Source organism: Lysobacter sp. (assembly GCA_013141175.1).
Taxonomy (GTDB): domain Bacteria; phylum Pseudomonadota; class Gammaproteobacteria; order Xanthomonadales; family Xanthomonadaceae; genus Lysobacter_I.
Map to the genome: position 1 here is coordinate 2810001 of JABFRN010000001.1, position 115343 is coordinate 2925343.

The window sequence follows — 115343 nt, forward strand, 5'->3', positions numbered from 1 at the left end:
GGGACGGAGAAGGTTAGGTTGGCCGGGCGTTGGTTGTCCCGGTGAGATGGTTGAGGCGGTTCCCTTTGGCAAATCCGGGGGAGCAACGTTGAGACCAAGGACGAGTCCTTTTGGACAAAGCAACTGATATCACGCTTCCAGGAAAAGCTCCTAAGCTTCAGCTTACGCAGACCGTACCGTAATCCGACACAGGTGGGCAGGATGAGAATTCTCAGGCGCTTGAGAGAACTTGGGTGAAGGAACTAGGCAAAATAGCACCGTAACTTCGGGAGAAGGTGCGCCCTCCATGGTTAATAGCTGAGGGGGGCCGCAGTGACCAGGCCGCTGCGACTGTTTATCAAAAACACAGCACTCTGCAAACACGAAAGTGGACGTATAGGGTGTGACGCCTGCCCGGTGCTGGAAGGTTAATTGATGGGGTCAGCCGCAAGGTGAAGCTCTTGATCGAAGCCCCAGTAAACGGCGGCCGTAACTATAACGGTCCTAAGGTAGCGAAATTCCTTGTCGGGTAAGTTCCGACCTGCACGAATGGCGTAACGACAGCGGCGCTGTCTCCACCCAAGACTCAGTGAAATTGAAATCGCTGTGAAGATGCAGCGTTCCCGCGGCAAGACGGAAAGACCCCGTGAACCTTTACTATAGCTTTACATTGAACGTTGAGTTCGTCTGTGTAGGATAGGTGGGAGCCTTTGAAGCGATGGCGCTAGCTGTCGTGGAGGCAACCTTGAAATACCACCCTGATGTGCTTGACGTTCTAACCTGGGCCCGTAATCCGGGTCGGGGACCATGTATGGTGGGTAGTTTGACTGGGGCGGTCTCCTCCTAAAGAGTAACGGAGGAGCACGAAGGTACGCTCAGCGCGGTCGGACATCGCGCACTGTGTGCAAAGGCATAAGCGTGCTTGACTGCAAGATCGACGGATCAAGCAGGTACGAAAGTAGGTCTTAGTGATCCGGTGGTTCTGTATGGAAGGGCCATCGCTCAACGGATAAAAGGTACTCCGGGGATAACAGGCTGATACCGCCCAAGAGTTCATATCGACGGCGGTGTTTGGCACCTCGATGTCGGCTCATCACATCCTGGGGCTGTAGTCGGTCCCAAGGGTATGGCTGTTCGCCATTTAAAGTGGTACGCGAGCTGGGTTCAGAACGTCGTGAGACAGTTCGGTCCCTATCTGTCGTGGGCGTTGGAGATTTGAGAGGGGCTGCTCCTAGTACGAGAGGACCGGAGTGGACGAACCTCTGGTGTTCCGGTTGTCACGCCAGTGGCACTGCCGGGTAGCTACGTTCGGAAGCGATAACCGCTGAAAGCATCTAAGCGGGAAGCGCGCCTCAAGATGAGATCTCCCGGGGCACAAGCCCCCTAAAGGAACCATCAAGACTAGGTGGTTGATAGGCAGGGTGTGTAAGCGCAGCAATGCGTTGAGCTAACCTGTACTAATGATCCGTGTGGCTTGACCATATAACCTCAAGTTGCCTTAACCTCGACGACACGTCGACGTTCGGCACAACCTCGTTACGTCCCAAGACCCAATGAGAGCGTGAGCGCTACTTCTTTCTTGAAGCCAGCGACCCTCCACCCTCTCCCTGGTGATAATAGCTGCGTGGAACCACCCGATCCCATACCGAACTCGGAAGTGAAACGCGCATGCGCCGATGGTAGTGTGCATTTAGCATGCGAGAGTAGGTCATCGCCAGGGTCTTTACCCAAACCCCGCAGCTCAGGCTGCGGGGTTTTCTTTTGTCTTTTGAAAAATGGACGAAGGCGTGATTTTATTTGCCTTGACTTTTTCTGGACCTTCTACAACCCTAGCCTTTGCACGGTCACTTCGATCGCGATACGCAAGGAGACGGTCATGCCCGACCCGAAAAACGAGCAGGTTGCCGAGAGTCGGCCTGCCGACCCGCCTCCCTCGAAACCAGACGAAGGCTTGAAATTCAACATGCCTTTTCATGGTGGCACCCTGAGTGGCGGCGCTCGGGAACTTGAGCCCGGCGTATATCTGGGTAACACCGACTATCTCTTCAGGAATGGCGATCTTCTCGGTGGTCAGTTCAGACTGAGCACCAACCCGGGCTTTGCATTTGATCAATACGGATTCAACGGAAAATTCGGAGTGGGTGGCGGTAGCCTCAAATTCGACGCCGAAGGATTGCCGCAGAGTGAGACATTCAAATTCGGTACGGGTTTGCAATTCGCCAACGGCAATTTGCTGAATGCTGATTGGATGAGAACGCCGGGCGGGCAAATCTACGGTACCGATGGCACGTTCAAGCTCGGCCAAGCAGGCAACGGCACCGCAAACTTCCGTGTCGACGAACCGGCGAACACCGCCGCATTCAATACCAAGCTGAAGTTCAACGAGGATTACAGCCTCAACGGCGACTGGACCCGCACGGCCGCCGGACAACTCTACGGCGCCGATGGCACGTTCAAGCTCGGCAAAGAAGGCAACGGCACCGCAAACTTCCGTGTCGACGAACCGGCGAACACCGCCGCATTCAACACCAAACTGAAGTTCAACGAGGATTACAGCCTCAACGGTGACTGGACCCGCACGGACGCCGGACAGCTCTATGGCGCCGATGGCACGTTCAAGCTCGGCCAAGCAGGCAACGGCACCGCAAACTTCCGTGTCGACGAACCGGCGAACACCGCCGTGTTCAACACCAAGCTGAAATTCAACGAGGACTACAGCCTCAACGGCGACTGGACCCGCACGGCCGCAGGACAACTCTACGGCGCCGATGGCACGTTCAAGCTCGGCAAAGAAGGCAACGGCACCGCCAATTTCCGCGTCGACGAACCCGCGAATACCGCTGCATTCAATACCAAACTGAAGTTCAACGAGGATTACAGCCTCAATGGCGACTGGACCCGCACGGCCGCCGGACAACTCTACGGCGCCGATGGCACGTTCAAGCTCGGCCAAACAGGCAGCGGCACCGCCAATTTCCGCGTCGACGAACCCGCGAATACCGCTGCATTCAATACCAAGCTGAAGTTCAATGAGGATTACAGCCTCAACGGCGACTGGACCCGCACGGCCGCCGGACAACTCTACGGCGCCGATGGCACGTTCAAGCTCGGCAAGGAAGGCAACGGCACCGCCAATTTCCGCGTCGACGAACCCGCGAATACCGCTGCATTCAATACCAAGCTGAAGTTCAATGAGGATTACAGCCTCAACGGCGACTGGACCCGCTCGGCCGCCGGACAACTCTACGGCGCCGATGGCACGTTCAAGCTCGGCAAAGAAGGCAATGGTACCGTCAGCTTCCGCGTCGACGAACCCAATGGCACATCGCTGTTCAATACGAAACTCAAATTCGATGAGAGCACGCTCTTCAACGCCGATCTCACCAATACGAAGAACGGCAGGATCTATGGGGCGGATGGCACCTTCGGCTTCGGCAACGGCGATAAAGGAACTGCCGGCTTTCGCGTAGATGAGCCTGCCAATACCTCATCGATGAAGACAAGGCTGGAGTTTGCGAACGGAAGCCTGTTGAATTTCGATCTTGCGAGATCTCCCAGCGGTAGTACCTATGGTGCGGACGGCGCATTCGGCCTTGCGCAGAACGGTAAAGGCCTTGCAAGCTTCCGTATCGACGAACCCAACCAGAGCTCGAACTACAAGCTCGGTGCCAGTTTCGATAATGGCACGGCATTCAATGCGCAGCTGATGAAGGATCGCTTGGGGACTTCGTTCGGATTCGATGGCAAGTTCGATTTCGACAAGGGCGCGGGTTCCGTCATGCTTGACGGAAAATTCGGTCCTCGCCTCGATATGGGGGCGTCCGTCAACTACAAGAATGAGTATCTCGAATACAGCGGACATGTCCGCGCGAACAATGAGTTCGGGCCGTTCAAAGTGTCCGAATTCGGTGCGAAAGTCTCAACCGTCGGCAACGAACGCTATAAATTCAGCGCCGAAGCCGGTTATCGTCCGGAGAACAACGAGTACTACGGCAGGGTCGGGATCACCATACAGCTTGGTGGTGGCCATTCAAGACCCTCTCGCCCGATTACCCGTACTGAGCCAGGCTTCGATTCGGAACGCTCGATCGACGATGCTGCGGGCATGTCCAAGGAAAAACAGCCGACGTTGCTGCGCCCGGAAAACAAAGGGCTTTACGACCAGGCGGTTTCGGGAGTGGAGAAGCTCAATGCCAGCGGTGCGAAATTGCCTGTCGGCGAGACTGCGGCCAGCCTGACGGTGTTGGCCAAAGACAATGGCATGCAGAGTATCCAGTACGTCGCACTCGGCAATCCGACGTCCGGAGGACAGCAGAATCTGTTCATTGGCGATGGTGATCCAAGCAATCCCGCAGCGAAGAAAGCTTTCATCGACAGGGCGCAGGCCGCGACCACGCCGATGCAGGAAAGCCTGCAAAAGATAGGGACGACGCCTGCGCAGAGCGATTCGCCATCGCTCGATCAACCGCAATTTTCGGCACAGAAACGCAGCGCGATGTGAATCGGTCGTATTGTAAAAAAGCCCGGAATTTCCGGGCTTTTCATTGTCGTCACGGGTAGCGGCGTCAGAGGTTCTGGTAGTTCGGCCCCGAGCCGCCTTCCGGCGTGACCCAGTCGATGATCTGATACGGGTCCTTGATGTCGCACGTCTTGCAGTGCACGCAGTTGGCGGCATTGATCTGCAGTCGTTTACCGGCTTCGTCATCGATGATTTCGTATACGCCCGCCGGGCAGAACCGTGTGCACGGGTTGCCGTATTCTTCCGCGCATGCGGTCACGCAGACCGAAGTATCGCGCACGCGCAGATGCACGGGTTGGTCTTCATCGTGCTCGGTCGCTGCGAAATAGACCGAAGCCAGACGGTCACGCGGCGCGAGCGTGCGATCGACATAGTCCCGTTTCGGTTGTTCGCACGTGCCGAGCTTGTCGAGCGACGACCAATCTGCCTTGTTTTTCAGGGTCCATGGCGATGCGCCGCCGGTGATGGTTTCCCATGCGGCGTTGAGCATGCCGAACCACAGGCCGCGCTTGAAACCAGGTTTGATGTTGCGGACTTTTTTCAGTTCGATCATCGCATCGGAGGCACGCAGTTTTGCGTCGAAGCCTTCCGGCGCCAGCGACGACGCGACCAGGTGTTCGGCGGCGAGCATGCCGGAACGGATCGCCTGATGCGTGCCCTTGACCTTCGGCACATTGAGCAGGCCGGCGGTGTCGCCGATCAACAAGGCGCCAGGCATTTCGACCTTGGGCAGCGATTGCCAGCCGCCGGTGACGATCGCGCGCGCGCCCGCGGAAACGATGCTGCCGCCATCGAGCAGTGGCTTGATCATCGGGTGGTTCTTCCACTGCTGGAAGGCTTCCCATGGCTTGTAGTCCGGGTCGCTGTAATCGAGGCCGCTGACGTAACCCAGTGCGATCCGGCCCTTGTCCAGGTGGTACAGGAAGCTGCCGCCGTAGATCTTGTTGTCGGCCGGCCAACCGAAACTGTGCACGATCCTGCCCGGCGTGACGCGGTCTTCCGGTACCTGCCACAGCTCCTTGATGCCGATCGAATACCCCTGTGGATCGCTGTTCGCATCGAGCTTGAAGCGTTCGATCAGACGTTTGGTCAGATGGCCGCGCGCGCCCTCGGCGAGGACGGTGACCTTGGCGCGGATATCGATGCCGGCGGCGAACCCCGGTTTGTGCGAGCCGTCTTTCGCCACGCCCATATCGCCGATGCGCACGCCGACGACTTTGCCTGCCTCGTCGTACAGCGTTTCCGCGGCGGCGAAGCCCGGGTAGATTTCGACACCCAGCGCTTCGGCCTGCGGCGCCATCCACGCGCACATTGCACCGAGCGAGACGATCACGTTGCCGTGGTTGTTCATGCCCGGCGGCACCGGCAGCTTGCGTCCGCCGGTTTTGCTGAGCAGCCAGAATTCGTCGTCGGTCGCCGGCACGCAGACCGGTGGCGGATGGTCGCGCCAGGCCGGCAGCAATTTGTCGAGTGGGCCGGTTTCGATGACTGCGCCGGAAAGAATGTGCGCGCCGATGGTCGAGGCCTTTTCGATCACACAGACGGTGATCTCGGGATCGAGCTGTTTGAGCCGGATAGCGAACGCCAACCCTGCCGGGCCCGCGCCGACGGTGACGACGTCGTACTCCATCACGTCGCGCTCGATGTCGGCGTGTGCGGTCTCGGTCATGGGCCTGCTCCAGCGAAGATCCAAGGATTTTCCGGGTTTGCGGCGGCCGGAGCAAATCGGCAGGATGCGCCGATGCTTTCATCGATCGGATTGCAGCGCATCGACCTGGCCGGCGCCGAGCTCGGGCTGGACCCGGCGTGGCTGTCGTGTGTGGAAGCCGATGCGTTGTTCGACGCACTGCTGACCGGAGTGGCCTGGGAGGTGCATCGGATCCGCATGTTCGGTCGGGAGGTCGATTCGCCACGGCTGAGCTGTTGGATCGGCGACCCGGGAGCGGCTTATACCTATTCGCGCACACGGTTCGACCCTCATCCTTGGTCACCCGCCTTGCGGTCGATTCGTACACGTTTGCGCGATATGCTGGGCATCGACTTCAACAGCGTGCTCGCCAATCGCTATCGCGATGGGCGCGATGCCATGGGCTGGCACAGCGACGATGAGCCTGAATTGGGGCTGCGGCCGGTGATCGCTTCGATCAGTCTTGGCGCGACGCGGCGTTTCGGGCTGAAACCGCGTGTCGAGGGAGGTCGCCGGCTGGCGCTCGATCTGCCCCACGGGAGTCTGCTGGTGATGGGGGGCGACACCCAGACCCGCTATCGGCACGCCTTGCCGCGCACCGCCCGCGCGGTCGGTGAACGGATCAATCTTACGTTCCGGCGAATTCGGTTGTCGCGCTGACGATTTGCGTCACAAGCTGTTGATTTCAATTGGTTTTCAATACGAATTTCGCCCGACGGAACCTGTCGTCGGTTTAGCCCGAGCTTGTGCGCAAGCCTCTGAAATCGCTACAATCGGCGGTTCACACACAACAGTCGGACGGCCTTGGGCCGCCGGGAGCGCTATGGCCCGCATCACCGTGGAAGATTGTCTGGAAGTCGTCGACAACCGTTTCGAGCTCGTCATGATGGCCGCCAAGCGCGCCCGCCAGCTCGCCAACGGGGTCGACCCGCAGATCGACAACAGCGAGGCCAACGACAAGCCGACCGTGCTGGCGCTGCGCGAGATCGCTGCCCGCCGCATCGACAACGGCTATATCGACGCCGTCGAAAAATCCGAGCGCGAGCGCAAAGAGCGCGAAGCGCTGGAATGGGCCGCTGCAGAAGTGGTCTCCGACGACGATCTGTCGAAAGGCGACGATATCTGATTCGCCATCACGGGTACGAAACCCGTTCCCGCGTCGCTGATGAAACCCCGCTCCGGCGGGGTTTCTTTTTTTCGGGAATATGGTCGTGGGCATGGCCTCCCCGTCTCCCCATTCTTCGCGTTTGCCCTTAGTCTGGCGCCATGAGTCAACTCGAGCCGATCCTTGCCGGCCCAACGCCCGCGCCCGACGCGGAGATGCCGGATTATGTCCGCAAGCTGGAGGCGGTGGCCGGCTATTTGCCCGAAAACCAGCGCGCGACCCTGATCCGGGCATGGCGTATCGGCGCTGCGGCGCATTCCGGCCAGACCCGAAAGTCCGGCGAGCCTTACATCACCCATCCGGTGGCTGCCGCGACGATCCTGGCGGAGCAGGGCGTCGATATCGAAACCCTGGTCGCGGCGATCCTGCACGACACCATCGAAGACACGCCGCTGACCCGAGAAGAGATCGCGGCCGATTTCGGCCAGACCGTCGCCGAGTTGGTGGAGGGCGTCACCAAGCTCGACAAGCTGCAGTTCCAGGATCGTCAGGAAGCCGCTGCGGAAAGTTTTCGCAAGATGATGCTGGCGATGGCGCGCGATCTGCGCGTGATCCTGATCAAGCTCGCGGACAGATTGCACAATATGCGCACGCTCGGCGCGCAGAGCCCGGAGGCGCGGACGCGCATTGCGCGCGAGACATTGGAAATCTACGCGCCGATCGCGCAGCGCCTGGGCATGAACCTGATGAAAGCCGAGCTGCAGGACCTCGGTTTCCGGGCCATGTATCCGTGGCGGCATGCCGTGATGGTCCGATGCATCCGCACCCAGCCGATGGTGCGTCGAGAGGCATTGGCCAAGATCGAGGCGCAGCTCGCGCAGCGGTTGAGCAAGGAAGGCTTCCAGTTCCGACTGGTGAGCCGGGTGAAATCGCCGTGGAGCATCTATACCAAGCTGCGCGCCGAAGGAAAGAGTTTCGCCCAGGTGATGGATATGTTCGGATTCCGCCTGGTCGTGCGTTCGGTGCCGGAGTGCTATCACGCGCTGGGCGTGGTGCATTCGGTGTTCAAGCCGGTCGATGGGCGGTTTCGGGATTTCGTCGCGATTCCCAAGGCCAACGGCTACCAGTCGCTGCACACGGTGTTGTTCGGGCCGTACGGCTCGCCGATCGAAGTGCAGATCCGCACCGAGGAAATGGATCTCATCGCCGAACGCGGCATCGCCGCGCACTGGTCGTACAAACACGGCGGCGAGGCCAGCGGCGCGCAGAACCGCGCGCAATCCTGGGTGGCGAGCCTGATCGAATCGCAGCGCACCACCGGTTCATCGCTGGAATTCCTGGAAAACGTCAAGATCGACCTGTTTCCCGACGAGGTGTATCTGTTCACGCCGAAGGGCGACATCATGGCCTTGCCGCGCAATGCGACGACCCTCGATTTCGCCTATGGCGTGCATACCGACGTGGGTAATCGCGCGGTCGCGGCACGCATCGACAAAAAGCTGGTGCCGTTGCGCACCAAGCTCGCCAGCGGCCAGAGCGTGGAGATCATCACCGCGAAATCGGCGGCGCCGAAACCGCAGTGGCTGGAATTCGTGGTCACCGGCAAGGCGCGTACCGCAATCCGGCATCAGCTCAAGCATCTCGAACATGAGGATGCGGTGCAGTTGGGCCATCGCATGCTGGATCGCGCGCTCGAAGGCCTCGATACCTCGCTCGACCGTCTCCCGCAGGCGCGGTTGGAGGCCTATCTCGCCGACCATCGCTACCCGCGGCTGGAGGCGCTGCTCGCGGACATCGCACTGGGCAACCGCATGCCGACCCAGGTGGCGCAGGTGCTGGCGCATCGGGTGCCGGACAAGCGCGATATCGTCGATATCGCGATCGGCGGCGCGCATCAGGGCGAGAAGATCCTGATCACCGGTGCCGAGCGCGGCGTGGTGACGTTCGCCAACTGCTGCATGCCGATTCCCGGCGACGATGTGATGGGCTATCACACCGCTGGCCGCGGCATCGTCGTGCATCGCATGGATTGCGCCAATGTCGCCGAATACCGCAAATCGCCGGAGCGCTGGATCGCCATCGGCTGGGACCGCCAGGTCAGCGGCGATTTCAACGTGGCGCTGCGGGTGCAGGTTGAAAATCGTCCCGGCGTGCTGGCCCAGGTCGCCGCCGCCATCGCCCAGGCCGACTCGAATATCGATTCGGTGGAATACCTCGATCGCGACAACAATGTCGCCGTGATCCGTTTCGGTATCGAGGTCAGCGATCGCGTCCATCTGGCCGAAGTGATCCGCCGCGTGCGCCGGCTCGGCGTGGTGCATGGGGTGCAGCGGATGTAGGGTGGGCCTTGGCCCATCATTACGGTGTTTCTGGTCGATACGAATCGTGATCGGGTTGCTTCGATCAGCTTGCGATGCAAACGGAACGGTCACAATGTCGGGCCAAGGCCCGACCTACAACGCTAAACTACGAAATTCTTCCATTATTCGAGTGCTTACCATGCCCCGCGAACCGATCAATTCCCCCAGCGCGCCCGCCGCCATCGGCCCGTATTCACAAGCCACCCGCGCCAATGGCATGGTGTTCCTGTCCGGGCAGATTCCGCTGGATCCGAATTCCGGTCTGATCGTCGAAGGCGATATCTCCGAACAGGCGCGGCAGGCGTTCGCGAATCTGCGCGCGGTCTGCGAAGCTGCTGGCGGTTCGTTCGACGACATTGTCCGCGTCGGGCTGTATCTCACCGATCTTTCCGAATTCGCAGCGGTGAACGCGGCGATGGAAGCGGTGTTCGATGCGCCTTATCCCGCACGCTCGACGATCCAGGTGTCGGCACTGCCGCGCGGCGCTAAATTCGAGGTCGATGCGATCATGGTGCTGCGCTGAGCGCATGCCGCCCAGCCTGCGCGGCAGCGGATGATGTCGAGTCGCGATGCCGATGATGTCGCCGCGCAGCCGCTGACCCGACTCAGCGGTGTCGGCGATGTCGTTGCCGAAAAGCTTGCCGCGCGCGGGCTGTCGACGCTGCAGGATCTGTGGTTCCATCTGCCGCGCCAATATGAAGATCGCACCGTACTGACTCCGATCCGTGCCCTGCAATCCGGTCTGCCGGCGCAGGTGGAAGGTACGGTTGAAGCGGCCGAGCGCAGTTTCCGCGGCCGACCGATGCTGCGCGTCGCCATCGGCGACGGTTCGTATTCGACGCTGGTGCTGCGGTTCTTCCATTTCCGTTCGCAACAGGTCGCGCAATTCGCGCCGGGCTCGCGGGTGCGCGTCTATGGCACGCCGCGCCCGGGACAGCATGGGCTGGAAATCGTGCATCCGAGCTATCGCATCCTCGGCGTTGCTGCCGATGCTGGCGATCCCGCATTGAGCGATCGGCTCGATCCGATCTATCCCGCGATCGAAGGCGTGGGCCCGGCGGTGCTGCGCAAATTGATCGCCCAGGCGCTGCAGCGTTTGCCTGACGAGCGCGCGCTGGAACTCCTGCCGGCCGATGTGCTCCTGCGCGAACCGCTTTGCGCAGGGCTGCCGTCGCTGCGCGAGGCGTTGCTGACGTTGCATCGCCCGCCGCAGGGCAGCGATCTGCAGGCGCTGTTGGCGGGCACGCATCCGGCGCAGCGGCGGCTCGCGCTGGAAGAACTGCTCGCGCATCACCTCAGCCTGCGCAGGCAGCGCATCGCGATGCACGCGCACACAGCCCCTGCGCTGCGTGGCGGCAAACGCGTGGCGTCGCTGCGCAAGGCGCTGCCGTTCGCATTGACCAAGGCCCAGCAGCGCGTATTCGCCGAGATCCGCGACGACCTCGCCAAGCCCGTGCCGATGCTGCGACTGGTGCAGGGCGATGTCGGCAGCGGCAAGACCGTGGTTGCGGCGCTGGCGGCGATGCTGGCCATCGAGGAAGGCCGGCAGGCGGCGCTGATGGCGCCGACCGAGCTGCTCGCCGAACAGCATCTGGCCAATCTGCGCGGCTGGCTTGAACCGCTTGGCGTGCGCGTGGTGTGGCTGGCCGGCAAGGTCACCGGCAAGGCCCGCGAAGCGGCGCTCGCCGAGATCGCCAGCGGCGCCGCGCAACTGGTCGTCGGCACCCACGCGCTGATGCAGGAAGGCGTGACGTTCCGCGACCTTGCGCTCGCCATCGTCGACGAGCAGCACCGCTTCGGCGTGCACCAACGTCTCGCGCTGCGCGACAAGGGCAGCGCCGGTACGAACGTGCCGCACCAGCTGGTGATGACGGCGACACCGATTCCACGCACCTTGGCGATGGCCGCGTACGCCGACCTTGATGTTTCGGCCATCGACGAACTGCCGCCGGGACGCACGCCGGTGCAGACGGTGGTGCTGAGCGCTGAACGCCGGCCGGAGTTGATCGAACGCATCCGCAGCGCCTGCGCGGAAGGCCGTCAGGCATATTGGGTATGCACGCTGATCGACGACAGCGACGAAGTCGTCGCGCAGGCGGCGCAGAGCACGTTCGAAGCGCTCACCGAACAGATCCCGGAACTGCGGATCGCGCTCGTGCATGGGCGTATGAAGGCCGGCGAGAAGCAGAAGACGATGGCCGCGTTCAAGGCCGGCGAGGTGCAGCTGCTGGTGGCGACGACGGTGATCGAAGTCGGCGTGGATGTGCCCAATGCATCGTTGATGATCATCGAGAACGCCGAGCGACTGGGGCTCGCGCAGCTGCATCAGCTGCGCGGCCGGGTCGGGCGCGGCAGCACGGCGTCGAGCTGCGTGTTGCTCTATCAGGCGCCGCTGTCGCAGATGGCGCGGCAGCGCCTGGCGACGATGCGCGAAACCAACGACGGTTTCGTCATCGCGGAACGGGATCTGCAGTTGCGCGGGCCGGGCGAATTGCTCGGTACCCGCCAGACCGGCATCGCCGCATTCCGCATCGCCGACCTCGGCCGCGACGCTGCGCTGCTGCCGACAGTCCAGCGCATCGGCGAGGCGTTGATGTCGTCATCGCCGGATCTTGCGGAACGCGTCACCGAGCGCTGGATCGGCGGCGCCGCGCGCTATGCGAGCGCCTGACCGGCGTCAGCAGAGGCTGTCATCGTCCTCACCGGACCCTGGGCAATAGATATCGTGCAGGGTCTGGATGAGCTTGTGCACCGGTCCCTCGGTGACGGAGTAATAGACGTTCTGCGATTCGCGCCGTGTCCGCACCCAGCCACCCTCGCGCAGCACAGCGAGATGCTGCGATAGCGCCGACTGGCTCAGCTCGATTTCGGCGTTGATCTCGCCCACGGTCTTTTCGCTGTCGATCAGCATGCACATCACCCGCAGCCGCTGCGGGTTCGACAACGCCTTCAGCAGCTCTGCGGCCTGTTCCGCTTGCGCCTGCATCTGTGTGCCCAGCAGCGTCTGGCCCGGTTTCTTGCGCGATGTGGCTGCGGCCATGATCAGCCGCCCTCCACGGTGCCGCCGTCCGCAGTCCATTGCAGATAGCCACCGGCCAGCGACAGCGGGTGATCGAAACCCAGCCGCTTGAGCGCTTCGGCCGCCAGCGCCGAACGTCCCCCGGTGCGGCAGTAGAGGATCACCGGCTCGCGGCGGTGCGACAGGTGCGGGTCGGTCCTGAAGTTCAGGGCGGGGTGGCCGTCGACCTGGAATTCCAGCACGCCGCGCGGAATGTTCACCGCGCCCGGCAGGTGTCCCGCCGCGAATTCCTCCGGTTCGCGCACATCGACGACCGGGATGCCGCTGGCCTGCATGGCGAGGAGACGACTGGCATCGATCTCCTCGATCACGGCCCGCGCTTGGGCGACCAGATCCTGGGCGGTGTACGTCATGGGCGGCTCCTCGAACGGTGGTTGACAGTCTAGCAAAGTCTAATTAAGATAATTCTAAATTAGAAAACAATCAACAATATCGATACCCGGGAGGGGCCATGAGCAGCATCATCGTGATCGGAGCGGGTCTTGCAGGAATGAGCGCAGCGTACGAGCTGCGGGACATTCTCGGAAAAGGGCATGAGATCACCGTGATCGGTGATGGCGACAGCTTCAGCTTCACCCCCTCCAATCCGTGGGTGGCGGTCGGCTGGCGAAAAACCGACGACATCACGCTCAAAGCCGAAGCGCCCCTGGGCAAGAAGGGCATCGGCTTCCGCAACGATGGCGTCGCACGCATCGAGGCCGATGCCCATCGCGTGCATACCGGCGGCGGTGAAACCCTCGCCTACGACTATCTGTTGATCTGCACCGGGCCGAAGCTCGCCTTCGACGAAGTGCCCGGCAGCGGTCCGAACGGCGGTCATACGCAATCGGTCTGCACAACGCCGCACGCGCTGCATGCCTGGGAGGCGTATCAGGAATTCCTGAAAACGCCAGGCCCGATCGTGGTGGGCGCGATGGCCGGCGCCAGCTGCTTCGGCCCGGCCTACGAATTCGCGATGATCCTCGACGCAGATCTGCGCAAACGCAGGCTGCGCGACAAGGTGCCGATGACCTTCGTCACCAGCGAGCCTTACATCGGCCATATGGGCCTCGGTGGTGTCGGCGATTCCAAAGGCTTGATGGAATCGGAAATGCGCCAGCGCCACATCAAGTGGATCACGAACGCGAAGGTCAAGGATGTGGCCGCCGGCGAGATGCATGTCGTCGAACACGACGACAGCGCGCAGCCGGTGAAAGAACATGCGTTGAAGTTCTCCTATTCGATGATGCTGCCTGCGTTCCGTGGCGTGGATGCGGTGGCGGCGGTCGAAGGCCTGTGCAATCCGCGCGGCTTCGTGCTGGTGGATGCGCACCAGCGCAGCCCGAAATTCCCGAAAATCTTCGCGGCCGGGGTCTGCGTGGCGATTCCGCCGGTCGAAGTCACACCGATCCCGACCGGTGCGCCCAAGACAGGTTTCATGATCGAGTCCATGGTCACGACCATCGTGCGCAATATCGCAGCCGAGTTGAAAGGCGCGCCCGCGACGTTCGAGGGCACCTGGAATGCGGTCTGCCTCGCCGATATGGGCGACACCGGCATGGCCTTCGTCGCGCTGCCGCAGATCCCGCCGCGCAATGTCACCTGGACCAAGGCCGGCAAATGGGTGCATCTGGCCAAGGTCGCGTTCGAGAAATACTTCCTCTACAAGATGCGCAACGGCACCAGCGAGCCGATCTACGAGAAATACGTGCTCAGCGCCCTCGGCATCGAACGATTGAAATGACTTTCCGAATCACTTCTGGAGCATAGACATGAATCTCGACCGTGCCGTGATGGCGTTCGCCGGCGTGATGATCCTGATCAGCATCGCGCTGACCCATTTCGTTTCGCCATGGTTCTGGCTGTTCACCGCGTTCATCGGCGTGAACCTGCTGCAGGCCAGCTTCACCGGATTCTGCCCGGCAGCCATCATTTTCAAGAAATTCGGAGTGGGCGGCGGATGCGCGTTCAAATGATCCATTCGTTGCGCCTGTTCGCGGGGGCATCGCTTGTCCTGGCGCTGGCGGCCTGTGGCAGCGACGAAGCCGCGCGCGAAAGCGCGCCGTTGCCGAAGCTGGACACGTTCACCGTGGCGGTAGGCGACGCGCAGGCGGGCCGCAGTTGGGATGGCGTGGTCGAAGCCGTGCGCGAAGCGGTGCTGTCGGCGCAGACCAGCGGCCGGGTGACTGCGGTCGATGTCGATGTGAACGATCGGGTTGTCGCCGGACAGACGCTGCTGCGCCTGTCCGTGGTCGAGCAACAGGCGGGCGTGGATGCCGCGCGTGCGCAGCTGCGCGCGGCGGAGGCCTCCGCAGTCGAAGCCGAACGCAACTACCAGCGTTTCGCATCGCTGGTGAAAGACAACTACGTCTCGCGCGCGCAGCTCGACCAGGCGCGCGCCGGACGCGATGCCGCGAACGCAGCGCGCGACGCAGCGCGTGCGCAACTGGCATCGGCCGGGCAGGGCGCCGAGTACACCATGGTGCGTGCGCCTTATGCCGGCATCATCGCGGCGCGCAACGTCGAGCCGGGCGAAGCGGTCGGACCGGGCCAGGCGCTGTTGACGGTCTATGCGCCGGACGATCTGCGCATCGAAGTGCGGGTGCCGCAGTCCGATGCCGAGGCGATCCGCGTTCAACCGGGTGCCCGGGTGATCTTCGACGGCGGTGCTTCGATCGATGCGCGCCAAGTGGTGGTCTACCCCAGCGCCGATCCGCTCAGTCACAGTGTCGCGGTGCGCGTGCTGCTGCCGCCGATGCAGACGCCGGTGGCGCCGGGCACGACCGCAAGGGTCGTGTTCCCGATCCACGGCAGCGACAAGCTTCTGCGTATTCCCGAAGCCGCGATCGTCCGCCGTGGCGAACTCACCGGCGCATATGTACTGAAAGACGGCACGCTGACGTTGCGTCAGTTGCGTCTCGGTGCGAGTACCGGCGAGACCGTCGAAGCGCTCGCAGGCCTGCGTCCGGGCGATGTCGTGGCCAGCGATCCGGAAGCCGCGCTGCAGGCGCTGATCCGCCAGCGCGAAACCAGTGGTGCCGGTCATGGCTGAAACCGCATCGCCCCGGCTCGGATTCTCCGGTCGCATCGCCAGGACCTTCCAGGCGAATCCACTGACGCCGATCCTGGCCTTGATGGGCCTGATGCTCGGCCTGGTCGCGGTGCTGATCACGCCGCGCGAGGAAGAGCCGCAGATCGACGTGACCATGGCCAACGTGTTCGTGCCGTTCCCCGGCGCGAGTGCGCGCGATGTCGAACAACTGGTGAGCTATCCGCTGGAACAGAAACTCTCGGAGATCGAAGGCGTCAAGCACGTCTACTCGATCAGCCGTCCGGGCATGGCGGTGCTGACGGTGGAATACACCGTCGGCATCGAGCGCCAGCCGGCGATCGTGCGTCTCTACAACCAGGTCTTTTCAAACGCGGACTGGATGCCGCAGGGCGTCGGCATCGGTCAACCGCTGATCAAGCCGAAGGGCATCGACGATGTGCCGGTCATGGCGCTCACGCTGTGGTCGGACGATCCGGCGACCGGTATCGAATCACTGGGCGCGGTTGCGCGCACACTGGAAACCGAAATCAAGCGCACGCCGGGAACGCGCGATGTCTACACCATCGGCGCACCGGATCGGGTGGTCGCGGTGACGCTGGACCCGGCCCGTCTTGCCGCGTTCGGGATGACCGTCGGCGAGGTCGCACAGTCGCTGCAGGCGGCGAACGTGGTGCAGCACGTCGGCGAACGCGTCGGCGGGAATCTCGCCACGCCGGTGACCGCGGGCCGTTTCCTCGCGAGCCGCGACGAGGTCGCCGAATTGATCCTCGGCGTGCACGCCGGAAAACCGGTGAAGCTGGCCGATGTCGCCGAGGTGCGCGCAGGCATCGATGTGCCATCGAGTTATGTCTGGCACGGTGCGCCTGCAGGCATGCCGGGGCCGAAGGCGGGCATCGCGCCCGCGCTCACGATCGCCGTGGCCAAGAAGCCCGGCAGCAACGCCGCCGACATCACGGCATCGGTCGCCGAACGCATCGAGCAACTGCGTGGCGAACTCATTCCCGAGGGCATGCACGTCGAAGTCGTTCGCGACTACGGCCAGACCGCGACCGACAAGGCGCAGAAACTGATCCAGAAGCTGTTCTTCGCGACCATGTCGGTGGTGTTGCTGGTGCTGTTCGCGCTGGGCAAGCGCGAAGCGGTGGTGGTGGGTGCGGCGGTGGTGCTGACGCTGGCGCTGACCCTGTTCGCATCCTGGGCGATGGGCTTCACGCTCAACCGCGTGTCGCTGTTCGCGCTGATCTTCTCGATCGGCATTCTCGTCGACGATGCCATCGTGGTGGTCGAGAACATCCACCGGCACATGGCGCGCGGCGGCAAGACCTTGCGCGAAGCCATCCCGCCTGCGGTCGACGAAGTGGGCGGCCCGACCATCCTCGCCACGTTCACGGTGATCGCCGCGCTGCTGCCGATGGCCTTCGTCAGCGGCCTGATGGGCCCCTACATGCGGCCGATCCCGATCAACGCATCGGTGGGCATGGTGCTGTCGCTGGCGATCGCGTTGATCGTGACGCCGTGGCTGTCGCTGAAGCTGCTCAAGCCGCATGTCGAACATGCCGGAGACAAGGGCCCCAGCCGTCTGCACCGGCTGTTCGGACGGGCCATGACGCCTTTCCTGGACGCCGATGAGAGCGACGGCAAACGCGCGTCGCGCCGACGCCTCGCGCTGTTCGGCGGGATGGCGGTGCTGGTGGCGCTGGCCGCGAGTCTTGCCGTGGTGCAACTGGTGGTGCTGAAGATGCTGCCGTTCGACAACAAATCCGAATTGCAGGTCGTCGTGGACATGCCGGAAGGCAGCACGCTGGAAACCACCAACGCGCTGTTGGCCGACCTGGCCACGACCGCGTCGATGTTTCCGGAGGTGCAGAGTTTCCAGGGCTACGCGGGCACGTCGGCACCGATCAATTTCAACGGTCTGGTGCGCCAGTATTTCCTGCGTCGCGGCGCAAATGTCGGCGATCTGCAGGTGAATCTGGTCGACAAGCATCATCGCGATCGCAAGAGCCACGATATCGCCCGCGCGATGCGGCCGAAGCTGGATGCAGTGGGCAAGCGGTATGGTGCTTCGGTGAAAGTGGTCGAAGTGCCGCCCGGTCCGCCGGTGCTGTCGCCGCTGGTGGCGGAAGTCTACGGGCCGGACTATGCGCACAGTCGCGACGTGGCGCTGGCGCTGGAGCAGAGGCTGCGCAAGACCGACGGCATCGTCGATATCGATACCACGGTCGAGACGCCATCGCCGCGAGAAGTGCTGGTGGTGGATCGCGAACGCGCGACACGCCTCGGGATCGCGCAGTCGACCATCGTGAACACACTGGCCGCCGCGGTCGGCGGCTACGACGCGACCTATGTGCAGGATGGCGCGTCGCGTTATCCGAAGCCGGTGCGGCTGCGCACGCCGATCGCCGAACAGTCAGGACTCGATCGCCTGCTCGCGCTGTCGGTGAAGGGCGGCCAAGGGCAGGCGGTCGCGCTGTCCGAGGTGGTCAAGGTGGAGCGCACGCCGTGGGACGGCGCGATCCATCACAAGGATCTGCTGCCGGTGGTGTACGTGATGGGCGATGAAGCCGGGGAACTCGACAGTCCGCTCTACGGCATGTTCGATATCGTCGGGCAGGTGTCCGACAACGAGATCGATGGTCGAAAACTCGCGCAGTTCTTCATCCGCCAGCCCGCCGAAACCGCCGGTCATGCGATCAAGTGGGACGGCGAGTGGCAGATCACCTACGAAACCTTCCGCGACATGGGCATCGCCTATGCCGCGGGGCTGGTGCTGATCTATCTGCTGATCGTCGCCCAGTTCCGCAGTTACCTGGTGCCGCTGGTGATCATGGCGCCGATCCCGATGACCGTGATCGGGGTGATGCCGGGCCATGCGTTGCTCGGCGCGCAGTTCACCGCGACCTCGATGATCGGCATGATCGCGCTGGCCGGCATCATCGTGCGCAATTCCATTCTGCTGGTGGACTTCATCAACCAGTCGGTCGCGGAAGGTCGGGAGCTGCGCGAGGCGGTGATCGACGCCTGCGCGGTGCGCGCGCAGCCGATCGTGCTGACCGCCGCTGCGGCGATGCTGGGCGCGTTCTTCATCCTCGACGATCCGATCTTCAACGGGCTCGCGGTGTCGCTGATCTTCGGTATCCTCGTGAGCACGGTGCTCACGCTGATCGTGATTCCGCTGCTTTATTTCACGCTGTTGCAGTCCAAGGCCCGGCAAGCCGCCGCGCAGGAGTTGACCCCATGAGCGATTCCCCCGAGATCCGTATCGTGCTCGAACAGGAAGGCCCTTATGCCTTCAAGGTGAATTTCGAGGGTGCCGATTTCGATGCCTTGCATACCGATGAGCCTGCGCCGCTGGGCGCCGGCAGCGGGCCGAACCCCTCCGCGCTGCTGCTGACCGGTCTGGCCAACTGTCTCAGCGCGAGTCTGCTGTTCGCGCTGCGGAAATTTCAAGAACGCCCCGGGTCCTATCCGCGCCGAAATCGTGGCGAAGAAAGAGCGCAACGCCGAAGGTCGTTGGCGCATTCCGCGCGCCGAAGTCACCATCCGGCTGTCGGACAAGGCCGATGCGTTCGAACATCTCGGTCGCGTCGTCGCCCAGTTCGAGGAATTCTGCATCGTCACGCAAAGCGTGCGCGCGGGCATCGATGTCGGGGTGCGGATCCTCGATGCCGACGGTGTGGTGCTGCAGCCTGCCGGGTAACGGCTTCGCGACTGCCGATGGGTCCGATGGCGCTTCGGCGCTACAGGTGCCGCGACAGGCTCCGGGCGATTTCGTCGAGCTGTCGCCGGTCGGTTCTGCGACCGAAAATGCCGAAGGTCCGCGACAGCAGCCGCGTTCCGAAGCCGATCTGATCGCCGCTTTTGCGCGGAATGCAGTGCAGATGGAGATGCGGTACGTGCTGATTCGCGGCCACGCCATCGTTCAGGAGCAGATTGCCGCCCTTGGCTGCGTATCCCGCCTTCTCCTGCGCGGCCATCACGCGTGCCGCCAGACGCATCAGCCCGGATCGTGCGTCGTCGTCGAGCTGGTCGAGATGGGCGAGATGCGTTCTCGGCACGATCAACGCGTGCCCCTGCCGGATGGGATGGATATCCATGAACACCAGCCAGCGTTCGTCGCGATGGACGATGCTCGCGGACAGGCGTTCTTCGCAGATGTCGCAGAAAATGCAGGCGGGCTTCGGTGTCGGGTTCATGCGTGGTCTCGTGCGTTCGTCGGGGACATCGGCGATGGCTGCTTCCCGTCGACGCAGGTGTGCATCCGTGGCTCCGGTGGTTTGGAACGGACCTTGCGTGGCGCTGGCGTGGCCATGTTCCGCAAGCGCTCCGCGAGTTGTCCGTAGTCGGTCTTGCCGTTCGCGTTGAGAGGCAGTTCGCCGACGCAATGGATGTCGGAGGGCACCATGTAAGCCGGGAGGCTGGATTTCATCGCGGCGACCAGCGCGCCCTTCGATGCTTCGGCGGCGACGACGAACGCGGCGATCCCCGCGAGCGGCTGCCCTTCGCCCGAAGAGACGGCGAGTGCAGCGACTTCGCTGGTCCCACACGCCTCGCGCAACAGCGATTCGACTTCCTGCAGCTCGATGCGATAGCCGCGCAGCTTGATCTGACGATCCGCGCGCCCCCGGAAATGCGCCACGCCGGCGGCGTCCAGCATCGCGAGATCGCCGGTGCGATACCAGCGGGTGCAGCGCTTTCCGGCAAGACCGCGCTCGACGAAGCGCTGCTGCGTCTGTGCGTCGTCCTGCCAATAGCCGAACGCGAGCTGGTCGCCGCCAAGATGCAGTTCGCCGGTCTGCCCATCGGCGCAAAGCGCGCCATCGCTGTCGAGAATGGCGATGTCCATGTTCGGAAACGGGGTGCCGATCGGGACGACAGCGTCGTGTGCGCCCGCCGTTTCGATGCGGTGCGCTGTGCAGGCGATGGTGGCTTCGGTCGGCCCGTAGAGATTCTCGCTGCGCGCATGGGGCGCGGCCAGCAGCCACTGGCGCGCCAGTGCGCCGGGCAGCGCTTCGCCGCAGAACAGTGCGAGTCCGAGCGTCGGCAGGCAGTCGGGCTTGAGCAGGCGATAGCGTTGCAGCGTCGCAAGCATCGAAGGCACCGAAAACCACACGGTCAACCGGTGCCGGTTGACGAACTCGACGGGCAACAGCAGTTCCTTCTTCGGAATGCAGTACAGGCACGCGCCTGCGGCCCAGGTCACGAACAGATCGTGCATCGCCAGATCGAAGGTGGGTTCGAAAAACTGCGAGCACCGCTGGTGTTCATCCATCTCCGGATAACGGGCCAGGGTTGCATCGATGTAGGCGCACAGCGCGGCATGGCCGACCGCGACGCCCTTGGGTTGGCCGGTGCTGCCGGAGGTGAAGAGCAGATAGGCGACGGGCCGCGCCTCGTGTGCGCGCGAATCGAATGCCGATGCGTCTGCCGCGCACCGAAGGTTCGTATCCGGCGCCACGATGGCGTATCGGTGCTGCGGTGGCGGCGCGGGATACGCATCCAGCGACGTCGATTCCGGAAACAGGACGCACATCGGATGTGCTGTCGCCGCCAGCAGGGCCTGGAGTCGTTCTTCGCTGCCGCGATCGCAGATCAGCACCGACGGCATGGTTCTCGACAGGATGTTGGCCATCCGCGCGGTCGGAAAACTGGCGCCCAGCGGGACATGGATCTTGCCCGCCAGCATGCAGGCGAGGGGCGCGCAATACGCGGTCAGACTGCGCTCGCCGAGCGTGGCGCAGAGCGCGCCCTCCATCCCGCGCAATGCGTCGGCCAGCCTGGCGACATGCTCGCCCAATTCGCGATAACGATAGGTTCGACCATCCAGCCAAAGCGCCGGACGCTCCGGAAAGCGCTGGACGGAACGCATGAACCCGCTGGCGGCATTGCGGAAATCCGCCATCACGCCGCCTGCAGCTGGTGCTGCCCGACAAAGGCGCGGATCAGGTCCGCAATGCGCGTTTCGTAGTAATGGCTGAAGTGATCGCCATCGTCGTCGAGATGCAGTTGTCCGTTGCGCAGGCCACCGTGCAACGCCCGGCCGATGTCCGGATGCGTCACGACATCGTGTTCGCCCACGTAGACGAGTACGGGTTGCTCGACGTCGTGCGTCCAGGCATCCGGCCGCTCCGAAAAAAGCGTATGCATCATGTTGGCGTAGCGATAGAGCGATTGCGGCGTCCTGAACGGCATGCTGGTCATGTACAGCAGGTAGGGGTCGGTACTGGTCAGGATGTTGTTGAGCATCTTGTTGTCGTTCGCATCCGAGCCGGCCGCGCCATAGATCAGCTCGCAGTATTTCTCCGCCATCCGGTAGTTGCCGGAAACTTTCTGGAACAACGAACGGATGCCGGTTTCGAAGCGCGTGACGCGGACCTGCTCGGATGGGGAAATCGATACGCCCGGATTCATGACGACGCCCGCATCGATACGGGTCGGGAAAGCCGCCATCGCGCGCAGCGTCACCTGGGCGCCGCTGCTCCAGCCGGCCATGTTGAACGATTCGATGCCCAGTGCGTTCGCGATGTCGATCGCATCCTGGGCATGGATCATCGAACTGCAGTCGCGCCCGTCGAAGGGGTGGGAAGCGCTCGGAACCCAGCGGCACTCCCACGTCACCACGTGGAAATCGTCTTTCAGTCGTTGCGTCAGCGGCCACATGAATTCGGCCGGCATGCCGTATGCGTTGGCCAGTATCAGGGTCGGCAAGGCGGGATTGCCGGCACTGAACGCCTTCAACGCCAATCCGTCGCGACTCACCACGGTTTGCAGTCTGAAGCCGATGCCGCCTGCTTCCTCCTGCTTCAGTTCCTGCATGAAGGCCGATAGATAAAGATCGACATCGTTCCAGTCGACCTGGTTCTGGGGCGGCGCTTTGCGCGCGAAATGCTTGTCGGCGTTGTAGTAACCGGCGTAGAAACGGGTGCGTTTGTCGAACAGCTTCTGAAGCGGCCCGATTTCGAGCGCGCGTTCCGATACGAAGGCGAGACGGTTCGCCCCGGTCTTGCTGTCGATCATCGCGATCAGTTTCGGCAGGCTCACGCCTTCGGGGTTGCTGAGATGGAAAAAGCGCTGTTCGCCGAACCCTTGCGCGGACAGCGCCAGCATGTCGTGCACGCATTCGTCGACCGGCGTGAGATTGGCGGTCGCGCGCGGATGGCCGACCAGTTCCAGCGGATGCTTGAGTTTGTTCAGTGTTTCGCGAAGGCGATGCACTTCTTTTGCGAGGCCATAGACGCCGAAGCGGGTGGTGCCGCTGTGGTGGCTTGCGCGCGGGCCCATGACGATGGTCGGCCGCAATATCCGGTAACTCAACCCGTTCGTTTCGCAGAAAGAGGCGACCAGGTTTTCGGCGCGGTTCTTGCTCTCTTCGTAGGCATTGTTGTATTCCCGCTCCGGGTCGTGGAGCTTTTCCTCGATTTCGCCCTGCGCCTTGCCCACGCTGTATGCGGTCGAGATATGCACGAATTCCGGAGGCGCAACCGCCGTCGCCGCATCCTCGGCGCAAACAGCGCGGAACAGGTCCAGCATGTGCCCGGCGCCATCGATGTTCTGGCTGAAGATCTCCTTGCGGTGCCGGTCCTCGAACTTCAGGCTTGCGGCGCAATGCCAGAACTCGCGGATGTCGGCGTTGCGCAGAGCCCTGATCGCGGTTTCGTCCACGCCGCACAGCGGTTGGGTGATGTCGCCGACCATAACGCTCAAGCGGGCATCGAGAAGATCCACCGGGAGCGCCATGCCATAGGACGCAGCGCACTCGGCAAGATGCGCATACAGACGCGCGCGTGCCTGTTTTTCGGATTCTCCCCTGACCAATGCGAAAACGCGACCCGGCCATGCGATGCGTTGGAGCAGGTAATGTCCGCCCAGAAAACCCGTGGCGCCTGTCAGGACGATATTTTTCGGGTTGTCCGTGAGGATCGGGTGTTGTGCGTTGCGCGTTTCGATGTGCTTCACTGCAGTGATTCCTTTCTCTTGGGTGATCCGGCGACGACATCGCCGCAGTCATCGCCGGTCCGTCTTCAAACAGCTTCGTGCAAACGCAGATAGTTTTCGGACACGAGACGAAGCGTGGATGTCCTGGCGACCAGATCGCTGGATACCGGGATTTCCCGGTCGATCAGCTCTTCGATGATCAGGATGAATTCGACGAAATTGATCGAATCGATCAGCTTGCTTTCGAACAGATCCAGGTCGTCGTCGATCGCGTCGAGATCGGGGTTTTTCTCCAGCAGCCAATCGCGAAGCGTATCGAGCCCTTGCGCTACGGTATTCATGCGGCTTTTTCCTGCAGGTGGATGCCGATGTCATCCATGAATTTCAACGGGCGTTTGAGCAGCGCGGTCGCATGATGCCTGCGGCGGAATGGGTGGTCGAGCAGCGCGCGGCGCATGGCGACGCCGCCTTGCAGGCCGCTGTCGCGATACATCGCCGGTTGATAGAGTGCTTCGATCGAAATCTGGACGTAGCGCTGCAGGTGAAGCACGGCCGCTTCGCGTTGGCCGGCGCTGGATGCCGAGAACGCGATGTCCTTGATCTGTGCGAGCAGCGCACGTCCGAACGTGATGTGGCGGGATTCATCGTCGTGATGGATGCGATGGATCAGGCGCACGAAAGACGAGACGCGTTCGTCGCCACCCGCGACGACGTTGTAGTGGCCGCCGATTTCCTCGAAGATGAGGATCCTGGCGAACAGGAGGAAATACTCCATTTCCTTCGAAAAGCGTTCTTCGACGATGCTGGCTTTCTTGCTGGAATAGATTTTCCCGCCGTAACGCCGGCAGAATTCCCCGAAGAACCACATGTGCTTGTTTTCTTCGTCGATGAAGTGATGGAGATAGGTTTCCAGTCCCGGAACGTCCGGGACGTAGAGTTGCGCCGACAGCTTGTTCACCAGTTCGCGTTCGCCTTCCACGTTCAGGCTGAACGCGTTGATGCATTCCCATTTTGAAAGAATCTTCAGCTGGCTCTCCGGCAGCGCATCGGCATATGCAGTGCCGTATACCGTCAGCAGTTCGGGAGGCAGCCACCACTCGTCTTCTGGAATGCGTGCGGGCCATTCGATGTCGGAGAATGCATAGGCGTGCCTTTCCCTGGACAGCCGGATCAGGGTGTCGATCCGGGACGAGAATGAAGCGTTGTTTTCGATTCCACACAGGGTGGTGGGCGCGTGCATCGACAATGCAGTCATGGCGATCCATGCCTGCGTCGTGACGCGAATCGGCCGCGGGGCACCACGCGACATACGGCCTGCAGCGTAACTGCGCCGATCGCGCGGGCGGGGGAGGGTGTATGACGGCAACCTGTCCTTGTGCTCATGACGCTCCTTGGTATTCGTCGCGACGTTGATCGTGCGTGCGATGTCATCCGCAAGCCGCTCAGGGGCTTGGCGAGTAAGCGACCAGTCCGCGTCGCCGTCGACAGGGTACTTCAATCGTTTGATTGAATGAAGTGTGGCCCGGACGGGACGGCTCGTGATGGTTTTTCGATCAGGATCGGTTTTATAACGTGTTGATATTTTTAACTAATGTGAATGCTCATTGTGCACTGCGGAATCGCGCCGCGCCGCGTATGCTGTTCATCCGTGCGGTAGCCAGAGGTTCAGCCGATGAACACCACCCGCCCTGCAATACGGACATTGGCCTGCCCGCATTGCCGGGTTCTCAATCGTGTGCCGGCCACGCGTCTCGGGGATGCGCCTGTTTGCGGGCGATGCAAGCAGCTCCTGTTCGTGGCCATGCCGGTATCGTTGGATGAGGCTGCGTTCGAGCGCCACGTCGCGCAGAGCGATATTCCGGTGCTGATCGATTTCTGGGCGCCATGGTGTGCGCCTTGCCGGACGATGGCGCCGCATTTCGAGACCGCTGCGGCGACGCTGGAGCCGGTGTTCCGCCTGGCGAAAGTCGATACCGAAGCGCAGCCATCATTGGGCGCGCGTTTCGATATCCGCAGTATTCCCACGTTGCTCCTGTTCAGCGGTGGTCGCGAAGTCGCGCGGCATTCCGGTGCGATGGGGGTTGCCGAGATCGTGCGCTGGGCGCGCGCGCGGATCGGCTGAGCCTGCGTTCTCCACTGCATTCCGTTTCCGGAGGTTTCATGTCCAGTTCAATCTTCCGCAATGCCTTGTCCAGTCTGGGTCTGGTGGCTGTACTGCTGGTGCCCGCCGGTTGTACAACGATGCGCGAAGCGCCGGCCAAATCCGTGCGGACACTTGCCAGTGTGCCGTCGGGGCTGACGGTGCTCAATCCGAAACAGGGCCTGTATGTCGCGGGACAGCCCGGTGTGGAAGATTGGCAGGCCATCGCCGCGTCGGGCGTACGTACCATCGTGAATCTGCGCACCGCGGATGAAATGAAGACCCGCGACGAGCGTGCCGAGGTCGATGATGCGGGCATGCATTACGTGGAGCTTCCGATCGCCGGGGTCGCGGGGATCACTGCGGACAATGCCAGTCTGCTGTCCGCACTCCTCGCAGAAGCGGAAGGACCGGTGCTGGTGCATTGCGCCAGCGCCAACCGCGCGGGCGCCTTGCTGGCCGTGGCCTCGATGCAACAGGGCATGGCGATCGAGCCTGCGCTTGCATTCGGCCGCGAATCGGGGATGAAGTCCACCGAGGTCCGGACCCGTGAGGTGATCGAGGAATTGCGCGCAGCGACGTGCGCGGCTGCCGCTGGCGATGCCTCTGTCGGGCGATGTCCCTGATGGAGCGCTGCTTCAGAAACTGTCCAACGGCAGTTTCAGGTAGCGCACGCCATTGTCTTCGGGCTCCGGCAGCTGGCCGGCGCGGATATTGATCTGCACCGACGGCAGCAGCAATGCCGGCATCGCCAGCGTCGCATCGCGCGTGGTGCGCACGGCGACGAAGTCGTCTTCGCTCACGCCGTCGCGGACGTGGATGTTGCCGGTCTTCTGCGCCGCGATCGTGGTTTCGCAGGCATGGGCACGGCCACCGGGTGCGTAGTCGTGGCACACGAAGACGCGCGTGTCGTCCGGCAGCGCGAACAGGCGATGGATCGAACGGTACAGCGTGCGTGCGTCGCCGCCCGGGAAATCGCAGCGCGCGGTGCCGCCGTCGGGCATGAAGATCGAATCGCCGACGAACAGCGCGTCGCCGATGCGGTAGGCGACGCTGTCGTTGGTGTGTCCCGGTACCGCGATCACTTCGGTTTCGGCGTCGCCCAATGCGAAACGTTCGCCATCCGCGAACAGATGGTCGAACTGCGAGCCGTCGACCGGAAAATGTTCGCCGAGATTGAAGATCGGCCGGAAGGTCTTCTGCACAACGCAGATGCCTTCGCCGATCGCCAGTTTCGCCTGCGGGTATTGCGACCTCAGCCAGTGCCCGGCGCTGAGGTGGTCGGCATGCGCATGGGTTTCCAGCAACCAGCGCACGTCCAGCGACTGCGCGCGGGCGTGATCGACGAGCTGTTGTGCGGAAGCCGTCGATGTGCGCCCGGACTTGGAGTCGAAATCGAGCACCGGGTCGATGATCGCGGCCCGACGGCTGCGCGGATCGGCGACGACATAGCTCCAGGTCCAGCTGTCGGCGTGGAAGAAGGGCGTGACGGCGAGGGTCATGGTCGGCTCCTGCGTATGCCGCGATTCTATCGCCAGCGGACAACCGCATCGCATGCCACCCCGCGAGCCGGCATAATCGGTCGATGACAAACAGACTTCCCCTGCTGATCGATACCGACCCGGGCGTGGACGACGCGCTGGCCCTGCTGATGGCCTTCGATGCTCCGCATCACGAGGTCGTCGCGCTCACCATCGCCGCCGGCAATGTCGGCCTGAAACACACGGTCGCCAACGCGCTGAAACTTTGCGAAGTCGCGGGCGTGGATGTGCCGGTGTTCGCCGGTTGCGATGCCCCGCTGCTGCATCCTGCGCCGGATGCTTCGTACGTGCATGGCCGCGATGGCTTCGGCGATATCGACTACGCGCCGGCGCTGAAACGGGCCGAGGCCGAGCACGCCGCGCAGGCGATGATCCGTCTCTCGCACACGCACGCCGGCAAGCTCGTGGTGTGCATGCTCGGGCCGCTGACCAACCTCGCGGTGGCGCTGAAGCTCGATCCGACGTTGCCGCAGCGCGTCGGCCGCATGGTGGTGATGGGCGGTGCCGTGACCGGGCAGGGCAACACCACGCCGACGGCCGAGTTCAACATCGGCTTCGATCCGGAGGCCGCGCATCTGGTGTTCGATGCGTTCGCCACCGCAGGCACGGTGGTCGAGGTCGCGGACTGGGAGGCGGTGATCCGCCACGGCTTCCTGCACACCGAAGTCGAGCGCTGGCTGCAGGCCGGGCATCCACGGGCGAAGTTCTACGAGGCGATCTCGCGCAAGACCCGAGAGTGGTCCGCCGGGCTGCGCGGCGAGCGCTGGCATGCCGCCGACGCGTTGGCCATGGCGCTGCTGGTGGCGCCGGAAGGTGTGCTCGAAAGCGCGGCCAGGCCGCTACGGGTGGAACTGACCGGAGCGGAGACCCGGGGCGCCACGGTGGTCGACTGGAATCGTCGCAGCGGCCGTCCGGACAACGCCGGGATTCTGATGACCTACGACCAGGCCGCCTTCGAGGCCTTGATCCGCAAGGCTTTGCGCGCCGATTGAGGGCCGGGCCGGCCGTGTGTCCGGTGGGGTGAACCAAGGCTTGAGCGGAGAACAGTACGCCGCTATAATGCCCGGCTTTCCGCTCAACTCTGGTGCCGCCATGAAGGCCGACATCCATCCCGAATACCGTCAGGTCGTGTTTCAGGACGTGACCTCGGACTTCAAGATCCTCACCCGTTCGACCCTTGGCAGCAAGGAAACGACGAAGTGGGAAGACGGCAACGAATATCCGCTGATCAAGGTCGAAATCTCCTCGTCTTCGCATCCGTTCTACACGGGCAAGCACAAGTTGATCGACACCAGCGGTCGCGTCGACAAGTTCCGCAAGCGCTACGGCAAGTAATCGCGCGCTGCGACGGGGCCTGCCGCTTCAGCGGCGAACCCCGCGTTCGCGACGCGCACCGTATGCACCCCCGCAACGGCCGCCATCAGGCGGCCGTTGTCGTGTCCGATCGCTGCGCCCGGCGGTGCGCCTTCGACCAAAGTCCAGAGCCGGCGCTCGAATAACGGTATGCAATAATCGCGGTTCGTCGCGACTGCGGTTGCGGCTTCCTTCCCCGAACGTTCCGCCGCCCCTGCGCAGGCCGATGTTCATGTCATGACAAGCTTCACTGGGAGTGCGCCGTGTCTCAACAGGATTCTTCTGCCCCAACCCAGGTCACCGTGACCGCCGGCGAGAAGTCGGTCGTCCTGCCGGTCCACACCGGGACCCTCGGTAATCCCTGCGTCGATATCGCGAAGCTGCCGAAAGAAACCGGCCTGTTCACCTACGACTCGGGCTTCATGGCCACCGCGTCGTGCCGTTCCGCCATCACCTATATCGATGGCGACAATGGCGTACTGATGTATCGCGGCTACCCGATCGAACAGCTGTCGGAGCATTCCAGCTTCCTCGAAGTGGCCTACCTGCTGATGAACGGCGAATTGCCGAACCAGCAGGAGTTCTCCAAGTTCGAGCACGAGGTCACGCATCACACGATGATGCACGAGGCCTTCCGCACCTTCCTGTTCGGCTTCCGCCACGATGCCCATCCGATGGCGATGCTGGTCGGCATGCTCGGCTCGATGGCCAGCTTCTACCACAACACCCTCGATCTCGAAGACGCCGAACAGCGGCGCATGGCCGCGATCCGGTTGATCGCGAAAGTGCCGACCATCGCCGCATCGTGCTATCGCTACAGCATCGGCTGGCCGATCCGCTACCCGAAGAACAATCTCGAATACGTCACCCGCTTCCTGCACATGATGAAGGAAGTGCCCAGCGAACCGCTCGCGCTCAGCCCGGTGGCCGCCAAGGCGCTGGATCTGCTGTTCATCCTGCACGCCGATCACGAGCAGAACGCTTCCACCTCGACGGTCCGTCTGGTCGGTTCCACCGGCGCCAATCCCTACGCCTGCGTCGCCGCCGGCGTGGCTGCGCTGTGGGGCCCGGCGCACGGTGGCGCGAACGAAGCCGTGCTCAAGATGCTCGAAGAGATCGGCCGCCCGGAGAACGTGCAGTCGGCGATCGACAAGGCCAAGAACAAGGAATCGGGCTTCCGCCTGATGGGCTTCGGCCACCGCGTGTACAAGAATTTCGACCCGCGCGCGAAGATCATCCGCGAGATGTGCCACAAGGTGCTGAACGAGCTGGGCGTCAACGATCCGCTGCTCGAAGTGGCGATGAAGCTGGAAGAAGCGGCGCTGAAGGACGAATACTTCGTGCAGCGCAAGCTCTACCCGAACGTCGATTTCTACTCGGGCATCATCTACAAGGCGCTGGGCATCCCGACCGAAATGTTCACGGTCATGTTCGCGATCGCCCGCACCGCCGGCTGGGTCGCGCACTGGCTGGAACAGCAGACCGATCCGGAAGCCAAGATCGGCCGCCCGCGTCAGATCTACACCGGCTACGCCGCGCGCGATTACGCACCGCTCGACAAGCGCTGAGGGCTTTGTCGCGAGGCGAACGCGATTACGCACCGCCTGCGTTGCGGCATGCATCGGAAACCCCGCTTCGGCGGGGTTTTTTTCGGGTGCGCGTCGGAAACGGGCGTCAACGTGTCGGGTGCCGATGCGTTCATGTGCATGTTCCGGCATGGCGCCGGGACATTCCCAGTCCAAGGAAAAGACATGATGCGGAAGACGACATTACGGCGGCGCGCGTGCGCGGTCATCGCGGGCGCATGCCTGTTGGTTGGAGCGGCCGATGCGCTGGCCTGCAAGCCCGTTCCCCTGGCCATGAACGCGCAGGGGCCGGATATCTGCTACGGCAAGGAAGTCTGGCAGGAGCCGACCCTCGGTGGGCGCTGGCTGGATCAGGATTTCAATTTCTACCGCGTGCCGTCGACGGTGCCGGTTCCGCTGATCGTATGGGCGCATCCCAACGGGATGAGCAAGGGGCTGCCCCCCACCTCGCCGACCTACCAGGCGCTGGTGGTGCCGGCCTTGCAGGCGGGCTTTTCGTTCGCGTCGATCGAGTTCCGGCATCCGGTCGTGAACGAGGATCTGCAGAACAGCCCGAAGTCTCCGGGCATACCGCAATACGATATCGCCCGGGCGCTCCAGTTCATTCGCGCCAACGCCGATGCCTTGGGTATCGACAAGCGCAATGTCTTCATCGTCGCGCAGTCGCGGGGCACGCTGGGAATATGGACGGCGCTGCAGGACGACATGAAGAAGCCGAACAGCAGCGACCCCGTGCTGCGGGAATCCACCCGCGTCAATGCGGTCTACGCGGTGAAAGGGCAGACCACCTACGACGGCGTCGAATTCGCGGATCTTTTCATCGTGAAGTCGGACCGCGAGGCGTTCGTCGCTGATTTCCAGAGCCAATACTCGAACGAGGACCAGTTCGGTACCGCGATCGGAAGTGTGAGCGCAGGCATCGATCCCGACCCGCCGGTGCGTCTCATCTACGATGCGCCGGTGATACCGCGCAAACTCACGCTTGCGGAGATAGCGCTGCAGGACTCGATCCACTATCCGAACTTCGGTCCTGCGCTGTGCAATGCCTACGTCGTCGCCTTCGGCAACAGCGCGCGCTGCAGCTACGATGCCGACCAGCGCTATAAAGACGACCCGATCGCCGCGTATGCCGGCTACGTGCAGTTCTTCCAGGCGCACCTGCAGCCTTGAGCTTCGCCGTGGGATTTCGGCGGCTTCAACGAACAACCCCGCCGCGGCGGGGTTGTTCGTGCTCGGGCCGGTGCGGGTGCTCGGGTCAGGCCAGCAGCGACCGCAGCATCCACGCGTTCTTCTCGTGGATGTTCAGGCGCTGGGTCATGAGGTCGGTGGTGGGGTCGTCGCCGGCGTTGTCCGCGGTCTTCAGCACCTTGCGCGCGGTGCGGCAGACCGCCTCGTTGCCGATGACGAGCTGGCGCACCATCTCGCGCCAGTCGGCGGTATCGGAGAGACCCGGTTCCTCGGCGATCGAGCTGAGCTTGATGAATTCGGCATAGGACCCCGGCGCATTGAAGCCCAGCGCGCGGATGCGCTCGGCGGTTTCGTCCAGCGCGGTCCACTGTTCGGTGTATTGGCCCTCGAACATCACGTGCAGGCTGTTGAACATCGGCCCGTTGACGTTCCAGTGGAAATTGTGGGTCTTCAGGTACAGGGTGAAGCTGTCGGCCAGGAAGCGCGACAGGCCTTCGGAGATCTTCTTGCGATCGGACGACGAGATCCCGATATCGATCTCGCCCGCGCTGGCGTCCGCGTGCGCTTTGGTGGAGGTCTTGTCGGCGGAAGAGGATTTGGCGGCTTTTTCGGTTTTCGATGGTTTGGCCATGACTCGTCTCCGGACGGGGGATCCATCACACTATCGTCCCGCAGACCGCATTAGAAATCCGTTTTCCCGATCACAGCCATCGATGACGACGATCGAACCCGCTAAAAATGGCCCAGGCCCCGGCAAACCGCATGATCGCGCCCTGCAGAACGCACGGCGCGCGGTCGACGGCGCGTTGTCGCGCGACCGTGGCCGGCTGCTCGGGCTGTGGTCGCGCTGGAACGCGAAAACGGAGGATGCCGGCACGCAGGCGGCTTTCGCCGAAGCGCTGGCGAAGTCGGTTACCGCGCGCGAAGCGCGTGCAAAGGCGCTGCCGACCGTGTTCGAAATCGATCCGGCGCTACCCATCGGCGGCGAGGCCGAGCGCATCGTCGAACTCATCCGCAATCACCAGGTCGTCGTGATCGCCGGCGAGACCGGCTCGGGCAAGACCACCCAGTTGCCGAAGCTGTGCCTTGCCGCCGGTCGCGGCGCCGCCGGCATGATCGGCTGCACCCAGCCGCGCCGGATCGCCGCGCGCGCGGTCGCGCGACGCGTGGCCGAAGAGTTGAAGACGCAGGTAGGCGGTCTGGTCGGTTTCCAGGTCCGCTTCAACGACAATGTCGGCGAACAGACCGCCGTCAAGTTCATGACCGACGGCATCCTGCTGGCCGAGATCCAGTCCGACCGCTGGCTGTCGGCCTACGACACGATCATCGTCGACGAGGCGCACGAGCGCAGTCTCAACATCGATTTCCTGCTCGGCTATCTCAAGCAGCTGCTGGTCAAACGCCGCGATCTGAAAGTGATCGTCACCTCGGCGACCATCGACACCGAACGGTTTTCGCAGCATTTCGGCAACGCGCCGGTGGTGAGCGTGGAAGGCCGTGGTTATCCGGTGGACGTGCGCTACCGGCCATTGAATGCGGGCAGCGACGAAAACGGCGATGGCGAAGACGATGCGGGTGAAGGCGGGCGTTCGGTGCTCGACGGCATCGTGTCCGCGTGCGATGAGATCGCGCGCATGGGCGGCATGGGCGACACGCTGATCTTCCTGCCCGGCGAGCGCGAGATCCGCGACGCGCATCAGGCGCTGGAGAAGCGCAAATACCGGCACACCGAAGTGCTGCCGCTGTACGCGCGGCTGTCGGCCCGCGATCAGGACCGCGTGTTCAATCCCGGTCCGCAGCGGCGGATCGTGCTGGCGACGAATGTGGCCGAAACCTCGCTGACCGTGCCGCGCATCCACTACGTGGTCGATCCCGGTTTCGCGCGGGTGAAGCGCTACAGCCCGCGACAGAAGCTCGACCGGCTGCATATCGAGTCGATTTCGCAGGCGAGCGCAGACCAGCGCAAAGGACGCTGCGGCCGGATCGCGCCCGGCACCTGTTTCCGCCTGTATGCGGAAGCCGATTTCCTTTCGCGCGACGCCTACACCGATCCGGAAATCCGCCGCGCCGCGCTGGCCGGCGTGATCCTGCGCATGCTGTCGCTGGGACTGGGGCGGATCGAGGACTTTCCATTCCTCGAGCCGCCGGAACCGCGCGCGGTCGCCGATGGCTGGCAGCAGCTGAGCGAACTGGGCGCGATCGATGACGCGCGCAAGCTCACGCAGATCGGCCGCACGATGGCGCGGTTGCCGGTGGACGTGAAACTGGCGCGGATGCTGATCGCCGCGCAGAAACACGGCTGCCTGCGCGAGATGCTGATGATCGCGAGTTTCCTCGGCATCCAGGATCCGCGCGAGCGTCCATCCGATCAGCGCGGCGCGGCCGATGCCGCGCATGCCGAATTCGCGGACCCGAAGTCCGAGTTCGTCGGCATCCTCAAGCTGTGGGACGCCTACCGCGCCGCGCACGAGGACATGACCCAGTCGCAGCTGCGCAAGTGGGCGGACAAGCATTTCCTCGGTTTCCTGCGCCTGCGCGAATGGCGCGAACTGCATCGGCAGTTGAAGCTGCAGTGCGATGAGTTGGACTGGAAATCCGACGATGGCGGCCGTGGGACGGGCTCAAGCCCGCCATCGCCGACGTTGGATGCAACGGAAGCGGTGCGCCAGGGCGCACCCTATGCGGCCTTGCATCGCGCCTTGATCGCCGGTCTGCCCACGCAGATCGGCAACCGCACCGAGCGCGGGCTCTACGACGGTCCGCGCGGACGCAAGTACACGATCTTCCCGGGTTCGCCGCTGTCGAAAAAACCGCCGCCGTGGCTGCTGTCGGCCACGCTGCTGGATACCGAGAAAGTCTGGTCGATGACCAACGCCGCGATCGAACCGGAATGGGTGATCGACGAATTGCCGCATCTGCTCGCGCGTCGGTATCACGATCCGCACTGGGCGCGCTCGCAGGGCAGGGTGGTGGGCAGCGAACAGATCAGCCTGTTCGGGCTGGTGCTGGCGCCGAAGAAACCCGTGCACTACGGCGCGCTGTTCCCGGAGGAATCGCGGCAGATCTTCGCGCGCGATGCGCTGGTGACCGGCGAGATCAACACCCGCGCGGGATTCCTGCAGCGCAATCTCGCGATGCTGGCGAAAGCCAGGGAAGAGGAAGCCAAGCAGCGCCGCGCCGGACTGGTCGTCGACGAAGACTGGCAGGCGCAGTGGTATCTCGACCGCCTGCCGCCGCAGATCCACAACCAGCAGGCGCTGGATGCGTGGTACGGAAAATTGCCGGCGGCGGAAAAAGCGAAGCTCGAATGGTCGTTCGACGATCTGATGGTCGGTGGCGCCAGCGACGCCGAGCGTTTTCCGAAGTATCTGCCGCTTGGCGATGTGCGTCTGGCGGTGAACTACCGTTTCGAGCCCGGTGCGCCGGACGATGGCATGACCGTGGCGGTGCCGCTGCATCTGCTCAATGCGCTGGATTCGACGCGGCTGTCGTGGCTGGCGCCGGGCTTCGTGCAGGACAAGGCCGCGGCCTTGATCAAGTCGCTGCCGAAGATCCTGCGTCGCAACTTCGTGCCGGCGCCGGACTTCGCGCGTGCGTTCGCGGAGGCGTTTCCTCTGCACGATGCAGACAGCATCGAGGGCGCGTTGGCGCGGTTCCTGAAAAAACTCACCGGCGCGGAGGTCGGTGCTGTCGATTTCGATCCCGCGTCCATCGATGCGCACCTGCGCGCCAACCTGCGGTTGCTCGATGCGGACAGTCGCAACGTGCTCGCCGAATCCCGCGACCTCGACGACCTGCGCGCGCGTTTCGGCAAACGCGCCGCCGATGCGTTCTCTGTGCGCGCGGCGGAAGGGCTGGCGCAGCGGGGATTGACCGATTTTCCGCTGATATCGATTCCACTCTCGGTACCTGGCGCAGGCGGTGTTCCCGCCTATCCGGCGCTGCACGACGACGGCGACAGCGTGTCGCTGGCGGTGCATGCCGAGCGCGCCGAAGCGCAGCGGCATCATCCACAGGGCGTGCGCCGCCTGCTGCGGATCGCATCGGCGGAAAAACTCAAGCAGGCGCGCAAACAGCTGCCGGTGCAGGCGAAGACCGCGTTGCTGTATGCCGCGATCGAATCGCAGTCGCCGCGTCGCGATGGCTTGAAGGACAGCGATCGCCTGCGTGAGGATCTGGTCGAAGGCGCGTTCGTCGCGCTCGCTGCAGAGGGCCTGGATGCGATCCGCGATGGTGCTGCGTTCGAGCAGCGCCGGGACGCCATCGCGAAGCAGCTCTTCGCCGAAGCGATGACACGGTTGCAGCAGGCCGAAACCATCCTCGGACGCGTCGCCGAGGTGCGCGCCGCGCTCGAATCGAAACTCATGGGTTGGGCGAAAGCCAATCTCGACGATCTGCATGCGCAGCTTGCCGCGCTGGCATCGCCGGGCTTCCTGCGCGATACGCCCGCAGATGCGCTGGGCGAATACCCGCGCTATCTCAAAGCGATGACGCTGCGCGCCGAACGCGCGCTGCGCGATCCGGTGCGCGACCAGGCACGGATGCTGGAGCTCAAACCATTTGCCGATGCGCTCGCGGATGCGCACGCTCGCGGAATCGATGCCGCGTCCGGCTGGCAAACCCTGCGCTGGGAGCTGGAGGAGTTCCGGGTCTCGCTGTTCGCCCAGGAAATGGGGGCCAAGAGCGGCATTTCGGCGAAAAAGCTGGCCGCCCGTCTCGCGCAACTGCGATAGCGTGCGCGTTCCCGCAAGGGCGATCTCCTGAACGCTTGATTTCCCGGCGGCGTTTTCTGATCCTGTCGATGTCTTGGATGCATGGATGCTGGAGTCTTCTCCAGCGGCCTCGTAAGGACATGAAGGAGCTCGTCATGACACGGGTCACCGAGAGCGTTCGCGAATCTCCGCCGGAAGCCGACGGCGGACATGTGCCGATCACCGCGCTGCTGCAGGCCTGGCGTCGGGGCGAACCCGATGCGGCGCAGGCACTGTTGCCGCAGGTCTATCTGCGACTGCATCGACTCGCCGAGCGCGCCTTGCGCGGCGAACGCCAGGATCACACGCTGCGCGCGACGGCGTTGATCCACGAAGCCTTCATCCGCCTGGCGGACCACGCATCGCCCGACTGGCAGGATCGCGGGCATTTCTTCGCACTCGTCGCGCGCATGATGCGTCGCATCCTGGTCGATCATGCGCGCGCCCAGCGCGCCGTGCGACGCGGCGACGGGCAGGTGCATTTCGTCGATATCGACGATGTGGCCGATCTGTTGCCCGCAGCGGAGGGCGACCCGCTGGATCTGATCGCGCTCGACGATGCGCTCGACGCGCTCGCGCGGCACGACGTGCGCAAGGCGCGGGTGGTGGAATTCCGCTGTTTCCTCGGCCTGTCGGTGGAGGAAACGGCGGAACTGCTCGGCGTTTCGGAACCCACCGTGATCCTCGATCTGCGTTTGGCGCGTGCCTGGCTTTCGACACGGTTGGGGACGACCGATGCCTGACCCGTCGACCACGCCTTCATCGGCTGCGACTTCATCAGCATTGGACGTTGGGGGGATCGCCCGTTTTCGTCGGGTCGAAGCGCTGTTCGCGGCGGCGCTCGATCAGCCTGCCGCGGTGCGTGCGGACTGGCTGCAGGCCGAGGAAGCGGATGCATCGATCCGCGATGAAGTGTCGCGGCTGCTCATCGCCGATGCCCGTGCGGACGAGGAAGCGATCGAACGGGCGTTGGCGATGGCGGCGAATGGCGTCCTGGATGCGCAGCCTCGCGCGCTCCAGCCGGGTGTGGATGGCGACGGGGCCGACGCCATCGAGGGCTGGCACCTTGAGCGGCGCATCGGCGAAGGCGGCATGGGCACCGTGTACCTGGCGCGATCGACGTCCGGCGACGGGCCCCCGGTGGCGATCAAACTCCTGCGGGAGGGCGTGGATCCGGTGCTGCTGTCGCGCCGTTTCGAAGCGGAACGGAAGATCCTCGCGACGCTGTCGCATCCCGGCATCGCCCGATTGCTCGATGCCGGCCGTACCCGCACGGGCAGTCCGTATCTCGTGTTGGAATACATCGAAGGCATGCCGATCGACGACTACTGCGACCAGCTGCGTCTCGGCGTGCGCGAACGGGTCGAGCTGATGTCGCGGGTCTGCGAGGCGGTGCAGAACGCGCATCGCAATCTGGTGGTGCATCGCGATCTCAAGCCCAGCAACGTGCTGGTCACGCCGGGCGGCGAACCGAAGCTGCTGGATTTCGGCATCGCCAAACTGATCGAAGCCAGACTGATCGAAAGCGGCGACGAACCGCCGGCGGCGGCGAACACCGGCACGGTCACCCGTCTGGGCTGGATGACACCCGCGTATGCCAGCCCGGAACAGGTGCTGAGCGCGCCTGCGCGCCCCGCGAGCGATGTCTACAGTCTCGGCGTGCTGCTGTACCGGCTGTTGACCGGCTTGTCCCCTTACGGCGACGCGGAATCGAATCCGTCGAAGCTCGCGCAGGCGATCGTCGAACTGGATCCCGAGCGCGCCAGCGCGAGGATTCTGTCGACGCAGATCACCGGCCCGTCGCTGGCGCGGGCGGAACAGCGGCGGACCACGCCCGGCCTGCTCGCGCGGACGCTCAGCGGCGATCTCGACATCATCCTCGGCAAAGCGCTGGCCAAGGAGCCGGATCGCCGCTACGGCGCGGCCGGAGAGTTGGCGGCCGATCTCTCGCGCTGGTTGCGCGGGCTGCCGATCTCGGCGCGGCCGGCGACGTTCCGCTACCGCGCAGGCAAGTTCCTGCGTCGCCATCGCCTGGCCACGGCACTCGCCGGATTGACGACGCTGCTCGCCGTGACATTCGTGATCGTGGTGGTGGTGCTGCTCGCGCGCACCCGCGTCGAGCGCGATCGCGCCACGCAGATGTCGGCGCTGCTGACCGATCTGTTCGAGGTCGCCGAACCCGGCCCTGATCAAGGCAGCCGCATCACCGCACAGGCATTGCTGGATCGCGGCGCCGAGCGCGCGGCGGTGCGCCTGCAGGACCAGCCGGATTCGCGCGCGCGCTTCCTCGCGACGCTGGGCCGTCTCTACCAGCAGTTGGGCCTCTACGATCGCGCTGCGGGGAGTCTGCAGGAGGCCATCGCGTTGCAGCGCAAGCTGGTCGGAGAGCGATCGATCGAGGTTGCGGATCTGACCGATCATCTGGCGCGGGTGAAGGCCGGCGCCGGCGAATTCCGCGAAGCCGAACCCCTGTTCCGCCGCGCGCTGGAACTGCGGCGTTCGCTGCTGCCGGCCGGCGATGAGCGCATCTCCAGCAGCATCAACAATCTGGCCCTGGTCCGTCACGACCTGGGGCATTACGAAGAGGCGGAGCCGCTGTATCGGGAGATCGCGGGTGACACCGCGAATCCCGCAGGCGATCCGGACGGCACCACGCTGGGCAATCTGGCGCTGCTGTATTTCGATCTGGGGCGTCTGGAGGAGAGCGAAGCGGCGTATCGCCGCGTGATCGAACTCCGGTCCCGTACATACGGCCCCGATGATGTCGAAACCGCCTACGCCTACGATGAGCTCGGAATGGTGCTGGCGGCGCGCGGCAAACACACCGAGGGCAAGGCGCAGATCGAGCGCGGTCTGCGGATCAGGCGTCAGCGCGTCGGCAACGAGCATCGCGACGTCGCGCGCAGCCTCGGCCATCTGGGCGCCGCCGAACGTCTGTCGGGCGATCCGGATGCCGCCGAACGGCATCTGCGCCAGGCGCTCGAACTGCAGTTGAGGCTGTTGGGCAAAGACCACGCCGAGGTGGCCGACAGCCAGCTCGAACTCGGTCTCGTGCTGCTCGATCGCGGTCGATTGGATGAGGCCGGCGAACTGCTCCAGCGTGCGCGCGATCTGCATGCGATCGCCGTGGGCGCGGAGCATCCGCTGCAGGGGCGGCCCTTGGCCGGCCTCGCGCGCTGGGCGGCGATGCGCGGCGATTGCGCCAACGCCGTGGCGCTGGCGGATCAGGCCATACAACGATTGCCCAAGCTCGATCCGCGACGTGTCGAGTTGCGGGGCGTGATCGAACACTGCAATCGCCCGAGCGCCGACTGAGCGCGCGGCTGTCGTGCGAAAACGTGCTCCGGCGGTCGATGTTCCGATCGCCGGAGCGTTGCGTGCTCAGCGACGCTTGAGCAGTGGCGGTGCGCCATTCGGAAAGAGCGGAATATTCCACTCTTCCATCGGATCGCCGATCGCCGAGATTCCGATCACATTGCCGGTGGTGACATCGACGCGACCGCTCACGTTCTGGTCGAAGCCGATATTGACCAGGCTGTTGTTGCCGTCCTGATAACTGAATGATGTATTGCCGTAGCGAAGACCGACGAACGGCTGCGGCGTGTAGTTGGTGACGTCCCCCGACAACGGCAAGACCTGGAAGAAGCGATACCAGTGGTTGCCGACATTGGCGACGGTGTTGTTGACGAAATTGTGGTACGACGGCCACGCCAGGCCCGGCGAAACGCGGGCGATCGGCGCCACCTTGCGGTTGACCGCGATGCCCTGCTCGACGACCCGGATCGCTCCGCCCGGTTCGCGTGCGTTGGCTCCGACCAGCTCCTCGCCATAGGTTTTCTCGAACTGGTATGGAGATCCGTTGATCGAGATTTCGCGCATGGTCCAGCCGATCAGGCCTGCCTTGCATGCGCGGATGTCCGCCCAGCCATCGAAGAACGGCGATGCCGGAAACCCGGGCGTTCCCGGCGTCAAGCGCAAGGTCTGCCCGGGCAGCAGCGAGGCCACGGTATTGGTGCCGGCGACGCCGCCATTGCGATTGCGATACGTGACGGTGATCGGCCCGATATTCGTGGTGGAGGCATTCAACACGCCGATCAGCGTATCGGTCCGTGGCAAGGGTATCGACGTCTGCTGGGTTACTTCGGCGCTGGTCAGGCCATACGAAGGTGTGTTGGCCATCATCGCGCTGCCGACCCGGAATTTCTTGCCCGGACTCATCGATGGACTCGTCGGTGAGCCGTAGGCGAAGAAATCGGCCAGGTACAGTTCGCCGACCAGCGGCGATTGATTGGACGATACGAAGGCCCATGCATTGTCGTCGAGCGCGCCAGTGCCGGTCAGATAGAACGCTTCAGCGGTCTGCCACAGGCTCATATCGATGAACTGGCCATAGCCGGGCAGCGTTGCGCTGAGGGTCGGGAACGCGATGCCGCTGCTGCTGCCCTTGAATGCAGTGATCGTCGTCGGCGTCGGTGCCGTATTCATCACGCAGTAGAACGGCAGATTGCCGTTGAGGAAGTCGAAGGGGCTGCTGTTGGACAGCGGCATCGGCCCGGCATACAGGCTCTTGCCGGCCGGTTGCGCCGCCTGCAGTTGCTGCATCGTGCCTTCGCCCGGATGCAGGAAGTCCGGATCGGTGATCCGTGTGCCGCCGATCAGCACCGAATCCAGATAGTGCAGCGATGAACCGACGATCGGTTGGTCGGAGACGATTCTGGCCGAGCCGACGCCGTTCGCGAGGGATTGCAGCTCGGGCACGCCGCGCGTCCAGGTTTCGTTGGGTCCCAGCGTCACCGACAGCGTGGTCGCCGGGTTGCCGTTGCGGTCGCGCAGTTCGACCTGGACGTTTGCGGTCACGGTCGGACTCGGGTTGTTCACCACCAGCGCGCTGCGGAAGCCGCCCAGGGGCGCCGCCAGATCCTTGTCCCTCGGGTTGTAGAACAGACAGGGCGCGAATTTCTCGGTGGTCGCATAGCCCTGCAGGTTGGTCGACGAGTGCATCCATTTGTAGTCTTGCTGCGAACTGTAGGTTTCCGGCGTTTGCGGTTGTCCGATCTTCTCGCCCGGACGCTCGTTCAGGCCGCTCGCGATCGGTTGTGCGGGAATCGGACAGGCGGGGGGAACCGGAACCGGCGTCTGGGCACAGACGGTGCCGGTGACCAGCGCGATGACGGCCGCGGTGATGAGGGTACGCATAGGGAACTCCTTATCCTTACTCAAGGGGATTTGCTTCACGAAAGCGCCGGATCGGCGCGGCCCGGCCGCTCCAACCGACCTTCCATCGCGTCATCGGAGAACGCGCGTCCTGCGTGTTCGCCGCGTCGCCGGCCCGGGTCGCGCCCGGGCCTGCAGGGTCCATCCAGCCGTGCGTCCATGAACGGCCCGACGCACCGTCGTCCACGGGTCGTCATCCCTGTAAGCGCAGGAAAGGGGGCGGGGAGATAAGCGACAGCGAAAAAATGCCTGCCGGGCGCGATGCGGGCACGGTCATCCCGCGCAGTGCCGGGCCCGTGACCGGGGTTCCATTGTTCGCGGCGGCGGTTTGCTAGCCTCGGGCCATGGAACTTCTGGCAGGACGCCGCCGACTGCCGGGCATGCGCGTGACCGGCGGCCTCCTGTTCACCGGAAAGGAACACCCATGAAAATCACGATGACGAAAGGGTTTGCGATCGCGCTGATGGCCGGCGCGATGGGGATCGGCAATGCACAGGCGGTCGGTTGGCCGCAGCCGAACATCGCCTGCACCTCCGCGAATGAAGGCACGACCTACGACGTGCAGTATTTTTCGCGCTGGGAACGACTGCAGATCACCTATTACTGCGATGGCACCGCGTGGCAGTTGTGGCAGGTGTGCGATCTGAATCCCGGCGGCATCTGCGTCGCCTATTGATCTTCCGACATCCCGGCGTCGCGTGGCGCCGGGATGTGGCGGCCGAAAGGATGGTGCGGGTAAAACAACCGCATCCGTCGATCCTCCTCACTTCACCCGTTCCACCTTCGCCCGGGTGTTGTAGCCCTTCACCGCGAGATACCAGGCGTTGCCGGCGATGCTCGGCGTGATCCGCACTTCGGGATCGTCGAGTTTGACGCCGACGAGCGATGCGCCGTCGGTCTGGCGCCAGACCTGGTTGTTGTCGAGGGTGTATTCGCGGCCTTTGACAAAGCCGCGGAACGGACCGGGCATTCGCGCGACGATGGGTTCGTTCGAGCCGAAGTGGAAGAAGCCGCGGTTTTCCTCCTCGACCTTGTCCTTGGCTTGCGCGGTGGCCTCGGTGACGACGGTGTCGATCTTGCGGCCGAGCCATTGGTTGAGTTTCGCCAGCTCCTCTGCGCTGAGCTTGTCCAGGCCGGCGGCCTTGAACTCCTGCGGCGTCATCTCGCGCTCGATGGGTTGCTGCGCGAGCGTGGCGAGCGGCGAAAGCGCGAAAGCGGCGAGCAGGGCGAGCGGGAGCAGCGGACGAAGCATCGACATGATCGGATCCTGTGGGGATTTCGCCGGGGGCGGGACGCGGTTAGTGTAGAACCACAATCCCCCCGGATCGAACCCAAGGCCGTCACCGCGTGTCCGCCGCCATCGCCACTCCCCTCGATGCCTTGTTGTCGCTGCCACCGGTGGCAGCGCTGGGCGCGCCTTGGCGGCAGGTCCTGGAACAATCGGCGGGATCCGAACCGCTGGCCGACGGTGCATTGGCGGAACTGGGCGACACCCTGGGCTCGCTGGCGCGGCTGAACGCCGATGGCGACGTGGTGCTGGCGGCGATCCTCCACGATCTGCCGGCGTGGCGTGCGCGGATCGAGCCGCAGTTGGCGAAGACTTGGCCGACGGTCGCGACGCTGCTGGAAGGCCAGCGCGCCGCAGGCCAGGTCTGGACGCTGCATGCCGCCGATGCGGGTGGCCGCAACGCCGAAGGCCTGCGCCGGCTGCTGCTGGTGATGGTGAAGGACCTGCGCGTGGTACCGATCCTGCTGGCGCGGCAGTTGGCGCTGATGCGCACCGCCGGCAAGCGCCCCGTGGCCGAGCGCCGGGCGCTGGCGCAACTGACCCGCGACATCCACGCGCCGCTGGCGAACCGGCTGGGCATCTGGCAATTGAAGTGGGAACTGGAGGATCTGGCGTTCCGCCATCTCGAGCCCGAGACCTACCAGAAGATCGCGCGCTGGCTGGACGAGAAGCGCGGCGATCGCGAGCGCTACATCGAACAGGTCAAACGCGAACTCGGCGAGGCGCTGAAAGCGCAGGGCGTCGAGGCCGAGGTCGCCGGCCGGCCGAAACACATGACCAGCATCTGGAAGAAGATGCAGAAGAAAGCCGTGCCCATCGGCGAACTCTACGACCTGCGCGCGGTGCGGGTGCTGGTGAAGGATGTGCCCGCCTGCTACGCCGCGCTGGGCGCGGTGCACGCGCTGTGGACGCCGATCCCCAGCGAGTTCGACGATTACATCGCGCGCCCCAAGCGCAACGACTATCGATCGCTGCACACCGCCGTGATCGGTCCCGAAGGCAAGACCCTGGAAGTGCAGATCCGTACCCACGACATGCATGCGCAGGCCGAACTCGGCGTCGCCGCGCACTGGCGCTACAAGGAAGGCCGCTCGGCGCCTGCGGACGCAGGACTCGACCGCAAGATCGAATGGATGCGCAGGCTGCTGGATGGCGGGCGCGATGCCGGCGAGGATGAACGCAGCGCCGAACAACGCCTCAGCAACGCGCTCGACAGCGAATTGATCGAAGACCGCATCTACACGCTGACCCCGCAGGGCGACGTGATCGATCTGCCGGTGGGGGCGACGCCGCTGGATTTCGCGTATCACGTGCATACGATGGTCGGTCATCGCTGTCGCGGCGCGAAGGTCGACGGCCGGATCGTGCCGCTGGATTACAGGCTGCGCAGCGGCGAGCGCATCGAGATACTCACGGCGAAGACCGGCGAGCCGCGCCGCGACTGGCTGGTGGCCTCGAACGGATTCCTCGCCAGCGGCCGTTCGCGCGACAAGGTCCGCGCGTGGTTCCACAAGCTCGACCGCGTGCGCAACGTGCAGGCCGGGCGCGACATGCTGGAAAAAGAGCTGCGCCGGCTGTCGCTGCTGCAGGCCGATCTGGCCCCGATGCTGGCGAAGTTCCACGTCGAGACGGTCGACGACCTCTACGTGCTGGTCGCACTGGGCGATGCCGGCCCGCATCAGGTCGGGCGTGCCTTGCTCGATCACGAACGCAGCCGTCAGGAAGCGAGCGCACCGCCGGACGCGTCGCGCGGCGAGCTGGCGCGCGCTCCGCCGAAACCGCAGCGCGCCAACAACAACTCGGCGTTCACGGTGGTCGGCGTCGGCAACCTGCTGATGCAGATCGCGCGCTGCTGCCAGCCGCTGCCCGGCGAACCCATCGTCGGCTATCTCACCCAGGGCCGCGGCGTGTCGGTGCATCGAGAGGATTGCGCGGCCTTGCTGCGCATGTCGGCCCGCCAGCCGCAGCGGGTGCTGGCGGTGGACTGGGGCCGCGTCGGCGGCGGCCACACCGCGAATGTGCAGGTGGATGCGGTCGACCGCCGATGGCTGCTGAAAGACCTGACCAATCTGATCGCACAGGACGACGCCCACGTGTTGTCGATCCACAGCGACACGCTCGAAGGCAGCCGCGTGCGCCTGCGCCTGCAATTGCGGGTCCGCGACCACGAGCAATTGAGCCGGCTGCTGGGCCGGATCGACAGCCTGTCCGGCGTGGAGCAGGTGCGGCGGACGTAGGTCGGGCCTTGGCCCGACATTGCGATCGATCCGTTTGCATTGGACAGGTATCGAAGCGGCTCCGACTGTTGGCAAAACGCGTGCGATCGGCCCGGCATGTCGGGCCAGGGCCCGACCTACGGCATCCACGAGCACACGCTATCCTGTCCTCGTGACCTCGCCCCGCTCACCTTTCCGTCGGAATTTCCGCGCGCACTGGCCGTGGACGCTGGCGGTCGCCGTCGCTCTTCTGATCGCGCTGTTGCTCGCGCTGCGCGGACCGATCGCCGAGCGTCTGTGGCCCGTCGCGGAGGCCGAGGCGCTGCGCCAGCAGGCCGAAAAAGCATTGCAGCAAGGACGATTGAGCGCGGACGACGGCAGCGGCGCGCGCGAGTTGTACGAGGCGGCGATCGCGATCGATCCGGATCGCGCCGAACTGCGTTCAGGCCTGACCCGGGTCGCGCAGGCGGCGGTGCAGCAGGCACGGGGCGCGACGGAGCGCGGCGCGTTCGCCGTGGCGCATCGACAGCTGGCGCTGGCGCGCGCCCTGTCCGCGCCACAGGCACAGACCGATGCCGTTGCCGAAATCCTGCGTCGACGCGAAGCGGCGGTGGCCGGGATCGACGTGATGCTGCGCGCGGCCGACGCTGCGCGCGCGGCCGGTCGTCTCGATGACGGCGCCGACGCCGCGTTGCCGCTGTATCGACGGATACTGGAACTGCAGCCGCAGCATCTGAAAGCGCTGGAAGGCCGCGAGGATGCGCTGGTCATCCTGCTGGAGGGCGCACGCGACGCGCTGAAACGCGGCGAACTGGCGAAGGGAAGCGCTGCGATCGCGACCGCCCAGCGCTACGACCGCGGCCATGCCGATCTGCCGGAGGCGCAGGCGCTGTTGGCGCAGGTCGCCGCCGACGTGCGCCGACGCGCCGATCGCGATCTGCGCGCAGGGCGGCTGTCGCGCGCGGCCGACGGCTATCGTCAGTTGCGGATCAGCGGAGCCGATGCGCAGGCGGTGGACGATGGCCTGGCCGAAGTTGCGCGCACATACGTCCGCAGCGCTCGTGCCGACGCTGCGGATTTCCGTTTCGATCGCGCGCAGCAGGCTTTGGACGCCGCGCAGGCGCTGGCGCCGGATCTGGCCGAGTTGCCGGCAGCGCGCGATGCCCTGCAGCGCGCCGAGCGCGCGAAGCATGACGTCGGTCCGACCGTGTCGCCGCGAATGGTCCAGCGCCGCGTGCGCGCGCTGCTCGACGAAGCCGCTGCGGCCGAATCGCGCGGCGATTGGCTCACGCCGCCTGGCGACAGCGCTTACGACAAACTGCGTGCGGCGCGAGCGCTCGCGCCGGAAGATGCCGACGTGCGTCGCGCCAGCGCGCGGATGCTGCCGCGCGTTCGCGAATGCTTCGAGAACGAACTGCGCGACAACCGCCTGCAGCGCGCGCGCGTCTGCCTCGACGCACGCACCGCGCTGGAAGGCGACCGTCGCGCCATCGCCGATGCGCGCAGCCGTCTCGCGCAGCGTTGGGTCGCGGTGGGCGAGGAGCGGTTGGGTGCGGGGGATGTCGAGGGCGCGCGGGCTGCCTACGAAGCTGCGCATGGATTGGATCCACGCGTGGCGGGACTGGTGGCGTTCGCCGAACGGTTGCGCGCAGCAGGCGGGCTCCAGCGTTGAGATGAGCGGGATGCGCGTCTCCGCCGCTCCCACAGGAGCCTGCGGATCGTGTCCGCTGTTGCGTGCGCTACCGCAGAAAGACCTTGCGCACCGTCTCGCGCGCGGTCTCCAATGAAAAATTCCGCTCGACGCTGGCCAAGCCGTTGCGTGCCAGGGTGTCCCACAGCGCTGCGTCTTCGTAAAGACGCACGACGGCATCGGCGAAGGCCTGCGGAGCATCAGCGACCAGCACGTCTTCGCCATCGTGCAGATGCATGCCTTCCACCGCGCACGAGGTCGCCACCACCGGCTGGCCGTGGGCCATGCTCAGGTTGATCTTGCCCTTCACGCCCGCGCCGAAGCGCAGCGGTGCGATCGCGATCCGGCCGCCGTCCATGTACGGATCGATATCGGCGACATGGCCGTGCACGATCACGCCCGGCAGCGCGCCCAGCGCTTCGATCTCCGGCGGCGTGTGGCTGCCGATGCAGTGGAAACGCGCGTCCGGCAGGCGGGCGCGGATCGACGGAAACGCCGCCTGCACGAACCAGCGCACCGCATCGACATTCGGCGGATGCCGGAAGCCGCCGACGAACACCAGATCGTGACGCTGCGCGAACGGCTGGCCCGCACCGGCGATCCGGTGCAGGTTCGACAGCAGCTCGACCTGCGCGCCAGGTGCGTCGCCGCGCAGCAGATCGCGTTCGATATCGCTGACCACCAGGGTGACGTCGGACTTCGCGATGACGCCAAGCTCCAGCGCGCGCGTGCGCTCGGCGGCGCGCGCCGATGCGGCATCGCCCGCGACTTCCGCGCCGCGGCGCTCGCGCAGGTAGTGCAGATCGACGGTGTCGAACACCAGCTTCGCCTGTGGCGCATGTGCGCGCAGCAGCGGCACGAAACTGTCGGCCACGTAATGACGGCTGACCATCGCCGCGTCGAAGCGCGGGCCGTGTTCGCGCAGCCATGCGGGAATGCCCTCCACGAACGGCGCAAACCAGGCTTCCACGCCCAGATGCTGCAACTGCGTGGTGTGGGGTTCGACGCGATGCCGATCCGCCGGCAGGAACACGACGTGCGCCCCTTCCTCGCGCAGCAGCCGCATCAGGTTCACCAGTCGCAGCGAGCCCGAATCGTGATCCGGTCGTGGGGTCTGCGCATCGATGATCAGGATCTGTTTCTGCTTGCGATGCAGCAGCGCGGGCGTCGGCACGGTGTTCGCCGGCAGCTGCTGCATCAGTGCTTCGCGGCGATGCCCGGCGAAGATGCTGCGGTTGCGCACCTGGTACGCCTTCATGCCGACGTTGGTATCGGTGCCGGCGGTGCCGCCTTCGGCATGGATCACCCGCGACGCCGGCTGGTAGAACACGCGTTTTCCAGCGGCGCGGACCGCGAAGGCGAGGTCGGTGTCTTCGTAATACGCGGGTGCATAGCGCGTGTCGAAACCACCGAGTTCGGCGAACAGCGCGCGCGGGATCGCGATCGCCGCGCCGCTGGCGTAATCGCAGTCGCGCAGATACGCGAAGCGCGGGTCTTCCGGCGATTCGAATTTGCCGTAGTTCCAACCGCTGCCGTCGGCGAAGACCACGCCGCCGGCTTCCTGCAGGCGGCCGTCGGGATACAGCAACTGCGCGCCGACGAGGCCGGCGTCCGGATGCGCGTCGAAGGTATCGAGCAGTGCGTCCAGCCAGCCCGGCTGCGGGATGGTGTCGTTGTTCAAGAAAACCAGATGGTCGCCGCGCGCAAGCGATGCGCCGTCGTTGCAGGCGGCGATGAAGCCGCCGTTCTGCGCGCGACGGTGGTAGCGCACGCCTGCGATCTGCGGCAGCGCGGTCGCGGTCTCGTCGCTGCAGCCGTCATCGACCACGATCACCTCGAAAGGGATCGCAGGCGGATGCGCGGCGAGCGCGCGCAGGCAGGCGAGGGTATGCGCGAACTGGTTGTAGACCGGAATGACGATGCTGGCGGCAGGTGCGTCGCTGGTCGGCAGCGCGAACGGCACGAAAGCGATCGGCAGGGGCAGGTACAGGCGGTCGGCGGGCAGCGGCGCGGCGCGACGGAACTGGGCGCGGACGCGGTCGACGGTGGTGCGCCAGCCGCGGGTGCGCAGGCTGGCCCAGCCGCGCCGTACCAGGCCGAGTCCGCGGTGCAGGAGAAACCGCGCATCGGCCAGCGAAAACGACATTCTGAAGAGACTCCTGCGGGCGGGACGGCGGATGCGAAGCGTCGCGGCGTGCCGGTCCCGGCACCCTGCTAGACTCGGACTGCCGTATTTTCGCATCCCCCACGACGACAGGCACGATTCCCGCCCGAATGGCCCGAAACCAAGACATCGATGACGATTCCGAGGACCGGGACGACGATCATGAGGACGAGGACGAGTCGCTCGACGAGACCGGCGGCGAAAGCCCGGGCTGGCGTCGCCGGCTGAAAGGCTGGGTGCTGGTGGCGGTCGCCATCGGCATGGGTTTCCTGATTCCCTACACCCTGTACCTGAATCACCAGGTCACCTTGCGCTTCGGCCAGCTGCGCTGGCAGGTGCCCACCCGCGTCTACGCCCGTCCGCTGCAGCTTGCGCAGGGCATGGCGATGGACGCGCGCACCCTGAAGACCGAACTGGACGCCGCGTCCTATCGCGACGATGGCGAAGGCGAGCGTCCCGGCACCTATGGCAGCAAGGGCGGTCGGTGGCGAATCGCCAACCGCGGCCATCAGGATGTCGGCGGACCGATCGGCCCGAGCCGGATCGAAGTCACGGTGTCCGGCGGCCGGGTGCTGTCGGTGCGCGACCTGCAGCGCAACCGCACGGTGAAATCCGCCAAGCTCGACCCCGCGCGCATCGCCACCCTGTACGGACAGAAGCAGGAAGAGCGGCGGCTGGTGCGGATCGCCGAAGTTCCGCCGATGCTCACCGATACCCTGCAGGCAGTCGAGGATCGCGATTTCGCGCGGCATATCGGCATCGACATGAGCGGCATGGCGCGCGCGCTGTTCCTGTGGGTGACCTCCTTCGGCGAGATCAAGCAGGGCGCCAGCACGCTGACCCAGCAACTCGCGCGCTCCGGTCTGCTCGGCATCGGCAAGGAACAGACCTACACCCGCAAATTCAATGAAATCCTGTACGCGCTGATCATCGACGCCCGTTACGAAAAGGGCGTGATCCTGGAGGCCTACCTCAATCAGGTCGATATCGGTCAGCGCGGTTCGCAGGCGATCCACGGCTTCGCTTCGGGTGCCGAGTTCTACTTCGGTCGTCAGCTCGACGACCTGACCACCGAACAGATCGCCATGCTGGTCGGGCTGGTCAAGGGGCCGTCCTGGTACAACCCGCGCAAACAGCCGGTACGCGCTTTGCAACGGCGCAACTGGGTGCTGGCGAAGATGCTGGAGACCGGCATCATCGACCAGAAGGAACACGATCGCGCGGTCAAGGCGCCGCTGGGCGTGACCGATGTGCCCGGCAGCATGGTCGCGAACCGGTTCCCGGCCTATGTCGACCTGGTCCGCCGCCAGTTGGCGCGCGACTACTCCGAAGAAGAGCTGCAGGGCGCCGGACTGACCGTGCTGACCAGCATGTCGCCATCGGCGCAGGCCTATGCGGAAGGCGCGGTCACCCGCACGATGAAAGCGCTCGGCACCTCGCGCCGTCCGCCGCTGCAGGCGGGCGTGGTGGTCACCGATGTGCATACCGGCGAAGTGGTGGCGGTGATCGGCAGCCGCAGCTTCGACGAACACGGTTTCAATCGCGCGGTGCAGGCGCAGCGTCCGGTGGGCTCGCTGCTGAAACCGTTCGTGTATCTGCTGGCGTTGGCGCAACCGGACAAATTCTCGCTGGCGACTGCGGTCGACGATTCCCCGGTCACCATCACCCTGGACAACGGCAAGCGCTGGAGCCCCGGCAATTCCGACGGACGCAGCCACGGCACCGTGCGGCTGATCGACGCACTGGCGCATTCGTACAACCAGTCGACGGTGCGGGTCGGCATGGCCGTGGGCCCGCAGCGCCTCGGCGAGCTGCTGCGCACGCTCGCGGGGATCGACGCCGGCCGCAATCCGTCGCTGATCCTCGGTTCGCTCGACCAGAGCCCGTACGCGATGGCGCAGCTGTACCAGTTCCTCGCCTCCGGCGGCGAAATCCAGCCGCTGCACGCGGTACGCGGCGTGCTCGATGCGAACGGCAAGGCGCTCAACCGCTACGACGACGCGCCCAAGCCGGCGCAGGCCGGCGATGCGGTCGCCGCGCGGCTGGTGACCTCGGCCTTGCAGCAGGCGGTCAGCTCGGGCACCGGTCGTCAGCTGGTCAGCGATGGCCTCGGTCGCCTGCAGCCCGCCGGCAAGACCGGCACCAGCAACGACAGCCGCGACAGCTGGTTCGCCGGCTGGACCGGCGATCATCTCGCGGTGATCTGGGTCGGCAACGATCAGAACGCGTCGACCGGCCTCTACGGCGCCACCGGCGCGATGCGGGTGTGGTCGGGATTGTTCTCGCGGCTGCCCAGCGCGCCGCTGCAGGTCAACAGCAAGGGCATCGACGTGCAGTGGGTCGCCGGCACGCACACCACCGATCCGGGCTGCGCGGGCGCGCGCCGGCTTGGTTTCGTCGCCGGCTTCGCGCCGCCCTATCAGCCCTGCCTGCTGGCCGAACCCGACAGCGGCGAAAGCGTGGATGGCGAAGGCGCCGGTGGAAAACAGGGCTTCTGGAGCCGGATCTTCGGCCTGGGCGAGCGTAACGCTACCGACAGCGGCGACGAGGAGGCGCAGCGCCGCCAGCAGCAGCAACGCGAAGCGCGCGAACAGCAGGAGCGCCAGGACGAGGAGGACGAACGCTACCGCGAACAGCAGGCGCGCGACGAAGAGCGAATCCAGCGCGCGAACGATGCGCGGTACGCCGAACAGCGCGCCCGCGATGAAGCCTATCGCGAAGCGCGCGAACGCGAAGAACGCGAACGTCGCGAGCGCGAGGAAGAAGAGCGCCGCGAGCGCGAGCGGCGCGATCAGCAGGGCATGCTCGAACCGCGTGGCGCTGTCGAGGTCGTCGTCGCATGAGTCGCCATCGCCTCCTCTGCGCGTGTGCGCTGATGCTCGCCGCCTGCACCAGCGCACCGCCGGTGCTGGAATGGCACGGTCCGTCGCCGGAACAACTCGTGGCCGGGATCCGCGCTGCCGGCGCGCCCGCGCCGGGCGAGCTGGACGTCCAACCGCTGCGCGACCCGATGGTGGAGGACCTGCGCGTGCAGGCGACGCAGTACGAACGCCAGCAGCGCTATGCCGATGCGGCAACCGCGCTCGACAAGGCGCTCGCGATCTCCCCCGACGATCCGGCGTTGCTGCAGGAACGCGCCGAAATCGCGGTGCTGCAGAAGGATCTGGACAAGGCCGGGGCGCTGGCGAGCAACGCCTACGCGCTCGGCGCCAGGGTCGGTCCGCTGTGCCGGCGGCATTGGGCGACGATCCGCCAGCAGCTCGCGCTGCGTCAGCGCCGATTGGAGCTGCCTGAGGGCGGAAAGCGGCTGAAGCGCGACGAGATCGCACAATGGCAGCGCGATCAGTCCGACACCAATGTCGCCATCGCCGAAGCCGCGCGTCACCAGGCCGACTGCACGCTTACCGGCCCGCCGCGGTACTGACGGCATGCACCGGGCCACCGATGTCCGCAGCGGCCACGAGGCGGCTGCCGACGATACGACAATGACCTCGCGATCCGCGCTGGCCCGCGCGTGTCGCGATGCGCTCAGCGACGGCGGCGCGCTCGCGGTGGAAATCGAAGGCTTCGCGCCGCGCGGATCGCAGCAACAGCTGTCGATGGCGATCGCCGAAACCGTCGAGGACCGAGCGGTACTGCTGGCCGAAGCCGGCACCGGCACCGGCAAAACCTTCGCCTATCTGGTGCCTGCGCTGCTGTCGGGATTGAAGACGATCGTCTCGACCGGCACCCGCGCGCTGCAGGACCAGCTGTATCACCGCGATCTGCCGCGCGTGCGCGATGCGCTGGGCGTCGGCATCAAGACCTCGCTGCTGAAAGGTCGCGCGAATTACCTCTGCAAGTACCGGCTCGAAAAGAGCAAGGGCGAACCCCGGTTCACTTCAAGGAACAGATCACCCAGTTCCAGCGCATCGTCGCCTGGAGCGGGCGCACGCGGATGGGCGATCTGGCCGAACTCGACGCGCTGCCCGAGGATTCGCCGCTGCTGCCGATGGTCACCTCGACCACCGACAACTGTCTCGGCAGCGAATGCCCGTTCTGGGACGACTGCTTCGTAGTGCAGGCGCGGCAGCGCGCGCAAGCGGCGGACGTGGTCGTCGTCAACCATCATCTGCTGCTCGCCGACCTGGCGTTGAAACAGGAAGGCTTCGGCGAAATCCTGCCCGGTGCGCAGGTGTTCGTGGTCGACGAGGCGCACCAGTTGCCGGAACTGGCCGCGCAGTTCTTCGGCGAAGGCCTGAGCGCGCGTCCGTTGGTGGAAGTCGCGCGCGACGCACTGGCCGAATGCAAGACCACCACCGGCGCGCTGGCGGTGCTGCAGGCGCCGGCGCGGGAACTGGAAGAAGCCGCCCGCGACCTGCGCGTGGCGATGGAACCGCTGCCGCCGCGCGGCACGCGCTGGCGGGCGATGCAGGAGCCCGGCGTATTCGATGCGCTCGGCGCACTGGACGATGCGCTGTGCGCGTTCATCGACGCGCTGGCGCCGCTGCGCGAGTCCGCACCCGGCTTCGACAGCTGCCATGCGCGCGCGCTCGACAACCGCGCGCGCCTGCTGCGCTGGGCGCCGCCGGATTTTTCCCGCCGCCGCGAATTCGCCGAGGACGACGAAGGTGTGCAACTGCGTGCTGATTTACAGGAAACCGTGGATGAGGAGTTCGTCGAGAACGATGGCGACCCGACCCTCTCCCCCGACCCCTCTCCCGGCGGGAGAGGGGAGAAAGCGAAGCCCTACGATGTCCGCTGGTACGAACTGTCGCCGCGCGGCTTCCGCCTGCAGCGCACGCCGCTGGACGTGTCCGGACCGCTGCGCAACCATCGTGAACAATCGCGCGCCGCCTGGGTGTTCACCTCGGCGACACTGGCGGTGGCCGGCGGTTTCGATCATCTGTCGGTGCGGCTCGGTCTGGATGCGCCGCGCACGCTGCTTGCGCCGAGCCCGTTCGATTGGCCGCATCAGGCGCTGTGTTATCTGCCGCAGCGCATGCCGGAACCGAACTCGCGCGACTACACCAGCGCGGTGATCGACGCTGTGCGCCCGGTGCTGGAAGCCTCTGGTGGACGTGCGTTCGTCTTGTTCGCTTCGCATCGCGCACTGCGCGAAGCGGCGGAGCTGTTGCGCGGCGGGCCCTGGCCGCTGTTCGTGCAGGGCGAAGCGCCGCGTTCGGTGCTGCTGCAGCGGTTCCGCGATTCCGGCAACGGTGTGCTGCTCGGCGCCGCGAGTTTCCGTGAAGGCGTGGACGTGGCCGGCGATGCGCTCAGCGTGGTCGTCATCGACAAACTGCCGTTCGCCGCGCCGGACGACCCGGTGTTCGAAGCGCGGCTGGATGCGATCCGTCGTGAAGGCGGCAACCCGTTCCGCGATGAACAGCTGCCGCAGGCGGTGATCGCGCTGAAGCAGGGCGTCGGCCGCCTGATCCGCACCGAAACCGATCGCGGCGTGCTGGTGCTGTGCGACCCGCGACTGATCGGCAAATCCTATGGGCGCACCTTCCTCGACTCGTTGCCGCCGTTCGCGCGCACGCGGTCGGTGGACGACGTACGGGCGTTTTTCGGCGCGGGAAATTCTTCGCCGATATTTTGATGTGTGGCGCGCCCAAGCGTCAGCAAGCCGCGCTTACGCGCAATTCGCAGAAGGTCGCCGATGCGTTCGTCGTTTGGCCAGCCCACCACCCTGTCGGTCACTTTCCCGTCACGAAGGAAATAGAACACAGGAGTCTCCCAGTGCGTGAACTCCGGCCACTCGTTTTCTCGATTTGCGAACACCATAGGCAGTTTCGGCTGTGCGGTGTTCCAGCGATGCACTGCAGCGATGTCGAAATTGATCTTCGGCGGAATCAGAATCAAAGCATCGCGTCCAAACAGCGCCGCCGCGTCCGGGTTGCGCGCGATCGCTGCCATGGCCCGCTGCGAAAATCCACAATGAGGCTGGGTAATCATGACGATATGAGGCAGTTCATCTATCCCCAGCGAATGTTGATCGATGCCGAGGCCGTCTTTGTCGACCATCCAGATGCTCTGGAGGCTGTTATCCTCCGGGGGCAGACGTCGCGCTTCGAATGATGGCATTTCGAGATCAGCTTCCGCATCAAGCGCCGCCGCGTCCTCAAAGCGACGGTGCCACAGAAAAGCGCGATGCAGCGACAGAGCATGAAAGCGGACTTTTGCTCCGCGTGCTGTGAGTTCGAGATAGGCTGCGCGTAGATCATCCAGTGCGCGAGGATCTGGGGAGTGGAAGGCATGAAGTTGTGCCGCCCGGAACAGATCCTTCAGATCATTATCGTCCATGTGCGCCAAGGTATCTTTGGCATATGAACCTGAGAAGTACGCAGTGAAACGGCGCTCAATGGCCTCCCGGCGCAGGCGCGGCGGCATGGCGCCGCTTTCCCGTTCGAACGCGATCAGCGCGTCGAGCCGGTCGGCCACGGTCGGCGATGAGGCGTCTGGCGAGGTTGCAAGCAGCCAAACTGCCAGCAGCCACCACGCCGACAGTGTCCGCAAGTGCGGTCTTGTGCGAGAAATCTGCATTGAGAAGACTCGTTCTGGCGCCGCAAGAGCGACGCCAGAATGCTTCAGGAGAGATTTCAGCAACTGGTAACGATGCAGGTGCTGCCGGACTGGGTGCTGCAGGTGGCGCGCGACGAGCACCAATGGTTCGTCAGAAGAACAACGCCGCCATCGTCGATCGCCTCGGCTGCGGATCTCATGATCAGTCTGTCGTTTGCGTCCTCGCGACGCAATCCGGTCATCTGGGGCGTAAACGCTTGCGCGCCGAACAGGCTCAGCAGACGATGGGCCTGCTTGACTGTGAGCTGGGACTCGATCTCAATGTAGCTGAAGCTCGCAAGACCCTGCGAGCCGAAGCGCAAGCTACTTAGGAACCGCTGCTTGCTTCTTGGCGAGAACGCATTCAGCGGATTGTCCGGATTGCTTCGGTTGTTCGCCATGTATCTCGCCAGATCCGATCTGGACTTGATCGGGGCCAATGCGACGGCCAACTCCTGGGCTTCGATCGCCCGGTCGATACGTTCGTCGCTGATGATGCGCGGGTTGGCGGAGAATGCTGATGATGCGAACCCTGCCAACAGCGTTGCAGTCGTCGCGAAAGTAAGAATCTTGTTGTTCATGACGATGGTCCTCGTTCCTTTAAGGATTTTTCGCTGGTGATCCCAGCTGTTCACGATTAGCACCGCACGCAGTAACTAGCAAGGCGCCTGTTCACTGATTATCTGCGCGCGTTACGTCATTGCAGCCTTAGGCATACGGAATCATTGGGCTCTTGGCGAATTGCGATAAGCGGCTTCTCTTTGATGTGGCATGCGCAATTGAGAAAATTTATCTTGGCATTCCGATGAATGGCGTGGATCAATGTGAGTGTCATCCCGGTTCAGTCTCGCCGCAGCGCGAATCAGGATGCTCCGCCGTGTCGGAACGGAAGTAGAGCCGTCTACAATCGCAGCCATGAACCTCCTCGCTTTCGAACTGTCCACCGAAGCCTGCTCCGTCGCCCTCTGGGTCGATGGAGAGGTGCGCGAACGCCACGAAATCGCGCCGCGCCGCCATGCCGAACTCGCGCTGCCGTGGGCGGAGGCGCTGCTGGCCGAAGCCGGCATCGTCCGTTCGCAGCTCGACGCCATCGCGGTCGGCCGTGGGCCCGGCGCGTTCACCGGCGTGCGTCTGGGCGTGGCGGTTGCGCAAGGCATCGCGCTGGCGCTGGATCGTCCGGCGGTGCCGGTGTCCACGCTCGCGGCACTGGCGATGCGCGCGGTCGCGCTGGGTGCGGGCGAGGGCGCTCCGGTGCTCGCCGCGATCGATGCGCGGATGAATGAGGTCTACGCCGCGCGTTACCTGCTCACGATCGAACACGGCGCGCCGTGGCCGATGCCCAGCTCGGACGAACAGGTGCTTCCGCCCGATGCCGTATCGCTGCCGGAACGCGGCGACACGTGGTTCGGTGTCGGCACCGGCTTCGGCGCGCTCGGCGGCGTGCTGCGGTCGCGCCTGCCGTCGAATTGGCGTGCGGTCGATGCCGAAGCGCTGCCGCATGCGGCCGATATCGTGCGCTTGGCGCATATCGCGCTGTTGCGCGGCGAGTCGGTCGCGCCGGAAAAACTCGAGCCCGCCTACCTGCGCAATCAGGTGGCGCTCACCCTCGTCGAACAGCAGGCGCTGCGCGCATCCCGTTCGTGATCGCTAAGGAATCGCCGCCGATGAACGCTTCGATCCGTCTTGTTCTGCAGCGCGCGATGCTGGTCTGCGCGCTGCTGTCGACGTGGGTTTCCGGTCTCGCACAGGCGCAGGCGCAGACGCAGGTGTGGGAGGGCACGCTGGGCAAATCGTCGATCGTGGTGAAACTGGATGCGCCGGACGATGGTGGCGGAATCAACGGCCAGTATTTCTATCGCAAACATCGTCACGGCATCGACTTGGCCGGCACTCGTGCGGTGGACGGCAGTCTCGCGCTGGAAGAACAGATATACGTACCCGGCGAAGATGCGCGCTCGGCGTGGACCCTGGAGCCTGCCAACGGCGACACGGTCGTCGGCGAATGGGCCGGCAAGGGCAAGCGATTGCCGATCCGTCTGCGCAGGACATCGAACGCGACGCTTCCGAAAACCGACGATCCCGGCCTTGCCGAACTGCGCGCGAACGATTCCTATCGATTCCTGCAGTTGCAAGGTTTGCCTCTGCAAGCCGGCAAGCTCGAAACCGTCGGCGATTACCGGCTGCAGTGGTGGCGCGAGCCGACCAGCGATGTCGAACTGTTCCGCGTGGTGTCCGGCTATCCGGCGGCGCAACTTCCGGGCGTCAACCTGGCGCTGGCGCGCGCGCACTGGAAACAAGTGGAGAGTTTTCTCGACTGCACCGCCGCGCCGCTGTCGGATCACGAATCGACCACGACCCTGCGCTACATCGGTCGCGACGCGCTCAGCGTCAGCCTGTTCGTCAGTTACTACTGCGGCGGCGCGCATCCGGATTTCGGCGATGGCCCGCTGAATCTCGATCCGCGTACCGGTCGCGAACTGGTGCTGGAAGACGTGCTGTGGCTCGGCAAAGGCACGCCGCCGGTGCGCGGCGACGATAACAATCAGGCGTGGTACGACTACCGCAACGATGTGTTCGCGCCGTGGGTCTCCGCGCAGTTGGGCAAGCTGTATCCGAAGGAATTTGCAGGACAGCCCGACGAAGACTGCAGCTACGAGATGGAGGATGTCTGGGATTTTCCGACCTGGTACATCACCAGGAAAGGCGTGTATCTCGGCGCGATCTTCCCGCGGGTGGGCCGGGTCTGCGACAACCCGGAATGGTCGGTGCTGCCTTGGGCCACCGTCGACAAGCATCACGGTGCGGTGCGGATCAAGCCTTGAGCGCATAGGCCATCAGTCACAGGAACTCCGCGAGTCCCGGCTGGTCGATGTTCGATCGACCCTGAGCGAAGAGAACCGTCATGACGCAGACCGCACCGGCCGGAGACGAAAGCAGGAAGGCGCCGTTCTGGCGCGGCGAGTGGGCGTCCCTCGCGATGATGGTCCTGCTGCTGACCGTCGCCCGGACCTCGCTCGCCAACCATTACCAGGTGCCCAGCAGCTCGATGGAGCCGACCCTGATGCCCGGCGACCGGGTCGCGGTGAACATGATGGCCTACGGCCTGCGCGTGCCGTTCACCGATATCGAACTGATCGATCGCGGCGAACCGCAGCGCGGCGATGTGGTGGTGTTCAAATCGCCCGCCGACGGTACCCGGCTGATCAAGCGGCTGGTCGCGGTCGGCGGCGATACCGTCGCGCTGGTCGACGGCCGCCTGTGGATCGACGGCCAGCCGCTGCAGGATGCCGAAACCGGCGATATCGAACATTTCGGCCCGCGCGACGTGCATCTGAACCTGCGCGACGGCGGCGGCCCGGATGTCGCCACCAGCACGATTCCCGCAGGCATGGGGCTGGTGCTGGGCGACCATCGCGGCAACAGCGCGGACGGCCGATTCTTCGGGCTGGTGCCGCTGAAATCGCTCTACGGCAAGGCTTCGGCGGTGTATTACCGTAGCGGCGAAGGCTTCGGCTGGAAGCGGCTGTGAGGCGACGCTTGTGGGAGGGGCTTCAGCCCCGACGTATCGGCGGCAGTCGGGGCTGAAGCCCCTCCCACATGGGAATCCTGACGTTGCATGCGAACCATAGGGCCTGAAGGCCCTCCTATTCGTCGATCAACCCGCCGCCCGGCAGGAACTGCCAGGTGCGCACCACGTTGAGGATGTCCGGGTCTTCCGGCGTCTTCGGCAGTGGCGGGTAGGGTTCGGCCAGTTTCGCGATGCGCAGCGCGGCGTCGTCGAGCAGGGGAATGCCGCTGGACTGGACGATATCGGCCCGCTCCACCAAGCCGTTGCGGCGGATGCCGATGTTGATGACCACGGTGCCCGCCAGTTGCCTCCGCCGGGCTTCGTCCGGGTAATTGAGGTTGCCGACGCGCTCGGCGCGGTCGACCCAGGCGCGCAGATAGTTCGCCCACGCATATTCCTGGGTGCTGGCCGAGATGAATTTGCGGCTCGGGCGTTTGGCGTAGCGGGCCGAGCGCAGATGGATCTCGGCTGCCAGCCGCGCCATCGCCATATCGTGTTCGATCTTCTGCGGCCCGACGCGCTGCGGGGTCTCGGTGGCCTGCTGGACCCGGCTCGGGGCTGCCAGACGGGTGTCGCTGTTCGGACTGGCCACCACCCGCGCCTCAGGCGGCGGTTGCGGCGATGGCGACTGGGCCCGCACCGCCTGCGGCGCCACCCCGGTTTCGGTCTGCGGCACCGTGCCGGGCTGCGGGTCGCGCGGGCGGCTGGCCTTGTCGTGCTCGCCGCCGCCCTGATTGTTGGCCTGGGCGAGGAAATCCGCCTGCTTCTGGGTCAGCGGACTCTGGGTCTGGGTCAGGATCACGTCCAACATCGGCACCACCGGCGCTGCCCGCTCCAGCGCGAAACCCACGCCGAGGATCAACAGCCCGTGGAACAGCAACGACAGCACCAGGGTCGCCCCGAGGCGCTGGTCTTCGCCGATGTCCGGCGGCGGGGGCAGGGCTGCATTCGCTGCAGACATCGGTTAAGCCGTCGCTTCCAGCGCATCGAACAGCAGCCCGGCGATGTTCAGGCCGAACTGCTTGTCCAGCTCGCGGATGCAGGTCGGGCTGGTGACGTTGACCTCGGTCAGGTGGTCGCCGATCACGTCCAGCCCCACGAAACGCATGCCCCGGCGCCTCATCTCCGGACCGACCTGGGCCGCGATCCAGCGGTCGCGGTCGGTCAGCGGGCGGCCTTCGCCGCGCCCGCCGGCGGCAAGATTCCCTCTGAATTCATCGCCTTGCGGGATACGGGCGAGGCAATAGTCCACCGGCACGCCGTCGATCAACAGGATGCGTTTGTCGCCCTGCACGATTTCCGGCAGATAGCGCTGCACCATCACCAGGTGCGCGCCGCCGCCGGTCAGGGTCTCCAGGATCACGTTCAGGTTCGGGTCGCCGTCATGGGAGCGGAAGATCGAGCGCCCGCCCATGCCGTCGAGCGGCTTCAGCACCACTTCGCCGTGTTCGGCCGCGAATGCCTTCAGGGCAGGCGACTGTCGCGACACCAGGGTTGGCGGGCAGCACTGCGGGAATTCCAGCGCCGCGAGTTTTTCGTTGTGGTCGCGCAGCCCCTGCGGGTCGTTGACGACCAGCGCGCCGGTGCGCTGGGCGAAACTCAGGATATGGGTGTCGTGCAGGAAGTCGGCATCGACCGGCGGATCCTTGCGCATGAGGATCAGATCCGCGCGGCCCAGCGCACGGTGTGACAAAGGTCCGGTTTCAAACCAGCCTGCGGGGTCATCGCGTACAGTCAGCGGCGACACCTCGGCGCTCGCCGCGCCGCCGCGCATCGTCAATGTGCCGGGTGTGACGTAAAACAGCCGATAGTGACGCTGCTGGGCTTCGAGCAACATCGCAAATGTGGAGTCTTTCGCAATTTTGATCGACTCGATCGGGTCCATGACCACAAGCACGTCGCGCGCATGTTTCGACATAACGCTTCCACCTGCAACATTCGTCAGCTTGAATGGTAACAAGGCGACGTCGCCGAAGCCCGGGTTGTCGTTCATGGCTGGGAAATTGCTAACGTAAACTTGACAGTCCAGCGACAGACTGGGATATAGGTATCTGAAAATGATGACAAACCAGCAACACGGTCATCGAACGCCGGAGGCATGGGGAGAGGTGATGACGCAAGACGAGAATCCAGCCGGCGGCCTTCAGGGCTTGCGGGTGATGGTGATCGACGATTCAAAGACCATCCGGCGCACCGCCGAAACCCTGCTCAAGCGAGAAGGGGCGGAAGTGGTGACTGCGACCGATGGCTTCGAGGCCTTGGCCAAGATCGCGGACCAACATCCGCAGATCATTTTCGTCGACATCATGATGCCGCGCCTGGACGGCTACCAGACCTGTGCGTTGATCAAGAACAACCAGGTCTTCAAGCACACGCCGGTGATCATGCTGTCCTCCAAGGACGGCCTGTTCGACAAGGCGCGTGGCCGGATCGTGGGCTCGGAGCAATACCTGACCAAGCCCTTCACCCGCGAAGAGCTGATCGAAGCCATCCGCAAGCACGTCAACGCCTGACCGGGGGGACAGGCATTCCATGGCCCGCATTCTGCTGATCGAAGATTCGCCGACCGATACCGCGGTGCTTACGCGCCTGCTGGAGCGCCATGGCCATCAGGTCATCGCGTCCACCAGCGCCGAGGACGGCATCGACGTCTGCAAGCGCGAATTGCCGGATGTGGTGCTGATGGATGTCGTGCTGCCGGGCATGAATGGCTTCCAGGCCACCCGCGCGCTGTCGCGCGAACCGTCGACCAAGGCCATCCCGGTGTTGATCGTCAGCACCAAGGGCATGGATACCGATCGCGCCTGGGGCCTGCGCCAGGGCGCCAAGGACTACATCGTCAAACCGCCGAGCGAAGATGCGCTGATCGCCCGGATCGACCAACTGCTCGAGGGCCGCGCATGAGCGCAGACGACATGAGCATCGATCCCGGCGCCGATGAGGCTGCCCGCATCGATGCCGCTTTCATCGATGCGTTCGAGACCCTCGCCGAATACGAACGGCGCAGCCTCGCCCACGTCGCCGGCTTGCCGGAGCAATTGCAGGCCGCAGGCCTGTGGCGCGGCATCGGTTTCCGCATCGGCCAGCGCAAGCTGGTGTCGAACTACGAAGCGGTGGCGGAAATCCTGACCGTTCCACAGATCACCCCGGTACCCGGGGCGCACAGCTGGATGCTCGGCGTCGCCAACGTGCGCAGCAACCTGCTGCCGGTGGTGGACCTCAAACAGTTCCTCGAAGGCGCCCGTTCTGTGCTGCACGAGGGGCACCAGAAAGTGATGGTGCTGCGTCAGCCCGGTGGCGACGTGGCGGTGACCATCGACGAACTCTATGGCCAGCGCTCGTTCATGGACGAGCAGCAGGTCGAACCCGAAGGCCTGGCCGACGGGCGTTACGCCGGTTTCATCGACCGTGCATACCGGGTTGCGGACGACGTCTGGGGCGTTTTCAGCCTCGATCGTCTTGTGCGCACGCCCGAATTCCGACACGCAGCCGTCTGACGGCACACACTTTTCAACTGCAACCGTTCAAACGAGATCGAGGCGAGACATGAGCACTGTGATGGATAGCGTCGCCGGCAAAGGCCGCAGTCAGAGCACGACCCTGTGGCTGTGGGTCATGGCGATATCGCTAGTCCTCTTCGCGACCAACACGGGTTACGCCCTGTGGAAGACCGCGCGCTTCGGCGGCGCCAACACCTCCGCCTCGAATCTGCAGGTGAATTCGCAGAAGCTGGCCAACCTCGGCCGCGAGGCGATCAACGGCGACGCGGCGTCGTTCAAAGCCTTCGCCGCCACCAAGGAACAGATCGTCGCCGACGTGAAGGTCCTCAACGACCGCTTCGGCAACGCACCCGACGTGTCCGGTCCGATCAGCACCGTCACCTCGACGTGGACGCCGATGGGCAAGAACGCCGACCAGGTCATCGCTTCGGAGGCCGCGGTGCTCGCGTTGTCCAACAACGCCAAGCGCTTCACCGACCGCGTGCCCCAGCTTCAGGCGCAGCTCGACGAAGTGGTGCGCGCGATGTCCGCCAGCGGCGCGCCGTCCTCGCAGATCTACATCGCGCTGCGCCAGGTGGTGCTGGCCGCATCCATGGCCCGGCGCGTCGCCGAAATCCGCGCGGGCGGCCCCGGCGCCGCGCTTGCCGGCGATGCGCTCAACCGAGATGCGGGCGTGTTCGCCCAGGTGTTGAACGGCCTGCGCAACGGCGATCAGGCGATGAACGTACAGAAACTCAGCAACGCCGCAGCCCTGGGCGCGCTGAACCAGGCCAATGGCCAATGGGCCGAGATGAAGAAGGATCTCGATGCGATCCTGGCTTCGTCGCAGAGCCTGTTCCGCGCCCAGTCGGCCGCCACCGAATTGACCGCCGGCGCCGACCGCCTGCTCGGCGACAGCGAAAACCTGTTCCGCGCATTCACCGCATTCGGCTCGCTGCGCGACACCAGTTTTCTCGGCAACATCTGGGTCAGCATCATTTCCGGCCTGGCCGCATTGGCCTCGATCATCTTCCTGGCGCTCGGTCTGAGCCGCGCGCAGAAAAACCGGTTCGAGAGTTCGATGGAACTCAACAACCGCAACCAGGAGGCGATCATGCGCCTGCTGGACGAAATGGGTTCGCTCGCGGAAGGCGATCTCACCGTGAAGGCGACCGTGACCGAGGATATGACCGGCGCGATCGCGGACTCGATCAACTTCGCGGTCGAACAGCTCCGCAGCCTGGTGCAGACCATCAACGACACCTCGGTGCAGGTGGCCTCCAGCGCGCAGGAAACCCAGGCGACCGCGATGCATCTGGCCGAAGCCGCCGAGCATCAGGCGCAGCAGATCAACACCGCGACCAGCCGCATCAACGAAATCGCGACCTCGATCGGCCAGGTGTCGCGCAACTCCGCCGAATCCGCGGACGTGGCGCAGCGCTCCGTGGAACTCTCCACCAAGGGTGCCGGCGTGGTGCGCCAGACGATCGTCGGCATGGACTCGATCCGCGGCCAGATCCAGGAAACCTCGAAGCGAATCAAGCGTCTGGGCGAAAGCTCGCAGGAAATCGGCTCGATCGTCGAACTCATCAACGACATTTCGGAACAGACCAACATCCTCGCGCTGAACGCCGCCATCCAGGCGGCCTCGGCCGGCGAGGCGGGCCGCGGATTCGCGGTGGTGGCCGACGAAGTGCAGCGACTCGCGGAACGCACCTCCAACGCGACCAAGCGAATCGAAGCGCTGGTGCAGACCATTCAGGCCGATACCAACGAAGCAGTGAGCTCGATGGAGCAGACGACCTCCGAAGTGGTCGCCGGCGCAAGACTGGCCGAGGACGCGGGTACCGCGCTTGGCGAAATCGAAACGGTGTCGAACACGCTCGCGAGCCTGATTCAGGGCATCTCCAGCGCCGCGCAGCAGCAGTCCGCCGCGGCGACGGATATCACCCAGACGATGACCACGATTCAATCGATCACCGCGCAGACCTCGGAGGGTGCGAACCAGACCGCCGAGTCGATCGGAAATCTCGCGCAACTGGCGGCCGATCTGCGCCGTTCGGTCGCCGACTTCAAGCTCCCGGTCTGATCCGACGAATCGCTGCGGAGCACTAGCGAGATGATCCGAATGTTTTCCGATCTTGAAACCCGACGCGCCGGCGCCGGTGGGGGCGCACGATGACGGCCCTCCACGAGGCGATCGAATACAGCGCGCTGGGCTGGGTCAAACCCGAGCTCGACGAGACCCTGCGCCTGGTCCGCGTCGAGGTCGAAGGCTTCGCCGACGATCCGACCGACACCAGCCGCATGCGTGTCTGCACCGAACTGCTGCACCAGGTGCAGGGCACCCTGCGCATGGTGGAGCTTTACGCCCCGGCGATGGTCGCCGAAGAAATGGAGCGGCTGTCGGTCGCGTTGCAGAACGGCGAAGGCGTCGCCGGTCATGCGCTCGATCGCGACGTCGCCTGTTCCGCGCTGATGCGCGGCGTGGTGTTGTTGCCGGATTATCTCGAGCGTCTGCAGAGCGGCCACAAGGAAATTTCGATCGTCCTGTTGCCGATGCTCAACGAACTGCGCGCCGCCCGTGGCGACGCCGGCCTGAGCGAAAGCGTACTGTTCGTACCCGATCTCGACCGTGCGTTGCCGCCGTCGCTGCCGCGCGCGGCCCCGCAGTCGGCCGCCGCCCGCGCCAACGAAGTCGCGCCGCATCTCGCGCGTTTGCGCGATGCGCTGCGCGCATGGCCGGAACAGGGCACGCCGGGCGACACCGAAGGCCTGCACTTCGCGGCCGAAGCCTTGCTCGCCCGCACCGCCGACGAATCCCAGCGCCGCATGCTGTGGGTGGCTTCGATGGTCGCCGGCGCGCTGCGCGATGGTGCGATGACGTCCAGCGCCGGCCTGCGCCAGGCGTTCGCCAGCGTCGATCGCGAAACGCGCGGCGCGTTCAACCAAAGCGGATTCGATGCGCCGCGGCCCGATGCCGCGCTCGAACCGACCCGCCAGCTGCTGTATCACGTCGCGCACAGCGAATCGGTGCATCCGGCGCTGATGAAGCTGCGTGAAGTGTTCGATCTGGACGCGCTGCGCCCGACCGAATCCGAACTCGACCATGCCCGCGGCAGCGTCGCCGGCCGCAATCGTTCGCTGCTCGATACGGTCGCTGCGGCGGTGAAGGAAGACCTGCTGCGCGTGAAGGATGCGCTCGATCTTTATCTGCGCACCAGCCAGAACGATCCGGCCGCTCTGCAGCCGCAGGCGGAAGCGCTGCAGCGCGTTTCCGACACCCTCGGCATGCTCGGCCTCGGCCTCGCGCGCACGCTTGTGCAGCAACAGCGCGATGCAATGCAGGAAATCGTCGACAGCAAGCGCAAGGCCGACGAAACCGCGCTGCTCGATATCGCTGGCGCGCTGCTGTACGTCGACGCTTCGCTCGACGATCAGGTCGCGCGTCTGGCCAGCGGCGACGGCGCCGACACCGAGGAAGATCTCGCCGGTGCCGAAGCCCGCAAGGTGCTCGATGTGCTCGTGCGCGAAGCGATCACCAACTTCGCGTCCGCGCGCCAGGCGTTCGATGCGTTCGTCGAAACCAGTTGGAACCATGCCGAACTGGCGCCGGTGCCGAAACTCCTGCGCGACGTGTCCGGCGCGCTGAATATCCTTGAGTTGCCGCAGCCGGCGCAGTATCTCGACGGCGTGCGGATGTACACCGAAGTCGAACTGCTCGACCGCCACCGCATCCCCAACGGCCGCCAGCTCGACACCTTCGCGGATGCGCTCGCCAGTCTCGAGTACTACCTCGAAGCGTTGCGTGACCGGCGTGCCACGCGCGACGATATTCTCGACATCACCCGCAACAGTCTCGAAACGCTCGGCTATTGGCCGCTGCCGGCCGAGCGTGCCGTGGCGCCCGTGGTCGAGGCGCCCGCTTTCGCTCCGAGGGTCGCCGAAGCCGCGCCTGGAATCCCCGTTTCCATGCCGGAACCGGTCGAGTCGTCCATCGCCGAAACGACGCACGCCGAGCAGTTCAGCGTCGCGCCGCCTGCGGAAGAACGGTTCGTTGAAGAACTGCTTGTTGAAGCGCGCCTTGTTGAAGAGCCGCTTGTTCAAGAACAACCGGCTCAACAAGAGCCCGTTCACGAAGAGCAGGTTCACGAAGAGCAGGTTCAAGCGGCGCTGGTTCCAGAACTGCCGGCTCATGAGCTGCCTGTCCGAGAACAGTTCGTCGAAGAGGCGCTTGTCGACGGACCTGCAGTCGAAGAGCCTGCCGTTGAAGAGCTTGCGGTCGAAGAGCCTGAGGCCGTTGCAGCGGAACCGCCGGCTGCGCCTTTCGTTCCGTTGTTCCTGCCTCCGCGCGAAACCGCGCCCGCACCGGCGCGCGACGAAACCCCGCCTGCGCCTGCGGCCGTACCGGTACAGGTGTCGACCGGCTTCGACACGACCAGCGACGATATCGACGACGAAATCCGCGAAATCTTCCTCGAAGAATTCGAAGAGGAAATCGCCAACCTCGGACAGCTGTTGCCGGCCTGGAAGGCCGATCCCGGCAATATCGAACGGCTGCAGCCGGTGCGCCGCGTGTTCCACACGCTCAAGGGCAGCGGCCGTCTGGTCGGCGCCAAGACGCTCGGCGAGTTCAGCTGGAAGATCGAGAACATGCTGAACCGGGTGCGCGACGGGCATCGCCCGGCGACGTCGCCGGTGATCGCGATCGTCGAGCAGGCCTATGTGGCCTTGCCGCAATTGCATGCAGCGCTGCGCGGCGATGGTGCCGTCACGACCGATCTGCGCGCGATCGAAGCCTTCGCCGACCGTATCGCCGGTGGCGAGGAAGTGATGCCGATGGCGGCAGCCGCCAAAGCCGTCGAGGCCGCGCCGGTCGTTGCCTTCGAGGCGGTGGTGGCGGATTTCACGGCCGGTGCGCTCATCGAAAGCGAAGACGAAGGCATTCCGGTCAGCGTCGACGCGGTCCTGTTCGAAATCCTGCAAGCGGAAGTCGGCGGACATCTCAATACGATCGACGGTTGGCTGGCGCGTGCGCACGGGACGCAAGCCGTCGCCGATGAGCCGCTGGTGCGTGCGATCCACACCATGAACGGCGCATTCGCGATGACCGAAGTGCCGTCGATCACCGATGCGCTGACGCCGGCCGAGGGTTACGTGCGTCGTCTGCTCGCATCTGCGGGTGCGGCCGACGCAGAAGGCGTGGCCGCGATCGCCGAGTTGACCCACCGCGTCCGCGATACCATCGCTGCGTTGTCGACAGCAGGCGGCCGAGTGCCGCATTGCGATGCGCTCGCCGCGCGTTTCGTCGAGTTGCGCGATCGCCTGCCCGAATCCAGGCCGGTCAGCGCGGTCGATGAGCCGCTCGAGTACAAGCACGACGAGACCCATGCGTCTCGCGACATCGAACTCACCGATCTCGATCTCAGCGCATACGGGAATTTCGATGTTGCGCCGCCAGCGCCGCCTGTCGTCGAGACGGTGGGCGCCGACCCGCAGCTTGAAGTCATGCCCTTGGACAGCGACATCGAAGATGAATTGGCGCGCCTGCTTGGCCAGTCGGTAGTCGCGCCCGCCGCGACCTTGACGCCGACCGAAGCCGACGCGGGCGTTGCGACCGATCCGGAAGACGCCAAACGCCTGTTGGCGCTGATGGAGTCTTACGAAGCCGAACGTCTCGAAGCAGAACGCCTCGAAGCCGAGCGTCTCGAAGCGGAACGCCTCGAGGCCGAACACCTTGAAGCCGAACGTCTCGAAGTCGAGCGTCTCGAAGCGGAACGCCTCGAGGCCGAACGCCTTGAAGTCGAGCGTCTCGAAGCGGAACGCCTTGAAGCCGAGCGTCTCGAAGCCGAACGCCTCGAAGTCGAGCGTCTCGAAGCCGAGCGTCTCGAAGCCGAACGCCTTGAAGCCGAGCGTCTCGAAGCCGAACGCCTTGAAGCCGAGCGTCTCGAAGCCGAACGCCTCGAAGTCGAGCGTCTCGAAGCCGAACGTCTCGAAGCGGAACGCCTTGAAGCGGAACGCCTTGAAGCGGAACGCCTTGAAGCCGAACGCCTTGAAGCCGAACGCGCCGAAATTGAACGTCTTGAAGCCGAGCGTCTCGAAGCTGCGCTTCGCGGGCAGGGTGCGCAGGACTTCGACACCCAGGAAGAAGAACGCCTGGAAGCCGAAAGCCGCGAAGCGGAACTGCTCGAAGCCGAGCGCCTGCTCGCTGAAGGCGGCGAGCCGGAGCCGGGCGAGCATATCGAGTTGCCGGCGTTTGCCGATTTCGGCGAGATTCCCCAGCCGATCCCGCTGGTCGACGCGATTGCGCCCGACCCGGTGGCCGCGAATACGGCGCCGACGGTGTTGACCGGCGCGAGCGTGATCGATCCGGATATCGGGCTGGACATGTCCGATCTCGATTCCGACCTCGTCGATATCTTCGTCGAGGAAGGACACGATCTGCTCGATCACTCCGACCAGATGCTGGTGCGTCTGCGCGAGCGCCCGGACGAACGCGAAGCGATCATCGGTCTGCAGCGCGATCTGCATACGCTCAAGGGTGGCGCGCGCATGGCCGGCATCATGGCCATCGGCGAACTCGGCCATGCCATGGAATCGCTGCTCGAAGCGGCGGCCGAGCATCGCCTGCAGCTCGAAAAACAGGATATTCCGCTGCTGGAGCGCGGCTTCGACCGTTTGCACACCATGGTCACCCGCGTCGGCGACCGACGTGCGGTGGCGATGCCGGACATCCTGATCACCGCCTTCGATGCCCGGGCCATCGGCATCCCCGTCGAGTTGCCCGCAGAGGCGCCGCTCGATGCACGGGGCGATGTCGAGGCAGTCCACGTCGAAGAGGCTTTCCTCGACGCGGTGTCCGAAGACGCATCGACCGCTGGAACGCATGCGTCCGGCTCGCCCGACGCCGAAGCGATCTCCGTCGAGGAGATTTCCCTGGGCGACTACGCTTTCGAAGATTTCACCTTCGATGCGCCGGCACGGGAAGTGCCTGCAGACGACGTCGCCCTTGTCGAAGACAGCATCGACACCACCGTGGTCGAAGTGGCCGTGGTCGATACGACCGCGCTCGAAGCCGGCGAACTCGCCGAACCGACGCTGGTCGAACAGACCTTCATCGAAGACGCCAACGTCGACGATGCCATCGTCAGCTTGGTCGCGTCGCCTGAAGTGGCTGAGCATGCCGCTGCCGATGAGGCCGTTGCCGACGCCGCGAACGAAGCGGTCGTCGATGCCGCCCTTCCGTCGGCGCAGAGTTATGCAGCGCTGCCCGCGCTGAAGCCGTTGTCCGTACCGATGGAGTTCGGCGTGAGCGCCGACGACGACGTCGGTCTGCGCGGTTCGCAGGAACAGGTGCGCGTCCGCGCAGAACTGCTCGACCGCCTGGTGAACTACGCCGGTGAAGTCGCGATCTATCGCTCGCGCCTCGAACAGCAGCTCGGTGCGTTCCGTGGCGCCACCGCCGAAATGGAGCAGACCAATACGCGTCTGCGCGACCAGTTGCGCCGTCTCGATATCGAAACCGAAGCGCAGATCATCGCGCGCTACCAGCGCGAGGGCGAAACCCGCGACGCGACCTTCGACCCGCTGGAACTCGACCGCTTCTCCAACCTGCAGCAGCTGTCGCGCGCGCTCGCGGAAACCGCGGCCGACCTGGGCAGCCTGCACAACACGCTCGACGATCTGACCCAGGGTTACGAAACGCTGCTGCTGCAACAGTCCCGCGTGAGTTCGGAACTGCAGGAAGGTCTGATGCGCACCCGCATGGTGCCGTTCGACACCGTGGTTCCGCGCCTGCGTCGCGTGCTGCGCCAGGCGGCGACCGACACCGGCAAGCAGGTCCAGCTCAAGCTCGACGGCGCGCAGGGCGAACTCGACCGCAACGTGCTGGAGCGCATGACCGCGCCGCTGGAGCACATGCTCCGCAATGCGATGGCGCACGGCCTCGAAAAACCCGCCAAGCGCAAACAGGCCGGCAAGCCCGAAGAGGGCACGGTCACCATCGCGGTGCGCAAGGAAGGTTCGGAAGTCGTGCTGCAGATCAGCGACGACGGCGCTGGCCTCGACCGCAAGGCGATCCGCGAACGCGGCGAAACCCGTGGTCTCGTGCGCAAGGGCGTCGCCCTGTCCAACGCGCAGTTGGATGCGCTGATCCTCGAGCCCGGCTTCTCCACCGCCGAGGAAGTGAGCCGGCTCGCCGGCCGTGGCGTCGGCATGGACGTGGTCGCCAGCGAAGTGCGCCAGCTCGGCGGTACGCTCGACATCCAGTCCGAGCGGAGCGTCGGCACGGTCTTCACGCTGCGCCTGCCGCAGACCCTCGCGGTCACCCAGGCGGCGTTCGTGCGCATCGGCGAAACCACGTTCGCGGTGCCGATCGCATCGGTCCGAGGCGTCGGCCGAATCCGTCGCGAGGAACTGACGAAGGGAGACCTCACCAGTTACCGCTACGGCAACGAAGAGTATGTGCTGCACGATCTCGGCAAGCTGCTCGGCCACGCGCCGGCGAAAGCCGAAGGCCAGCTGCAGATGCCGCTGCTGCTCACCCGTTCGGGCGATCTGCACATCGCGGTGACCGTGGACCAGATCATCGGCAACCGCGAAATCGTGGTGAAGCCGATCGGCCCGCAGGTCGCGTCGATTCCAGGCATCTTCGGCGCCACCATCATGGGCGACGGCAGCGTCATGGTGATCCTCGACATCGCGCCGCTGGTGCGCCGTCAGGCCGCGCTGCTGCCGGAGGTCGAAGAGGAAGCGCAACTGCCCGCCGCCGAACAGCGCGCGGTACCGCTGGTCATGGTGGTCGACGACTCGATCACCATGCGCAAGGTGAGCAGCCGCGTACTCGAGCGCAACAACTTCGAAGTGGTCACCGCGAAAGACGGCATCGATGCCCTGGAACGCATGGTCGATCGCGTACCGGACCTGATGCTGCTCGATATCGAAATGCCGCGCATGGACGGCTACGAGCTGGCGACCGCGATGAAGGCCGATCCACGCCTGGCCAATGTGCCGATCATCATGATCACCTCGCGTACCGGCGACAAACACCGCCAGCGCGCGATGGATATCGGCGTCAATCGCTACCTCGGCAAGCCTTATCAGGAAAACGAGCTGATGCGCAACGTGTTCTCCCTGCTGGAAGCGGTGAGGTCCGATGCCTGACCAGTTCTCCAGGGAATCGATGCCGCGTGTCGTGCTGCTGGCGCGCGCAGGCAAGGCCGCCGACAACATCGCCGATGCGCTCCGCCAGGCGGGCGCCAGGCTGGTGCTGGTCGCCGATCCGTCGCAGACCGACGAAGCCGCGTTGCGCGCGCACGATCCGCAGGTCGTCCTGATCGCGCTGGAACCGAGTATCGAAAACGCGCTCGAAAAATTCGATGCGCTGTTGACGGATCCGAACCTGACCGTCATCTACGACGAAGCCGATCTCGCCGCGCATCGCGCCGGCTGGGATGCGGCGCGTTGGGTTCGCCATCTCTCGGCGAAACTGCGCCACGACACCAACGTGCTGCCGCCCGGAACCGAAAGCGACCAGGATTGGCAACCGTCTCCGGGATGGACTTCGAAACCTGCGGCGGCCTATGCCGACATGGATCTCGCGGCCTTCACCCGGGAAGCTGCGGCCAGCGCGGACAGCGTGCCCAGCGACGGCATGCCGGCGGAGTACACGCCGAGCATGCACGATGCGCTGTCGCTGGATACGACGCTGCTCGATGCGATTCCCGTATTGCATCCGGTATCGCCACCGGCACCCCCGTCGCCTGCGGTGTTCGAGATCGATACTTTCGAGATCGAATCGTTCGAAGCCGCATCGCTGGATGCCGCTGCTTCCGGGTCGGCCGCTTCCGGGCGGATCGAGTTGGATGCGGTCGAATCGGATGTGGTCGAATCGGATGTGGTCGAATCGGATGCGGTCGAGTTGGGCGAGTCGTCGATGGACGGCATGTCCACCGAACGCCCATCTCCGGAAAGCATGCAATTCGGGAGCGCGCGGATCGAAAGCATGCAAATCGAGAGCATGCAGATCGAGAGCATGCAGATCGAAAGCGTGGAACTCGAGGACATGCAGATCGAACGCATGCCCCTCGATGCGGTGCAGTTCGAGGAGGATGCCGATAGGGCGTCACCGACAGGCAGCGTGTCGCCGATGAATCTCGACGACGATGCGTTCTTCCTCGAAGAACTCTCGCTCGATGCTCCGGTGTCGGACGGTCGCGACATCCCGCCGATGCAATTCGATGGCGGTTTCGATACGGATCTCGATTTCGAGGGCGATGTCGAGCCCGATCTGGACTCGGTGTCGGCAACCGCCGCCACGCCGCGCGTGTTCGAAGAAGTGTTGTCCTTCGAAGCGGCGATGGCCGAGCGCATGCCCGCACCCGAAGTGGAGTCTGCGCCGTCTGCTGCCGAGCGCGCGCCGTCGGAAAGGCTCGACGGATTCCTGTCGGGGACCATGTCGCTGGCGTCGGTGGATGAATCGCCCACCGTCGTCGAAAAGCCGGCAGCCGGACAGCGCGTGCACGACCTCTCGGCGCTTGAAGCGCGCATCTCCAACCTGTCGCTGGTCGACCTGGACGATGCTGCATCGGACAAGTCGGGCGTGGCCGGCTTCGGTGGCGAAGTCACGGGGGTCGTGCTGGTGGAAGCCGGTCTTGGCGGCCCCGATCCCGCGCGCCAGCTGCTGTCGTCGATACCCGCCGAATTTCCTGCGGTCGTGCTGGTGCGTCTGCATCTGCAGGGCGGTCGCTACGACCGGCTGGTCGCGCAGATGGAGCGGGCGGCGGCGTTGCCGGTCGCATTGGCCCAGAACGGCGCCGACGCGACGCCCGGCACCATCTATTTCCTGCCCGACGGCATCGGTCTGGCCGCGCATCGCGGCGGACTGGAATTCACCGCGGATGGCGCGCCCGCCGAAGCGATCTTCGACGCATTGCCTGCTGGCAACAGCGCGGTCGTGTTTCTCAGCGGCAGCGATCCGCAACTGGTCGATACCGCAATGACCGCCGGTGCGCGCGGTTCGCTGGTCATCGCACAGTCGGCGGAAGACTGTTACGACGGCATCGCCTGCGCCGAGTTGCGCAAACGCGGCGCCGCCTCCGGACTGCCCGCTGAACTCGCCGGCCGACTCGCGTCGCGCTGGCCCAGCTGATCCGACTCCACCGACGCGCATAGACGAGTATTCCCGTGCACACCGCGAACACCAACGATATCCGTGGCGTCCTTATCCAGATCGCGGGCTCGCAGCTGTTGCTGCCGAACGCGGCGACGGTCGAAGTGCTGTCGTACGCCGACCCGGAGCCGATCGAGCACGCGCCGGACTGGCTGCTCGGCCAGATCCGCTGGCGCGGCTGGCGTCTGCCGATGGTGTCGTTCGCGCGCATCGCCGGCACCCATACCGAAGGCTCGTCCATCGGCACCAAGGTGATCGTGATCAAGGCGCTCGGCGGCGACCCGAAATTGCCGTACTTCGCGCTGGTGGCGCAGGGCTTCCCGCGCCTGGTCACGATTTCCCGCGACAATCTCATTGTCGACAGCGAGCACATGGAAACGCTGCCCGAAGGCATCCGCCTGCGGGTGATGTTCAACGAAGACGTGGCCCTGGTGCCCGATCTCGATGCCGCCGAGCGGATGATCGTCGAAGTCCTGCGCCAAGCCGCGTGATGGTGTGTAGGGTGGGCCTTGGCCCACCATTACGATGTAACCGATCGCTCCGGAACCTGATCGAAGCGGTTTCGATGATTGAAATGTTTGCCTGATAGTTGCAATGGTGGGCCAAGCCCAACCTACAGATCCCCGAACTTCGCCTGCAGCGCCGCGATCGCGGCCAGGCCGGCGGTTTCCGTGCGCAGCACGCGCGGGCCGAGACGCAGGCCGCTGAAACCCGCGCTGCGCAGCACCACGCGGTCCTTCTCCGACCAGCCACCTTCCGGCCCGATCCCGACCACGATGCCCGCCGCGTTCACCGGCGACAGCGTGTCGAAACGGTGTTCGCCGAGCGGATCGAGCGTGAGTTTCAGCGCATCCGCATCGAGCGCAGCGGCGGCGTCGGACAATCCACACGGCGGCAGCAGTTCCGGAATGCGCGCGCGACCGCTCTGTTCGCAGGCCGAGGCAACGACGCTGCGCCAGTGCGCCACGCGCTTTTCCAGACGGTCGCCATCGAGCCGTACTTCGGTGCGGTCGGCGAACACCGGCGCGATCGCGGCGACGCCCAGCTCGGTCGCCTTCTGCAGGATCAGGTCCATCTTCTCGCCGCGGGCGATGCCCTGCAGCAGCACGAGGCGCAGCGGCGACTCGTTGTCGACGACGTGCGCGCCGTTCACTTCCGCCTCGACCCCGCGCTTGCCCGCGCTGAGCAGGGCCGCGTCGTAGTCGTGGCCGTCGCCGTTGAACAGCACACAGGCCTCGCCTTCGCGCAGACGCAGTACGCGCACGAGGTGCGCGCCCGCGCTCTCGGGCAGCACGACGCGCGCGCCGGGCGCGAGCGGCAAGTCGACGAAGACGCGGGTCAGACGCATGCGGTGGCCTCTTCGATGGCGGCGAGGGTGGTTTCGGCGAGTCGCTGCAACTGCGCATCATCGATGCAGTAAGGCGGCATCCAGTACAGCACATCGCCGAGCGGACGCAGCAGCACGCCGCGCGCCAGCGCCGCGCGATAGGCGCGCAGACCGATCCGCAGCGCCGGGTCGAACGGCGTGCGTTTGTCGCCGTCACGGGTGAGCTCGAATGCCACGATCATTCCGGCCTGTCGCACGTCGGCGACATGGCGATGCGTGCCGATACCCGCCGCCAGATCGCGCATCGTCTTCGAGGTGTCGCGATTGCGCGCGAGCACGTCGTCGCTGGCGAAAATGTCCAACGATGCGAGCGCCGCCGCGCAGGCCAGCGGATTGCCGGTGTAGCTGTGCGAATGCAGGAACGCGCGGTCGCGCGCATCGTCGAGGAAGCCGTCGTACAGCGCTTGCGTCGTCAGCACCGCCGACAGCGGCAGCGCGCCGCCGGTCAGGCCTTTGGACAGGCACAGCAGATCCGGCATCACGCCCGAATCCTCGCTCGCGAACATCGGCCCGGTGCGGCCGAAACCGACCGCGATCTCGTCGGCGATCAGGAACACCTCATGGGCGTCGCACAGTTCGCGTACGCGTTTCAGATAGACCGGATCGTGCATGCGCATACCACCGGCGCACTGCACGCGCGGCTCGAGGATCAGCGCGCAGATTTCGCCGCGATGCCGGCCGAGCAGATCGGCGAGCGCATCCGCAGCGGCTTCGGCATGCGCTGCTGCATCGACGCCATCGGGCGCGAGGTAGGCATCGGGCGAGGGCGCGAACAGGCATTCGACCAGCAGCGGCGCATAGACGCGACGGTACAGCGGGATGTCGCCCACCGACAGCGCGCCGATGGTTTCGCCGTGATAGCCGTTTTCCAGTGCGACGAATTTCGTGCGTCCGCCGTCGTGGCCGTCGCGGTTGCGGAACCAGTGGAACGCCATCTTCAGCGCCACTTCCACGCCCGCCGAACCGTTGTCCGCATAGAACACTTTGTTCAGCGCAGCGCGTCCTGCCTCGCGGGGCGCGATGGCGAGCAGGCGCTCCGCCAGCTCGACCGCCGGCGCATGCGAGACGCCGGCCAGGATCACGTGTTCCAGCGTCCGCGCCTGTCGGGCGATGGCCTCGGCGATGCGCGGCTCGCAGTGGCCGTGGATGTTCGTCCACCAGCTGCTGATCGCATCCAGCGTGCGGCTGCCGTCGTGGCCGATCAGCCATGCACCCTCGCCGCGCGCGACCGGCAGCAAGGGCAGGGTGTCCGGGTGTTCGCGCATCTGCGTGCAGGGGTGCCAGAGCACCGCGAGATCGCGCGCGCGCCAGCGCTCGGCGGCATCGTTGCCCGCGTCGGTCGGCCCGCTGTCGTTTATGATCGGCGCATGCGTCTTCATCCCCCCCATTATTGCCTGTCCGGCTGCGCGGCGCGTCCGTTCGGGTGCCGCGTGACCCGGCCCCTGCCGATCATCCACGAGGTCCGTCGCCACCAGGGCGACCCGCATCGCGTGGTCGAAGAACTCGATCTCGAATTCTCCAACGGCGAACGCCGGCTCTATCTCCGCGCACCTGCGGGGGAACACGGCGCGGTGATCGTGGTGCCGATGCTGGACGACGACACCGTGCTGCTGATCCGCGAGTACGCCGCTGGCACCCATCGTTACGAACTCGGCCTGGTGAAGGGCAAGATCGACGCCGGCGAGACGCCCGAGGAAGCGGCGAATCGGGAATTGAAGGAGGAGGCCGGCTACGGCGCGCGGTCGCTGACGGTGCTGCGCCGGATCAGTCTCGCGCCGACCTACATGGGCCACGAAACCATCCTGGTGCTGGCGCGCGATCTGTACGAGGAGCGGCTGCCGGGCGACGAACCGGAACAGCTCGACGTGCTGCCGTGGAAGCTCGATGCGCTGCACGAATTGATTCTGGCCGAAGATTTTTCCGAGGGACGCTCGATCGCCGCGCTGTTCCTCGTCAGGGAGTGGTTGCGACATGCCGATTCAAAATGACAGGACCGACGACAGCTTGATCGATGACGCGATCCGCGAAAGCGTGATCGCGCTGGCGATCGCCGCCGCCGCCGATATCCTGGCGATCTACGATGGCGCGTTCGATGTCGATCGGAAAGCCGACGACAGTCCGCTGACCGCCGCCGATCTCGCATCGCACCGGCGCATCGTCGAAGGCCTGCAGCGGCTGACGCCGGATATTCCGGTGCTGTCCGAGGAATCGTCGGAAACCGATATCTCCACGCGCCGCAGCTGGTCGCGGCTGTGGCTGGTCGATCCGCTCGACGGCACCCGTGAGTTCGTGAAGCGCAACGGCGAGTTCACCGTCAACATCGCGCTGATCGAAAACGGTGTCGCCACGTTCGGCGTGATCCAGGCGCCGGTCACCGGCGAACTGTGGTGGGGCGATCCGGCGCACGGCGCGTACCGTCGCGATGCGGTCGGTGAGATCGCGCTGGAAACGCGCACGCCCGCGCTGTCGCCGCTGCGCGTCGCCGCCAGCCGCTCGCACCGCGATGCGCGCACCGAGGCGTTCATGGCGAAGATGGCGGCGCAGAGGGGCGAACTCGAAGCGATCGGCGTCGGTTCGTCGCTGAAGTTCTGCCGCGTCGCCGAGGGCGCCATCGACGTGTACCCGCGCTTCGCGCCGACCAGCGAATGGGACACTGCAGCCGGGCAGGTCATCGTCGAAGCGGCCGGGGGCCGCGTGCTCGATCCGCAGGGCCGGCCGTTCCGCTACAACCAGCGCGACACGCTGCTCAACGGCGACTTCGTGGCCTTGGGAGATCCTGCGCTGCCATGGCGGCAATGGGTCGGGTAATGAGCCACACGAACGACATCCAGCGCCTGCTGATGATCATGGCCCGCCTGCGCGACCCGCAGGGCGGCTGCCCGTGGGATGTCCAGCAGACGTTCGCGACCATCGCGCCGTATACGGTGGAGGAAGCCTATGAAGTCGCCGATGCGATCGATCGCGGCGATCTCGACGATCTGAAGGACGAACTCGGCGATCTGCTGTTCCAGGTCGTGTTCCATGCGCGCATGGCCCAAGAGCAGGGCGCCTTCGATTTCCGCGATGTCGTCGCCGCGATCAGCGACAAGATGGAACGCCGGCATCCGCATGTGTTCGCGGGCATGGGCATCGCCGACAGCGATGCGCTGAATGCGATGTGGGATGCGGAAAAGAAAAAAGAAAGGCTTGCGAAGCACGGCGATGCTGCCGATGCTTCGGCACTGGCCGGGGTTGCCCGTGGGCTGCCGGAATGGCAGCGCGCGGTGAAGCTGCAGAAGAAGGCGGCGACCGTCGGCTTCGACTGGCCCGGCCCGGCGCCGGTGATCGAGAAATTGAAGGAAGAGCTTGAGGAAGTGCGGGTCGAATTCGATGCGCTCGCCGCAGCGCCCGGCAGTGCCGAAGTGCGCGACCGGCTGGAGGACGAACTTGGCGATCTGCTGTTCGTCGCAGCGAATCTCGCGCGGCATGCGAAAGTCGACCCCGGTGCCGCGCTGCGTCGCGCAAATCACAAATTCGAGCGTCGCTTCCGGGCGATGGAAACGATGGCCGCTGACGATGGCGTGGCGTTGTCCGATCTCCCGCTGGATGCGCAGGATGCGTACTGGAATCGCGTCAAGGCCGCCGAAGCGGCGGATGCGGTTGCGGGCGCATGAAGTGTCATCGCCACCGGGAACAGGATGCGGTCGGCGTCTGCACCGCCTGCGGCAAGGGCCTGTGCGCGGATACCTGCGCGCACGACGGCGCCCTGGGGCTGCACTGCGACGCGGCCTGCGAGCGACGTCTGCGGCAGCGCGAACCGCGCGGCGATACGCCGGTCGGCGCGGTGTGGTCGGTGCTGCTGGCCGTGCTCGGCGGCGCGCTGCTTTTTTACGGTTACCGCTATTCGGAGTGGTCGATGAGCGTGCCGAATCTGCTCGGCATGCTGTTCCTCTGGTACGGTGTGGTCCTGCTGCTGCAGCGCGTGGCCGCCCGTGCCCGAACACCAGCGGACAACACCTGATCGGAGACGCTTATGGCCGGTTTTTCCAGCTTCCGCGAGTTCTATCCGTTCTATCTCGGCGAACACCGCAATACCGTCTGCCGACGGCTGCATTTCGTCGGCACCTCCGGCGCCCTGGGCTGCATCCTCGCGGCGATCGTGCATGACAACGCATGGTGGCTGCTGGGTGCGCTGGTCTGTGGCTATGCGTTCGCATGGGTGGGGCATTTCTTCTTCGAGAAGAACCGCCCGGCGACGTTCAAATATCCGTTCTATTCCTTCGCCGGCGATTGGGTGATGTACAAGGACATCCTGATCGGACGCATCAAGTTCTGATCCGCTCCATAGCGATTTTTTTTGCAGGTGCGGCTCTTGTAGGAGCGGCTTCGTTTCTGTAGGAGCGGCTTCAGCCGCGAAGCCCGCAGCATGTCCGTAATCATGCGAACAGCAATCCCGGAATCACGCGTTTGATTGCACAGGTTGTCGCAACGGAGATGGAATCGGCTTCGCGGCTGAAGCCGCTCCTACAAAAAGCAGTCCTGCAAGAGCTGCGAATCATTCCAGGAAAATCAACCACGCCGCGACCGCGATCAATGCGAAGCCCGCCCAGTGGTTCCATTTCAGCGACTGGTCCAGATAGGTCGACGAAAACACCGCGAACACCAGCAGCGTGATCACTTCCTGCATGCCCTTGAGCTGCGGCGCCGAATAGTACGTGCTGCCCCAGCGGTTGGCGGGCACCATCAACGTGTACTCGAACAGGGCGATACCCCAGCTCGCGGCGATGGCGACCACCAGCGGTGCGGTCTTGTATTTCAGGTGTCCGTACCAGGCGAAGGTCATGAAGACGTTCGAGCACAGCAGCAGGACGATGGGAACGAAGCGTTCGAGGGCGATGGGCATGGCGGCGCCGGTTATGGGGATCGTGCGATGATGCGTGGCGACGCCCCGGTTCGCCAAGACGCCGGCGCCGCGACAGGGAACATCCCGCTGTCCCGATGGTCAACCGGAGGACGCTTCCCGACGTTCCATCCTTTGGCCTGCCGATTCTTCCACCTGCCATCCCCAGACCCCCATGCCCCCATCCCGCAAGCGTTCCTTCTTTTCGCGTCGCATCCTGATCGTTGCGATCGCAATCGCCGCACTGGTCGCCGCGCTGTGGTTCTGGAAAGGTCGTGGCGGCGCCGACGAACAGCGTTTCCGCACGGCGAAGGTGGAGCAGGGCGACATCCGGGTCGCGATTTCGGCCACCGGTACGCTCAGCGCGCTGTCGACGGTGGACGTGGGCAGTGAAGTCTCCGGCAAGGTCACCGAAGTGTTGGCGGACTTCAATGACCGGGTGCGCAAGGGGCAGGTGATCGCCCGTATCGACCCAAGCACCTTCGAGGCCCAGATCGCGCAGGGCGACGCCACCATCGCCAGCGCCCGCGCCAACCTGCAGACGGCGCAGGCCACGCTGCGCAACGCCGAAGCCGATTACGGCCGTAAGGCCTCACTGGTACAGCAGAAGCTCATCGCGCGCGGCGATCTGGACCTGGCCCTGTCCGCGCGCGATCAGGCGCGTGCGCAGGTGGCCGCCGCCGAGGCGCAGATCCGCCAGCAGCAGGCGTCGACCCAGAATTTCCGGCTGAATCTCGGTCGCACCGTGATTCTTTCGCCGGTCGACGGCGTGGTGCTGAACCGTTCGGTCGAACCCGGCCAGACCGTCGCCGCCAGCCTGCAGGCGCCGGTGCTGTTCAAGATCGCCGAAGACCTGGTGCGGATGGAGATCGTGCTGGCGGTGGACGAATCCGACATCGGCCAGGTCAAGCAGGGGCAGACGGTGAGTTTCACCGTCGATGCGTTTCCCGATCGACAGTTCCGTGGCGAAGTCAGCCAGGTCCGGCTTTCGGCCACCAACACCAACAATGTCATCACCTATCCGGTGGTGGTGGCGGTCGACAACAGCGATGAAGTGCTGTTGCCGGGCATGACCACCAATGCCGAGATCGAAGTCAGCCGTCGCGACAATATCCTGAAGGCGCCGAACGCGGCGATGCGCTTCAAGCCGCCGGTCGAGGATCCGGCGGATGCGCAGACCCCGCAGCGCGGCAGCGGCATGACCGACGAGCTGCCGGGTATCGCGGCGACGCTGCAGTTGGATGCGACCCAGCAGGCCGCGTTCGATGCGGCGCTGACGAAAATGCGCGAACGTATCGCCGCACGCACCGCGACGCCGCCGCAGGGCCAGACCAGCGCTGGCCTGTTCGGCGGCCGTCCGCCCGGTGCGGGCGGCAACGCATCCGGCGCCAACGGCAATGCCAGCGGCGCGATGCGCCAGCGCACGCTGGAACGCTTGAACCAGCAGTTCGCGGAGTTCCGCGCCGCGTTGCGCGACCCGCAGCGGCAGCAGTGGGATGCGGCCGTCAACGCGCTGGTCGGTGCGCGCCGCGCGCCGGTGTATGTGCTTGCGGAAGGCAAACCGAAACAGGTGATGGTGCGCGTCGGCGCGTCCGACGGCAGCAGCACCGAGATCAACGGCGACCTGAAAGCCGGCGATGACCTCATCGTCGGCGTGCAGGCTGCGGAGCCCGGCAAGTGAGCGCAGTCCCGCGCGCCCGCCCGGCGCATCCGGTGATCGAGACCAGATCGCTCAGCAAGGTCTACGCCGCCGGTACCGAGGCCGAAGTGGTGGCGCTGAAGGACGTCGATCTGAAGATCGAACACGGCGAGTTCGTCGCGATCATGGGGCCGTCGGGTTCGGGCAAATCCACGCTGATGAATCTGATCGGCTGTCTCGACACGCCGACCTCCGGCACCTATCTGTGCGACGGCGTCGATGTCGCGACGCTCGATGCCGAGGAACGCGCCACGCTGCGCCGCGACAAGATCGGTTTCGTGTTCCAGGGCTTCAATCTGCTGTCGCGGATGAGTGCGCAGGACAATGTCGCGATGCCCTTGAGCTACGCGCGCGTGCCGCCGGCCGAGCGCAGGCAGCGTGCGGCCGAGGCGCTGACGGCGGTGGGTCTGGGCGAGCGCATGCGCCATCGTCCCAGCGAACTCTCCGGTGGCCAGCAGCAGCGCGTGGCGATCGCGCGCGCGCTGATCCACCGTCCGGCGATCCTGATGGCCGACGAACCCACCGGCGCACTGGATACGCGCACCGGGCAGGAAATCCTGGCGCTGTTCGAGCGCCTGCGCGGAGAGGGCCACACCATCATCCTGATCACACACGATGCCGAAGTGGCGGCGCACGCCGACCGCACCTGCGTGATGCGCGACGGCGAGTTGCACGATGGCGAGCCGCACGCGGAGTCCGCAGCATGAACACCGCGATCCACGATGCGTCGGTACGCGCACCCGGCGGCATGAGCCTGGTTGAAGTCTTGCGCACCGCGCTGTTCGCGCTGCGCGGCAATTGGTTGCGCAGCGCGCTGACTTCGCTGGGCGTGATCATCGGTATCGCGGCGGTCATCGTGATGGTGTCGGTGGGGCAGGGCACCCAGGCGGAGATCGAAAAACTGGTCTCCGGCCTCGGTTCGCAACGACTCGACATCGCGCCCGGCTCCGGTCGCGGTTTCGGCGGCGTGCGCATGAGTGCCAGCAGTTTCTTCACCCTGACCGAAGACGACGCCGATGCGATCCGCCGCGAAGTGCCCGGCATCCAGTACACCAGCGCGCTGCTGCGCGGCAACACCCAGGCGGTGTACGCCGAGAACAACTGGTCGACGTCGTGGCAGGGCGTGGAAGCGGACTGGTTCGAGATCAACGGCTGGGAACTCGCCGGCGGTCCGGGCTTCGAATCGCGCGATTACACCAGCGGCGCGAAGTCGGCGCTGCTCGGCGAAAGCGTGCGCCGCGAACTGTTCGGCGAAGAAGAAGCGGTGGGCCAGACCATCCGTCTCGGTCGCGTGCCGTTCACCGTGGTCGGCACGCTGAAATCGAAAGGACAGGGCGGCTTCGGCCAGGACCAGGACGATCTGATCGTGATTCCGCTGGGCACCGCGCGTCGGCGCATGTCGAGCAACGCATCGCTGCCGCCGGGCGCGGTGCAGCAGATTTCGGTCGGCGTCGCCGATCCCGACGGCCTGTCCACCGCGCAGGCCGAGATCGAAGCACTGCTGCGCCAGCGCCACAAGATCCAGCCCGGCGCGGAGGACGATTTCAGCGTGCGCAATCTCGCCGAGATCGTCGCCACGCGGACGCAGACGACGAAACTGATGTCGCTGTTGTTGGGCGCGGTCGCCGGCATTTCGTTGATCGTCGGCGGTATCGGCATCATGAACATCATGCTGGTGTCGGTGACCGAACGCATCCGCGAAATCGGTCTGCGCATGGCGGTCGGTGCGGGCCCGCGCGATATCCGCCGCCAGTTCCTCGCCGAAGCGATGCTGATCTCGCTGATCGGAGGCGTGATCGGCATCGCGCTGGGCATCGTCGGCGCATTGCTGGTCAGCAAGTTCGGTTCGCTGCCGGTGGCGCTCAACGGCAAAGTCATCGGCCTCGCCGCCGGGTTCTCCATCGCCACCGGCCTGTTCTTCGGCTACTACCCGGCGAGCAAGGCCGCGAAACTCGACCCGATCGAGGCGCTGCGGCAGCAGTAACCGGCTGCCGCTGCCGACGCGCATGGATCTCGACACCTATCGCCAGTTGCGCAGCGAAGCCCGGCGTCACACACGCAAGCCGGAAGACAGCGACGACCTGCTGCAGGATGCGCTGCTGATCGCGCTGGAGAACGGACGCGACGATCCCGCATGGCTCTGCGGGGTGATCCGCAACCAGGCGACGATGCAGGCGCGCAGTGCGATCCGCAGGCGTCGGCGCGAAGCCGCGACCGTCGAGGCCGCGACCGTCGAAGCCGCGACCATCGAAGCTGGGATCGCGCACGATCCGGACCGCACGCCGCCATCGGCGGTCGCCCTGCTCGAACGCCTGCCGCCAGCGGCACGGCGCGTGGCGGTGCTGGCGCTGCACGGTTTGAACGCCGAAGAGATCCGAAGGATCCTCGGGCTCAGCGCGACCGCATTCCGACAGCGCCTGACTTCGATCCGCAAGACCCTGGCGATGCTCGCGCCAGCGCAACGCGCGGAAGCGATGGCGCTGGCCTACATCCGCGATCCTGCGCGCAGCGCCGATCTGCAATTCGGTCTGGTGCGCCGTACCTTGATCGCCGCGATCCACGGCACCGGCCGGAGCGCCGCCGACGGAACACTCCCCGTCGATGCCATCGGCACCCACGATGCCGACGGCCACCTGCTCATCCTGCGCGGGCGTACTCACACTTCGCCCGATGGCGGCAACGAATAGACCGTATCGTCTTTCCTGTTCCGGGATCCGCGATGCCTTCATCCATATCCAGGAGATCTTCCATGCTGAGCAATGCCCAAGTCGGCGCCATCGTGTTTTTCGTCGGCGTACTGTCCCGTTCCGTCGAGTTCTACCGCGACACCCTCGGATTGCCGCTCAACGAAATCGAAGGCCACGATGGCCCGTTCGCACTCGCGGAAATCGGTGAGCTGACGCTCGTCTTCATCCAGCGCCCCGCCAAGGCCGGCGACAGCCCGGTGGTGGTGTTCAGGCTGGACGGCGGCATCGACGATTACGCCGAAGCGCTCGCGGCGAAAGGCGTCGAGATCGTGGTCCCCGTGAGCGAGGCGCCCGACGGCGGGCTCTCGCTGGATTTCATCGATCCGGACCGCAACATGCTGAGTCTCTATCAGCCGCCCGGCGCCGCGAGGAGGAAGTAACGCATCGTCTCAACGCGGCGACGCGCTCGCTGCTGCCATCGACGGGCACGTCCATCGAACGAACGGCGGAGCGATTGCGTAACCCGCGCTAGCGGCAACCCTCATCGGTTGCCGCTAGTCGTCGGACTTCGTGCCTCGCATTCACTGCAGCAGCACAAGATCGGCCCGATGATGCCGCATCATGCACGTGCCGTCAGTCGTTCACCGATCGCCAGCAGCAACAGCACCGCACCCGCGAACGGGAACAGCACGCCGAGCACCACCATCATCGCCATCAGCGGCCTCGGCAGGGACTGGCTGCGCGCATCGGGCACGCCGATGCCGCCGCGCGGTCGCCGCCGCCACCACATCACGATGCCTGCGATCACGCTGACGACGATGCCGATGCAGATCGACAGTGCCAGCCATCGATTGGGCTCGCCGAACTGTCGTCCCATGTGGGTCATCACGCCCCATTCCACGGCGTGCCCCAGCGGACTGTATTGCTTCCAGCCGATGTCCTGGACGATCGTGCCATCGCGCGGATCGAGATAGACGGTGCGCTGGTCCTGCGCGCGCGCGGGCACCAGACTCAGGGTGAACACGCCCTGCGCGTTCTCGGGATAGAACACGCGCAGTCGCGGCCCCATCCGGGTCATGCCGCGTGCAGTGGCGATGTCCATCACCTGCTGCAGCGTGATCGTGCCATGTGAAGCATGCGTGGAAGCATCCGCAGGACGCGTCGGCAGACCGGCCTGACGGATCGTCCATGGCAGCGCGGCAAGATCGGGATTGCGATGCGCGGCGTGCGGGTCTGTCTTCGCGGCGACGGTCGGCGGTGCGCGGAAATTCGGCGTCGGCATCGTTGCGGCGCTCAGTGTTCCCCATTTCGCCAGTTGTTCGCCCCAGAATCCCGACCACGGCAATCCCGACAGCACCAGGAAGATCACGCCCACCGCGAGCAGCGCCGACGGTACCGCATGCAGATCGCGCCAGAATGCGCGCCCGCGTGCGCCCAGGCGCGGCACGAATACGCTGCGCCATTGCCAGCGCGCAGGCCACCACAAATACAGGCCGGTCAGCATCATGATCAGCGTGCAGCTGGCGACGAGCTCCACGAACCAGTCGCCGGGCGTTCCGAGCAGCAGTTCGCCGTGCAGGGTGGAAATCACGTTCATCAGGCGACGCGCCTGCGGCAGCTCACCGACGACGCGCGCAGTCCACGGGTCGACGAACACGCTCAGCTTGCCCTCGGAGGGATCGAGCACGGTCCATGTGCTGACGTGGGTGCGATCGTGCGGCCACAGCACCGATACGAATTTCGCCTCCGGAAACGCGCGCCGCACCGCCGCTTCCTGCGCAGCGGCGGAGGCCGGCACGGTGCCGGCCTCCACGTTCATCAGATCGCGATACCACAGACGCTCAATCTCGCTGTCGTACAGATACAGCCCGCCGGTGATCGCCAGCAGCAACAGCACCGGCGCCACCAGCAGACCCATCAGGAAGTGCCAGCGCCACACCGCGCGATACGGTTTGTTGGCGGCGGACGCTTCGTCGCGCGCTGCGTCGACCTCCGACTCAGAACGCATGGCGCACGCGCAGACCGACATGTCGCGGTTCGCCCGGCAACACGCTGAAGACATTGCCCGATGCCGAGTAATACGTCTTGTCCAGCGCGTTGTTGATCGTCAGGCCGATCGACCAGTCGTCGCGCGCGTACTGCACGCCCAGATCGACCAGGCCATAGCCGGGCAGGCGCACATCGCTACCGTTGACCAGTCGCCGGTCGCTGACGGCATACACGCCGGCATCGAACGACCACGGCGTGCCCGCGATGGCATAGCGCGAACGGATCAATCCGGTGAGCTTCGGCGTATCGCCCAGTTCCGCATTCTGGTCGCCGTCGTTGCTGCGCGTGACCTTGCCGTCCAGACGGGCGACCCCCCAGGTCAGATCCCAGTCCGCAGTGAGCTGCGAAACGCCTTCCAGCTCGATGCCGCGCACGCGCTGTTCACCGTCCTGCACGCTGAAATCCGGATCGACCGGATCGGCGGTCAGCGCATCCTTCCTGCTGATATCTAACACCGCGACGCTCAGGCGATTGCGATCAGTGTTCAGCCGCACGCCCGCTTCGAGTTGTTCCGAGCGTTCCGGGTCGAAGGTGTTGCCGTTGGCGTCGCGGGCACCGAGGATGCTTTCGGTGTCGAAGCCGGTGTTGACGCCGCCGAACAGCGACCAGCGATCCGACAGCCGCAGGTTGGTCGCCAATTGCCAGGTCGTCGCCGACACCTCGGATGCATCGCGGATGCCGTCATTGGTCTGCTCGTAGTCGAAACGACTGTGGCGGATGCCGGCGATGATGTCCCACGACGGGGTCAGCGAGATCAGATCCTGCGCATAGAACGCGGTGCCGTCGCCCAGGCCGGCGAAGTCGAAACTGAAGGCGGTGGTCGGCGCGACTCCGGGGTAGGTGTAGATGGGCGCGTAGCTGTTGATCGGCGCGACATCGGTGAGGTTGTACTGCAGGAAGGTGCTGTCTTCGCGGCTCGCTTCGATGCCCACGAGCAGCTTGTGGCCGATGCGTCCGGTGTCGAAATGGCCGCTGAGATCGAGTTGTGCGATCTGGTAATCGTCGTCCTCGGTGCCGTAGCGTCCGTTGCGGTTCACGGTGGCGCCATCGGCCTGCATGCTGCGCAGGCGGACCTGACTGAAATCGGTGCGGAAGCCCTGGTACTGGTAGCGCGGGCTCAGGGTCCACGATTCCGAAAGTTCGATGTCGGCCCACAGCTGGATCAGCGGCGAATCGGCGGTCAGCGGGCGCAGCGAAGGCTCGCCGAGGAAGCGCTCGCGCGACACCGTGCCGCGACCGTTGCCGACCACCGTACCCACCACCGGCAGACCGGCGTAGCCGAGCGTTTCGCGTTCGATGTATTCGGACAGCCAATGCACAGTCACCGCGTCCGACACCTTCCAGCGCGCGGCGAGCGCGATGTTGTTGCGGTCGATGTCCTGACCGTCGACGAAGGTGCCCGAGCGTTCGATCTCGCCGGTCAGCCGCGCCGCGAAACGGTCGCTGCCGCCGATCGCGCCGGTCACGTCGAAACCGGCGACGCGCTCGTCGTGCTCGCCCACGCGGATCGTGGCGCTGCCGCCGAATCCGGATTCCGGGCGCTGGGTGATGACGCTGATGATCCCGCCGACCGCCGACTGGCCGTACAGCACCGACGACGGGCCTTTCAATATTTCGAGGCGATCGACGTTCGACATCGCCGAGGCGTCGATGTCTTCGTAATAGCGCTGGCGGATGCCGTTGCGCATCTGGTCGGCGAGAAAGCCGCGGACCTTCAGGCTGAAACTCTGATAGCGCGCCACCCGCGAATTGCCGGGATTCGCGCTGGGTACGTTGCGCAGCAGGTCGCCGACGCTGCGCGCACCCTGGGTCTGGATCTGTTCGGCGTCGATCACCTGCACGCTCTGCGGCATCCGCGACAGCGGGATGCCCGATTTCTCGCCGAACGCATCATCGGCTTTGGTGCCGGTGACGATCACGGTATCGAGCGTCTCCGGCGTGGCGCCGTCGGGGGCGTCTGCAGGCGTCTGCGCCGCGAATGCCGGACTCGCGAGCGAGCATGCGATCGCGATGGACAGCGCTGTAATTCTGGGGATGGAGAAAAACGGTTTCGAATGGGTTGCGTGCGACATATTGATAGGAATTCCTGAAAAAAAGACAAAGAGGCGTATTCCGCTGGCGTATGCCAGCGGATTCGAGGTCTGTGGATCAGCGCCCCGGATCAGCGATGCGGATCAGCGATGCGGATCAGTGCTTCGGCGCGGCGCTTCCCATCGCACGCACCTCGAAACGCACTTCGCGCGTGCCCGCATGTTCGAAACGCAGCGTCGCGGTGATGGTCTCGCCCTGCACGAACGGATGTTTCGGGCCGATGAACATCAGGTGATAGCCGCCGGGTTTCAGCTCCAGCGTTCCGTTCGGCGAGATCGCCAAACCATCGTCGAGCCTGCGCATCCGCATCACCCCGTTGTCCATGCTCATTTCGTGGATCTCGACGGTCTTGGCATCCGGGCTGGTCGCGGACAGCAGGCGATCCGCGCGCTTCGCGGTATTGCGGATGGTCACGAACCCGCCCGCGACCGGCGCGCCGGGCGGCGTTGCGCGGGCCCAGGCCTGATCCAGAACGATGGCGTCTTTCTTTGCGGGTTGCGCGGCGCCGACGGCGAACGACAGCGTCAGCGCGCACGCGGCGAACAGCAGACGATGGGAAAGAGTGCGGGTGTTGGCGATATTCATAGTTCGACCTCGATGTCGTCGAGCAGGGTGTGGGAGTGGGTTTTGCGACCATCTTTTTCGGCGATGGTCGAGAGCAGGAAGATCGCCCAGGCGATCAGCCAGAACAGTGCGAAGAAAAAGAATGCTTCCATCGGTCATCCTCCTTTTGCGGTTGTGGGCATCTCGCGCGCGATGCGTTTCGCGCGATCGATGAATCCCGGGAACATGCCGCCGATCATCTCCACCACCGCCTTCGGTGCGGTGTCCGGCGTGCCGGCATCGAATGGCGGCTTCGGTGCGTATTCCGCCAGCAGTTGCACGCCTTCGGCATAGGCGCGGTCGCGCAGTTCGGCGGTCATCGCCAATCCCAGGTCCAGCCCTGCGGAGACGCCCGCGCCGGTCATGCGATTGCGGTCGCGGACCACGCGTTCGTTCACCGGAATCGCGCCGAAATCCGCGAGCACCTCGCGCGCCACCCAGTGCCCGGTGGCGCGATAGCCGGTCAACAGGCCGGCGCGGGCGAGCAGCAGCGAGCCGGTGCACACCGACGTCACCCACTTCGCGCGCGCGCCGCGATCGGCGACGAAGGCGACCAGCGCGGGGTCCTCCATGGCATCCAGCACGCCACCGCCGCTGCCGGGCACGAACAGCACGTCGAGATCGGCCGGGCATTCCTCCAGCGTCGCGGTCGGCACGATCGCCAGCCCGGTGTCGCTCATCACCGGCGCGCGGTCTTTCGCCACCAGTTGCACGCTGGCACCCATCAGGTTCGCGAAGAAATATTGCGGCCCGACCAGGTCCAGCGCGGTGAAGCCGGGATACAGCAGCATCGCGATCTTGTCGTTGCCCATCCATGAGGCCGGCATCGCGCTCATGTCGTGTTCGAGCGGGGCATCGGCGGCCTGCGCTGGTGTGTTTGCAGCGGACGCCTGCCCGGCACCGACCACCAGCGCGCCGGCGATCGATGTCGCGGTTTTCAGAAAATCTCTGCGATTGGCCATGGCATGTTCCTCAGTAATCGATACGGAAAGTCGCCAGCAGCGTGCGCGACGCGCCCGGCTGGTTCCAGTCGGTGACGTGCTGATGGCTGCCGGTGAAGTACTCGCGGTCGAACAGATTGTTGACGTTGAACTGCAGCTGCCCTTTCGCGCTGCCCAGCGGGAAGCGATACGCCGCCATCGCGTCAACGCGCGCGTAGCCCGGCAATACGAAGGTGCTGGCCCGGTCGCCCGCGCGTCCGCCCTGCGCGAAGACGCCGCCGCCGAAGGTCCAGCGTTCGCCGATTGCGTAACGCGCCCAGACGCTGCCGCTGTGCCGCGGTACGTTCGGAAGACGCTTGCCCAAATAGGCCTCGTCGCGGGTGACTTCGCTCTGCGTGTAGGCGTAGGACGCGATCACCGCGAGACGGTCGGTCAACTGCCCGGAGATGTCCCATTCCAGTCCGCGTGCGCGCGCTTCGCCGACCGTGATGGTGTCGAAGAAACCGCTGATATCGGGGACGTAGTTGGCGATGTTGCGCTTGGTCAGCTGATACAACGCGAGGGTGGATGTCAGCCTGCCGTCGTTGGCCTGCAGCTTGTGGCCGATCTCGTACAGCCGCGCCTGTTCGGAATCCAGCGAATCGCCGGCCAGATTGCGGCCGTTGTTGGCGGAGACGCCTTCCTGGAACTGCGCGTAGACGCTCTGGTTCGGCGCGAATTGCCAGACCGCACCGAGTCGCGGCGTGGTGAAGCGTTGATCGTTTGCGCGCGTGCCCGGCGCACCGAAGCGTGCGCTGCTGCGGTCGTGACGCACGCCGGCGATCAACTCGATGCCGTTGGCGAATGCGATCTGGTCCTGCACGTAGACGCCGGTCCAACTTGTGCGGCCTTGCTGATCGAACAGCGGCAGCGCGCTCAGATCGAGCGGCGGCACTTGGCCATACACCGGGTTGCGGATATCGATCGACGGCCCCGGTACGAAACTGGTGGTTTTGCTGTCGAAACGGTCGCGGTAGGTGTCGGCCCCGATCAACAGGGTGTGTTCCAGCGAACCGGTCGACAGCTTGCCGACCAGATCCGCATTGAACTGATACAGCTGGCGGTCGCGCTGCGGTTCGTAGTTGTAGAATCGGTCGATACGGCCGGTTGCGATCAGTCCGGCCTGGCCGGAAAAGAAGGTCGTCGGAATCACATCGTATTGCGCGCCGTCCTGATCGATCGCCAGCGCGTGCACGTTGAGGGTCCAGCGTTCCGAGAGCGTCTGTGCCAGATCGATGCGTGCGACGGTGTTGTCCTGTCGCGACAGCGGGCCGCCTTCGTTGAACTGGTTGTCGCGATCGATGTCCGCAGGACGGTCGCCGATCGCGGGAATGCCGTAGTCGTTGCGGTAGCGCTGGCGGCTGCGTTCCAGACCGAAGCTCAGCCGGGTACGTTCGCTCGGCACCCAGGCCAGCGCGGCCGAAAATGCGCTCAGCCGGTCTTCGACGAAATCCCGGTTGGAGGCATTGTCGTCATGCGATATCGCCGCGCGACCCTGCCACTGCCCGCGTTGATCGAGCGCGCCGAAGACCTCCGCCGATCCCTGCAACAGCCCGAATGAACCGCCGGTGGCGGACGCGCGGAAGCCGCGCTCGGCCTGCGGCTGGCGGGTGACGATGTTGACCAGACCGCCGGGTTCGGACCGCCCGTACAGCACGCTGGCCGGGCCTTTGATCACCTCGACCGATTCGATGTCGCTCATCGCTACCGGCAGACCCTGGACCTTGGTGCCGTTGAAGAAATAGCTGGAGGTGGTGGAACCCTGCGCGCTCATCGAGACGGATGGGAAGCCGCGCACGATCAGCAGCGGCAGGCTGCCACCGTTGAAGCCGAAGTCGGCGCCGGTGCCGGCGACATTGCGCACGGCGTCGGCGACGTTGAGCGCGTTCTGGTCTTCCAGTACGGCGCGCGGCACGACTTGCACGTTCTGCGGCGTGCGCAGCGTCGGGGTGTCGGTCCTGGTCGCGGTGCGCGAGGGCGGCGCCTGATACGACGGGCGGCTGCCGACGACTTCGACGGCACCCAGGGTCTCGGGCGTGCCTGCCTGCGGATTGCCTGCTGGGGGCTCTGCGGCGAGCGTGGAAAAAAATGGAATCAGGGTGGCGGATACGGCCACGGACAACAGCGACGCGCGCGGCATCGCATGCAATGCGAAAGACATGGGGAAGAGGCTCCGGAACAACACAATGACGCGTCGGCGATGGCGGACGCGGTCGGGAAAGATGCGGGTGTGTTCAGGCCTGGAGCGGGGGACCGCGCGAGCCGAGGCCGAGCGGGTAGTGCCAGCCGACGACATGGCTGCGTTGCGAAACGGGAGCGATGCCTGCCTGCGGCATCGAAGCCGGTAGTGAGACGAAGGTCGGGACGAGCGTGGATGCGGTGACTGCGCAATAGTCGCAGTCGCTGTCCGGATGCGGTGACGAGGGTGCGCCGCGCCCCGGGTCGTCGCTCTGCACTGCGAAGCCGATCGCTTCGACGGCCGCGACGGCAGGGTCGTATGCGAGCCCCTGCGTGGTGCAGATCGCGCCGAGCAACTGTCCAGGGGCGCTGCTGGTGACCGCAGCGCCGGTGCCAGTCTGTTGCGCGATGCGGCCGATGCCGGGCAACAGCGCCAAGGCCAGCATCGCCAGCAGGGCGAGTCTGGCCATCGAGCGCTGGAATGCGGCGGGTCGCGACATGGTGCCGAGTATAACGATGTCGATCCGCCCTTTCTCCGTACGCGGCGATCGGACAGGGCCGTGCCGTCTTTTCCTGTCCGCGCGCACGAAAAAATGCCATGCAGGCGGCTTTGCGCCGCCGGGATTACGACCTTGGCGCCATGAAGCCGGCCAGCCGTTCGCGCAAGGCCGCGAAGCGATCCAGACGCGCTGCCATCGCGGCGCGGACCCGGGCCTGCTCGTCCGTCGACAGCGATTCGTAGAGATCGAGCTGGCGGTCGCGTAGCGCGCGCGCTTCGGCCATGTGCGCGTCGACCTTGCGCTGCGATTCCTCGGAGAACGCGCGCAGATCCGGCGTCGGCTGGTCGAGCAGGCTGCGGAATGCGACGAAGCCGTCCTGCAGATCGTCGCGGCCGAGTTGGCGCAGGGCCACGGCGTCGGCGCGCAGCGCATCCCACGATGTCGCGTGCACCTTCGAGAGTCCGAGTTCGGTGGCGGTGGGCGGCAGCATCGCGTCCCCGCGCGCCATGCGCGGGGCGGAGATGGCGGTGGTGGCGACCAGCGCGGCGGCGAGGCCGGCCACGAGGAAGATGCGGTGTCTGGTGTGCATGTGGATCGCTCCGGGGTCGGTGTTGGGGTGTGGGGCCAGCGTGCACTGCCGCGCCGCGACAGGCGTGTCCGGATCGCATCGGAATGCGAGCAGAGATGTCCGGCGCCGATGGCAGACACATCTGTTCACAACTGCGGTGCTGGCGTGCCGGTTCGCGGGCGATTCCGCGCTTGCCCGCGCCCGTCCAGCGGCGACAATGGCGGCATGCCGAATGCACACGAATCGCAGAACGCCGCCGGATCGCCAGCCCCCCGGCTGCTGGTGGTGGACGACGATGAGCGCATGCGCGAGCTGCTGGTGCGCTATCTCGCGCAGCAGGGCTTCGAGACGCTGGCGGCCGGCGATGGTCGCGAACTGGATCGGCAGCTGTCGCGCAACCATGTCGATCTGATCGTGCTCGATCTGATGCTGCCGGGCGAAGACGGGCTGTCGATCTGCCGGCGCCTGCGTGGACAAGGCGTCGAAACGCCGATCGTGATGCTGACCGCGAAGGGCGACGAGATCGACCGCATCGTCGGCTTGGAGATCGGCGCCGACGACTATCTGTCCAAGCCCGGCAATCCGCGCGAACTGGTCGCGCGCATCCGCGCGGTGCTGCGTCGCGGTCGCGCTGCACCGGGCGCACCGAAGGAGGATGGCGGCAAGGTCGCGTTCGGTCGCTGCGTGCTCGATCTCGCCGCGCGCACGCTGTCGCGCGACGGCCGCGAACTGCGGATGACCACCGGCGAATTCGCGGTCCTGGCGGCGCTGGTGCAGCGCCCGCGCCAGGCGCTGACCCGCGACCAGCTGATGAGCGCCGCGCGCGGTCGCGAACACGATGCCTTCGATCGCAGCATGGACGTGATGATCAGCCGCCTGCGCAAGCAGGTGGAGGACGACGCGAAACACCCGCGCTGGCTGCAGACGGTGTGGGGCACGGGCTATGTCTTCGTGCCGGACGATGCATCGGATGGCAACGCATGAGCTTTCGTCATCTGCATGCGCGCCTGTTGCTGCTGCTGGCGGCGGTGGTGATCGCCGCGCTGGTCGCGGCCACGGTCGCGTTCGCGCTGTCGACGCGCAACAGCAGCGCGGATCGGATCGCGCGCGCGCTGCATGCGCAGGTCGTCGCGGCCGATGCGCTGCTGGCGCAGCGCGATCGCACTGAGGCGATGACGGATCTGCGCGCATTGGAGATGCGCTGGCGGCCGGAATTGCCGCCGGGCGAGCCTCGTTCGATGCCGCTGCTGGTGCGCGTCGAGGCGCGGCTCAAGGCGCGTTTGCCGCAGCGGGCGATGCGCCTGTCGGGCAAGCCGGTGCAGCTGTGGGTGCGGGCGCAGCCGCCGATGCAGGGCTGGATCGGCATCCCGGTGCTGGGCGAAGCGCAACCCTTGAAGCGCGGACTGCTGTTCGCGCTGGTCGCGATCGGCGCACTGCTTCTGCTGGCGGCGTCGCTGTTCGCGCGCAGCCTGACCCGGCCGCTGCGCGAGCTGGCCGATGCCGCGCCGGGCATCGTCGCCGGCGAGCCGCCGCCCGCGCCGCCGCGTTTCGCCAGCGCGGAAATCCTCGAACTGCAGCGGGCGCTGGCCGATGCGGCCGGACGCACGCATGCCGCCGCGCGCGACCGCGAGCTGATGCTTGCCGGAATTTCGCACGACATGCGCACGCCGCTGGGACGGTTGCGCTACGCGCTGGCGCTGCATGGGCACGGCACCGACGCGGACGGTCGCGCCGACATGGAGCGCGACATCGACGAGCTGGACGGCATCGTCGGACAGTTCATCGACTACGTGCGCGATGGTCGCGATGAACCGCTGGAAACGGTCGATCTGGTCGCGGTGCTGCAGGCATTGGCCACCGACGAAGCCCGGCAGGGGCGCGCATGGCGGCTGGTACTGCCCGAAAGCGCGACGATCGATGGCCGGCCGTTGGCGCTGCGCCGTGCCCTCACGAATCTGTTCGACAACGCCGCCGGTCATGGCGCCAAGCCGTTCGAGGCTGAACTCGACGCGATGGGCGACGGTTGGCGGCTGGGCGTCTTCGATCGCGGTCCCGGCGTGCCCGAGGCTGCGCTGGCGGACCTCGGCCGGCCGTTCCATCGCGTCGACCGCGCCCGCAGCACGCCCGGCAGCGGCCTGGGCTTGGCCAGCGTGGCGCGGATCGCCGTGGTCCATGGCGGCGGGCTGCGGCTGCGCAATCGCGAAGGCGGCGGGATGGTGGCGGAGCTGTTCCTCGGTGTTTCGCCACACTGAATGGGCGGTAGTCGGGCGTGGCGTGGGGGCTTGTGGCAAAATCGTCGGCCGTCGACTGCTTTCCATGGTCCCGATGCCGGTTTCCGCCTTGTTCGTCCTCGCTCCCCGCCATTGTCGCGGTATCCGCTGACATGGCCGACAGCACCGGACATCTGCCCCGGGGCCCGGGCCGCATCCTCAAGGCGGCGCAATGGTCGATGCAGGGCCTGCGTGCCGCGTGGTTGCACGAGTCCTCGTTCCGCCTTGAGGTGTATCTGCTGATGATCCTGGCGCCGCTGGCCTTGTGGCTCGGCGACACGGCGGTCGAACGACTCCTGATGATCGGCAGTTGCCTGCTGGTGCTCAGCGCCGAACTGCTCAATTCGGCGGTCGAAGCGGTCATCGAACGGTATGGTCCCGAATTCCACGAGCTGGCCGGCCGCGCCAAGGACATGGGTTCGGCGGCCGTGTTCGTGCTGATGATGAATGTGCTGCTGGTCTGGGGCCTGATCCTCGGCGACCGTTATCTCTGATTTTCCGTTTTTCTGATCGATCTCCGCGAATGCCGCGCCCGTCGATGCCTTCGCCAAATACATTGGAAGTGATGCAATGCTGGAACTGATCTCCGATCCGCAGACGTGGATCACCCTCATCACCTTGAGTGCGATCGAGATCGTGCTCGGTATCGACAATCTGGTGTTCATCTCGATCGCGGTGTCCAGGCTGCCCTACGAACAGCGCGAAAAAGCCCGTAAATTCGGCATCGCCGTGGCCTGCATCTCGCGTGTCGGGCTGCTGCTGACGCTGGCTTGGCTGGCAGGCCTGACCCACGACCTGTTCACGATCTTCGGCCTGGGCATTTCGGTCCGCGATCTGGTGCTGATCCTCGGCGGTGCGTTTCTGCTGGTGAAGGGTACCGGCGAGATCCGCGACATCATCAAGGGCGAAACCGAAAGCGAGGACATCAACACCAAGCCTGTCAGCGTGTTCTGGGGCGTGATCGCGCAGATCGCCGTGATCGACATCGTGTTCTCGCTCGACTCGGTGATCGCTGCGGTGGGGATGGCCAACCAGACCCCGGTGATGGTCGGCGCGATCCTGCTCGCGGTGGCGGTGATGCTGATGGCGGCGACGCCGCTGGGCAAGTTCATCGACAGCAATCCGACCGTGAAGATGCTGGCGCTCGCGTTCATCGTGCTGGTCGGCGTATTCCTGGTCGCGGAAGGTTTCGGTGCGCACATACCGAAGGGCTACATCTATTTCGCGATGGGCTTCTCGGCGGCGGTCGAATCCCTGAACCTGTGGGCCAAGAAGCGCAGCCAGCAGCGGTTCTTGCCGGAATAAGCCCGCGCCCGATTGCGCTGCGGTGGATCGGGTGTTGCAATGCGCGCCATGATCTCCGGTGGAGTGCTGCCATGCGTGTATTCGTCCTGTTGATCCTCGCCGCGCTGCTGTCCGGTTGCGGTTACAACGAGATCCAGCGCAAGGACGAGGCGGTCAAAGCCTCGTGGGCGCAGGTGCTGAACGTTTACAAGCGCCGCGCCGACCTCATTCCGGGCCTGGTCGCCACCGTGAAGGGCTATGCGCAGCAGGAAGAGAAGATCCTGATCGGCGTGACCGAAGCCCGCGCCAAGGTCGGGCAGGTCCAGGTGAACCCCGATGATGCCGCATCGCTGCAGCGGTTCCAGCAGGCGCAGGGCGAGCTGTCCAGCGCGCTGTCGCGGCTGCTGGTGATCACCGAGAACTACCCGAACCTGAAATCCGATCAGGCCTTCCTCAACCTGCAAACCCAGTTGGAAGGCACCGAGAACCGCATTACGGTCGAACGCGAGCGTTACATCCAGTCGGTGCGCGACTACAACGTCCATGTCCGCCAGTTTCCGGTGAACCTCACCGCGATGATGTTCGGCTACAAGGAGAAGCCGAGTTTCACGGTCGAGAACGAGCGCGAGATCCAGGATGCGCCGGTGGTGGATTTCAGCCAGCCGGCCCCGGCCAAGCCGCCGGGCGGCTGATCCGCGCATCCGCCGGAGCCGTGCCATGACCCGCGCATTCGCTGCATTGTTGTCCGCAGGCCTCCTGATGCTGGCCCTGGCGGTGTTCGCGCAATCGCTGGCGCCGATTCCGCCGCTCACTTCCCCTGTCGTCGATACCACCGGCACGTTGAACGCCGGGCAGATCGCGCAGCTCGAACAACAGGCGCTGGCGTTGCGGCAACGCAAGGGCAGCCAGCTGCAGATCCTGATCGTGCCGACCACGCAGCCCGAAGCGATCGAGCAGTATGCGCAGCGGGTGTTCGACGAATGGAAGCTCGGGCGCAGCAACGTCGACGATGGCGTGCTGCTGCTGGTGGCCAAGGACGATCGTGAAGTTCGTATCCAGCCGGGTTATGGACTTGAAGGCGCCATTCCCGACATCACCGCCGGCCGCGTCATCCAGGAATATCTGGTGCCGAAATTCCGCGCCGGCGATTTCGCGGGCGGCATCGGCGATGCCAGCGCGCAGCTGGTGCGCTTGATCGAAGGCGAAGCGCTGCCGGCACCGATGGCGCCGCTGACCGGCGAGGGCGGCGGCCTGTCCGATGGGTTCGGCGCCATGTTCTTCGCCTTCATCGTCGCGATCTTCAGCCGCAACCTGTTCGGCACCCTGTCGTTGCCGTTGCGGATGCTGCTGGGCGGCGCCGCCAGCGGTGCCGCAGCGTTCCTCTATTCGGCGCCGTGGTGGCTGGTGCTGGTGGCTGCGCTGGGTGGGATGGTGATCGGTTCGATCGCGTCCATGGGCCGCTACGTGAAGCATGGTGGCTGGGGCGATCTCGGCGCCTCGGGGCCATCGGGAGGCGGTTCCTGGCCCAGCAGTTCCGGCAGCAGCTCCGGCAGCAGTTGGCCGAGCAGTTCCTCGAGCTCTGGCTCAAGCGGGTGGTCCGGTGGCGGCGGTCGCAGCGGGGGAGGCGGCGCTTCCGGGCGCTGGTGACGTCGATGATCATGCGCTGGTTCCGTCATCGCTTCGCGCCGTCGTCCCGCCGGATGTTTCCGGAGGCCAGTCTGTCGCGGATCGCCGAGGCGATCGCCCGCGATGAGGCCCGTCATCGCGGTGAGGTCTGTTTCGCGGTGGAGTCCGCGCTCGACACCGGCGCGCTGTGGCGCGGCGAGACCGCGCGCGACCGTGCGGCGACCGCGTTCGCGGCTTTGAAGGTCTGGGACACGGCCGAGAACAACGGCATCCTGATCCATCTGCTGCTCGCCGATCGGCGCATCGAAATCCTCGCCGATCGTGGCCTCGACGGCCGGGTCAGCGACGAACAATGGCGCGGCGTGTGTCTGCTGATGGAAGAGCGCCTGCGCGCGGGCGATGCCGAGAATGCGGTGTTGCAGGGCGTCGCGGCTGCCGGCGATCTGCTGGCTGAACATTTTCCTCACATCGACGGCCGCGAAGATCGCAACGAGCTGACCGACCAGCCACGGATGCTCGACTGAAGCGCCGCGGAGCTGCCGGCTCCGGCACAATACGTGCTTCGTCCGTCACGCCCCCCTGCCGATGACTTTTCTGCACCAGATCAACCCGGTTCTGATCGAACTCGGATCCCTGAAGGTCCACTGGTACGGGTTGATGTATCTCCTCGGCTTCACCGTGGCCTGGTTCCTCGGCCGCAGCCGGGTCCGCGCCGGCCGCCTGCCGGGCATCGGTGAACAGGCTTACAGCGACCTCTTGTTCTACAGCATGCTCGGCGTGATCTTCGGCGCGCGCATCGGCTACATCCTGATCTACGACCTCGATTCCTACATCGCCGATCCGATCCAGGTCTTCAAGATCTGGCAGGGCGGCATGAGTTTCCATGGTGGATTGGTCGGGGTGCTCGTCGCGTCGCTGTGGTGGGCGCGCAAGCACCGTATGAACTTCTTCGACATCGTCGATTTCGTCTCGCCGCTGGTGCCGCCGGGCCTCGGCTTCGGCCGTCTCGGCAATTTCATCAACGGTGAACTCTGGGGCAAATACACCGGAGGCGGTTGGGGCGTGGTTTTTCCCCACGCCGAACGCGATCTGTACGGACTGGGCGGCGCCGAACTCGAACGCATGCACGCCAGCGGCATGCTCGACCAGTTCGCGCGGCATCCTTCGCAGTTGTATCAATTCACCCTCGAAGGCGTGGTGCTGTTCTGCGCGGTGTGGTGGTTCTCGCGCAATCCGCGTCCGCGCTATGCGGTCGCCGGTCTGTTCGCGCTGCTGTACGGCTGTTTCCGGTTCCTGGTCGAATTCGTGCGCCTGCCGGACGAGCAGATCGGTTATCTCGCCTTCGACTGGTTGACCATGGGCCAGGTCTTGACCACGCCCTTGATCGCGCTGGGCCTGGTGCTGCTGTTCCTGTCGCGCAAGTCACCGACGCTGCAGCCGCAGCCGGTCACTGGCGCAGGTTGAGGCACACGCCATGAAGGTCTATCTCGATCTGTTGCGGCATGTGCTGGAACACGGCACCGAAAAGGCCGATCGCACCGGCACCGGCACGCGCAGCGTGTTCGGCTGGCAGCTGCGGTTCGATCTGAACGCAGGCTTCCCGCTGGTCACCACCAAGAAATGCCATCTGCGTTCGATCGTGCACGAGTTGCTGTGGTTCCTGAAAGGCGAAACCAACACTGCCTATCTGAAGGACAACAAGGTCAGCATCTGGGACGAATGGGCCGACGAACACGGCGAACTCGGTCCGGTCTACGGCAAGCAGTGGCGGCGTTGGGCCACCGCCGATGGCGGCGAGATCGACCAGATCCGCTGGGTCGTCGACGAGATCAAGCGCAATCCCGATTCGCGTCGCCTGATCGTCAATGCCTGGAACGTCGCCGATCTGTCGAAGATGGCGCTGATGCCCTGCCATACGATGTTCCAGTTCTACGTCGCCGATGGCAAGCTCAGCTGCCAGCTGTATCAGCGCAGCGGCGATATTTTCCTCGGCGTGCCGTTCAACATCGCCAGCTATGCGCTGCTCACGCACATGGTCGCGCAGGTCTGCGGACTGGGCGTGGGCGACTTCGTGCACACGCTCGGCGATGCGCATCTGTACTCGAACCACTACGATCAAGCCCGCGAACAGCTGTCGCGCGCACCGCGTGCGCTGCCGACGCTGCGGTTGAATCCCGAGGTGACGGAGCTCTTCGGCTTCGTCTACGACGACATCGCCATCGAAGGCTACGACCCGCATCCTGCGATCAAGGCGCCGGTGGCGGTGTGAGCGTCGCGGTGGTGCTGATCGCGGCGCTCGATCGCAACCGTGCCATCGGCCGCGGCAACGCATTGCCGTGGCACCTGCCGGACGATCTGAAGCGCTTCAAGGCGCTGACGCTGGGCAAGCCGGTGCTGATGGGCCGCAAGACCGCGGAATCGTTGGGGCGTGCATTGCCGAAGCGGCGCAATCTGGTGCTGACGCGTCGCGGCAGGGTGCCGTTCGACGGCATGGAAGCGGTGGCCTCGGTCGACGACGCATTGGCACGGATCGCAGCGGACGGCGCGGAAACGCTGTGCGTGATCGGCGGCGGTGAACTGTATGCGCTCACGCTGCCGATGGCCACGCGTCTGCATCTGACCCATGTCGATACGGTTGTGGATGATTGCGACGCGTTTTTTCCCGCGTTCGATGCCGCGCAATGGCGGGTGGCCGCGCGCGAGGCGCACGCGGTCGACGACCGGCACGCGTTCGCCTTCGCGTTCGTGGATTACGCCCGGGTTTGATCCGCGGTCATGGGGCGGGCCCTAGCCTGGGGTATCCCCACTTTTTTGCTCATGAAAATCAAACGGATCGATTGATCGGAAGTCGCCGTTGTTTTTCCCGTCGTTCCCGCGAACGCGGGAACCCTGCGCCTTTGCGCTGCGCGGAAGCCGGAAGTCGCTGGATCCCCGCGTTCGCGGGGATGACGACGTTTTTTTAAATGCTCGAAAAAGTGGGGATACCTCAGGCCTTGCCCGCCATCGCGACGCTATCATTCACGGCTGACCATCATCGAGTTCGCTGCGACCACCGCCACAGCATCCGATTACGCCTGATGGCGGGCCAGGGCCCGCCCTACTGCATTTTCGGGCGGTAATGACCGGTGATTTCGTAAGCGAAGAGGATGTCGTCCTCGCGGGTGCCACGACCGATGTTGTGGATGACCAGCGGCACGCCGCGCAGCATGGTCTTGCGCTCGCTGACGATGCCGATGTGCGGCAGATTGCCCGGCAACATCCAGGTCACGAGATCGCCCGCGCGGTAGTCGGCAGCGCGATCGGTGACGGCGACCGACCAGCCTTGTCGCGCGAACCAGGTCTGCAGATTGGGGACGCGGCGGTGATCGATATTGCTGTCCGGCCCGCGCAGCCCCCACTTCTGCGGATACGCCGCGAAATGCGCGCGCATGTCTTCGTGCACGCGTTGCTGCAGATCGACGCCCCGGGTGCGCAGCGCGCGGATCACCACGTCGGTGCAGACGCCGCGCGCTTCCGGCACATCGCCGCCGGGGTAGGCGATGCGCGTGTAGGCGGGATCGTAGCGGATGGTCACGCCGATCTGCCGGCGCGCGGCGATCGCCAGCGCGACTCCGCGAGGCGCTACGGGAGGCGTCGCGCGAGCTTCATCCAGTCGGCGCTGGGGCGCGGTCTGCGCGGTCGAATCGGTGCAGGCGCCCAGCGCCAGTGCGCACGACAGCGCAAGCAGTTGCCGCGCGCGCCGGCCAACAGCGAGGGACATCAGTCCTGTGGACCCGGGACGGCGACCTCGCGACCGGGCACCTGCACGAGCCGCAGTTCGTCGGTGTCGAGTTGCAGTGCAGTGAGCTTGCCGCCCCAGACCGCGCCGGTATCGATCGCGTGCACGCCGTGGCCGATGAACAGGCCGAGCGTGGACCAGTGGCCGCAGACGATTTTCAGGTCGCGCTCGGCGCGACCCGGCACGGCATACCAGGGATACAGTCCGGGCACCTGCGTGCCCGGCGCGCCTTTCTCGTTGAAGGCGATCCGCCCGCGCGTGGAGCAATAGCGCAGCCGGGTGAAGATGTTGATGATCGCGCGTTCGCGCTCGACGCCGCGCAGCGCGGGCGTCCATGCGGGAAAGTCGCCATACATGTTGCGCAGCAGTTTGCGCCGGCCATCGCCGTGCAGTCTGTGCTCGACTTCGCGCGCATGCTTTTCTGCGTGCGTCGTGGTCCACTTCGGCGACAACCCGGCGTGGATCATCATCCAGCCCAGCGCGCGGTCGCTGTGCAGCAGCGGACGCAGCCGCAGCCAGTCGATCAAGGTATCGCGGTCGTCCGCGAACAGGATCCGCTGCAGGTCCTGGTTGACCCTGCGCTGGTCGTCGACGGTGCGCTCGGAGATCGCCAGCAGCGACAGATCGTGATTGCCCAGCACGACGATGCTCCGATCGCGCAGCGAATGCACCAGACGCAGGGTTTCCAGCGATTCGCCGCCACGGTTGACCAGATCGCCGCAGAACCACAGTTGGTCCTGCGCCGGGTCGAAGCGGATCTTTTCCAGCAGGCGTTGGGTTGGGCCATAGCAGCCCTGCAGGTCGCCGATCGCCCACACCGCCATGTCAGCGACGCTCCGTGCGTGCGGCGGAAACGGCGGCGCGACGCATGATCAATGCAGCATCCGCGGAATGCACAGTACGAACTGCGGGATCGGCGCTTCGAATTCGGCGCCGTCGTCGGCGCGCATCACATAGGCGCCTTCCATCGTGCCGTAGGGCGTTTTGAAGAACGTGCTGGATGTGTATTCGAAGCGCTCGCCGGGACGCAGTCGCGGCTGTTCTCCGACCACGCCGTCGCCGACCACCTCGCGCGGGAAACCGATGGCGTCGACGATCAGCCAGCGCCGGCTGATCAACTGCGCCGGCACGCGGCCGGTGTTGCGGATGCCGATGGTATACGCGAAGTAGTACAGCTCCTCGTCGGGCTTGGACTGCTCGTCGAGATAGCGTGTGGCGATGTCGATCGCGATGGTGTGGTCGGGGGTCTCGTCCATGGCCACAGTTTAGGGCCTGTCAACGCTACCGGGATAGGTCACGTTGCTTTCCTCTGGCCGTCAGGTGGTTGTGCGTGGCGCAGCGACAGGCTGGCCGCCTGTTCAAGCCGCGCGCTGCCGCATGGCGGCCAGAGGGAAGCAACCCGAAGGGCCGCGATTGAGTCCGCGCGGTACTGCGTCATCATTCGGGCATGTATCGACATACATTTCCTCATTCTTCCTTGTCCCGCACGCACTCAATCGCGGCGTGACCTATCCCTGTAGCGTTGACAGGCCCTGGTGCGCAAGCGCGATTTTGCGAGCCATTAAGCGACAGTGCCCGCGGTTTCCGGGGCCACGGCGAGATTGGCGAGGCGCACGAAATCGGCGACGTCGAGCTGTTCGGCGCGACGCTGCGGGTCGATGCCGGCGGCGATGATCTGCTCCGTGGTGCAGACATTGCCCAGGGCGTTGCGCAGGGTCTTGCGGCGCTGGCCGAAAGCCGCGCGCACGACATCGGCGAAGCGGCGCGGGTCGTCGATGCCGATCTCCGCAGGCGGGCGCGGCACCAGCCGGACCACGGCGGAGTCGACTTTCGGCGGTGGCCGGAACGCGCCCGGCAGCACCTTGAACAGTGCGGTCACCGTGCAATACGCCTGCAGCATCACGCTGAGCCGGCCGTAGACCTTGCTGCCCGGGCCGGCGGCCATGCGGTCGACCACTTCCTTCTGCAGCATGAAGTGCATGTCGCGCACCGCTGCGGCGTGGTCCAGCGCGTGGAACAGGATCGGCGACGACAGGTTGTAGGGGAGATTGCCGACCAGGCGGATACGTCCGTCACCCGTTTGCGCGCCTGCCGCAAGCGCCGTGAAATCGACGTTCATCACGTCGGCATGGATCAGCGTCAGCTGGCCGTGAGCTTTCGCCGCAGCGGTGAGCGGTTCGAGCAGATCGCGGTCGAATTCGATCGCGGTCAATGCACCATGACGATCCAGCAACGGAAACGTCAGTGCGCCCTGGCCCGGGCCGATCTCGACGATGCGATCCCCGGGGCGCGGGTCGATCGCGAACACGAGTTTGTCGACGACCCCGCGTTCGTGCAGGAAGTGCTGGCCGAGGGATTTTTTCGCCGGTTTTCCGAACGAGGCCTCGTTGCTTGCGTCGTGGCGGCTCATGCGGCGCCCGTGCGTGCGGTATTCATGTGTGCCGCACGCGTGCGCGCGAGCCGGGTGCAGGTCTCGATCGCAGCGAACAGGCTCGACGGGTCGGCGGTGCCTTGGCCCGCGAGTTCGAGCGCGGTGCCGTGATCGACCGCGACCCGCGGGTAAGGCAGGCCGAGGGTGATGTTCACCGCATGCGCGAAATCGCTGTACTTCAGGACCGGCAGGCCCTGGTCGTGATACATCGCGAGCACCGCGTCGTAGTCGGGAAGTTTGGTCGGCAGGAATGCGGTATCGGCCGGCAGCGGCCCGATCAGATTCCAGCCGTCGCCGCGCAGGCGTTCGAGCAGCGGAATGATCAGGTCGCGCTCTTCTTGGCCGAGATGCCCGTCTTCGCCGGCATGCGGGTTCAGGCCGAGCACCGCGATGCGTGGGGCTGCGATGCCGAAATGGTCGCGCAATGCGCGATGGACGATGCGCAGCGTGGATTCGAGCCCGTCTGCGGTGATCGCGTCGGCGACCGCGCGCAACGGCAGGTGGGTGGTGGCCAGCGCGACACGGACGATGTCGTTGGCCAGCATCATCACCACGTCGCAGCGCGCCTGCGCGGCCAGGAGTTCGGTGGTCCCGGTGTAGGGAATGCCGCCGTCGTTGATCGCGGCCTTGTTCACCGGGCCGGTGACCAGTCCGTCGCACAGGCCCTGCAGGCAGGCGCCAGCAGCGGTTTCGAGTGCGCCGATGGTCGTGCGCGCATTGCGCGGCTCGGGATGGCCGAAGCGGGTAGGCAGAATCGTCGGAATTTCGACGTGGGCGAGCCGGCCGGGGCCGGCTGCGCTGGGGTCGTTGGGAGAGATCAGCCGCAGTGGCAGGCCGATGGCCTCCGCTGCGCGCATGAGCGTGTCGCGGTCGCCGTAGCAGACCAGCTGTGCATCCCAGTCGCGCTGTGCGGCGCGGACGACCAGTTCGGGACCGATGCCGGCCGGCTCGCCCGGGACCAGCGCGAGACGGGGGCGTCTTGACATCGCGGGCTCAGCCGGCGCCGGCTGCGGCGGCGGGCGTACCGACGCGGATATCGATGAACGCCTCGCCGCGCATCTCGCGCAGGAACCGGTTCCATTCGTCTTCCAGCTTGCGCTGGCCGATGCTCTCGCGGATCTGGCTGCGGCGGTTTTCGTCGGTCGCGTTGACCTGACGGGTGCCGATGCGCTGCAGGATGTGCCAACCGGCCTGGGTCTTGAACGGTGCCGATACCTGGCGATCGGCGAGCGAGGCGATCTGGGCGCCGAAGTCGGTGCCGTAATCGTCCTGGGCGAACCAGCCGAGGTCGCCGCCACGGGCCTTGCTCACGGTGTCTTCGGAGTTCTTGCTGGCAAGCTCCGCGAAATCCGCGCCGCCCGTGATCCGCGCGCGCAGGGTTTCCAGCTTGGCCTTGGCTGCGGCATCGTCCTTGCCCTCTTCGGAGCGGATCAGGATGTGGCGCGCTTGATACTGGGTGACCATCTTCGCGTCGCCGGCCTGCGCGTTGCGGGTCTCTTCCAGCTTGAGCAACTGGAAGCCGCTGGGGCCACGGATCGGGCCGATGATCTGGCCGACCTGCATGCCGCGGATGGTGCCGGAGAAACTGGTCGGGATCTGGTCGAGCGCGCGCCAGCCGAGGTCGCCGCCTTCCAGCGCATTCGGGCTGTCGGAATAGCGCACGGCGGCGGCGCTGAACTCCATCTCGCCGCGGTCGAGCAGGCCCTTGATGCCCTCGATCTTTTTCTGGCCGGTACCGATCTGTTCGGCGGTGGCGCCTTCGGGCAGCGCGACCAGGATGTGGGCGAGGCGGTATTGCGTGTTGCCACCGGCCTGCGCGGCCAGCGCCACGTCGACTTCGGCGTCGCTGACGTTGATCCGGCCTTGGGCGAAGCGCTGGCGCAGCCGCTGGACGACGATTTCGTCCCGAAGCGAGTTGCGGAAGTCGTTGTAGTTCAACCCGTCCTTGGCCAACTGCTGACGCAGCTGGTCGACGGTGATCTTGTTCTGGGCAGCGATGTTGTTGACCGCGTCGTTCACTTCCTCATCGCTGATGCGCATGCCGGTGCTGGCCGCGCGCGCGCTCTGCAGACGGATCAGGATCAGACGCTCCAGCACCTGGCGCTGCAGGACGTCGCCCGGCGGCAACTGCGCTTCGCGGCCGGCGTATTGGTTGCGGATGTTCGCGATGGCCCGGTCCAGCTCGCTCTGCAGGATGATGTCTTCATCGACCACTGCGGCGATCCGGTCGAGCGGTTGCTGAGCGAAGGCGGAGACGCTGCCGGCGAGGAATGCGGCGGCGATGATGACGCAGCGGAACGAACGGATCGTGTGACGGATCATTGGACGGATCATGGGGCCAGGTCTGAAGGGGGGAGATCGCCGCCACCGCGCGATTGGGGGGGCGGAACGAGGGAGAGGTCCTCGCGGTAATAGCCGAGGATAGCACGACGCAAACGGCCCTCCGTGTCGGGTCCTGCGGAGCCTAATCCCTTGAGTTCGATCTCCAGCTGAATGGCGTCGTTGAGATCGCCGCTGCGGCTGCGCAGGTAGCGGCGACCGACCAGGCGCACGGCCAGGCAGCAGCTTTCCCACTGCACGCCGGCGATACCTTCCAGCAGCTGGTTGTCCTGCAGCGAGTAGTAATAGCGGCCGACCACGCTCCAGTTCGGGTTGATCGGATACAGGAACGACAGATCCGCCTGTTCCAGCAGATCGCGACGATAGCGGTAGCTGAGATTGACGATGCCCTCGTCCCCGATCAGATAACGGGTGCGCAGGCTGGCGAGATCGCGACGGCCGGCCTTCGGGTCCCATTGATAGGACGCGCCGATGGTCCAGCGGTCGCTGGGTGCGTAGTTGGCGTCCACGATCCAGGCCGATTTGCCCTGCTCGATCGGACTCTCGCCCGGCACCGTGACCCGGGAATCTTCGAGATACCGGATCTGACCGACGCTGAGGAACAGTTTTTCGTGGCCGTCGGCCTCGCGGATCAGGCGGGTCGACAGCGCCAGCGTCAGTTGGTTGCCGTCGGCCTGGCGGTCGGCGCCGGAATAGCGGTTGTCGCGGAACAGCTGGCCCCAGCCGAAGGTCAGCGGCCGGGTGTCGAACAGCGGGATGCCGGACTGGTCGCGGTAGGGCGCGTTGAAATAGAAGATCCGCGGTTCGAGGGTGTTGAGGTAGTCGGACTCGCCCCAGCGCGTGTGGCGGTCGAAGTACAGACCGGCATCGAGAGTGGCGATCGGCAGGCTGCGGGTGGGGTTGTCGTCGCGCCCGGGCAGGGCGGAATCCTTTTCAAGCGCGTAACCGGTGTAGCGCCAGGCCAGGCCCGGTTTCAGGAACCAGCTGTCGCCTTCCAGCGGCAGGCTGATGTAGGGCTTGAGATCGAGGCGGCTGCCACCGGCGAGTTCGGTGTGGTCGAAGCGCACGACTTCGGCGTCGATGCCGGCGGTGAAGCGGCCCGCGAACGCCTGCTCCCAGTGCACCTGACCGCGCGGCAGGCGGTCGAACGGCAGATTGGCGTCGCGCAGCGTGTAGTCGGCCAATTGCCAGTGGTCGGCCATGATCGAGGCCTCCCAATTGCGGCCACGGCCGTACAGGCCGATGTCGCTGGTCACGAACGACGCCGCACCGCCGTTGAGGTGATTGCTGGCGTCGTCAAGGTAGCGGGTGTCGCTGATCCACGCGATGTTGCTGCGTGCCTGCCAGTTCGGACCGAGATTCTGGCTGCCGATGAAGCGCAGGAAGCCCCGGTTGGAACCGCGACGGTTCTCCTCGGGAACGCCTGCGGCGATTTCGTTGTCGCGCTCGCGATCGGTCAGGTTGTCGGAAGGCAGATACGCCGCATCGATCACGCCGCGCCCGGTCTCGGTGAGATAGCGGAATTCGCCGCCCAGCTGCAGGCCGCGTTTGGTCATCAGCCGCGGGGTGATGGTGGCGTCGTAGTTCGGCGCGAGATTCAGGTAGATCGGTTGCCGCCAGTCGAAGCCGTTGCGCCCCGACGAGGAGATCGCGGGGTACAGCAGCCCGGTGCGGCGGCGGTCGTCGATCGGGAAGCGGAACCACGGCAGGTACAGCACCGGGATGCTGCCGACGCGCAGGGTCGCGTGATGCGCCGTGCCCATGCCTTCGGCGGTGTTCACGTCGATGCGCTGCGCGCGCAGTTCCCAGCGCCGCGCTTCGGGCGGGCAGGTGGAGTAGGTGGAGCCGTACAGCGAACCCTCGTCGCCCTGCATGGTGATGCGTTTGGCGCCGCCATTGCCGCGACGGCGGATGAGCTGGTATTGGATGTCCTCCAGCTCGTGGGTGTCCTTGCCCTGGTCGCCTTTGGCGCGCGCGGCGATCAGGCGCATGCCGCGATCCTGGTAGCGCACACTGCCTTCGGCGGTGTACGTCTCTTTGTCCTGGTCGTAGCTGAGTTTGTCCGCCAGCAACACCTGATCGCCACGGCGCAGGTTCACGTTGCCGTCGAGATCGACGATCTGGCCCTCGGTGCCGGTCATCCGGTCGCCGTTGACTTCCGTCGCGCCGCTTTCCGCGCCTGCCTCCGACGTCGACGGGGTGTTGTCCGTCGCGGGAATCGTGTCGATGAACGCAGGCACCGCGTCTTCGATCGGGCACTGGCCCCAGTCCTCGGGCGCCTCATCTGCCGCGTGCGCGGACAGCGACAGTGCGATGCAGAAGGGCAGCGGCAGCAGATGGAGTTTCTTTCGCACGTTGGGGCCGAGTCTGGACATATCCGGCTAGCTTGACGCATCCGTCCCGGTGCGGCAACGCGCGGCCCGCAGCCCGGGTTCATCCAACCGCAGGAGCGGCTTCAGCCCGAGCTGTCCGAAGCCGTCGAGGCCGCAAGCCTCCACGACAACGCCCCACGACCGCACACCCAGCCATGCCGCAACACCCGTGCGGGAGGGGCTTCGCTTTGATGGCAAGCGCTCGGGCCCGAGCGCTTGCCTACGGGGCTACCGGGTCAGGCGTGCAGGGCGCGGACGTGGGCAATGCACGATTCGCGCAGGCCCTGCAGGTCGTAGCCGCCTTCGAGGCTGGAAACGACGCGGCCATCGGCGTGACGGTCGGCGATGGCGACCAGTTCGCGGGTGATCCACTCGAAATCCTCGGCCTCGAGCTGCAACTGCGCGAGCGGGTCGCGGCGGTGGGCGTCGAAGCCGGCGGAAATCATCACCAATTGCGGGCGGAAAGCAGCGAGGTGCGGCAGCAGCCGGGTGCGCCAGGTCTCGCGGAACTGCGCGCTGCCGGCGCCCGGCGGCAGCGGTGCGTTGAAGATGTTGTTGATGCCGCGTTCGCTGACGTGGCCGCTGTCGGGATACAGCGGCATCTGGTGCGAGCTGGCGAAGACCACGCGCGGTTCGAGATCGAAGATCGCCTGGGTGCCGTTGCCGTGGTGCACGTCGAAATCGGCGATGGCGATCCGCGAGAGGCCGAATTTGTCCAGCGCGTGCGCGGCGCCGACCGCGATCGAATTGAACAGGCAGAAGCCCATCGCCGCGCTGCTGGTGGCATGGTGGCCGGGCGGACGGACCGCGCAGAACGCGCGCTTGGCCTCGCCGTTGAGCACGAGTTCGACCGCTGCGACGACCGCGCCTGCGGCGCGCAATCCGGCTTCGGCCGAGGCCGGCGACAGGATGGTGTCGGGATCGAGCCAGATCCGCTCGTGGGGCTTCGTTTCCAGTACGGCATGCAGCAGCGATTCGCAATGGACGCGCAGCAGTTGGCCGCGAGTCGCGCGCGGCGCATCGCGCCATTCCAGATCGGGCCAGGTTTCGCGCAGACCGGCGGTGACGGCGGTCAGCCGCGCCGGGCATTCGGCGTGCGTCGGCCCGGTATCGTGGGCCAGGCAGGCGCTGTGGCTGAAGACCGGGACGCTCATCGCTGCCGTTGGCGACGCTCGTGGTTCCAGAGAATCTCGCCGTGGCCGCTGTTCCTGGCCAACACCCGCGACAGTACGAACAGCAGATCGGAGAGGCGGTTCAGATAGCGGATCGCCTGCGGACGCACCGCGTCGTGGTGCGAGAGCGTCACGCACTCGCGCTCGGCGCGGCGGACGATGGTGCGCGCCAGATGGCAGCGCGCTGCCGCTTCGCCACCGCCGGGCAGGATGAAATCCTTCAGCGGCGGCAACGGATCGTTGTAATGATCGAGCTGCTGTTCGAGGCGATCGATGTCGTCGTCGTCGATGGCCGAATGGCCGGGGATGCACAGCTCGCCGCCGAGATCGAACATCTGGTGCTGGACCATCGTCAGCAGCGTGCGGATGTCGTCGGGCACATCGCAGGCCAGCAGCACACCGATCGCGGAATTCGCTTCATCGACCGTGCCGTACGCGGTGACCCGCGCCGAATCCTTCGCTACCCGACTGCCGTCGCCGAGTCCGGTCGTGCCGTCATCGCCGGTTTTGGTGTAGATCTTGGAGAGACGGTTGCCCATTGTGGTTCCTGATCCCGCTCCTACAAGAACGCGCCGATATTCAGACGGTTTGTGCCCGCAACGACGGCGCCTGCCGGCGCAGCAGCGCGAAACCGCCGAACAGCATGGCCGAATAGAACAGCGTGCCCATCACGGTCCACTTGAAGAACGGAATGCCGGCGACGTAGGCCGCGACCAGGCCGGCGCCGGTCTGCGGGTACATGGTCGAGCCGAACCAGGTCACGCCATTGGTGACCACGAAGAACAGGATCGAGCCAACCAGCGAATAGCCCAGCACGTTGCCGCCGCCGACCTTGCCGCGCAGGCCGAAGCCCAGCACCGTCGACAGCGCGATACACAGATACACCGACCAGAACGACAGGCTCGTCGCGACGTAGCTCCAGTATTCGCCGCCCATCGACAGACCGAGCGCGATATCCGACAGCACCATCGCTGCCAGCGGCACCAGCAGCGCCCATGCGCGGTTCGCGAAATAGGCGCCGCCGAACAGGGCCATCGCTTCGACCGGCGAAAAATTCGGCGGATGCGGCAGCAGACGACTGAGCGCGGCGAGCAGGATCATGGCGACCAGCGTCAGCGGGCCCGGCGCGAGCAGCGCTTTGGCACGCGATTCGGGGCTGGAAGAAGCGGGGGAGGCGTGAACGGTCATCGGCGGTCGCAGGCGGAAAAGGACACAGAGCGTTAGCATAACGCAATGTCCCAGCCCGACCCCGCCCCGTCGCCTGTTTCCGAGTCCCGTTCCGCGTCTGTTGCCGCGTCCCATGATGTCCTGATCGTCGGCGGCGGCCTGGTCGGCGCCAGTCTGGCGATCGCGCTGGACCGTCTGGGCCTCGACACCGCGCTGCTGGAAGCCGCGCCGCCCGGCGCGCTGCCGGCGGTGTTCGATCAGCGCAATCTCAGCCTCGCCGAAGCCACCGTCAACGCGCTGCGCGCGCTCGACGTGTTGCCGCGCCTGCGCACACTCACCGGGCCGATCGTCCGCATCCACATCAGCCGCAGCGGCGATTTCGGCCGCGTGCTGCTGGATGCCGCCGATCATGGCCGCGCCGCGTTCGGCCACGTGGTGGTGGCGCGCGATTTCGGCGACGCGCTGGAGTCGAAGCTCGGCGATCTGCCGCGATTGGTCCGCCATCGCCCCGCGCGCTTTCTCGGCTTCGTCGAAGCGGGTGTCGATGGTATGCGTCGGGCCCGCGTCGCCGACGGCGATGGCGAGCGCGTGATCGCCGCGAAGCTGGTGGTGGCCGCCGACGGCGCCGCCAGCGCGGTGCGCGATGCGCTGGGGATCGCCGCCGAGCAGCACGATTACCAGCAGACCCTGTTCGTCGCCCGCATGCGTGCCGAACGCGCGCCGGACGGCACCGCCTGGGAGCGGCTGACCGATCACGGCCCCACGGCGGTGCTGCCGCGCGGCGACGGTCATTACGGTGTGATCCATGGCGTGGACAGTGGGCAGGCCGATGCGGTCGCCGCGCTCGACGACGCGGCGTATCTCGAACGGCTGCAGCGCGCGTTCGGTTGGCGCGCAGGGCGTTTCCTGTCGGTCGGTCCGCGCAGCCGGTATCCGATCGTGCGCACGCTCGCGCAGCGCCTCGTCGCGTCGCGCGCGGTCCTGGTCGGCAACGCCGCGCAGTCGCTGCATCCGATCGGCGCGCAGGGTTTCAATCTCGGCTTGCGCGATGCCTTGATCCTGGTCGAGTGCATCGAAGCCGGTCGCGTGCGCGGCGAGGACATCGGCGGCGAGGCGATGCTCGTCGAGTACGCGCAGCGCCGGCGCCAGGATCGCGAACGCACCATCGCGTTCTCGGATGGTCTTGCGCGCCTGACTTCGAATCCTTCGTCGCTGGTGTCGTCGCTGCGCAGTCTCGGCCTGTTCGCGCTCGATCACGATGCCGCGCTGCGCGCGCAGGTCGTCGCCGGTGCGATGGGCTATCGCGGCGATACGCCGCAACTCTGTCGCGAGGTGGCCGCATGAACCGCCGGATGAGCGAACGCCGAACCAGCGCCGGACGCCGCGCGGATGCCGCCATCGTCGGCGGTGGCGTGGTCGGCGCCGCCTGCGCGCTGGCGCTGGCGCAGCAGGGCCTGCAGGTGACGCTGATCGAGCATGCAGAAGCGCCGGCATGGCTGTCCACGGACGCCGATCCGCGCGTGTACGCGTTCGCGCCCGACAACGCCGCGCTGTTCGAATCGATCGGTGTGTGGGCTGCTGTGTGCGATGCACGCGCGCATCCCTATCGACGCATGCGCGTGTGGGACGCGGCCGGTGGGGACGAATTGCGGTTCGATGCCGATGCCTTTGCGGTGAAACAACTGGGTTGGATCATCGAGCACGCACTGCTGCAGGATCGCTTGTGGGCGGCGCTGCGGCAATCGGCCGTCACCATTCGCTGTCCCGCGAGCGTGGTCGCGCTGGAACAGGATGAAGACGGCGCCACGCTGGAACTCGACGATGGTTTGCGCGTGGAAGCGCGCATCGCCATCGCTGCCGATGGCGGGCGTTCGACGTTGCGCGAACTCGCCGGCATCGGTACGAACACCGAAGATTACGGCCAGCGCGGCGTTGTCGCCTACGTCGCGACCGAACATTCGCACGAGGACACCGCATGGCAGCGGTTCCTGCCGACCGGACCACTGGCGTTCCTGCCGTGCGCGCCGTGGCCCGACGCGGCGAATGTCTCGTCGATCGTCTGGACCTTGCCCGACGCCGAAGCGGCGCGCGTGGTGGCGCTCGACGATGTGGCTTTCGCGGAGGAACTCACCCGTGCCTTCGCCTCGCGTCTCGGCGAAGTGCGCCCGCTGAGCAAGCGCATCGCCTTTCCGCTGCGTCGGCAGCTCGCCGATGCCTACGTCGCCGGTCGCGTACTCGCCATTGGCGACGCTGCGCACGTCGTGCATCCGCTGGCCGGGCAGGGCGTGAATCTGGGGCTTCGCGACGTGTCCGCATTGCGCGACGCCATCGCATCCGCACAGGCGCGGCGCGCCGACTGGGCTGCACCGCATCGTCTCGCGCGCTGGGCCCGCGCCCGACGCAGCGACGCCACCGCGTCGGCGCATGCCTTCAGCGCGATCAATCGCTTGTTTTCCAACGACGATGTCGCCACGACGCTGCTGCGCGGCCCTGCGCTGGGGCTCGTCGGCAGACTCGCGCCACTCAACCGTGCGCTCTGGCGGCACGCGGCAGGCGTTTGAAAATCGGATTGGCGTTCGAGTTTCAGGCCTGGATCAATTGCCACGCCTGTCGCGCGATCAGCGCCAGCACGATGATCAGGAACACCGCGCGCACGAAGCCCTGGCCGCGTTTGATCGCGAGATGGCTGCCGATGTAACTGCCGATCATGTTGCCGACGATCAGCGGCAGCGCCAGCGCCCAGATCACGTAGCCGCCGAACATCAGCACCGTCCATGAGCTGAGGTCGGCGGCGACATTGGTGGTTTTCGATACCGCCGACGATTTCAGGAAATCCAGGCCGAGGAAACTCACGAAGGCGAAGACCATGAGCGTCCCCGTGCCCGGGCCGATCAGGCCGTTGTAGAAACCGGTGGCCGCGCCGATGCCGGCGGCGGCCATCGCTTCGTGTTTCGGGTGGAAGCGGCGGTCTTCGCGCAGCCCCAGATCCTTGCGCAGCGCGGTGTAGATCGCGAGTACGACGCAGAGCGAAAGCACCGTCCATTTCAGGATGTCCGGGTCGATGCGTTTCGCCAGCTGCACGCCGACCGCCGATGCGCTCAAGGCGGCGATGCATGCGGGCAGGAGCACGCGGCGCTCGACCCGGATCCTGCGCAGATAATTCCAGGCCGCGACGCTGGTGCCGAGGATCGAGCTGGTGCGTTGGGTGGCGATGGCCTGCAGGATCTGCAGCCCCGGATGCAGGTTGAGCATGGCCGGCGTCAGCACCAGTCCACCGCCGCCGACGATGCTGTCGATCAGGCCGGCGGCGAAGCCCGCGAGCGCGGTCAGCAGCCAGAGTTGGAGCTCGGGATCAGCGAACATCGCGCCGCTGCGGCACCGTTGTCGATGTCCCGATCAAAGGCGTCCCGAGCGAAGGCGCGAATGTCGGCGGCTTGCGCGCATGCGTGGCCTGCTCGTAGCCGAACGCATAGCCGATCAGTTTCGCCTCGCTCCATGCCGCGCCCATGAACACGATGCCCACCGGCAGCCCGTGCACGTCGCCCATCGGCACGGTGATGCTGGGTGTCCCCGCGACGGCGGCGACACCGTAACCGGCGCCGCTGAAGTGGTCGCCGTTGACCGGATCGATCATCCATGCGGGCGAGGTGGTCGGCGCCACCAGCGCGTCGAGGCGCTGCGCCTTCAGCGTGGCAT

The 115343-nt window shown here is 65.5% G+C and carries 95 protein-coding genes, 2 rRNA genes and 2 pseudogenes (2 of these 99 cut by a window edge); 60 read left to right on the forward strand and 39 right to left on the reverse strand.

What is annotated here, in order from left to right; translation table 11 throughout:
• From HOP03_12340 to HOP03_12350, 3 genes are all read left to right on the forward strand, one after another.
• Nucleotides 1–1470, forward strand: a 23S ribosomal RNA gene (locus HOP03_12340) (it extends 1408 nt beyond the left edge of the window).
• A 115-nt stretch (nucleotides 1471–1585) separates the two neighbouring features.
• Nucleotides 1586–1699: ribosomal RNA gene (gene rrf, locus HOP03_12345) — 5S ribosomal RNA — on the forward strand.
• Between the two features lie 156 nt (nucleotides 1700–1855).
• On the forward strand, nucleotides 1856–4480 hold the full coding sequence (locus HOP03_12350) for a hypothetical protein (protein ID NOT88958.1): 2625 nt from the start codon (nucleotides 1856–1858) through the stop codon (nucleotides 4478–4480).
• Between the two features lie 64 nt (nucleotides 4481–4544).
• Here the strand turns inward: HOP03_12350 and HOP03_12355 are convergent, their stop codons facing one another.
• Nucleotides 4545–6167, reverse strand: a complete 1623-nt coding sequence (locus HOP03_12355; GenBank protein NOT88959.1) for an electron transfer flavoprotein-ubiquinone oxidoreductase — start codon at nucleotides 6165–6167, stop codon at nucleotides 4545–4547.
• Nucleotides 6168–6239: 72 nt separating this feature from the next.
• Here HOP03_12355 and HOP03_12360 point away from each other — a divergent pair, with 72 nt between their 5' ends.
• The 5 genes from HOP03_12360 (at nucleotide 6240) to recG (ending at nucleotide 12321) form a co-directional block, all read left to right on the forward strand.
• Entirely contained in the window at nucleotides 6240–6845 is a 606-nt protein-coding gene (locus HOP03_12360) for an alpha-ketoglutarate-dependent dioxygenase AlkB (GenBank protein NOT88960.1), read from the forward strand.
• A 163-nt stretch (nucleotides 6846–7008) separates the two neighbouring features.
• Nucleotides 7009–7311 carry a DNA-directed RNA polymerase subunit omega gene (rpoZ, locus tag HOP03_12365; GenBank protein NOT88961.1) on the forward strand — a complete coding sequence of 101 codons (303 nt, stop codon included), beginning with the start codon at nucleotides 7009–7011 and terminating at the stop codon, nucleotides 7309–7311.
• A gap of 140 nt (nucleotides 7312–7451) precedes the next feature.
• Complete coding sequence (locus HOP03_12370; protein ID NOT88962.1) at nucleotides 7452–9629, forward strand: bifunctional (p)ppGpp synthetase/guanosine-3',5'-bis(diphosphate) 3'-pyrophosphohydrolase; 2178 nt, start codon at nucleotides 7452–7454, stop codon at nucleotides 9627–9629.
• 160 nt (nucleotides 9630–9789) lie between these two features.
• Nucleotides 9790–10173: a RidA family protein gene (locus tag HOP03_12375; GenBank protein NOT88963.1), complete on the forward strand. Its 384-nt coding sequence runs from the start codon at nucleotides 9790–9792 to the stop codon at nucleotides 10171–10173.
• A gap of 30 nt (nucleotides 10174–10203) precedes the next feature.
• On the forward strand, nucleotides 10204–12321 hold the full coding sequence (gene recG, locus HOP03_12380; GenBank protein ID NOT88964.1) for an ATP-dependent DNA helicase RecG: 2118 nt from the start codon (nucleotides 10204–10206) through the stop codon (nucleotides 12319–12321).
• 6 nt (nucleotides 12322–12327) lie between these two features.
• Here the strand turns inward: recG and HOP03_12385 are convergent, their stop codons facing one another.
• A complete protein-coding gene (locus tag HOP03_12385; protein NOT88965.1) occupies nucleotides 12328–12636 on the reverse strand; it encodes a helix-turn-helix transcriptional regulator in 309 nt (102 codons plus the stop codon).
• A gap of 56 nt (nucleotides 12637–12692) precedes the next feature.
• Complete coding sequence (locus HOP03_12390) at nucleotides 12693–13082, reverse strand: rhodanese-like domain-containing protein (protein ID NOT88966.1); 390 nt, start codon at nucleotides 13080–13082, stop codon at nucleotides 12693–12695.
• Between the two features lie 98 nt (nucleotides 13083–13180).
• On the opposite strand from HOP03_12390, the gene HOP03_12395 reads away from it, so the two are divergent.
• The 5 genes and pseudogenes from HOP03_12395 (at nucleotide 13181) to HOP03_12415 (ending at nucleotide 19460) form a co-directional block, all read left to right on the forward strand.
• Nucleotides 13181–14452, forward strand: coding sequence for an NAD(P)/FAD-dependent oxidoreductase (locus tag HOP03_12395; protein NOT88967.1), 1272 nt, complete (start codon nucleotides 13181–13183; stop codon nucleotides 14450–14452).
• A gap of 28 nt (nucleotides 14453–14480) precedes the next feature.
• The gene (locus tag HOP03_12400) at nucleotides 14481–14684 is read left to right on the forward strand and encodes a DUF2892 domain-containing protein (GenBank protein ID NOT88968.1); all 204 of its coding nucleotides are present in this window, start codon (nucleotides 14481–14483) and stop codon (nucleotides 14682–14684) included.
• On the forward strand, nucleotides 14669–15760 hold the full coding sequence (locus HOP03_12405) for an efflux RND transporter periplasmic adaptor subunit (protein NOT88969.1): 1092 nt from the start codon (nucleotides 14669–14671) through the stop codon (nucleotides 15758–15760). The genes HOP03_12400 and HOP03_12405 overlap by 16 nt, the downstream gene beginning before the upstream one ends.
• Nucleotides 15753–19001: an efflux RND transporter permease subunit gene (locus HOP03_12410; GenBank protein NOT88970.1), complete on the forward strand. Its 3249-nt coding sequence runs from the start codon at nucleotides 15753–15755 to the stop codon at nucleotides 18999–19001. The genes HOP03_12405 and HOP03_12410 overlap by 8 nt, the downstream gene beginning before the upstream one ends.
• Nucleotides 18998–19460, forward strand: a pseudogene (locus HOP03_12415) (OsmC family protein). The gene HOP03_12410 and the pseudogene HOP03_12415 overlap by 4 nt, the downstream one beginning before the upstream one ends.
• Nucleotides 19461–19500: 40 nt before the next feature.
• On the opposite strand, the gene HOP03_12420 reads toward HOP03_12415, so the two are convergent.
• The 5 genes from HOP03_12420 to HOP03_12440 form a co-directional block, all read right to left on the reverse strand.
• Nucleotides 19501–19956 (reverse strand): HIT family protein, encoded by a 456-nt coding sequence (locus HOP03_12420; protein NOT88971.1) that lies wholly within the window; start codon nucleotides 19954–19956, stop codon nucleotides 19501–19503.
• The gene (locus HOP03_12425) at nucleotides 19953–21662 is read right to left on the reverse strand and encodes an amino acid adenylation domain-containing protein (GenBank protein NOT88972.1); all 1710 of its coding nucleotides are present in this window, start codon (nucleotides 21660–21662) and stop codon (nucleotides 19953–19955) included. The genes HOP03_12420 and HOP03_12425 overlap by 4 nt, the downstream gene beginning before the upstream one ends.
• A complete protein-coding gene (locus HOP03_12430) occupies nucleotides 21662–23716 on the reverse strand; it encodes an alpha/beta fold hydrolase (protein NOT88973.1) in 2055 nt (684 codons plus the stop codon). The genes HOP03_12425 and HOP03_12430 overlap by 1 nt, the downstream gene beginning before the upstream one ends.
• Before the next feature lie 65 nt (nucleotides 23717–23781).
• Nucleotides 23782–24036, reverse strand: a complete 255-nt coding sequence (locus HOP03_12435; GenBank protein NOT88974.1) for an acyl carrier protein — start codon at nucleotides 24034–24036, stop codon at nucleotides 23782–23784.
• Nucleotides 24033–24950 (reverse strand): hypothetical protein, encoded by a 918-nt coding sequence (locus HOP03_12440; protein NOT88975.1) that lies wholly within the window; start codon nucleotides 24948–24950, stop codon nucleotides 24033–24035. Before HOP03_12440 ends, HOP03_12435 begins: the two co-directional genes overlap by 4 nt.
• 417 nt (nucleotides 24951–25367) lie before the next feature.
• Between HOP03_12440 and trxC the strand changes: the two genes are divergently transcribed.
• Together trxC and HOP03_12450 are read left to right on the forward strand one after the other, a co-directional pair.
• Complete coding sequence (trxC, locus tag HOP03_12445; protein NOT88976.1) at nucleotides 25368–25817, forward strand: thioredoxin TrxC; 450 nt, start codon at nucleotides 25368–25370, stop codon at nucleotides 25815–25817.
• Nucleotides 25818–25855: 38 nt separating this feature from the next.
• A complete protein-coding gene (locus tag HOP03_12450) occupies nucleotides 25856–26461 on the forward strand; it encodes a hypothetical protein (GenBank protein NOT88977.1) in 606 nt (201 codons plus the stop codon).
• Between the two features lie 12 nt (nucleotides 26462–26473).
• Here the strand turns inward: HOP03_12450 and HOP03_12455 are convergent, their stop codons facing one another.
• Nucleotides 26474–27337, reverse strand: coding sequence for an MBL fold metallo-hydrolase (locus HOP03_12455; protein NOT88978.1), 864 nt, complete (start codon nucleotides 27335–27337; stop codon nucleotides 26474–26476).
• Nucleotides 27338–27420: 83 nt separating this feature from the next.
• Here HOP03_12455 and HOP03_12460 point away from each other — a divergent pair, with 83 nt between their 5' ends.
• From HOP03_12460 to HOP03_12475, 4 genes are all read left to right on the forward strand, one after another.
• The gene (locus tag HOP03_12460; GenBank protein NOT88979.1) at nucleotides 27421–28368 is read left to right on the forward strand and encodes a nucleoside hydrolase; all 948 of its coding nucleotides are present in this window, start codon (nucleotides 27421–27423) and stop codon (nucleotides 28366–28368) included.
• A gap of 100 nt (nucleotides 28369–28468) precedes the next feature.
• Nucleotides 28469–28711 carry a type B 50S ribosomal protein L31 gene (locus tag HOP03_12465; protein NOT88980.1) on the forward strand — a complete coding sequence of 81 codons (243 nt, stop codon included), beginning with the start codon at nucleotides 28469–28471 and terminating at the stop codon, nucleotides 28709–28711.
• Between the two features lie 281 nt (nucleotides 28712–28992).
• On the forward strand, nucleotides 28993–30297 hold the full coding sequence (locus tag HOP03_12470; protein NOT88981.1) for a citrate synthase: 1305 nt from the start codon (nucleotides 28993–28995) through the stop codon (nucleotides 30295–30297).
• Between the two features lie 291 nt (nucleotides 30298–30588).
• On the forward strand, nucleotides 30589–31485 hold the full coding sequence (locus HOP03_12475) for a hypothetical protein (protein NOT88982.1): 897 nt from the start codon (nucleotides 30589–30591) through the stop codon (nucleotides 31483–31485).
• An 85-nt stretch (nucleotides 31486–31570) separates the two neighbouring features.
• On the opposite strand, the gene HOP03_12480 is transcribed toward HOP03_12475, so the two are convergent.
• Nucleotides 31571–32134, reverse strand: coding sequence for a DNA starvation/stationary phase protection protein (locus tag HOP03_12480; protein ID NOT88983.1), 564 nt, complete (start codon nucleotides 32132–32134; stop codon nucleotides 31571–31573).
• Nucleotides 32135–32216: 82 nt separating this feature from the next.
• Between HOP03_12480 and hrpA the strand changes: the two genes are divergently transcribed.
• From hrpA to HOP03_12495, 3 genes are all read left to right on the forward strand, one after another.
• A complete protein-coding gene (gene hrpA, locus HOP03_12485) occupies nucleotides 32217–36236 on the forward strand; it encodes an ATP-dependent RNA helicase HrpA (GenBank protein ID NOT88984.1) in 4020 nt (1339 codons plus the stop codon).
• A 134-nt stretch (nucleotides 36237–36370) separates the two neighbouring features.
• A complete protein-coding gene (locus HOP03_12490; GenBank protein NOT88985.1) occupies nucleotides 36371–36997 on the forward strand; it encodes a sigma-70 family RNA polymerase sigma factor in 627 nt (208 codons plus the stop codon).
• Nucleotides 36990–39569 (forward strand): tetratricopeptide repeat protein, encoded by a 2580-nt coding sequence (locus HOP03_12495; GenBank protein NOT88986.1) that lies wholly within the window; start codon nucleotides 36990–36992, stop codon nucleotides 39567–39569. The genes HOP03_12490 and HOP03_12495 overlap by 8 nt, the downstream gene beginning before the upstream one ends.
• Before the next feature lie 66 nt (nucleotides 39570–39635).
• Here the strand turns inward: HOP03_12495 and HOP03_12500 are convergent, their stop codons facing one another.
• Nucleotides 39636–41450: a hypothetical protein gene (locus HOP03_12500; protein NOT88987.1), complete on the reverse strand. Its 1815-nt coding sequence runs from the start codon at nucleotides 41448–41450 to the stop codon at nucleotides 39636–39638.
• Nucleotides 41451–41892: 442 nt separating this feature from the next.
• On the opposite strand from HOP03_12500, the gene HOP03_12505 reads away from it, so the two are divergent.
• Nucleotides 41893–42144 carry a hypothetical protein gene (locus HOP03_12505; GenBank protein ID NOT88988.1) on the forward strand — a complete coding sequence of 84 codons (252 nt, stop codon included), beginning with the start codon at nucleotides 41893–41895 and terminating at the stop codon, nucleotides 42142–42144.
• Nucleotides 42145–42231: 87 nt separating this feature from the next.
• On the opposite strand, the gene HOP03_12510 is transcribed toward HOP03_12505, so the two are convergent.
• A complete protein-coding gene (locus HOP03_12510; protein NOT88989.1) occupies nucleotides 42232–42726 on the reverse strand; it encodes a hypothetical protein in 495 nt (164 codons plus the stop codon).
• An 89-nt stretch (nucleotides 42727–42815) separates the two neighbouring features.
• On the opposite strand from HOP03_12510, the gene HOP03_12515 reads away from it, so the two are divergent.
• Both HOP03_12515 and HOP03_12520 read left to right on the forward strand, forming a co-directional pair.
• Nucleotides 42816–44993 (forward strand): bifunctional (p)ppGpp synthetase/guanosine-3',5'-bis(diphosphate) 3'-pyrophosphohydrolase, encoded by a 2178-nt coding sequence (locus tag HOP03_12515; protein ID NOT88990.1) that lies wholly within the window; start codon nucleotides 42816–42818, stop codon nucleotides 44991–44993.
• 151 nt (nucleotides 44994–45144) lie between these two features.
• The gene (locus tag HOP03_12520) at nucleotides 45145–46644 is read left to right on the forward strand and encodes a hypothetical protein (GenBank protein ID NOT88991.1); all 1500 of its coding nucleotides are present in this window, start codon (nucleotides 45145–45147) and stop codon (nucleotides 46642–46644) included.
• A gap of 67 nt (nucleotides 46645–46711) precedes the next feature.
• Here HOP03_12520 and HOP03_12525 read toward each other — a convergent pair whose 3' ends face one another.
• Nucleotides 46712–48808, reverse strand: coding sequence for a glycosyltransferase (locus HOP03_12525; protein ID NOT88992.1), 2097 nt, complete (start codon nucleotides 48806–48808; stop codon nucleotides 46712–46714).
• A 128-nt stretch (nucleotides 48809–48936) separates the two neighbouring features.
• On the opposite strand from HOP03_12525, the gene mrcB reads away from it, so the two are divergent.
• The 3 genes and pseudogenes from mrcB (at nucleotide 48937) to HOP03_12540 (ending at nucleotide 54407) form a co-directional block, all read left to right on the forward strand.
• Nucleotides 48937–51669 carry a penicillin-binding protein 1B gene (mrcB, locus tag HOP03_12530; GenBank protein NOT88993.1) on the forward strand — a complete coding sequence of 911 codons (2733 nt, stop codon included), beginning with the start codon at nucleotides 48937–48939 and terminating at the stop codon, nucleotides 51667–51669.
• Nucleotides 51666–52250, forward strand: a complete 585-nt coding sequence (locus tag HOP03_12535) for a hypothetical protein (protein ID NOT88994.1) — start codon at nucleotides 51666–51668, stop codon at nucleotides 52248–52250. The genes mrcB and HOP03_12535 overlap by 4 nt, the downstream gene beginning before the upstream one ends.
• A 61-nt stretch (nucleotides 52251–52311) precedes the next feature.
• Nucleotides 52312–54407, forward strand: a pseudogene (locus HOP03_12540) (ATP-dependent DNA helicase).
• Here the strand turns inward: HOP03_12540 and HOP03_12545 are convergent.
• Complete coding sequence (locus tag HOP03_12545; protein NOT88995.1) at nucleotides 54302–55351, reverse strand: hypothetical protein; 1050 nt, start codon at nucleotides 55349–55351, stop codon at nucleotides 54302–54304. The pseudogene HOP03_12540 and the gene HOP03_12545 sit on opposite strands and share 106 nt — an antisense overlap.
• Before the next feature lie 56 nt (nucleotides 55352–55407).
• A complete protein-coding gene (locus HOP03_12550; protein NOT88996.1) occupies nucleotides 55408–55950 on the reverse strand; it encodes a hypothetical protein in 543 nt (180 codons plus the stop codon).
• A 334-nt stretch (nucleotides 55951–56284) separates the two neighbouring features.
• Between HOP03_12550 and tsaB the strand changes: the two genes are divergently transcribed.
• The 3 genes from tsaB (at nucleotide 56285) to lepB (ending at nucleotide 58898) form a co-directional block, all read left to right on the forward strand.
• Complete coding sequence (gene tsaB / locus HOP03_12555; GenBank protein NOT88997.1) at nucleotides 56285–57013, forward strand: tRNA (adenosine(37)-N6)-threonylcarbamoyltransferase complex dimerization subunit type 1 TsaB; 729 nt, start codon at nucleotides 56285–56287, stop codon at nucleotides 57011–57013.
• Between the two features lie 20 nt (nucleotides 57014–57033).
• Nucleotides 57034–58191, forward strand: a complete 1158-nt coding sequence (locus HOP03_12560) for a hypothetical protein (protein NOT88998.1) — start codon at nucleotides 57034–57036, stop codon at nucleotides 58189–58191.
• 80 nt (nucleotides 58192–58271) lie between these two features.
• Nucleotides 58272–58898 carry a signal peptidase I gene (gene lepB / locus HOP03_12565; protein ID NOT88999.1) on the forward strand — a complete coding sequence of 209 codons (627 nt, stop codon included), beginning with the start codon at nucleotides 58272–58274 and terminating at the stop codon, nucleotides 58896–58898.
• Between the two features lie 115 nt (nucleotides 58899–59013).
• On the opposite strand, the gene HOP03_12570 is transcribed toward lepB, so the two are convergent.
• Together HOP03_12570 and gshB are read right to left on the reverse strand one after the other, a co-directional pair.
• Nucleotides 59014–59898, reverse strand: a complete 885-nt coding sequence (locus HOP03_12570; protein ID NOT89000.1) for an energy transducer TonB — start codon at nucleotides 59896–59898, stop codon at nucleotides 59014–59016.
• Nucleotides 59899–59901: 3 nt separating this feature from the next.
• Nucleotides 59902–60855, reverse strand: a complete 954-nt coding sequence (gene gshB / locus HOP03_12575) for a glutathione synthase (GenBank protein ID NOT89001.1) — start codon at nucleotides 60853–60855, stop codon at nucleotides 59902–59904.
• Nucleotides 60856–61048: 193 nt separating this feature from the next.
• Here gshB and HOP03_12580 point away from each other — a divergent pair, with 193 nt between their 5' ends.
• The 7 genes from HOP03_12580 (at nucleotide 61049) to HOP03_12610 (ending at nucleotide 74077) form a co-directional block, all read left to right on the forward strand.
• Nucleotides 61049–61450 carry a response regulator gene (locus HOP03_12580; GenBank protein NOT89002.1) on the forward strand — a complete coding sequence of 134 codons (402 nt, stop codon included), beginning with the start codon at nucleotides 61049–61051 and terminating at the stop codon, nucleotides 61448–61450.
• Nucleotides 61451–61469: 19 nt separating this feature from the next.
• Complete coding sequence (locus HOP03_12585) at nucleotides 61470–61841, forward strand: response regulator (protein NOT89003.1); 372 nt, start codon at nucleotides 61470–61472, stop codon at nucleotides 61839–61841.
• An 11-nt stretch (nucleotides 61842–61852) separates the two neighbouring features.
• The gene (locus HOP03_12590) at nucleotides 61853–62434 is read left to right on the forward strand and encodes a purine-binding chemotaxis protein CheW (protein NOT89004.1); all 582 of its coding nucleotides are present in this window, start codon (nucleotides 61853–61855) and stop codon (nucleotides 62432–62434) included.
• A gap of 49 nt (nucleotides 62435–62483) precedes the next feature.
• Nucleotides 62484–64505 carry a methyl-accepting chemotaxis protein gene (locus HOP03_12595; protein ID NOT89005.1) on the forward strand — a complete coding sequence of 674 codons (2022 nt, stop codon included), beginning with the start codon at nucleotides 62484–62486 and terminating at the stop codon, nucleotides 64503–64505.
• A gap of 89 nt (nucleotides 64506–64594) precedes the next feature.
• On the forward strand, nucleotides 64595–71578 hold the full coding sequence (locus tag HOP03_12600; protein ID NOT89006.1) for a response regulator: 6984 nt from the start codon (nucleotides 64595–64597) through the stop codon (nucleotides 71576–71578).
• Nucleotides 71571–73565, forward strand: coding sequence for a hypothetical protein (locus HOP03_12605; protein NOT89007.1), 1995 nt, complete (start codon nucleotides 71571–71573; stop codon nucleotides 73563–73565). The genes HOP03_12600 and HOP03_12605 overlap by 8 nt, the downstream gene beginning before the upstream one ends.
• Nucleotides 73566–73600: 35 nt before the next feature.
• Nucleotides 73601–74077, forward strand: coding sequence for a chemotaxis protein CheW (locus tag HOP03_12610; protein NOT89008.1), 477 nt, complete (start codon nucleotides 73601–73603; stop codon nucleotides 74075–74077).
• A 122-nt stretch (nucleotides 74078–74199) separates the two neighbouring features.
• Here HOP03_12610 and HOP03_12615 read toward each other — a convergent pair whose 3' ends face one another.
• Nucleotides 74200–74934 carry a 16S rRNA (uracil(1498)-N(3))-methyltransferase gene (locus HOP03_12615; protein NOT89009.1) on the reverse strand — a complete coding sequence of 245 codons (735 nt, stop codon included), beginning with the start codon at nucleotides 74932–74934 and terminating at the stop codon, nucleotides 74200–74202.
• Complete coding sequence (locus tag HOP03_12620) at nucleotides 74925–76361, reverse strand: adenosylmethionine--8-amino-7-oxononanoate transaminase (GenBank protein NOT89010.1); 1437 nt, start codon at nucleotides 76359–76361, stop codon at nucleotides 74925–74927. The genes HOP03_12615 and HOP03_12620 overlap by 10 nt, the downstream gene beginning before the upstream one ends.
• Between HOP03_12620 and nudE the strand changes: the two genes are divergently transcribed.
• Genes nudE through HOP03_12645 form a run of 5 tightly spaced genes read left to right on the forward strand, consistent with a single transcriptional unit; the run spans nucleotide 76341 to nucleotide 79288 of the window.
• Complete coding sequence (gene nudE / locus HOP03_12625) at nucleotides 76341–76961, forward strand: ADP compounds hydrolase NudE (GenBank protein NOT89011.1); 621 nt, start codon at nucleotides 76341–76343, stop codon at nucleotides 76959–76961. The two genes, HOP03_12620 and nudE, sit on opposite strands and share 21 nt — an antisense overlap.
• Nucleotides 76945–77781 (forward strand): 3'(2'),5'-bisphosphate nucleotidase CysQ, encoded by an 837-nt coding sequence (cysQ, locus tag HOP03_12630; GenBank protein ID NOT89012.1) that lies wholly within the window; start codon nucleotides 76945–76947, stop codon nucleotides 77779–77781. Before nudE ends, cysQ begins: the two co-directional genes overlap by 17 nt.
• A complete protein-coding gene (gene mazG, locus HOP03_12635) occupies nucleotides 77781–78626 on the forward strand; it encodes a nucleoside triphosphate pyrophosphohydrolase (GenBank protein NOT89013.1) in 846 nt (281 codons plus the stop codon). The genes cysQ and mazG overlap by 1 nt, the downstream gene beginning before the upstream one ends.
• Nucleotides 78623–78973, forward strand: coding sequence for a hypothetical protein (locus HOP03_12640; GenBank protein NOT89014.1), 351 nt, complete (start codon nucleotides 78623–78625; stop codon nucleotides 78971–78973). The genes mazG and HOP03_12640 overlap by 4 nt, the downstream gene beginning before the upstream one ends.
• 12 nt (nucleotides 78974–78985) lie before the next feature.
• The gene (locus HOP03_12645; protein NOT89015.1) at nucleotides 78986–79288 is read left to right on the forward strand and encodes a DUF962 domain-containing protein; all 303 of its coding nucleotides are present in this window, start codon (nucleotides 78986–78988) and stop codon (nucleotides 79286–79288) included.
• A 219-nt stretch (nucleotides 79289–79507) separates the two neighbouring features.
• On the opposite strand, the gene HOP03_12650 is transcribed toward HOP03_12645, so the two are convergent.
• Nucleotides 79508–79855, reverse strand: a complete 348-nt coding sequence (locus tag HOP03_12650) for a DMT family protein (GenBank protein ID NOT89016.1) — start codon at nucleotides 79853–79855, stop codon at nucleotides 79508–79510.
• A 172-nt stretch (nucleotides 79856–80027) separates the two neighbouring features.
• Here HOP03_12650 and HOP03_12655 point away from each other — a divergent pair, with 172 nt between their 5' ends.
• The 5 genes from HOP03_12655 (at nucleotide 80028) to HOP03_12675 (ending at nucleotide 84678) form a co-directional block, all read left to right on the forward strand.
• Nucleotides 80028–81533 carry an efflux RND transporter periplasmic adaptor subunit gene (locus HOP03_12655; GenBank protein ID NOT89017.1) on the forward strand — a complete coding sequence of 502 codons (1506 nt, stop codon included), beginning with the start codon at nucleotides 80028–80030 and terminating at the stop codon, nucleotides 81531–81533.
• Nucleotides 81534–81565: 32 nt separating this feature from the next.
• Nucleotides 81566–82258 (forward strand): ABC transporter ATP-binding protein, encoded by a 693-nt coding sequence (locus tag HOP03_12660; GenBank protein NOT89018.1) that lies wholly within the window; start codon nucleotides 81566–81568, stop codon nucleotides 82256–82258.
• A 41-nt stretch (nucleotides 82259–82299) separates the two neighbouring features.
• Nucleotides 82300–83535 (forward strand): FtsX-like permease family protein, encoded by a 1236-nt coding sequence (locus tag HOP03_12665; protein ID NOT89019.1) that lies wholly within the window; start codon nucleotides 82300–82302, stop codon nucleotides 83533–83535.
• 22 nt (nucleotides 83536–83557) lie between these two features.
• Nucleotides 83558–84238 (forward strand): sigma-70 family RNA polymerase sigma factor, encoded by a 681-nt coding sequence (locus tag HOP03_12670; protein NOT89020.1) that lies wholly within the window; start codon nucleotides 83558–83560, stop codon nucleotides 84236–84238.
• A 62-nt stretch (nucleotides 84239–84300) separates the two neighbouring features.
• A complete protein-coding gene (locus HOP03_12675) occupies nucleotides 84301–84678 on the forward strand; it encodes a VOC family protein (protein ID NOT89021.1) in 378 nt (125 codons plus the stop codon).
• Nucleotides 84679–84857: 179 nt separating this feature from the next.
• On the opposite strand, the gene HOP03_12680 is transcribed toward HOP03_12675, so the two are convergent.
• The 7 genes from HOP03_12680 to HOP03_12710 form a co-directional block, all read right to left on the reverse strand.
• A complete protein-coding gene (locus HOP03_12680) occupies nucleotides 84858–86246 on the reverse strand; it encodes a PepSY domain-containing protein (GenBank protein NOT89022.1) in 1389 nt (462 codons plus the stop codon).
• Entirely contained in the window at nucleotides 86236–88359 is a 2124-nt protein-coding gene (locus HOP03_12685; GenBank protein ID NOT89023.1) for a TonB-dependent siderophore receptor, read from the reverse strand. The genes HOP03_12680 and HOP03_12685 overlap by 11 nt, the downstream gene beginning before the upstream one ends.
• A 115-nt stretch (nucleotides 88360–88474) precedes the next feature.
• On the reverse strand, nucleotides 88475–88963 hold the full coding sequence (locus HOP03_12690; GenBank protein ID NOT89024.1) for a copper chaperone PCu(A)C: 489 nt from the start codon (nucleotides 88961–88963) through the stop codon (nucleotides 88475–88477).
• A 134-nt stretch (nucleotides 88964–89097) separates the two neighbouring features.
• On the reverse strand, nucleotides 89098–89943 hold the full coding sequence (locus tag HOP03_12695) for a DJ-1/PfpI family protein (GenBank protein NOT89025.1): 846 nt from the start codon (nucleotides 89941–89943) through the stop codon (nucleotides 89098–89100).
• Between the two features lie 10 nt (nucleotides 89944–89953).
• On the reverse strand, nucleotides 89954–92122 hold the full coding sequence (locus tag HOP03_12700) for a TonB-dependent siderophore receptor (GenBank protein NOT89026.1): 2169 nt from the start codon (nucleotides 92120–92122) through the stop codon (nucleotides 89954–89956).
• A 73-nt stretch (nucleotides 92123–92195) separates the two neighbouring features.
• Entirely contained in the window at nucleotides 92196–92639 is a 444-nt protein-coding gene (locus HOP03_12705; protein NOT89027.1) for a DUF2946 family protein, read from the reverse strand.
• Nucleotides 92640–92763: 124 nt separating this feature from the next.
• Nucleotides 92764–93228: a hypothetical protein gene (locus HOP03_12710; GenBank protein ID NOT89028.1), complete on the reverse strand. Its 465-nt coding sequence runs from the start codon at nucleotides 93226–93228 to the stop codon at nucleotides 92764–92766.
• A gap of 204 nt (nucleotides 93229–93432) precedes the next feature.
• Here HOP03_12710 and ompR point away from each other — a divergent pair, with 204 nt between their 5' ends.
• From ompR to HOP03_12760, 10 genes are all read left to right on the forward strand, one after another.
• A complete protein-coding gene (gene ompR / locus HOP03_12715) occupies nucleotides 93433–94191 on the forward strand; it encodes a two-component system response regulator OmpR (protein NOT89029.1) in 759 nt (252 codons plus the stop codon).
• A complete protein-coding gene (locus HOP03_12720; protein NOT89030.1) occupies nucleotides 94188–95459 on the forward strand; it encodes a hypothetical protein in 1272 nt (423 codons plus the stop codon). Before ompR ends, HOP03_12720 begins: the two co-directional genes overlap by 4 nt.
• A 131-nt stretch (nucleotides 95460–95590) precedes the next feature.
• Entirely contained in the window at nucleotides 95591–95971 is a 381-nt protein-coding gene (locus tag HOP03_12725; GenBank protein NOT89031.1) for a diacylglycerol kinase, read from the forward strand.
• 76 nt (nucleotides 95972–96047) lie between these two features.
• Nucleotides 96048–96782: a TerC family protein gene (locus tag HOP03_12730; GenBank protein NOT89032.1), complete on the forward strand. Its 735-nt coding sequence runs from the start codon at nucleotides 96048–96050 to the stop codon at nucleotides 96780–96782.
• A gap of 71 nt (nucleotides 96783–96853) precedes the next feature.
• The gene (locus HOP03_12735; protein NOT89033.1) at nucleotides 96854–97453 is read left to right on the forward strand and encodes a LemA family protein; all 600 of its coding nucleotides are present in this window, start codon (nucleotides 96854–96856) and stop codon (nucleotides 97451–97453) included.
• Nucleotides 97454–97478: 25 nt separating this feature from the next.
• Nucleotides 97479–98408, forward strand: coding sequence for a YgcG family protein (locus tag HOP03_12740; GenBank protein NOT89034.1), 930 nt, complete (start codon nucleotides 97479–97481; stop codon nucleotides 98406–98408).
• Nucleotides 98409–98419: 11 nt separating this feature from the next.
• Complete coding sequence (locus tag HOP03_12745; protein NOT89035.1) at nucleotides 98420–98911, forward strand: hypothetical protein; 492 nt, start codon at nucleotides 98420–98422, stop codon at nucleotides 98909–98911.
• A 61-nt stretch (nucleotides 98912–98972) separates the two neighbouring features.
• On the forward strand, nucleotides 98973–99851 hold the full coding sequence (locus tag HOP03_12750) for a prolipoprotein diacylglyceryl transferase (GenBank protein ID NOT89036.1): 879 nt from the start codon (nucleotides 98973–98975) through the stop codon (nucleotides 99849–99851).
• A 10-nt stretch (nucleotides 99852–99861) separates the two neighbouring features.
• Complete coding sequence (locus tag HOP03_12755) at nucleotides 99862–100656, forward strand: thymidylate synthase (protein NOT89037.1); 795 nt, start codon at nucleotides 99862–99864, stop codon at nucleotides 100654–100656.
• 8 nt (nucleotides 100657–100664) lie between these two features.
• Nucleotides 100665–101153, forward strand: a complete 489-nt coding sequence (locus tag HOP03_12760; protein NOT89038.1) for a dihydrofolate reductase — start codon at nucleotides 100665–100667, stop codon at nucleotides 101151–101153.
• 331 nt (nucleotides 101154–101484) lie between these two features.
• Here HOP03_12760 and HOP03_12765 read toward each other — a convergent pair whose 3' ends face one another.
• The 10 genes from HOP03_12765 to HOP03_12810 form a co-directional block, all read right to left on the reverse strand.
• Complete coding sequence (locus HOP03_12765) at nucleotides 101485–102147, reverse strand: DUF1287 domain-containing protein (GenBank protein ID NOT89039.1); 663 nt, start codon at nucleotides 102145–102147, stop codon at nucleotides 101485–101487.
• The gene (locus tag HOP03_12770; protein ID NOT89040.1) at nucleotides 102147–102989 is read right to left on the reverse strand and encodes a symmetrical bis(5'-nucleosyl)-tetraphosphatase; all 843 of its coding nucleotides are present in this window, start codon (nucleotides 102987–102989) and stop codon (nucleotides 102147–102149) included. The genes HOP03_12765 and HOP03_12770 overlap by 1 nt, the downstream gene beginning before the upstream one ends.
• A 48-nt stretch (nucleotides 102990–103037) precedes the next feature.
• Nucleotides 103038–103421 carry a Co2+/Mg2+ efflux protein ApaG gene (gene apaG / locus HOP03_12775; GenBank protein NOT89041.1) on the reverse strand — a complete coding sequence of 128 codons (384 nt, stop codon included), beginning with the start codon at nucleotides 103419–103421 and terminating at the stop codon, nucleotides 103038–103040.
• Between the two features lie 305 nt (nucleotides 103422–103726).
• Nucleotides 103727–104575 (reverse strand): 16S rRNA (adenine(1518)-N(6)/adenine(1519)-N(6))-dimethyltransferase RsmA, encoded by an 849-nt coding sequence (gene rsmA, locus HOP03_12780; protein NOT89042.1) that lies wholly within the window; start codon nucleotides 104573–104575, stop codon nucleotides 103727–103729.
• Nucleotides 104572–105582, reverse strand: coding sequence for a 4-hydroxythreonine-4-phosphate dehydrogenase PdxA (gene pdxA, locus HOP03_12785; protein NOT89043.1), 1011 nt, complete (start codon nucleotides 105580–105582; stop codon nucleotides 104572–104574). Before pdxA ends, rsmA begins: the two co-directional genes overlap by 4 nt.
• Before the next feature lie 7 nt (nucleotides 105583–105589).
• Nucleotides 105590–106918, reverse strand: a complete 1329-nt coding sequence (locus tag HOP03_12790; protein ID NOT89044.1) for a molecular chaperone SurA — start codon at nucleotides 106916–106918, stop codon at nucleotides 105590–105592.
• Nucleotides 106919–106926: 8 nt separating this feature from the next.
• On the reverse strand, nucleotides 106927–109311 hold the full coding sequence (gene lptD / locus HOP03_12795; GenBank protein ID NOT89045.1) for an LPS assembly protein LptD: 2385 nt from the start codon (nucleotides 109309–109311) through the stop codon (nucleotides 106927–106929).
• Between the two features lie 233 nt (nucleotides 109312–109544).
• Complete coding sequence (locus tag HOP03_12800; protein ID NOT89046.1) at nucleotides 109545–110462, reverse strand: histone deacetylase family protein; 918 nt, start codon at nucleotides 110460–110462, stop codon at nucleotides 109545–109547.
• Nucleotides 110459–111019, reverse strand: a complete 561-nt coding sequence (locus tag HOP03_12805; protein ID NOT89047.1) for a cob(I)yrinic acid a,c-diamide adenosyltransferase — start codon at nucleotides 111017–111019, stop codon at nucleotides 110459–110461. The genes HOP03_12800 and HOP03_12805 overlap by 4 nt, the downstream gene beginning before the upstream one ends.
• 40 nt (nucleotides 111020–111059) lie before the next feature.
• On the reverse strand, nucleotides 111060–111581 hold the full coding sequence (locus HOP03_12810) for a hypothetical protein (GenBank protein ID NOT89048.1): 522 nt from the start codon (nucleotides 111579–111581) through the stop codon (nucleotides 111060–111062).
• Nucleotides 111582–111713: 132 nt separating this feature from the next.
• On the opposite strand from HOP03_12810, the gene ubiH reads away from it, so the two are divergent.
• On the forward strand, nucleotides 111714–112991 hold the full coding sequence (ubiH, locus tag HOP03_12815) for a 2-octaprenyl-6-methoxyphenyl hydroxylase (GenBank protein ID NOT89049.1): 1278 nt from the start codon (nucleotides 111714–111716) through the stop codon (nucleotides 112989–112991).
• Nucleotides 112992–112999: 8 nt separating this feature from the next.
• Nucleotides 113000–114208: an FAD-dependent oxidoreductase gene (locus HOP03_12820; GenBank protein ID NOT89050.1), complete on the forward strand. Its 1209-nt coding sequence runs from the start codon at nucleotides 113000–113002 to the stop codon at nucleotides 114206–114208.
• Nucleotides 114209–114230: 22 nt separating this feature from the next.
• Here HOP03_12820 and HOP03_12825 read toward each other — a convergent pair whose 3' ends face one another.
• Together HOP03_12825 and HOP03_12830 are read right to left on the reverse strand one after the other, a co-directional pair.
• Complete coding sequence (locus tag HOP03_12825; GenBank protein ID NOT89051.1) at nucleotides 114231–115010, reverse strand: sulfite exporter TauE/SafE family protein; 780 nt, start codon at nucleotides 115008–115010, stop codon at nucleotides 114231–114233.
• Nucleotides 115000–115343, reverse strand: partial view of an amidase gene (locus tag HOP03_12830; GenBank protein NOT89052.1) — the final stretch only. The gene runs 1324 nt beyond the window's last position; the window shows 344 of its 1668 coding nt (coding positions 1325–1668); the start codon falls outside the window, past its right edge — the gene reads right to left on this strand; its stop codon occupies nucleotides 115000–115002. Before HOP03_12830 ends, HOP03_12825 begins: the two co-directional genes overlap by 11 nt.

What these genes read in the sequence shown, in the direction of transcription:
- HOP03_12350 (NOT88958.1), top strand. Translation starts at nt 1,856, where the DNA reads ATGCCCGACCCGAAAAACGAGCAGGTTGCCGAGAGTCGGCCTGCCGAC.
- pdxA (NOT89043.1), bottom strand. Translation starts at nt 105,582, where the DNA reads ATGTCAAGACGCCCCCGTCTCGCGCTGGTCCCGGGCGAGCCGGCCGGC.
- HOP03_12460 (NOT88979.1), top strand. Translation starts at nt 27,421, where the DNA reads ATGACAAACAGACTTCCCCTGCTGATCGATACCGACCCGGGCGTGGAC.
- mrcB (NOT88993.1), top strand. Translation starts at nt 48,937, where the DNA reads ATGGCCCGAAACCAAGACATCGATGACGATTCCGAGGACCGGGACGAC.
- HOP03_12490 (NOT88985.1), top strand. Translation starts at nt 36,371, where the DNA reads ATGACACGGGTCACCGAGAGCGTTCGCGAATCTCCGCCGGAAGCCGAC.
- trxC (NOT88976.1), top strand. Translation starts at nt 25,368, where the DNA reads ATGAACACCACCCGCCCTGCAATACGGACATTGGCCTGCCCGCATTGC.
- HOP03_12730 (NOT89032.1), top strand. Translation starts at nt 96,048, where the DNA reads ATGCTGGAACTGATCTCCGATCCGCAGACGTGGATCACCCTCATCACC.
- HOP03_12480 (NOT88983.1), bottom strand. Translation starts at nt 32,134, where the DNA reads ATGGCCAAACCATCGAAAACCGAAAAAGCCGCCAAATCCTCTTCCGCC.
- HOP03_12640 (NOT89014.1), top strand. Translation starts at nt 78,623, where the DNA reads ATGAAGTGTCATCGCCACCGGGAACAGGATGCGGTCGGCGTCTGCACC.
- HOP03_12560 (NOT88998.1), top strand. Translation starts at nt 57,034, where the DNA reads ATGAACGCTTCGATCCGTCTTGTTCTGCAGCGCGCGATGCTGGTCTGC.
- HOP03_12440 (NOT88975.1), bottom strand. Translation starts at nt 24,950, where the DNA reads ATGACTGCATTGTCGATGCACGCGCCCACCACCCTGTGTGGAATCGAA.
- HOP03_12605 (NOT89007.1), top strand. Translation starts at nt 71,571, where the DNA reads ATGCCTGACCAGTTCTCCAGGGAATCGATGCCGCGTGTCGTGCTGCTG.
- HOP03_12695 (NOT89025.1), bottom strand. Translation starts at nt 89,943, where the DNA reads ATGGCCAATCGCAGAGATTTTCTGAAAACCGCGACATCGATCGCCGGC.
- HOP03_12755 (NOT89037.1), top strand. Translation starts at nt 99,862, where the DNA reads ATGAAGGTCTATCTCGATCTGTTGCGGCATGTGCTGGAACACGGCACC.
- HOP03_12810 (NOT89048.1), bottom strand. Translation starts at nt 111,581, where the DNA reads ATGATCCTGCTCGCCGCGCTCAGTCGTCTGCTGCCGCATCCGCCGAAT.
- HOP03_12800 (NOT89046.1), bottom strand. Translation starts at nt 110,462, where the DNA reads ATGAGCGTCCCGGTCTTCAGCCACAGCGCCTGCCTGGCCCACGATACC.
- HOP03_12740 (NOT89034.1), top strand. Translation starts at nt 97,479, where the DNA reads ATGACCCGCGCATTCGCTGCATTGTTGTCCGCAGGCCTCCTGATGCTG.
- HOP03_12400 (NOT88968.1), top strand. Translation starts at nt 14,481, where the DNA reads ATGAATCTCGACCGTGCCGTGATGGCGTTCGCCGGCGTGATGATCCTG.
- HOP03_12495 (NOT88986.1), top strand. Translation starts at nt 36,990, where the DNA reads ATGCCTGACCCGTCGACCACGCCTTCATCGGCTGCGACTTCATCAGCA.
- ubiH (NOT89049.1), top strand. Translation starts at nt 111,714, where the DNA reads ATGTCCCAGCCCGACCCCGCCCCGTCGCCTGTTTCCGAGTCCCGTTCC.
- HOP03_12670 (NOT89020.1), top strand. Translation starts at nt 83,558, where the DNA reads ATGGATCTCGACACCTATCGCCAGTTGCGCAGCGAAGCCCGGCGTCAC.
- HOP03_12585 (NOT89003.1), top strand. Translation starts at nt 61,470, where the DNA reads ATGGCCCGCATTCTGCTGATCGAAGATTCGCCGACCGATACCGCGGTG.
- HOP03_12375 (NOT88963.1), top strand. Translation starts at nt 9,790, where the DNA reads ATGCCCCGCGAACCGATCAATTCCCCCAGCGCGCCCGCCGCCATCGGC.
- mazG (NOT89013.1), top strand. Translation starts at nt 77,781, where the DNA reads ATGAGCCACACGAACGACATCCAGCGCCTGCTGATGATCATGGCCCGC.
- HOP03_12705 (NOT89027.1), bottom strand. Translation starts at nt 92,639, where the DNA reads ATGTCGCGACCCGCCGCATTCCAGCGCTCGATGGCCAGACTCGCCCTG.
- rpoZ (NOT88961.1), top strand. Translation starts at nt 7,009, where the DNA reads ATGGCCCGCATCACCGTGGAAGATTGTCTGGAAGTCGTCGACAACCGT.
- lepB (NOT88999.1), top strand. Translation starts at nt 58,272, where the DNA reads ATGACGCAGACCGCACCGGCCGGAGACGAAAGCAGGAAGGCGCCGTTC.
- tsaB (NOT88997.1), top strand. Translation starts at nt 56,285, where the DNA reads ATGAACCTCCTCGCTTTCGAACTGTCCACCGAAGCCTGCTCCGTCGCC.
- HOP03_12385 (NOT88965.1), bottom strand. Translation starts at nt 12,636, where the DNA reads ATGCAGGCGCAAGCGGAACAGGCCGCAGAGCTGCTGAAGGCGTTGTCG.
- HOP03_12825 (NOT89051.1), bottom strand. Translation starts at nt 115,010, where the DNA reads ATGTTCGCTGATCCCGAGCTCCAACTCTGGCTGCTGACCGCGCTCGCG.
- HOP03_12665 (NOT89019.1), top strand. Translation starts at nt 82,300, where the DNA reads ATGAGCCTGGTTGAAGTCTTGCGCACCGCGCTGTTCGCGCTGCGCGGC.
- HOP03_12545 (NOT88995.1), bottom strand. Translation starts at nt 55,351, where the DNA reads ATGCAGATTTCTCGCACAAGACCGCACTTGCGGACACTGTCGGCGTGG.
- HOP03_12725 (NOT89031.1), top strand. Translation starts at nt 95,591, where the DNA reads ATGGCCGACAGCACCGGACATCTGCCCCGGGGCCCGGGCCGCATCCTC.
- lptD (NOT89045.1), bottom strand. Translation starts at nt 109,311, where the DNA reads ATGTCCAGACTCGGCCCCAACGTGCGAAAGAAACTCCATCTGCTGCCG.
- cysQ (NOT89012.1), top strand. Translation starts at nt 76,945, where the DNA reads ATGCCGATTCAAAATGACAGGACCGACGACAGCTTGATCGATGACGCG.
- HOP03_12805 (NOT89047.1), bottom strand. Translation starts at nt 111,019, where the DNA reads ATGGGCAACCGTCTCTCCAAGATCTACACCAAAACCGGCGATGACGGC.
- rsmA (NOT89042.1), bottom strand. Translation starts at nt 104,575, where the DNA reads ATGAGCCGCCACGACGCAAGCAACGAGGCCTCGTTCGGAAAACCGGCG.
- HOP03_12700 (NOT89026.1), bottom strand. Translation starts at nt 92,122, where the DNA reads ATGTCTTTCGCATTGCATGCGATGCCGCGCGCGTCGCTGTTGTCCGTG.
- HOP03_12690 (NOT89024.1), bottom strand. Translation starts at nt 88,963, where the DNA reads ATGAATATCGCCAACACCCGCACTCTTTCCCATCGTCTGCTGTTCGCC.
- HOP03_12535 (NOT88994.1), top strand. Translation starts at nt 51,666, where the DNA reads ATGAGTCGCCATCGCCTCCTCTGCGCGTGTGCGCTGATGCTCGCCGCC.
- HOP03_12750 (NOT89036.1), top strand. Translation starts at nt 98,973, where the DNA reads ATGACTTTTCTGCACCAGATCAACCCGGTTCTGATCGAACTCGGATCC.
- HOP03_12745 (NOT89035.1), top strand. Translation starts at nt 98,420, where the DNA reads ATGCGCTGGTTCCGTCATCGCTTCGCGCCGTCGTCCCGCCGGATGTTT.
- nudE (NOT89011.1), top strand. Translation starts at nt 76,341, where the DNA reads ATGCGTCTTCATCCCCCCCATTATTGCCTGTCCGGCTGCGCGGCGCGT.
- HOP03_12765 (NOT89039.1), bottom strand. Translation starts at nt 102,147, where the DNA reads ATGTCCCTCGCTGTTGGCCGGCGCGCGCGGCAACTGCTTGCGCTGTCG.
- HOP03_12410 (NOT88970.1), top strand. Translation starts at nt 15,753, where the DNA reads ATGGCTGAAACCGCATCGCCCCGGCTCGGATTCTCCGGTCGCATCGCC.
- recG (NOT88964.1), top strand. Translation starts at nt 10,204, where the DNA reads ATGATGTCGAGTCGCGATGCCGATGATGTCGCCGCGCAGCCGCTGACC.
- HOP03_12720 (NOT89030.1), top strand. Translation starts at nt 94,188, where the DNA reads ATGAGCTTTCGTCATCTGCATGCGCGCCTGTTGCTGCTGCTGGCGGCG.
- apaG (NOT89041.1), bottom strand. Translation starts at nt 103,421, where the DNA reads ATGGACGAGACCCCCGACCACACCATCGCGATCGACATCGCCACACGC.
- HOP03_12595 (NOT89005.1), top strand. Translation starts at nt 62,484, where the DNA reads ATGAGCACTGTGATGGATAGCGTCGCCGGCAAAGGCCGCAGTCAGAGC.
- HOP03_12505 (NOT88988.1), top strand. Translation starts at nt 41,893, where the DNA reads ATGAAAATCACGATGACGAAAGGGTTTGCGATCGCGCTGATGGCCGGC.
- ompR (NOT89029.1), top strand. Translation starts at nt 93,433, where the DNA reads ATGCCGAATGCACACGAATCGCAGAACGCCGCCGGATCGCCAGCCCCC.
- HOP03_12570 (NOT89000.1), bottom strand. Translation starts at nt 59,898, where the DNA reads ATGTCTGCAGCGAATGCAGCCCTGCCCCCGCCGCCGGACATCGGCGAA.
- HOP03_12655 (NOT89017.1), top strand. Translation starts at nt 80,028, where the DNA reads ATGCCCCCATCCCGCAAGCGTTCCTTCTTTTCGCGTCGCATCCTGATC.
- HOP03_12475 (NOT88982.1), top strand. Translation starts at nt 30,589, where the DNA reads ATGAACGCGCAGGGGCCGGATATCTGCTACGGCAAGGAAGTCTGGCAG.
- HOP03_12590 (NOT89004.1), top strand. Translation starts at nt 61,853, where the DNA reads ATGAGCATCGATCCCGGCGCCGATGAGGCTGCCCGCATCGATGCCGCT.
- HOP03_12735 (NOT89033.1), top strand. Translation starts at nt 96,854, where the DNA reads ATGCGTGTATTCGTCCTGTTGATCCTCGCCGCGCTGCTGTCCGGTTGC.
- HOP03_12685 (NOT89023.1), bottom strand. Translation starts at nt 88,359, where the DNA reads ATGTCGCACGCAACCCATTCGAAACCGTTTTTCTCCATCCCCAGAATT.
- HOP03_12390 (NOT88966.1), bottom strand. Translation starts at nt 13,082, where the DNA reads ATGACGTACACCGCCCAGGATCTGGTCGCCCAAGCGCGGGCCGTGATC.
- HOP03_12770 (NOT89040.1), bottom strand. Translation starts at nt 102,989, where the DNA reads ATGGCGGTGTGGGCGATCGGCGACCTGCAGGGCTGCTATGGCCCAACC.
- HOP03_12355 (NOT88959.1), bottom strand. Translation starts at nt 6,167, where the DNA reads ATGACCGAGACCGCACACGCCGACATCGAGCGCGACGTGATGGAGTAC.
- HOP03_12425 (NOT88972.1), bottom strand. Translation starts at nt 21,662, where the DNA reads ATGGCGGATTTCCGCAATGCCGCCAGCGGGTTCATGCGTTCCGTCCAG.
- HOP03_12710 (NOT89028.1), bottom strand. Translation starts at nt 93,228, where the DNA reads ATGCACACCAGACACCGCATCTTCCTCGTGGCCGGCCTCGCCGCCGCG.
- HOP03_12820 (NOT89050.1), top strand. Translation starts at nt 113,000, where the DNA reads ATGAGCGAACGCCGAACCAGCGCCGGACGCCGCGCGGATGCCGCCATC.
- HOP03_12420 (NOT88971.1), bottom strand. Translation starts at nt 19,956, where the DNA reads ATGAACCCGACACCGAAGCCCGCCTGCATTTTCTGCGACATCTGCGAA.
- HOP03_12550 (NOT88996.1), bottom strand. Translation starts at nt 55,950, where the DNA reads ATGAACAACAAGATTCTTACTTTCGCGACGACTGCAACGCTGTTGGCA.
- HOP03_12650 (NOT89016.1), bottom strand. Translation starts at nt 79,855, where the DNA reads ATGCCCATCGCCCTCGAACGCTTCGTTCCCATCGTCCTGCTGCTGTGC.
- HOP03_12675 (NOT89021.1), top strand. Translation starts at nt 84,301, where the DNA reads ATGCTGAGCAATGCCCAAGTCGGCGCCATCGTGTTTTTCGTCGGCGTA.
- HOP03_12455 (NOT88978.1), bottom strand. Translation starts at nt 27,337, where the DNA reads ATGACCCTCGCCGTCACGCCCTTCTTCCACGCCGACAGCTGGACCTGG.
- HOP03_12645 (NOT89015.1), top strand. Translation starts at nt 78,986, where the DNA reads ATGGCCGGTTTTTCCAGCTTCCGCGAGTTCTATCCGTTCTATCTCGGC.
- HOP03_12525 (NOT88992.1), bottom strand. Translation starts at nt 48,808, where the DNA reads ATGTCGTTTTCGCTGGCCGATGCGCGGTTTCTCCTGCACCGCGGACTC.
- HOP03_12615 (NOT89009.1), bottom strand. Translation starts at nt 74,934, where the DNA reads ATGCGTCTGACCCGCGTCTTCGTCGACTTGCCGCTCGCGCCCGGCGCG.
- HOP03_12465 (NOT88980.1), top strand. Translation starts at nt 28,469, where the DNA reads ATGAAGGCCGACATCCATCCCGAATACCGTCAGGTCGTGTTTCAGGAC.
- HOP03_12580 (NOT89002.1), top strand. Translation starts at nt 61,049, where the DNA reads ATGACGCAAGACGAGAATCCAGCCGGCGGCCTTCAGGGCTTGCGGGTG.
- HOP03_12680 (NOT89022.1), bottom strand. Translation starts at nt 86,246, where the DNA reads ATGCGTTCTGAGTCGGAGGTCGACGCAGCGCGCGACGAAGCGTCCGCC.
- HOP03_12510 (NOT88989.1), bottom strand. Translation starts at nt 42,726, where the DNA reads ATGTCGATGCTTCGTCCGCTGCTCCCGCTCGCCCTGCTCGCCGCTTTC.
- gshB (NOT89001.1), bottom strand. Translation starts at nt 60,855, where the DNA reads ATGTCGAAACATGCGCGCGACGTGCTTGTGGTCATGGACCCGATCGAG.
- HOP03_12435 (NOT88974.1), bottom strand. Translation starts at nt 24,036, where the DNA reads ATGAATACCGTAGCGCAAGGGCTCGATACGCTTCGCGATTGGCTGCTG.
- HOP03_12600 (NOT89006.1), top strand. Translation starts at nt 64,595, where the DNA reads ATGACGGCCCTCCACGAGGCGATCGAATACAGCGCGCTGGGCTGGGTC.
- HOP03_12395 (NOT88967.1), top strand. Translation starts at nt 13,181, where the DNA reads ATGAGCAGCATCATCGTGATCGGAGCGGGTCTTGCAGGAATGAGCGCA.
- HOP03_12405 (NOT88969.1), top strand. Translation starts at nt 14,669, where the DNA reads ATGCGCGTTCAAATGATCCATTCGTTGCGCCTGTTCGCGGGGGCATCG.
- hrpA (NOT88984.1), top strand. Translation starts at nt 32,217, where the DNA reads ATGACGACGATCGAACCCGCTAAAAATGGCCCAGGCCCCGGCAAACCG.
- HOP03_12450 (NOT88977.1), top strand. Translation starts at nt 25,856, where the DNA reads ATGTCCAGTTCAATCTTCCGCAATGCCTTGTCCAGTCTGGGTCTGGTG.
- HOP03_12790 (NOT89044.1), bottom strand. Translation starts at nt 106,918, where the DNA reads ATGATCCGTCACACGATCCGTTCGTTCCGCTGCGTCATCATCGCCGCC.
- HOP03_12360 (NOT88960.1), top strand. Translation starts at nt 6,240, where the DNA reads ATGCTTTCATCGATCGGATTGCAGCGCATCGACCTGGCCGGCGCCGAG.
- HOP03_12370 (NOT88962.1), top strand. Translation starts at nt 7,452, where the DNA reads ATGAGTCAACTCGAGCCGATCCTTGCCGGCCCAACGCCCGCGCCCGAC.
- HOP03_12500 (NOT88987.1), bottom strand. Translation starts at nt 41,450, where the DNA reads ATGCGTACCCTCATCACCGCGGCCGTCATCGCGCTGGTCACCGGCACC.
- HOP03_12620 (NOT89010.1), bottom strand. Translation starts at nt 76,361, where the DNA reads ATGGGGGGGATGAAGACGCATGCGCCGATCATAAACGACAGCGGGCCG.